The organism is Bradyrhizobium sp. Crot121 (assembly GCF_059512385.1).
The window spans coordinates 1-84679 of sequence record NZ_JCAMOR010000032.1; the positions used below are offsets into that span (position 1 = coordinate 1).

Genomic DNA, 84679 nt, shown 5'->3' on the forward strand with positions numbered 1-84679 from the left:
CCAGCCAGCATGGTGAATCAGAAACCGCCTGATTTGGGAATCCCAAATCGATTCAAGCTAACTTCATTCCGCTTTAGACGGCCAGCTGCTCGCAATGACGCGGGGATGGGTTCTGATTCAAATTTCAAACAGCTCTCCGCTGTCATCGTCCGGCTTGACCTGACGATCCAGTATTCCAGAGGCGGTTGTGCTTGAGCCGAGAGGCCGCCGGATACTGTATGCCCCGTCATCGCGGGGCATACAGGTACGCGCCGAACCAAAGCGCCCTACTCCGCGGTCCAGCCGCCATCGATGGAGTAGTTGGAGCCGGTGATCTGCGCGGCGTCGTCGCTGCAGAGGAACAATGCGAGCGCGCCGACCTGGTCGGCGGTGACGAATTCCTTGGTCGGCTGGGCCTCGAGCAGCACGTCCTTGATGACCTGCTCCTTGGTCATATTGCGCGCCTTCATGGTCTCCGGAATCTGGTGCTCGACCAGCGGCGTCCAGACATAGCCGGGGCTGATGCAGTTGCAGGTGATCTTGAAGGTCGCAAGCTCGAGTGCCACCGTCTTGGTGAGGCCCGCGATGCCGTGCTTGGCCGAGACATAGGCCGACTTGAAGGGCGAGGCGACCAGCGAATGCGCGGAGGCGGTGTTGATGATGCGGCCCCAGCCGCGCTTCTTCATCCCCGGCACCGCGGCGCGGATGCCATGAAACGCCGACGACAGGTTGATCGCGATAATCGCATCCCACTTCTCGATCGGAAATTCCTCGATCGGAGAGACGAACTGGATGCCGGCATTGTTGACGAGGATGTCGACCGAGCCGAAGGTCTTTTCGCCGAGCGCGATCATTTCGGCGATCTCGGCGGGCTTCGTCATGTCGGCCGGCGAATAGGCGGCCTTGACCTTGAAATCGGTCTCGATGCCGGAGCGCTCGCGCTCGATATCGGCCGGCACGCCCATGCCGTTGATGACGACATTGGCCCCCGCGCTGGCGAATTTACGCGCAATCGCCAATCCGATGCCGCTGGTCGAGCCGGTCACGACAGCGGTCTTGCCTGTCAACGTAGCCATATCTGCTTCACTCCTTCTTTGCGGGGAACGGATCGACGTCCCCCGTGAGATCGTAGGTCACCATGGTCTCCCCGGACTGCGGCCGTTCTAGCCATTCTTTGTGACGCATCGACAAATGAACGTCGCGGACGCCCGCCTCCCAATGCTCGACCATGGCGACATGGGAGAAGTCGTAATCCTTCGACGAGGTCTCGTAGTTCTTGCTGCGGTAGATCAGGTGCACCACCGTGACGGTGTTCTCCTTGGAGGCCTGCCGCAGCAATTCAACGGAGGGATCGTTCTTCAGATAATCCGGCAGCTTGCCGATGAGATCACGCACCGCCATGCGCGCATTGTGGATCTGCCTGTTCTTGTCGGTGTTCATCCGCGTGCGGCTGGAAAAGCGGATGTCCTTTTCACGCTCGGCCGCCTCCAATAGCGAATTCGGCAACGGTCCGCGGGCGCTGAACAGATCGACCTGGAAGATCAGGAGATCGCGGCGGGTCTCCTCATCAAGCACGAAGTCGAGCGGGGTGTTGGAGGCGATACCGCCATCCCAATAATGCTCGCCTTCGATCAGGACCGCCGGAAAGCCCGGCGGCAGCGCGCCGGAGGCCATGATGTGCTCTGGGCCGATCTTCTTGCCGAGCTTCTTGAACTCGTAATTGTCGAAATACCTGAAATTGCCGGAGGTCACGCCGACGGCGCCGACCGAAAGGCGGGTCTTGAGGTCGTTGATGCGGTCGAAATCGACAAGCCGCTCCAGCGTCTTCTTCAGGGGCGCAGTGTCGTAATAGCTTTGCGACTGCGAGCTGCCCATGGGCCAGAACGGCGCTGGCGGAATCCGCGGCGCAAAGAAGCCCGGCACGCCGAATGTCGCGATGATGGCGGCGCTGGTCTCGTTGAACAAAGTGCGGGCGCGGTCGCCGGGCGCTATCGGATTCCAGGATACCGGACGCGACACCATCTCCCAGAATTCCTTTAAGCGCGGCACCTGCTTGTCCGGCTCGTTGCCGGCGATGATCGCGGCATTGACGGCGCCGATCGAGATTCCGGCAACCCAGTCAGGCTCGAAGCCGGCGCGACAGAGCGCCTGAAATGCTCCGGCCTGATATGAGCCAAGGGCGCCGCCGCCCTGCAGGACCAATACGCGCTGCGCCTGCGCGGGCGTCGTGGCGGGCGGAGGATCTGAAGTATCCATCGTGACCGTCAATCAGTGGTGTATAATGGCGCCCACCGTGGCCGCAGTTCGCGACCGCGTCAATCGGCCTGATCTGGCGTGACGATCACGCAGAGTTAGGTTGACGCGAGAATGAGCGTCCAGAACACCTTGTACTTGGTGTTCGGCGCATAGCTCGCGGCAATGCCCAATTTTGTGACACCGCCCTTGAGCATATTGGCCTTGTGTGGCGGCGAATCGCGCCAGCCGGAAAACGCTTCCGCCAGCGTATGATAGCCGGCGGACACGTTTTCGACCGCGACCGTCGCCGGATAGCCGGAGCCTTCCAGCCGTTTGCCGAGCGGGGCCTTCACGTCATGGTCCATCTTGTTGCGCGCCGCCATGGCCTGCGACTGCTGCTCGGCGAGCTTGACGAGCGCAGGGTCCACCACCACGGCGCCGAGGCCGTTGTTCTGGCGATATTGCGAGATCATGGTCGCGGCGGCCTGGGTGTCCAGGACGGCGCCGGGTGCAGCCATGTTGACATACATGGCCGGCTGTTCCGGAAGTGGAGTGTCTGCCGCGCAGCCGCCCAGCACCAGAAGCCCAAAGAGGGCGACGGTCGTCCGTTTCACTGAAAGGATTCCCCCAAGGTTGGTCCGCCGTTGTTGCATACCAACCGTGGCTGAATGGTGAACGGGGGGCGTTTTTTTGCCGCGGCGATGGCGGTCCGCGAGATCCTGTAGCCCGGATGGAGCGAAGCGTAATCCGGGGCCTTTTCGCGCGTGGATGCGAATCCCGGGTTGCGCTCCGCTTCACCCGGGCTACGGCAGCTATTCGTGAGCCGCGAAAATACGGTAGCGTCGGGGTTCCAGCGAGATGATTTCGCCGGCCTGCAGTTCCCGATCGCGCGGCGCATCGATCTCGATCACGGTCTTGCCTTCACTGTCGGCAAGTGCGACCTCGGCACGCTGGATCGGGCCGAAGGAGCGGACGTGGCGCACCGCCCCTTCCAGCGATCCGCCTCCCGCCGGGCCGATCTGCATGTCATGGCGGCGCACGAACAATTTGGAGGCGCCGGGCGCCGCACCATTGGCGGCGATGTTGAGCGGCCTGCCGCCGAGCCGGACCGCGCCGTCGCTGACATCGACCGGCAGCACGATGGATTCGCCGATGAAGCCGTGGACGAAGGCCGTCGCCGGATTGTCATAAACCTCGCCAGGGGTGCCGATCTGCTCGATGCGGCCTTTGTCCATGACGACCACGCGGTTGGCGACCTCGAGCGCCTCTTCCTGGTCATGGGTGACGAAGATCGAGGTGACGTGGATCTCCTGATGCAGCGAGCGCAGCCATTGCCTGAGCTCCTTGCGCACCTTGGCATCGAGCGCGCCGAAGGGCTCGTCGAGCAACAGGATGCGCGGCTCGATCGCGAGCGCACGGGCGAGCGCGATGCGCTGGCGCTGGCCACCGGATAGCTGGCTTGGATAGCGATCCGACAGCCAGTCGAGCTGCACCAGATCGAGCAGCTCCTTGACGCGGGCGCGGATCGCCTTCTCGTCCTTGCGGATCGCGCGCGGCTGCACGCGGAGGCCAAAGGCGACGTTCTCGAACACCGTCATGTGACGGAACAGCGCATAGTGCTGGAACACGAAGCCGACATGGCGCTCGCTGGCGCCGCGGCCCAGCGCATCCTCGCCGTCGATCGTGACTTCGCCCGCCTCGGGCCAGTCGAGGCCGGCAATGATCCGCAGCAGCGTGGTCTTGCCGGAGCCCGATGGCCCGAGCAGCGCCAACAGCTCGCCGTCGCCGACCTTCAGGCTGACAGTGTCGAGCGCTGCGAAATCGCCGAACTTCTTTACGATATTCTTGACTTCAATCGTCACTGACAATCTGCCCTTCGTCCAGACGCCGTTCGAGGATCGTCTTCACGACCAGCGTGATCAACGCCAGCATCGCAAGCAGCGACGCGATCGCGAACGACGCCACGAACTGATATTCATTATAAAGGATTTCGACCAGCAGCGGCATGGTGTTGGTCTCGCCCCGGATATGGCCCGAGACCACCGACACCGCGCCGAACTCGCCCATCGCGCGCGCGTTACACAGCAGGACGCCGTAGAGCAGGCCCCATTTGATGTTGGGCAAGGTGACGCGGAAGAAGGTCTGCAATCCTGACGCGCCCAGCGAGATCGCGGCTTCCTCCTCCTGCGTGCCCTGCTCCTGCATCAATGGAATCAGCGCGCGCGCGACGAAGGGGAAGGTCACGAAGATGGTGGCGAGCGCAATGCCGGGTACCGCGAACAGGATGTGGATGTTGTGCGCCTGCAGCCAGGTCCCGAAGAAACCCTGTGCACCGAACAAGAGCACGAAGACCAGGCCCGAGATCACGGGACTGACCGAGAACGGCAGGTCGATCAGCGTGATCAGAAAAGTCTTGCCGGCGAAATCGAATTTCGAGATCGCCCAGGCCGCGATCACGCCGAAGATCAGGTTGAGGCTGACGGAGATCGCCGCGATCAGAAGCGTCAACTGGATCGCCGAGAGCGCCTCCGGCTCGCTGAGCGCCGCGAAATAGGCCGAGATGCCGCGCGAAAACGCCGACGCGAACACCACGACCAGCGGCAGCACCACGAATACGGTGAGGAAGAGCAGCGCCAGCCCGACGATCAGGAAGCGGATCGGCCGGGGCTCGGTGCGCAGATCCCGCTTCGAGGCCGCCGTGTGCGGGCGCGCCTTCTCCCGCTGCGACGGCGGCGAGGCGACATTGAGGTCGGCCTTCGGGGCATAGGCCCGCAACTGCGTGGTGGAGGAAGCCAGGTTCGATTGCAGCGACATCGATCCGGCCCTCTAGTGAGTGGGAATGCGGGTCTGCGCCCAGCGCTGCAGGCGATTGACCGCGAAGATGATGATGAATGAAGCCAGCAGCATGACCACCGCGATTGCGGTGGCATCCGCATAACGGAATTCGGAGAGCCGGATCACGATCAACAATGGCGCGATCTCGGAAACATTCGGCAGATTGCCGGCGATGAAGATGACCGAGCCATATTCGCCGACGGCGCGGGCAAAGGCGAGCGCAAAGCCGGTCAAGAGCGCCGGGATCAGGCTCGGCAGGATCACGCGAAACACCGTGTGCCAGCGGTTGGCGCCGAGGCTTGCCGCGGCCTCCTCGATCTCCGGATCGAGATCGATCAGCACCGGCTGCACCGTCCGCACCACGAACGGAATGCCGATGAAGACCATGGCAACGAAAATGCCGATCGGCGTGAACGCGACCTTGATGCCCAGTTCGGCAAGCGGCGCCCCCAACCAGCCCTTCTGTGCAAACAGCTGGGTCAGCGCGACGCCGGCAACCGCGGTCGGCAGCGCGAAGGGGATATCGACGATCGCATCGAACAGCCGCCGTCCCGGAAAGCGGTAGCGCACCAGCGCCCAGACGATGACCGTGCCCATCACCAGATTGACGCAAGCCGCGGCAAACGAAAGCCCAAACGAGATCTTCAGCGCGCTCAGGGTGCGGCGGCTGGTGACGATGCCCCAGAACTGATCGAAGCTCAGCTCAAACGTCTTGAGAAAGAGACCGGCGAGCGGAATCAGGACGATAACGGAGAGCCATGTCAGGGTCAGTCCCATGGTGAGACCGAACCCCGGCAAAGTGCTGCGCCGTGCAACCGCTGTGCTCACCTATCCCCCTGCTTCTGCCCCCACGGGCCCGGCCAGATCAATTCTTGTAGATCTGGTCGAAGATGCCGCCCTCGGCGAAGTGCTCCTTCTGCGCCTTGGTCCAACCACCGAAAACGTCGTCGATGGTGAAAAGTTCAACCTTGGCGAAGGATTTCTCGTATTCCTTGGCAATCTCCGGATCGCGCGGACGGTAAGAATTACGCGCGGCGATTTCCTGGCCTTCCCTGGTATACCAATACTTCAGATAGGCCTCGGCAACCGCCTTGGTGCCCTTCTTGTCCGCGATCGCATCGACGACCGCGAGTGGCGGCTCGGCGAGGATCGACAGCGGCGGCGAGACGATCTCGAACTTGTCCTTGCCGAACTCGCGCTGCGCCAGAAACGCCTCGTTTTCCCAGGCAAGCAGCACGTCGCCGACGCCGCGCTCGACGAAGGTGACGGTCGAACCACGCGCGCCGGTGTCGAGCACCGGGACGTTCTGATAGAGGTCGCCGACGAACTTCTTGGCCTTGTCGGCCGAGCCGAACTTCTTCTGTGCATAGCCCCAGGCGGCGAGATAATTCCAGCGAGCGCCGCCCGAGGTCTTCGGGTTCGGCGTGATGACGGCAACGCCTGGCTTGATCAGATCGTCCCAATCCTTGATGCCTTTGGGATTGCCCTTGCGCACCAGGAACACGATGGTCGAGGTGTAGGGTGCGGCATTCTGCGGCAGACGCTTCTGCCAGTCCGGCGCGATCAGGCCTTTGGCCGCGACCGCGTCGACGTCGTAGGCGAGCGCGAGCGTGACCACGTCGGCCTGCAGGCCGTCGATCACGGCGCGCGCCTGCGAGCCGGAGCCGCCATGCGACTGCTTGATCTCGACGCTCTTGCCGGTCTCCTTCTGATAGGCCGCGACAAACGCCTTGTTGAAATCAGCATAGAGCTCACGCGTCGGATCGTAGGACACGTTGAGCAGCGAGTAATCGGCGGCGAAAGCCGAACCCGCCCACAGCAAACCCGCGACGAGCGGCAGGATACGACGGACCATCTCTATCTCCATTCAAATCGGATGAAGCAACACCGGAGCACGTGGAACATAACTCACGGCGAAGAGCGCTTTAGTCAACGGAACCGCATTTCATTGTTCGCGGCGTGGCAGCGTCATTGTCCTAAGAAGTCTTCATCGTATGAATGCCGCATTCTGTCTTGGCACGACCACGCCAGCGGCCGGCGCGCGCATCCTCATCGGGCGCGGTGCGGCTGGTGCAGGGCATGCAGCCGACCGACATATATCCGGAGGCAATCAGCGGATGCGGCGGCAGCTTGCCGTCGCGGTAGATCGCCTCGATCTCTTCGCGTGTCGCGTTGGCGAAGGGATTGAATTTCAGGCGCACGCCGTCTTTCTCGACCACGGGGATGTCGGCGCGGGCGCCGCCCTGAAAGCGCTTGCGCCCGTTGAGCCAGGCGGCGAACGGCGCCAGCGAGCGCGTCAGCGGCTCGACCTTGCGGATGCGGCAGCAGGCGTCGGGATCGGAGAACCAGAGATCGCGCTCGGGATCTTCGCGGTGAAGCGTCTCCTCGAGCGGCTTGATCGAGCGAACATCGGTCAGACCAAGCGTGTCGATCAGCGTGTCGCGATAGGTGAGCGTTTCCGCGAACAGCCACCCGGTATCGAGAAAGATCACGGGGATGGCCGGATCGACATCGGCCATCACCTTGAGCAGCGCCGCCGATTCCGTGCCGAAGGACGAGACCAGCGCAAGGCGCTCGCGGCCGACCGTCTTCAGCGCGGACTCGATGACCTCGAACGGCGTCGCCGCGCGCAGGACGCGATTGAGCTCCTGTACCGACGGCAGCGCCGACAGCGCCTCGATCGACATCTCTGGCGCCAGCGCGTTCATGGGCTGGCGCTTTCGGAATGACGCAATTGCGTGCGGCGGCTCAGCGCGGTGGTGCGGCCGTCGCCGGTCGGCTGGTAGAATACGGTGTAGCGTTTCACCGTCTCCGCGAAGGCATCCGCATCCTTTTCCTTCTTCACGTCGAGCGCATCGAAGCCGGCGCGCAGCATGAACACGAACTGGTCGCGCAGCACCTGGCCGGTGGCGCGCAATTCGCCCTGGAAGCGATAGCGCTCACGAAGCAGCCGCGCCTGGCTATAGGCGCGGCCGTCGCGGAACGACGGAAATACCAGCGCGACCGCGGCGAGCCGGTCGAGATAGGGCACGAGCTCGTCGAGATCGCGGTTGTTCGGCCAGACCACGCCGACCTTGCCGGGCCGGCGCAGCAGCGCCTCGGGATCGTCAAGGAAGCGCGCCGCCGGCACCAGGATTGCGCCATCAGCCGGGATCTCGGCGCCGTCGGCGACATGGGCGTAGATGTCGGTTGCGATTTTTCCGTTCTTAACGAGTGGCATAGACCCGCTCCTTGAAAGGTTCGACGCCGAGCCGCTTGACCGTGTCGATGAAGAGTTCATCGGGGGAATAGCGCAGCGCCAGATAGGCCTCGACGATGTCCTCGACCACGTCGGCGACCTCGCCATAGGGCACCGAAGGGCCGATCAGCGTACCGAGCGCGGCGCCCTCGTCGGCGCGGCCGCCGATCGTGATCTGATAAAATTCCTCGCCGTTCTTCTCGACACCGAGGATGCCGATATGGCCGACATGGTGATGGCCGCAGGCGTTGATGCAGCCGGAGATATTGATGTGCAGCCGGCCGATCAGGCCTGCGGTGTCGTGATTGGCAAAACGCCGCGTCAATTCCTGCGCGATCGGGATCGAGCGCGCATTCGCCAGAGAGCAGTAGTCGAGCCCTGGGCAGGCGATGATGTCGGAGACCAGGTTCACGTTCGGCGTCGCGAGCCCGGCCTTGTCGAGCGCCTTCCACAGCGCCGGCAGATCGCGCTTGGCGACATGCGGCAGTGCCAGGTTCTGCTCATGGCCGACGCGGATCTCGCCGAAGGAATAGCGGTCGGCGAGATCGGCGATCACATCCATCTGTTCGGCGGTGGCGTCGCCGGGCGGGCCGCCGACCGGCTTCAGCGACAGCGTCACGATCGAATAGCCCTGCACCTTGTGCGGAAACACCGAGTTCTTGCGCCAGCGCTCGAACAGCGGATCATGCGCCGCCTGCTTCAACTCGTCGGGCATGTGCGGCAGCTTCTCGTAGGCCGGATAGGAAAAGCGCGAGCGCACTTCCTCGATCGCACCATCATCGAGCGTCAGCGCGCTGTCGCGCAATTGCTGCCACTCTTCCTCGACTTCCTTGCCGAACTTCTCGATGCCTAGCTCGTGCACGAGGATCTTGATGCGCGCCTTGTAGATGTTGTCGCGGCGGCCGTACTGGTTGTAGACGCGCAGGATCGCCTCGACATAGCTCAGGATGTCGCGGCCGTGCACGAACGGCTTGATGGTCTTGGCGATGAACGGCGTGCGGCCGAGCCCGCCGCCGACCAGCACCTCGAAGCCGGTCTCGCCATCGGCGTTCTTGTGCAGCCGCAGGCCGATGTCGTGGATCTTGATCGCGGCGCGATCGTGTTCGGACGCGGTGATCGCGATCTTGAACTTGCGCGGCAGGAACGAGAATTCCGGATGCAACGTCGTGTGCTGCCGCAGCAGCTCCGACCAGATGCGGGGATCCTCGACCTCGCCGGGCGCAACGCCCGCCCACTGGTCGGAGGTGACGTTGCGCATGTTGTTGCCGGAGGTCTGCATGGCGTGGATGCCGACCTCGGCAAGATCGGCGAGCGCGTCCGGCAGCTCGGCGAGCTTGATCCAGTTGAACTGGATGTTCTGCCGCGTCGTGAAATGTCCGTAGCCGCGGTCGTAGCGGCGCGCGACATGGGCAAGCGCGCGCAATTGCTTTGTTGACAGCGTGCCATAGGGGATCGCGACGCGGAACATATAGGCGTGAAGCTGCAGGTACACGCCGTTCTGCAATCGCAGAATCTTGAATTCGTCCTCGGTGAGTTCGCCGGAAAGCCGGCGCTTCACCTGGTCGCGGAATTCTTCGACACGTTCGTGAAGGAGCGTGCGATCGAGTTCGTCATATGCGTACATGAGGGAGAACCTTAAGCCGGAACCGGAAGCTCGATGGTGAGGCCTTCCGACCGGATATGTTCGCGGAGATTGCCGGGCGCAATCTCTCCATTGTCCTTGATTTCGACCGGCGCGATGTAGGCACCGATCGCGCCGACGTCATCGGCCACCGCTTCGGCAAGCAGCGCCCGCGCATCGTCGGAGGTGCGCACGATGGCGGCGTCCGCAAGCCGCGACGACCAGCCATGCTGCGGGGTGCGATAGATCACCACGCCGTCATGAGTGCGGTTGGCAGTCACTACCGAAGGCCCGGTAATTCTGATTTTCTTCTGTTCAAGCGGAGAGGTCATTCGGCAGCTTCCAAAAGGTCCGAGATCACTTGGTTGAGATTGGCTTGACGCCACGGCGCGGAGTGGGAGACGACGTCGCCGATGACGAGGATGGCGGGGCCGCCATCGATCTTCTCGACCAGCGACGGCAGATGTTCGAGCGTTCCGACCGCGGCCTTGGCATCCGGCCGCGTCACCCGCGCGAACACGCCGACCGGCGTTTGTGGCGAGCGGCCAGCGGCCAACAGGCCGGCGCGGATCGTCGGCGCGGCGGTCATGCCCATATAGACCACGACGGTCATCTTCTTGTCTGTTAGCGCCGACCAGTCGATAGTCTCGGCGTCACGCGCCTTGTGCGCGGTGAGGAAGGTGATGCGCAGCGCCTCGTGGCGGAAGGTCAGCGGCGCCTCGAATTGCGCGGCGGCACCTAAGCCCGCCGTGATGCCGGGGATCACCGAATAGGCGACGCCTGCCTGGCGCAGCGCTTCGATCTCTTCGCCGCCCCGGCCGAAGATGAAGGGGTCGCCGCCCTTCAGCCGCACCGCGCGCTGTCCCGATTTCGCGGCCTCGATCATCAGTCTGTTGATGGCATCCTGGCCGATGCCGGGCTTGCCGACGCGGCGGCCGACCGGAATGCGCGAGGCGTCGCGGCGCACGCGGTCAAGAATCTCTGATGACACCAATTCGTCGTAGAACACGACGTCGGCGTCCTGCAGCGCGCGCAGCGCCTTGATGGTGAGGAGATCCGGATCGCCAGGTCCGGCACCGACCAGCGTCACATGGCCCTTTGCCTTGCCGAGCGCGGTCGCGCCGGCAAAGGCGGAGGGATCGGAAATCTGCTGCAACGCCTTCTCGGCTTCGTCTCTCCGACCGGCCAACACCAGCGCGCCGATCGGACCGTCGACAATGCGCTCCCAGAAGCGGCGACGCAGCGCGAATTCGCCGATGCGCGCATGTATAGATTTGCGGAATTGGCCGATGAAGGATGCGAGATCGCCGATGCGGGCCGGCAGCACCGCCTCGATCCGCTCGCGCACGCGGCGCGCCACCACCGGCGAGGCGCCGCCGGTGCCGACGGCGACCACGACATCGCCGCGATCGACGATCGCCGGGAAGATGAAGGTGGAATGCTCAAGATCGTCCATCACATTGACGGGCAAGCCGACAGCCCTCGCGCGCGCCGCCAGCGCAACACCGACATCGCCGGCGCCCGCGCAGAGCACCGCGATGACGCCGCTGAGATCAGCGGCGAGTGGATCGCCCGTTGCGAGTTCGATGCGCGTCGCATCGATCCCGCTCACATCATGATTGCCGTCAGTCGCAAACCAGCGGACGCGCGCGCCGGCGGCCGCGAGCAGACGCAGCTTCGCGCGCACGAGATCGCCCGCGCCGACCAGCAGCACCACGCCCGTTTGCAGATCCAGGAACACCGGCAAGAACCGCATGCGCCACTCGCTTCCCCAACTTATGGGTTGACTGGAATTTTATTCTATATATGTGTCGGCAAGCGCCCGCAAAGAGAAATTTATTTCTTCTCTATTGCGTCGCAACTATAGAATTTTCGCCTCCAAAGGCCAAGGCACAGAGATGCATCTTCTCGACAATGAATCCGGCAAAGCACGCTTGCGCGCTTCCGAGCCCAAAGAGGGAATAAAGGTGCCGCGGAAAATCCTCATCGAAGAACCCGCGACAGCGCCTTCCACGGATCATCTCGACGAGCTCGAGGCGCAAAGCATCTACATTCTGCGCGAGGCGTTCGCGCGGCTGAAGAAGCTCGCGCTGCTCTGGTCGCTGGGCAAGGACTCCAACGTGATGATCTGGCTCGCGCGCAAGGCCTTCTTCGGCCGCGTGCCCTTTCCTGCCATGCATGTCGATACCGGCAAGAAATTTCCGGAGATGTATGCCTTCCGCGATCGCTACGCGAAGGAATGGGATCTCGACCTCCGCGTCGAACCCTGCCCGCCGATCGATAGTGTCGATCCCACGCTGCCGCCCGCGGCGCGCTCCGCTGCACGCAAGACTGAGGGCCTGAAGCTCGCGCTGGTCAAACACGGCTTTGACGGATTGATCGCCGGCATCCGCCGCGACGAAGAGGCGACGCGCGCCAAGGAGCGCGTGTTCTCGCCGCGTGGCCTGGAGGGCGAATGGGACGTGCGCGACCAGCCGCCGGAGTTCTGGGATCATTTCAACGCCTCCCCGCCGCAGGGCGCGCATTTGCGCATCCACCCGATCCTGCATTGGACCGAAGCCGACATCTGGGCTTATACAAGACGCGAGAACATCCCGATCATCCCGCTTTATCTGGCGAAGGATGGCAAGCGCTATCGTTCGCTTGGCGATGCCGACATCACCTTCCCCGTCGCGTCGACCGCGTCAAACATCGATGAGATCCTGGCCGAGCTCGAAGACACCAAGGTGCCGGAGCGCGCGGGCCGCGCCCTCGATCACGAGACCGAGGATGCGTTCGAGCGGCTGCGTGTCGCCGGTTATCTCTGAGAAGCGAGCTTAAGGCGTTTTCGATGAACATGGTTCTTCCCAGCGCGATCTCCGCGACACCGAACGGCACCACGCGTCCGCAAGTCCGTATCGTCATCGTCGGCCATGTCGATCATGGCAAATCCACCCTCGTCGGCCGCCTCTTGCACGAGACCGGCAGCTTGCCCGACGGCAAGCTCGAAATGCTGAAGGCCGTCAGCGCGCGGCGCGGCATGCCGTTCGAATGGTCGTTCCTGTTGGATGCGCTGCAGACCGAGCGCGACCAGGGCATCACCATCGACACCACGCAGATCCGCTTCCGCACCCGCTCGCGCGACGTGGTGCTGATCGACGCGCCCGGCCACGCCGAATTCCTCCGCAACATGATCACCGGCGCCTCGCAGGCCGACGGCGCCGTGCTGATCATCGACGCCCTGGAGGGCGTGCGCGACCAGACGCGGCGGCACGGCTATCTGCTGCATCTGCTCGGCATCAAGCAGGTCGCGGTCGTCGTCAACAAGATGGATCGGGTTGATTTCAGTGCCGAGCGCTTCGGCGAAATCAGCGACGAGATATCGGCGCACCTGACCGGTCTTGGCGTGAAGCCATCGGCGGTGATCCCGATCTCCGCGCGCGACGGCGATGGCGTCGCCGAGCACACGGCGCGGATCGCCTGGTACAAGGGGCCGAGTGTCGTCGAGGCGCTGGACGAACTGGAGCCAGCACGGCCGGCGGAAACCCTGCCGCTGCGGCTGCCGGTGCAGGCGATCTACAAATTCGACGACCGCCGCATCGTCGCCGGCCGCATCGAATCCGGCAGCCTGAAGGCCGGCGACGAGATCGTGATCATGCCGGCCGGCAAGATCGCCATGATCAAGACGGTCGAGAGCTGGCCGGTCACGCCGCTTCAAGGGCCGCAAACGGCCGGCCGCTCGGTCGGCATCACGCTCGATCGCGAACTCTTCATCGAGCGCGGCGACGTCATCGGCCATGTCGGCGCGAGCCCGCGCGACACCCGCCGCATCCATGCCCGGATCTTCTGGCTGCACGACAAGCCATTGTCGAAGGGCGACCAGATCCTGATCCGGCTCGGCACCCGCGAGACCCGCGCCAGCGTGGTCGCGATCGACAAGGCGGTCGATCCCGGCGCGCTCTCCAACGAGGAAACCAATTCGATCGCGCGCAACCATGTCGGCGAGATCGACATCTCGCTGGCGCAGCCGATTGCCGCCGATCCTTACAGCGAAAGCCCGCGGACCGGGCGGCTGGTGATCGAGGTGAACGGGCGCATCGCCGGCGGCGGCCTCGTGCTGTCGGTCGATGCCGGCCAGCGCGCTGTGCCGGTCGATATCGTGCCGGTTGAGTCCGCCTTGCGCGCCGACGAGCGGTCGGCCCGCTATCGTCACGGCGGCGCCGTGCTCTGGTTCACGGGGTTGCCCGGTTCCGGCAAATCGACATTGGCGCTCGCGCTGGAGCGGCGGCTGTTCACCAACGGCGGCTCGCCGATCCTGCTCGACGGCGACACCTTGCGGGCCGGCCTCAACAGCGATCTCGGCTTCTCGCACGCCGATCGCAGCGAAAATATCCGCCGTCTCGCGGAGATCGCCACGCATCTTGCGCGCAACGGCCATATCGCGATCGTCGCCGCGGTCTCACCCGCAGCCTCCGACCGAGCTGCGGCGCGCCGCATCGCCGACAGCGCGTTCCGCGAGATCTATGTCGCGACGCCTGCGGAAATCTGCGAAAGTCGCGATCCCAAGGGCCATTACGCCAAGGCCCGCGCCGGCGGCCTGCCCTCCTTCACCGGCATCACCAATGATTACGAGCCGCCGGCGGGCAACGAACTGACGATCGATACCTCGCGCCGGACAGTCGCCGACGCCGTCGACGAGATCGAAAGGATGCTGGCCCAGACCGGCATCCTGTTCGAGGAAGTCGCCGACCTCGCCGCGAATATTTAGAGCGGGATGCTTTATTGCTTGTATTCGGTGGTGACCACAAACTCCGACCTCTCCCAACGGGAGAGGTCGGCGCGAAGCGCCGGGTGAGGGGTTACGGTCCCTCGTTAGAGCTGCGGCCCCTCACCCGATTTGCTGCGCAAATCGACCTCTCCCCGTCGGGGTGGGCACCTGCGACGCGACGCCTACCCATCCCATCGCATCATGTTTTAGGCGGCCTGGCCCGCTCCTTTGGTAGGACACCAAGCCCCGCAGGGGGCCTTCTCATGGCCGCGGCTTTAGCGTTAAAAGGGCGTTGAACCGCCCGCCTTTTGGCGTGTTTTTTGCTGTTTTCGTTCCGAAAACAGTACGTAGCCGCCATTTCTCTTAGAAAGCCCAACATGACGCGTGTCGAAGCCCACGGATTGAAGATCGCCCCTGTCCTGTTCGATTTCATCGCCAAGGAGGCGACCCCCAATACCGGGATCGCGCCCGACGCCTTCTGGGCCGGGCTTGCCGCCATCATCGCAAAACTGGGGCCGAAAAACCGCGAATTGCTTGCCTTCCGCGACACGCTGCAGGCCAAGATCGACGATTGGCACCGTGCGCACAAGGGCAAGGCGTTCGACATCGACGCCTATACCGCTTTCCTGAAGGAAATCGGCTATCTGCTCCCGGAGCCGCCGACCAGGCAGGTCGAGACCGCCAATGTCGACGAAGAGATCGGCAAGATCTGCGGTCCGCAGCTCGTGGTGCCCCTGACCAATGCGCGCTATGCGCTGAATGCGGCGAATGCGCGCTGGGGCAGCCTCTATGACGCCTTCTACGGCACCGACGCGATCCCACACGACCCGAGCGAAGCTGGCCGGGGCTACAACAAGGCGCGCGGCGACAAGGTGATCGCGAAGGCCAAGGCGTTCCTGGATTCGGCCGCGCCGCTCGCGACCGGAAGCCATGCCGACGTCACCTCCTACAGCGTCAGCGGCGGCAAGCTCGCGGTGAAGCTGAAGAACGGCAGCACCACCGCACTGAAGTCAGCCGCGCAGTTCGCGGGCTATCAGGGCGATGCGGCCGCGCCGAGCGCCGTGCTGCTCGTCAACAACGGCCTGCACATCGACGTCACGATCGACCGCAATCATCCGATCGGCAAGGACGATCCGGCCGGGGTCGCCGACATGATCCTGGAGGCGGCGGTCTCCACCATCCTCGACATGGAAGACAGCGTCGCGGCTGTCGATGCCGAGGACAAGGTGCTGGTCTATCGCAACACGCTTGGTCTGATGACCGGCACGCTATCGGCCGATTTCGAGAAGGGCGGCAAGACGTTGACGCGCTCGCTCAATGCCGACCGCGTCTACAAGACGCCCGACGGCAAGGATCTCACGCTGCACGGCCGCAGCCTGCTTCTGATGCGCAATGTCGGCCATCACATGTTCACCGACGCCGTGCTCGATGCAAAGGGCGAGGAAATTCCGGAAGGGATCCTCGATGCCGCTGTCTCCGGCCTGCTCGCTATCCATGATCTCAAGGGCAAGTCGAAGATCAAGAACAGCCGCACCGGGTCGGTTTATATCGTCAAGCCGAAGATGCACGGTCCCGATGAAATCGCACTGACCTGCGAATTGTTCGGTGAGGTCGAGAAGCTGCTCGCGCTGCCGGAGAACACACTCAAGGTCGGCATCATGGACGAGGAGCGCCGCACCACCGTCAACCTCAAGGCCTGCATCCAGAATGCGGCCAAGCGCGTGATGTTCATCAACACCGGCTTCCTCGACCGCACCGGCGACGAGATCCACACCTCGATGGAAGCGGGTCCGATGATCCGCAAGAACGACATGAAGGCGCAGCCCTGGATCAAGGCCTATGAGGACTGGAATGTCGACACCGGCCTCGTCGACGGCCTGCCCGGCCATGCGCAGATCGGCAAGGGCATGTGGGCCGCGCCCGACAAGATGGCCGACATGCTGGCGCAGAAGATCGGCCATCCGCAGGCCGGCGCCACCACCGCCTGGGTGCCCTCGCCGACCGCCGCGACGCTGCACGCGCTGCACTATCACCAGGTCAACGTGATCGCGCGCCAGCAGGAGCTGGCCAAAGGCGGGCCGCGCGCGAAGCTCTCCGACATCCTCACCATTCCGGTGTCGCAGTCGAACTGGGCGCCGGATGACGTCAAGCAGGAGATCGACAACAACTGCCAGGGCATCCTGGGCTATGTCGTGCGCTGGATCGACCAGGGCGTCGGCTGCTCCAAGGTGCCGGACATTCACGACGTAGGCCTGATGGAAGATCGCGCCACCTTGCGCATCTCCAGCCAGCATCTGGCGAACTGGCTGCACCAGGGCGTCATCACCAGGGATCAGGTGATGGAGTCGCTGAAGCGCATGGCTGTGGTCGTGGACGGCCAGAACAAGGGCGATCCGCTCTACAGGCCGATGGCGCCCTCCTTCGACGGCGTCGCCTTCAAGGCCGCCTGCGACCTGATCTTCAAGGGCCGCGAGCAGCCGAACGGCTACACCGAATTCATCCTCACTGCCCGCCGCCGCGAAGCGAAGGCCGCCGGCTGATCTGACTCACAAGGTTGCACGTCACGATGCCGCACGATTTCAGGGAACCCGTGCGGCATCAAATCCGTTTCAACGCCATTAACTGAAGCATCGGAGAGATGGCAATGGATTGGAACCGGATCGAGGGCAACTGGAAGCAGTTCAAGGGCGCCGCCAAGGAGAAATGGGGCAAGCTCACCGATGACGATCTCAACGTGATCGAAGGCCGCCGCGAGCAGCTCGAAGGCAAGCTGCAGCAGCGCTACGGCTTCGCCAAGGACCAGATCCACAAGGATGTGGACGACTGGTTCCGGAGCCTGCGATAGGGCGTTTCGAGCGAAGTGGAGACCGGTTCGCGTGAAGAAAACGGGTCAAAACAAGAATCTAGAGCTTCGACTCTGATTCAATCAGAACCGAAGCTCCAGGCTCTCGCCGCAAAAGCCCCGGCCAACGCCGGGGCTTTTTGCTTGGGGCATTCTCAGAACACCGCGATGTATTTCAACAGCGAGATCACACCCAGGATGATGACGACGACGCGCGCGATCTGCTTGGCGCGCGCATCAAGCGGCAGCAGGTTGATCAGGTAAAGGACGAGGATAACGACCAGAAACGTGACGAGTATGCTGACGAGCATGCGGCCCCCCGGGGACGTCGTGAATGGCGTGTTAGTCTTCTCTTAACTGCCAGATGCCCGCGAGGTTCCAGGTGGGGAACCCGACTTCCCTTGAGAAAAGCTCAGTCATTTCAGCAAGCTCCGTAGATATACGGCAATAGCGCTTCCGGAAATTTTTACCCTTCTTGTTCCAGATGGCGACAGCTTTGGGGGAGCCACATGCTGAATCGCCTTTCTGTATCCGCGTTGCTGAAGATCGTTATCCTGAGCACTGCATTTTGCATCATCGTCGGTTTCTCGCTGAACGCGTGGGATAGCTGGGGCCGGCTGCAGGTAGCGGGCCGAATTTCGACGATCGCCGATGTCTCAGCCAATCTTTTCAAGGCGATGCACAGTCTGCGGACCGATCGTTCTTCCACCAACCGCGTTCTGACCGGCGCGTCTCCGCTGGACAGCGGAATAGAGAAGTACCTCCGCGATCTCCGCGATGCCGAAATGCTGGCGATGGCGAACGGGCTCGCCCGGCTCAAGACCATGGACTTCGCCCAGCAGAAGACCTTGGTGCCGGAGTTCGAGCGGCAGTTCTCGCTGCTGACCGCCCAGCAGACGGAATCTTGGCAGGAGATGGCCAAGCCGAAGGAAGCGCGCCGCGCCGAACTGGCGAAGGAGTATCAGGCGACGACGCTGGCGCTGCTCGATGTGCTCGACAAATTGTCGGGAACGCTTGCCGCCGATGTCAATCATCAGGACGCCGTGATCGACCAATTGCTCAACATCAAGCAGACCGCCTGGCTGTTGCGCAACACCGCCGGCGAAGCCTCCGCGCTGGTATCGGACGCACTTGGTGCAGGCCGTATCGCGCCGGAAACCCGCCTCCGTTACATCAAATTCGTCGGCGGCATCGATGCCGCCTGGAAGGCGCTCGAGGTGTCGACCTCAGGCATGCAATTGCCGCCGAAGCTTGCGGCCGCGATCCCCGCCTCCGAGACCGCTTATTTCGAGCCGGAGTATCAAAGCCTGCGCGACCGGCTGGTGGCGGCGCTGGCCAATGGCGAGAAGCCCGAGATGACCGCGAACCAGTGGAGCCCGGTCACCGTCGGCCGGATGGGGACGGCGGTGGCGGTCGCTGAAGCAGCGCTCGATGCGGCAAAGGATCACGCCGCAGCCCAATACGCCCTGGCGCAGCGCTCGCTGATTACACAGCTTGCGCTGCTCGCCGGTGCGATCACGCTCACCGTCGGCGCCATGATCGCGATCGGCCGCCGCGTCATCACGCCGCTGCACAACATCCGCGATGCCATGCTGAAAGTCGCCTCCGGCAACCTCGACGTCGATAGCGGCTATGGCGGGCGCAAGGACGAGATCGGCGCGCTTGCCGGTGCGCTCGAAACCTTCAAGCAGCAGGCGAAGGACAAGCTTCGCATCGAAGCGCAGGAGCGCGAGCGCAATGCCGGCGCGGCCGCCCGCCAGCAGGCGATCGAGAACCATGTCGGCGAGTTCGAGCATCTGGTGCGCCAGACGCTCGAACAGCTCGGCGATGCCTCCGGCAAGATGCGGGCGACGTCGGCCAACCTTTCCGCCGTGTCGCGCCAGACCAATGCACGGGTCGAGATCGCCGAAAAGGCGTCCGGCGAGGCGTCGATGAGCGTGGAGACGGTCGCGGCGGCTTCCGAGGAATTGAGCGCCTCGATCAACGACATCAGCCAGCAGGCGGCGCATGCAGCCGGTATCGCCAGCCGCGCGGTCAGCCAGGCCCGCAACACCGACGGGACCGTGCAGGGACTGGCGAAATCCGCCGGCCGCATCGGCGAGGTGATCGGCCTCATCAACACCATCGCGGCGCAGACCAACCTGCTGGCACTGAACGCCACCATCGAGGCCGCCCGCGCCGGCGAGGCCGGACGCGGCTTCGCCGTGGTTGCCTCCGAGGTCAAGTCGCTGGCGAGCCAGACCGCGAAGGCGACGGAGGAGATTTCCGAGCAGATCGCCGACATCCAGAAGGTCGCGGGCGAGGCCATCGACGCCATTAATGGCATCGGCAGCATCATCGGCGAGGTCAACGAGGTCGCGACCGCGATTGCCGCCGCGGTGCAGGAACAGGGCGCCGCGACCCAGGAGATCACGCGCAGCACACAATTCGCCGCCCAGGGCACCAAGAACGTGTCCGAGAACATCACCGGCGTGAAGGCCGATGCGGACTCCGCGGCCGGCGCCGCCGAGGACGTTCGCCTCGCCTCGGAGACGCTGGAGACGCAAAGCCGCGGGCTCGGCGACCAGGTCACCGATTTCCTCGGCAAGATCCGCGCCGCTTAGTTCTGCTTACTCCCGCGCCATGACCGGCACGCGCCCATATTTGGCGCGGATGCGGTCGGGCGCGGGCGAGAACTGCAGCGAGGCGCCACGCTTGTCGGGGCGGCCCGCGACCATCAGGCCGTTCTCGCCGGCGACGATGTCACCCTTGCGCAAGGTGGGATCATCCTCGATCTTGATCTGCGCCAGCCCGCCGGGATCCTTGCCATTGCAGGTGCACCCCGCCACGAGCTCGTTTCGGTAACGGAACGCGTTCGGCAGTTCCGAATAGGCCTTTCCGTCCTCCGTCTCCGCGCTGTCGATGCTGCTGCCATAGACCAGCTTGGTCTCGCTCGCCGGGCAGAAACTATTGCAGCTCTGCGCGCGGCTGGCATTGTCGGAGTCCGGCAGCGGGAAGTAACGTCCGTCACAGGTACGCACGCAGAACGCCCGCCCCCCGACGCTATCGGCGTGGTCGTAGCTGCGGTCATACGAGCGCGGCCGCCAAACCCGCTGCTGCGCAACGGGCGGGCCGTCGTCGAACGGCGGCCGGATCATCGGAGGCCGGCCGAAGCCGCCGAACAGGAGCGAGAAGAAATCCTGGGCCTGCGCCGCCGGCGCGGCGACGGCAAGCGAGAGCGCCGTCGCGCCGAACATCCATCGCCAACGCGGTATTGGGGCCATCCTCACCTCAGTTCACCGACGACACGTTCAGTCGTATCGCCTGTTGGCCCGATGGCAGCGTGGTCGCCGCGGCTTGCGGACGCGGCGGCGCCGGGCGCACGCTGATCGTGGTCCTGGCATCCGAACCGCGGGCCAGCACCGGCGCGTTCTTGGGCAGCACCACGACCTTGGTGCCGACATTGACGCGGCCAAACAGATCGGTGACGTCCTCATTGGTCATCCGGATGCAGCCGGAAGAGACGAACTTACCGATGGTCGAGGGATCGTTGGTGCCGTGGATGCGGTATTCGCTCGAGCCGAGATACATCGCACGCGCGCCGAGCGGATTGCCGGGACCGCCGGCGATGAACCGCGGCAGATAGGGCTGGCGCTTGATCATCTCGGCCGGCGGATACCAGTCCGGCCATTCCGCTTTGCGGCTGATGCTCTGCACGCCCGACCAGGTGAAGCCTTCGCGGCCGACGCCGACGCCATAGCGGATCGCGCGGCCCTGCCCGAGCACATAGTAGAGCGCGGTGTTGCCGGTATCGATGATGACCGTGCCTGCCGCTTCGCTGGTCGCGAACGGCACCACCGCGCGGCGCAGCCGCTCCGGCAGCACGCCGGCTTCCGCATCCCTTGCCTCGGGCGTCAACGCCGCATCGGACGGAAACGCGCTCTGCCGGATGGGTGCATAGCCCAGCGACTGGGCACCTGCCGAGGTTGAGAGCACGATTGGCGTCACCAGCAGGCTGGCGGCGAAGACAAGCGCGTTAGCCGCGCGCGACGATCGGCGGAATAGAGCGGATGACGGTGTCATGTGCTGCCCCATTGGATACGCATCACGCTGATGCTCTGCCCCAACCAAACGCGCGCCATCGCTTCGCGGTTCCGGCGCGGCCGTGGCGGAGGCGCACCAGTCAAGGACACAAGCGCTCACGATCGCGCGATGGAACCTGACGGCCGGCCCGGAGTTTGCGTCACAATTGATACGCGCCCGTCGCGGGAGAGAACCAGCGTGCATGTCCTTCCCAGTGAGCGTCTCCTGTCCAATGGCGCCGAAGGCACGCCCGCACCCAATGGCCACGCCGAGCTGCCGCCGGTCATCCGCCGCACCGAGCTTGTCGCCCTGTCGCTGGTCGGGCTCCTGATCATCGCCATCGTCGCGGTACTCTATCTGGCCAAGGCGTTCTTCCTGCCGATCACGATGGCCTTCATCGTCGGCACCATGCTGTCGCCGGCGGCAAGCTTCCTCGAGCGCTACCGCGTGCCCCGCGCGATCGGCGCAGTGCTGATCGTCGCCGCCGTCAGCGCTGCCGCTACTTTCACTATCGGGCTCATCTCCGCTCCGGCGATCGAGTGGAGCGCCCGGCTGCCGGAGCTCGCAGCGACACTGAAGGAGAAGATGCACATCTTCGACCGGCCGCTCGGGCTGTGGCAGGAATTGCAGACCATGATCGGTGGCTCCGGGACGCTTGCCCCCTTGCAGTTGCCGAAATTCGAATGGGTGCAGCCGACGCTCGAATTCCTCTCGCCGACCTTTGCCGAATTCCTGCTGTTCATCGCCACCCTGATCCTGTTCATCGCAAGCTGGAAGGACCTGCGGCGGACGCTCGTCATGGCTTTCGGCGATCGCGATTGGCGGCTCCGAACCTTGCGGATCCTGAACGAGATCGAGGGGCACCTCGGCAATTACCTGCTCCTGGTGACCATGATCAATATCGGCGTCGGGATCGGGACCGGGCTCATCTGCGCCGTCACCGGCATGCCCACCCCGGCAGCTCTCGGCGCGCTCGCCGCCACGCTGAACTTCATCCCGATCATCGGGCCGGTTGCGATGTTCGTGGTATTGGTGCTGGTCGGGCTCGTCAGCTTCTCGACCATCAGCGCCGGATTGATCGCGCCGGCCTGCTTTGCGGTGCTGACCTTCCTCGAGGGGCATTTCATCACCCCGACCATCGTCGGCCGAAGACTTGCCCTGAATGCGCTCGCCATTTTCATCGCACTGGCGTTCTGGACCTGGCTGTGGGGCCCGATGGGCGCGTTCCTGGCCTCCCCACTTCTGATCGTCGCGCTGATCCTCAAGGAGCATCTGATGCCGGTCAATTCGCCGCATCTGCCGGAGGAGTGAACTCAATTTTGGCTCGGGAACTTAGTTCCCGACGCCGCGTTTTGCCAAGAAGCAACATTGGTTCGGGAGCTGTTCGATGTCGGCGACAAGCGATTTCGGATTGAAGAACATGACAGACAAAGCAACCTATGAACGCCTGCAGAAGGATGTCGCCAACGTGAAGGATGACATCGCCGCGCTGACCGACCAGATCACCGAGGCGCTCAACTCGTTCGCCGGCAGCGCCAGAAAACAGGCACGCCGCGGCTACGACCAGGCACGCGACCGCGCCGAATCCGCTGTCGGCGACGTCTCGGAGCGCGGCAGCGCGATGATGGACGCCGCGCAGGACGCGTACTCCTCGATCGAGGAGACGCTGGAGGACGCCATCACCCAGCGCCCGCTGGCGACCGTCGGCCTGGCGCTCGGCCTCGGCTTCCTGATCGGCATCGCCTGGCGAAGGTAGCGGCGGACGCGTCCCCATGCTGCAGCGACTGGTCAGTGATGTCAGGGAGCAGGCCGGCAACGCCATGCGGCTGACGTCGCTTGCGGTCGTGATCGCCGCAACTGTGCTCATTGCGCTCGGCTTCATCTGTGCAGCATTCTTCGTCTGGGTGCAGCGGACCTATGGGCCGATCTGGGCCTGCCTTGCCTGCGCCGCGCTCTTCGTCGTGGTCGCGCTGATCGCCGCCGCTCTCTACGTCGCACGCAAGCGGCAGATGCGGCTGCGCGCCGAGGAGATGGCCCGCGCGGCACGCCAATCCCTCCTCACCAACCCCGCGATGATCGCAACCGGCCTGCAACTCGTCCGCACCATCGGCGTGAAACGGCTGGTCCCGATTGTGGCAATCGGCGGGCTGGCGTTCGGGCTGATGGCCAGCCGCGGCGCGGCGAACGATCAACCGCCACCGGACAAGTGACAGGCGTGCCGTCGTCCCGGCCCACGCCGGGACGACGCGGGGTGAGGTCCGGATTCAAATGTCAAACAGCGGAGAGGATGTGAGTCTGCATTCTCGCAGCACGAACTGCCCGAGCTTTGCGTCACTTTCCGCCCTCCTCGAGAGCAGAGGGCGCGGGGAAAGCCGGGTGCCGGTTGCACCCATGGGTCCCGTGCAACAAAAAGCACGGGGGTAGGACCACAGGTTCAACCGAAGCATTCCGGCTTTCCCTGCGCGATGGTGTTACGGTTTCCTTCGCGCTCTCCCCGGTGACCGGGCTTTCTTGCCACCGTCGTCCGCGGCAGCTCTTGCTGCTCGCGCACTTAGCGCCAGCGTCGGGGCGCCAGGACCACACGACTTCGCCGTCCGCTGATGTCACGCTCGTCAGTCGTGATATCAGCGTCCACCGCATCTCACTGCAACGTTCGTGACGATCGCGACCCGCCCCTCATCCGCCGTGAGACGCGCGGAGTTAAATCACTGATTTGCCCGACGGCGAAAGCCGAATATTTTTCACGCGAGGGGTGGACAGACTTTCGGCTGATTTGCCCGTCGAGTTAATTTGTCGCACCGAAATCAACCACATCGTCATTGCGAGCGAAGCGAAGCAATCCATAGCGCCGCTTGTGGAGACCATGGATTGCTTCGCTCCGCTCGCAATGACGGCGTGAGCAGTCGGCCGATCTCCCGATCGATCACAAACAAATCATCGCAAGCCTTCTGGATAGCGTCACAGTGCTGCGTTAGTCCGAGGCCGCCTGACATTCCAATCCGCAGGATTGCCCGATGATCCGTTTTGCCACCCTGTTCGGTCTCGCATTGACCACCGTTGTGAGCCTGAGTTCACCGGCGCCCGCCGCCGATGACGGGCCGGCCTATGGTTCGGAATTGCAGGGCTTCGAATACCCCTTCCCGGTTGATCGCTACCGGTTCTCGTCGCAGGGCCAGGACCTGGAGATGGCTTATCTCGACGTCAAACCGTCGAACCCGAACGGCCGCACCGTCGTGATGCTGCATGGAAAGAATTTCTGTGCCGCCACCTGGGAAGGCTCGATCAAGGCGCTGACGGCGGCCGGCTATCGGGTGATCGCGCCCGACCAGATCGGGTTCTGCAAATCCAGCAAGCCCGAGCGCTATCAGTTCACGTTCCACCAGCTCGCGGGCAACACCCGCGCGCTATTGGCGTCACTCGGCATCGAGCGTTCGGTGATCATGGGCCATTCGACCGGCGGCTTGCTGGCGATGCGCTACGCGCTGATGTATCCGGCGGCCGTCGATCAGCTCGTGCTGGTCGATCCGATCGGGCTGGAGGACTGGGCAGCCAAGGGCGTGCCGTGGCTCAGCCTCGACGGCTGGAACGAACGCGAGAAGCGCGTGACCGCCGACACCATTCGCGCCTACGAGCGCGCGACTTATTATGCCAACACCTGGGACGCGTCATACGAACCCTGGGTGCAGATGCTGGCCGGCATGTATCGCGGTCCCGGACGCGAGGCGGTGGCATCGAGTTCGGCGCGGCTCTACGACATGATCGCGACCCAGCCGGTGTTCTACGAATTCGAGCGCATCACCGCGCCAGTGCTGCTCCTGATCGGCGACAAAGACACCACCGCCATCGGCAAGGACCTCGCGCCGCCGGACGTTCGCCCCAAGCTCGGCAATTATCCCGTGCTCGGCAAGGAAGCCGCCAAGCGCTTCCCGCACGTGCAACTGATCGAATTCCCCGATCTCGGCCATGCGCCGCAGATCCAGGCGCCGACTCGATTCCACGAGGCGGTGCTTGGGTGGCTGCAGCATCCGGAGACGGGGGCGATGGTGACGAAGTAACGGGAAGCAGGATTGGCGCTGGTCAGCGAGCCATCGCGCTTCACTGGATGCACCACCAGCGTTCGCGCGAGGTTGTCAGCTCATTATGCCGAAAGCGGCACATGGCTATAAAGCCGAGGCGCCGAAGGTCCGTCGCGAGCGAGACCGCTTCAATCGGAAGAGCCGAACGGCGATCTCTTCTACTCACCGTCGTCCGTATAGCTGCACACCCAGACGCCCTTCTCGGGATCCCAATGGCAATATCGCGCCGGCTGACCGCTCCGCGCGAGGCTGACCAAGACCATCCGGGTTTTTGCAGCTTCGCTCAGACCCCTCAATGGATTTTTCACGTCGGTTTGTTTCGTGTAGCCGAGGCGCCTTGCCGCTCTGGGGCTCCGCGGGATCGGCGGTTGATGGTCCGTACGATTGTCAGGCATCGAAGGTCTCCGCTGGCTAGGTTAACCGCTCATTTGAGAGATTCACTTACGGCAAGTCCTATCTGCGCCGCGAGGTGAGCGTTCTCGGCCGGCGTCGAGAGCTGTCGGTTTCGCGCGACTCTCGTGTTATTGCGCGCGTGACTTGCCGTGGCCGTACTGGAAACACCTTCGGCCAGGGGTCCGAACGTTATCGTGAGGTCTTGCGTCCGATCTCGTCCCGCCGAAAGAAACGTTCCGGACGTGTTGGCGGTGAACTCGACGAGCTTCCATGCGGGCGTAGCGCTTCCGTTCGAGACGATCTCGAACTTGACTTCGTGCTGGATGACGTTCGTGGCGCTCTTGCTGTTTTGATAGGGGATGATGTTGGTGAGGTTCGGCAACAAGGCCGCATGGAGCCAGTCATAGAGCTTCAAATCGCTCTCGATGAATAAAGTCGCCTTGGGCGGCTGGTCGTCGATGCATGGAAGGTTCATGGAGGGGTAGCCACTGGCCAATTCCTCCACCGTGAAGAACATGTTGAGTTTATCCGTGCGCGTCGCGGTCGAGTTCAAGCTGCCTCCGAGCCCCGCCACGAACGACTGCGAGTTGCTCCAACTCCTGATGAACGAGACCCCCGGCGACACGCCGCTACTTTCGGCGACGTTCAAATTCAGGGTGACCTGAACGCCCCACCCGTGCTCGAACCATTCGAGGTGTTGGATTTGAATAGGTGGAGCGGCGGGGTCGGGCTTGTAAACCACCGGACGGTGCTTGTCCTCATAAAGAACCCTCTGCACCGCTCGCCGAAGTTCGCAGAGGACCTGGGACGAGATCTGCTCGACCTTGTCCGCGGCATCCTTAGGCGTTCCCCAGAATTCCTGAATGTCGGGCACCACTGTCCCGCATCCGGCGAGAACAATGCCGATCAGAGGCGCAAAACGGCCCTTCGTTGACAAAGTATGCCCCCGTTCGAAATGAACACGCTGAAATTTCTCATAAGGCTAGTCGAAGAAAGCTTGATCCAATTACGATCCAGCCCCGCCCGCAATACCTATGGTTGCATCATAAGCCGAATTGTTTCTTGTGTTGCGAGAGGATCACAACCCAACCGCGTTTTTCGCGACTTCTGCACCGGGCCAGAGCGATCGAGAATTGGGCCAAGAACGCTGCCTTATCGGTGATACGTACGCCGCGACGATCGCCTGTTGGTGGCAAAGACAGAGAGCATACCAACGCCAATCTGGAAGCGTTGCATCGCACCCCGGTCACTGACGAAGAATTGCGGCTGGCGGATGGAAGGAATATGTTGGCCTTATAAATGACGCAGCCGCCCATCGTAAGGCGAGGCTCGGCAGGAAGACCTTACGGCGGATGGTTTGCCTACCCGCACCGGAGGTCACGTCATGTCCATCGCTCCCACACTGCAAAAATACCTCGCCGCTGAAAACATCCAATACGAGGAGATCCAGCACGAGCCGAGCATGTCGTCCACTCGCACGGCCGAAGCATGCCATATCTCGGGCGACCGTCTTGCCAAAGGCATCGTGCTGCGACGCGACGGCGAATATATCCTCGCCGTCGTGCCGGCATCGCACCACCTCCGCCTGTCGGAACTGCGGGCGACACTCGGTGATCATGTCGATATGGCGAATGAAGCCGAAATCAATCGACTGTTCCGCGACTGCGCACTCGGCGCCGTTCCGGCCATTGGCAAGTGCTATGGGCTCGATATTATTGTCGACGATAGCATCGAGACACAGCCGGAAATCTATATGGAAGCCGGCGATCACGAGACCCTGCTTCATCTCACGCATGAGCAGTTTGCGCGCCTGACGGCGAACGCACCGCATGGGCGCTTTAGCGCGCACGACTGAGGATTGGTCGCGCGCATCAAGTGCACCTGAAATCCAGCAATGGAGGTCCGCCATGAAAGTCAAAGACGTGATGCACAAGGGCGTCGACTGGGTCAGCCCCGACACCCCCGTCACCGAACTCGCGAAATTGATGCGGGGGCACGACATCGGCTGCATTCCGATCGGAGAGGACGATCGGCTGATCGGGATGGTGACCGACCGCGATATCGTCTGCAAAGGGCTTGCGAGCAACGACTTCGATGCGCGTCGCGCGACGGCGCGCGATGTCATGACCGAAGGCATCCATTGCTGCCGCGAGGACGATGACCTCGCAAAGGCGATGCATCACATGGAGAAGCTGCAGGTCCGCAGGCTGCCGGTGATCAACAAGAGCAAGCGGATGGTCGGCATCCTCAGTCTCGGCGATGTCAGCCATTCCACGTCTGGCGACAATCTCCTGTCCGAATGCGTCAGGAGCGTCTCGGCTCATCACTGAGGCGTGGCCAGCGTGACAACCGCCAAGCCGCCGCCAAAGGCTGGAGGTGCGGCAGCGTCTTGCTTTGACCGGGGAGTGGTGCCCAGGGAGGGAATCACGGGGTCCGCGCGAGCTCCGGTCCACAATCGCGGATTGGGCGGACAAGTTGTGGACCTGTAGCCCAGGGATTTAGCTCCGATTTCTATCGCCCCCCACAGTGGCGAAGTGGCACCATATCGTTGCTTTGACACGTGCAGCGTAGTTGCGGGCCGCCCTGCTCAACGACCGTATGGTACGCCAAGCCTCCGTGGCTTCTAACCAAGCTTTCGCTTGCTGGAACCTGACATAGACCCAAGCAAATGCGGGGATCTTCATTAATTTGTCTCGGGTGAGACTGAATAGACGCTCTACCAGCACGAGCTTTAACAGCTCGCCCGTGATCAATGTTAAAGCGCTGCTCAGAAACTGCCCCGTCGCGGCTAGATATGCGGCGAGAGGCTTAACAGGTTCCAGAAGAATCACAGGAACTGAAAAGAGTGCAAGCGATGGGTAAGGCGGTAACGACCTGATCCAAGCCCGTAGTCGTCTCAACGGAACGTGGTCAGCGATCCAGTTTGAGATCGGCTTGGCCAGCGCCAAAAACGCCGCATCCACCAGGAAATACACGGCGGCGAAGACGTAAGTAACCGGCCTAAGGATTCTGTTCACAGTCGACCTCTGCGAATCAGACGATCTTCGCAAAGCAAAGTCGGGAACGCTAAAATAGTTTCTTACCAGCAACCGGTTATTCTACCCAGGCCAGGAGCTTTTCACGTGTCCTTTCCAATGGAGGCGCCCTCTTCTGCTCGCTCGCGTTCGGATCTTCGTCCTATTGTTTGTTCGACGGGCAGTTCCTTTACCTGCGCGATCGGTCGCCGAAACTGGACCGAGGAAAATCACTGGCCGCTCTCAGGACTCCCCTTGCCGCTCAGGCTCGGCCTAGCCGTGCTCGGCGGGTCAATGGATGACGGCCGAGACAGTCATCACGATCCGGCAACGTTTCTAGGCGGTGGCGACTACACGTAGTTCGGTGGCAGTGTATTGTGGATGTGGCATGCCGCTACCGCAGCATGACCCAGTGCGACCGATATCTGGTGCAGGTCACTGACGACGTCACCAATTCCGTACAGTCCCTGGACCGTGCTCTGCTGTTTTTGGTCCACGATCAGAAACCCTTCCGCCGTATGATCCGCGCCCACCGCAAGTGACAGGGCGGATCGGACCTCGCTGCCCATCGCAGGATAGATAACATCGAACCCGACTGAGGTGCCATCGATCAGCCGAGCCGCTAATCGACCATCGACTTTTTTAAGCTGAGCGAGTGGCGCAGTGGTGGCAATTGTTGCCTGCTTCAGCTTCATCTCCAGCCCGTCCTCACGCGCGTCATCGGTCGGAACGAGGACTACATCAGTGGTGAAAGTACGAAGGAAAAGCGCCTTGCTCGCTGCATGCGCAAGCGGGCCGATCACCCCTATCCTTTTCGCGCGCGCCTCGAACGCGTCGCATATCGGACAATAGCGCAGCAGACCTTCCTCTACCGCGCTGGCCCAATCCTTCATCGGAGGCTGCCGATCGACGATACCGGTCGCGAGAACGACTTTCGACACCAGGATATTCGCGCGACCGACCGTGGCAGTAAAGCCGCTGCCGGCTCGCGCAAGTGCCTCGACCTTGCCGTCGATCAGCCGAACACCGAGCGCGGCCACCTGCTCTCTCATGCGCGCAAGCAATTCGGCACCGGAAATTCCGTGTGCGAATCCCGGAAAATTGTGGCTTTTCGGAATCAGTGCCGCCCGAGACTCACCGGAATCGACAACCAGAACCTTTCGCTCGAATCGCGCAAGGTAGATCGCGGACACGAGACCCGCTGGCCCGGCACCGATAACCAAGACCTCAACATCTTCAGGCATCTGCGATTAACCCGTTCGCACCGATGAGGTTCTTACACGCTGGAGAATTGGTTTTCAGGAACGGCCTCAAGCCTGGGCCGTTTACCAACTGCCTGAAGCAGACAGTTGAAGAGGCCTTACCGGCGAACCCCAGCCCGTTCGAGGAGGAGCGTGCCGAGGGCTCGCATGACATCGCCGAGGGATGGCTCAAGAAACAATAGCGCCACAAACAGCCGCCAGTTGTCGCCAACTGACGCTTTCGGTCGCCGAATACACAAACATTTGCGGCGCCTGGATCCAGAGCTGCAGTTCACGAGCGCGACCACAATATCCGGTCTGCCCCGGACAGCCGATATGATGACGGATTCAAACGTTATTCGGCTCAGGGCCAATTGGCGACCACGCCCGACCCGTCAATCCACGACAAGAGCGAGCGCCGACGTCGGATTAACGCGGCACCAGTCCGGCGGCCTTCAGGGCCGCCGTGATGATCGGGCCAGGTGCAACGCGCGGCGGCGTGCCGGGCAGCGCGATGGGAAACTCCGGAACCGGGAGACCTGCGGCTTTAAAGGCCGCCGCGATGATGGTGTTGGGGTCGAGCGGCGGACGCATCTGCTGGGCTCGATCATTAGCAGTTGAGGCGCCGCCTGAACCGTGCGTGCCCTCGGCACCTGCTGCAGCAATGAGCAGGGCGTGGTCATCAGTTGGCATCTGAATGGTGGCTGACGTCGGCGCGGCACGGGGCATTTCAACCGGAGATTCATGCAAACCCCAGAAGCGAGAGATGTGATGCGTAGAGGAAATTCCCACATCCAGGAAAAATGCACCGGCAAAGCTGCAACTCTCTTCCATCTTCGTCGCGATCGGCACACCGTGGCCCATGCCGCGGATGGAAAACGCCTCGATCAGTGGCTCACCATTTGCGTCGCTCCATACGCGCCGATTGTGGCTCTCGAGGAATTCTTGATGCGAGGGGCTGTCCGAAAGCCCATGCACGCTGGTCCATTGCCGAATAATGTCTTCACCGTTGGACGGCTTCACGATCGGGTCGCGGGAGCCATGCCATACCGAGATCTTCGGCCACGGCCCGGAATGTCTGGATGCTGCCCGCACGCGATCGCCAAGCGCCTGCGTGGCATGTCCGTGCTCGGTAAACATGGCCTCAAATGCTTGTTGAACGTTGCTGGCGCATCCATAGGGCAACCCGGCGATGATGGCGCCGCCGGCAATAACCTCTGGATAGGTCGCGAGCATAACAGAAGCCATAGCGCCACCGGCAGAGAGGCCGGTCACGAATACTTTGCCCCGATCGCCCGCAAATCTCATCAGGGCATGCTCGATCATTTCCCTGATCGAAAGCGCCTCGCCATGACCGCGCGCGATGTCGCCCGGCAAGAACCACGAGAAACAATTCTTCGGATTGTTGGTGGGCTGCTGCTGCGGATAGACGACCGCGAAGCCGAGCCTATCGGCGAGCGATGACCAGCCGGTACCGTGATCATACTCGGCGGAGGTTTGGGTGCAGCCATGTAGCGCGATGACCACGGGCCTATTGGGCGGAAGGTCCTCAGGCGCGTAGGCAAACATACGGAGATTGCCGGGATTTGCTCCAAACCCGGTCAGTTCTCGCAGCCGTGTCGGGCGGCGGGCGCCCCGCGAATGGACGCCGCGTTCTTTCTGGCCGCCGCAAGAAGACCTTCGAATTTACTGCGAAACTCCTCGCGCATCGGTGCACACCTATGCCAATCACAGGAGATTGTGTGCACCGCAACATTGCAGGCGTCGGAAGCAGAGTCAAGACCGCGGCCGCCAGCTCGCCATCCCGAGCAGACTACGAAAGCCTCAGATCGCCGCTTGCGACACGCGGTCGAAGAAATACAGCCGCTCGGGATTCAGCGCGAGGCGAAGCCGGTCGTGGACTTTCGCTTTGACGATCGGCTCCGAGGCAGAACCACGAACGACCCTCCTCGCTGTTGGTGCGACTAGCCGCTTTGATAGCTTTGACGAAGCCTTCCGGTGTTGGTCGTGCGGTCCACGCTGGCGTAAGCAGGCCAGCCTTGCACGCCCATATTGATCTTGGCATTGATCTTGGCCCAACGGGTCGCGCCAGCAACGGGATGCTTCGCTATGCGCCTATCACCACCACCCGCTGTTCCAGCCCACCCCTACGCTCGGGCCAAATCCCACGCTCACGCCCCATCCTGGGCGCGCGCCCCATCCCCACCCCGGGCTCGCGCCCCATCCCCACCCCGGGCTCGCGCCCCAGCCCCATCCTGGGCTCGCGCCCCACGCCGGGCCCGCAGACCACGCCGGTCGTGGGCTCCAGGCATAGGCGCCGCGCCATCCCGGACCCCACGCCCGGCGCGGAGCCCAAGCGTTGGCGCTGCGCCATCCCGGACGCGACACGCGGCGCGGATTCCAAGCGTGGGCGGCACGCCATCGCGGACCCGAGTGCCGGGCGCTGTGGCGCGGGCCGCTGGTCCAGCGCGCCTGCTGGATCCTTGAAGTTTGCAAGACGATCTCGTTCGCCTTTGTGATCCGATTTGGCATTGCGGAAGCCGCCGTCGAGGTGAGAGCGACACCACCAAGCGCGGCGAAGGCAACAGCAGCAATTTTCAGTCTCATGGATGATCTCCTTCCTTGAGACTACCGAAACGTGTTGCTCGTTCGGTTGTTGCTAAAAGCGCGAGCAGAAGTTTCGATTTGAGCTGCGAAGTTCCCTCCGGCAGCCGCCTAGCGCCTCGAAACGGTGTCCCAGCTCTCGCCGAATGTCGGTTGAGGGTCCAGATGCTGACGTTAAGTGCCGCCGGATCCTTGCCTTCGATCTGCATCTGAAAAGCGGGCGGTGGCGGCTCCAGCGGCCGGGTTCAAGAGCTGTCGATCGGCCCGCTGCAGCGCAACAAGGCGATGAAGCTTCAGACGCAACCTTTCGATGAAAGACTTGGATTTCGCAGACTTGGATTTTCGCAGAGTGGATCGATGCGTTTCCTTCTAGTGCGATAAGAGTACGGGAATTTCGATCCTCCCGTTGAAGACGTCTCGCGTTGCGCTGCCGAGCATCAGCTCGCGCTCGAATCCATGTGCGAACGCGCCCATCACCAGCAGATCCGCGTCTGCTTGCTGCGCATAGGCCAGAAGGGTCGCGCCAATGTTCAGGGTCTCACGCTGGATCGTGCTGAATTTGGCATCAACCTGCCACCGCGCCAGATAGCGGCAGAGTGCGTGTCCGGAATGAGGTATCGGAAACAGCTTGTCGTCAATGACCGATACGACGAGCACCTCACGCGCCTCAGCGAGAAGGGGCAAGGCGTCGTGCACTGCACGAACTGCCGAGCGTGTTCCGTCCCATGCAACGACAATCCGGTCTTTTGCGACTACAGGAGTGTTTGGTGGCACGAAGACAATTGGCCGACCACTCGCAAACAGGGCGGCCTCGACCAGTTCTTTGCGAGGCGCATCAAGTGGTCCGCGCACATCGATCACCAGGACGTCGTGCACCTGGGTGCAATGGATCATTCGTTCGCGAAGCGAGACGGACTGGTTTTCGGCCAGCAGAATGTCACACGATACGTTTGCAGCCGTCGCAGCGGACTGAACAAGCTCCGCCGTTTGTGCCACCCGTTCACTTGACGTTGCTGACCTGGCGGCAGGACTCCCGACTTGCCGAATGTCCGGTTCAGGCAGCGAGTCGCGGAGGTCGGTCTCCACATCTGCAATCAATGCAGATAGATGCGCGCCATACATGCGAGCCAGGGCGATCGCACAATGCGCTCCGCTCGAGAGGTCATCTCTGCGCGACGGAGACAGGAAAACGAGTATGTCCTTCATGTTCCACCACCATACAGCTCAAGAGATCCGCATTCATTGGCGCACGTGATCAATTGTCCTCAGGCTGCCGGCTCCCAATTGTCCACCTGCAATGCGACGGGATCGTGTTGAGTGTCCCTTCCCGCCGGCCGGTTCCGCAACCTCTTCTCGCGAAGCGGGATGATGATCGCCGGTGGCGACGTTGACGCAAATGTCGCAGGCCGTGCAGCGCGTCGATGACCTCGATCATTCGGCGGCCTCCGCATAGGCAAGATCGGCACGCGGACGCACCGAGCTCCAGACCTCGTCGAGACCGCCGGCCGTGATGTAATGGCGCTCACGCTCGTCCCGAGCCGGAAAATCGTCGCGCCGGTGCATGCCGCGGCTTTCCGCGCTGCGATACATCCAGCGCGCCGTCGCCAGCATCGCTGCGCTTTCCCGCGCACGGAGCACGTCTTCCTGCGTCGCGGCACCCGCTTGCGATACATTGATCCAGAGCGCATCGAGCCGCTCCAGCGAGGCACTGAGACGCTCGGCCTCACGGAAATAGTTCAGCTCATAGGGAAAGAGCTCGTCTTGAACCGCTCTTGCGAGCTCCGCGGGCTTGTACGCCCTTCCGTTGCGCGTCCGAAGCGCCACTGTTCCCACCGATGACAGTTCACGTCGCGGCGCGGGCGAGGCTGCTTTCAAGGCGCGAGGAGAGATCAAGCGGAGGCGCTGAAAGATATTCTTTGCGGTCTTGCACGCGCAAAGAAATCAGAAAACTCCCGGACACCGGACAATTGGAAAACCGCTCTATTTCTGTCCGGCCAAATTCGTGGGACATTTTTCGACGCGTGGAAGGCTTGCACTCATCAGAGGCACGCCGCTGCCCGCGAAAGGCTTCTTCCAGCGGGAGCATAATTCCGCGAGGTTCGACGAGAGGAGCAACCGATGGCCAAAGCGGATATCCATCTCGTCGATGAAACCGACGAGATCGAGCGCCAGTTTCGCTCCGTCATGCGCCGCCTCGCCGGCGGAGTCAGCATCATCACCGCCGGGCGCGACGACGACATCACCGGAATGACGGTCACCTCGCTGACCTCGCTCAGCGCCGCCCCGCCGCGATTGCTGGTAAGCATCAACAGGCAGGCATCTTCCTTCGCCTTGATCGAGCGCCACCGGTTGTTTGGCGTCAACATCCTGGGTTCGGACCAGCAGGTGCTGGCCGCCCGCTTCAGCAATCGCCGGCTGAAGGGCAGCCAGCGCTTCGACGGCACGACATGGTTCACCGGCTCCTCCGGCGTGCCGCTGCTGGGCAAAGCGCTGGCGACCGTCGAGTGCCAGGCCGAGGAGATCATCGAGCGTTATTCGCACGGGATTATCGTCGGCCGCCTGCTCAGCATGGAGCTGTCGCATCGGCTGTCCGGCCTGATCTACTGGAACCGTCAATACATCCAGATCGACCACGACACGGACCTGGACCGTCTTGCGGAGGTAAGTATCCCCTTGGCGCACGTCCGCTGAGGGCAACGGGGGTCGAGACAGCATGAAGCGCGAAACTCCACCGCAATCGCAATTCGCTGCAGCGGGCGACAGTGCGCCGTCGACCGCGCGCTGGCAACTCGACCGGATCGTCGCCGAATTGCGCGTCTCGCGCGAGGAGACCCACAGCATCCGCCGCGACGGCGAAGCGCGACGAGCGCCGTCTCGCGAGGCGCTGGAGGCCGTTCTCGACGGACTGACGGAGGCGCTGTTTCCAAGGCACTATGGGCGGTTCGATCTCGACGGCGAGAACATCGACTATTTCGTCGGCAACACGCTGAGCGTTGCCCTGGATTCGCTGTGCGAGCAGATCCATCGCGGCGCGCTGTTCGTCGGTGACGAGTTGTTGCCGGGTTTTCGCCGAGAGGATGCGATCGAGCTGACGCGCAGCCTGGCTTCCCAACTGCCTTCGGTGCGCGGCGTGTTGATCAACGACCTGCGAGCGGCGTTCGTCGGCGACCCGGCCGCGCGCAACTTTCCGGAAATCCTGATCGGCTATCCCGGCATGACCGCGATCATCCACCACCGCCTCGCCCATATCCTGCATCGCCAGGGCGCGCGGCTCGTCGCGCGGCTGATAGCCGAGATCGCCCACGCCCGGACCGGCATCGATATCCATCCGGGTGCCAGCATCGGCTCGGGCTTCTTCATCGATCACGGCACCGGAGTCGTGATCGGAGAGACCGCCGTGATCGGCGACAATGTGCGCATCTACCAGGCCGTCACGCTCGGCGCGCGGCATTTCCCGACTGACGACGAAGGCAACTTGATCAAGGGCGATGCGCGGCATCCGATCGTGGAGGATGACGTCGTCATTTACGCGGGCGCGACCATCCTCGGCCGAATCACCATCGGCCGCGGCTCCACCATCGGCGGCAATGTCTGGCTGACGCGCGACGTGCCTGCAAACAGCGTGGTGACGCAGGCCACGGCCCGGAACAAAGTCGGTACAGGTGTCGACCCGAGCTAGCTAGGCTGCCGAAGCGGTTAGTTATGTGAGGGGTACTGTCGTCCGTACTTCGACAGAGCTACAGAATTACTTTCTACTTTGATGGATAAATTTAGAAGATTCTAGCTGATAAAGCCCGAATAACGCAATGGACCAAACGTCCTCGAAAAGAGACGTTGCGGCCACATTTCCCCTTGATCTCTCGGAAGGATGACGATGCGCCTCGTGACAAGCATGTTTGCTGCCCTTGTGGCGGTCGGGATCGCGTTGGGCCAGCCGGTTTCGGCGCGGGCGCAGCAGCCGTTGCGCCTCGGCTTCATCCCGGTGATGGGCGCGGCACAGGTCTTCGTCGCGGACGGCGAAGGCTGGATCAAGCAGGCGGGACTGACGCTGACCACGAGCACGTTCGAGTCGGGCCCGAACATGATCCAGGCACTACAGTCCGGCACCCTCGACGTCTACGTGGCCGGATTGGCGCCGCTCTTGGTCGCCCGTGCGAAAGGCATCGACGTGCGCATCGTCGCCGCGACAGTGGTCGAGGAAATGGGATTTGCGACCAGCGCCGCGTTCTCTCCGCAGATCGAAGGCAAGGATCCGGCGGCTGCGTTCAAGGCGTTTCGTGAAAAGAACGGCCGCCCGGTCAAGCTCGCGACCCAGCCGATCGGCTCGGGCCCGAACACCGCCTTGCAGCACTGGCTGTGGGAAGTCGTGAAGGCCGACAAGGCAGATGTCCAGATCGTCGAGATGGGCATCGACGCGACCCAGCGCGCGATCGCGACCGGGGCGGTCGAGGGTGGCTCGGTGCGAGAGCCCGCGCTTTCCATCATCCGCAAGCAGAATCCGGCGATCAAGCTGATCGCGACCGGCAAGGACATGTTTCCGAATTTCCCGGGCGTCGTGGTCGCGGTCATGGGCTCCTTTGCGGACAAGAATCCCAAGGCAGTCGACGGCCTCGTGCGTTCGATCATCCGCGCCACCGCACTGCTGAAGGAGCACCCGGAGCAGGCCGTGAAGCATGTCGGCGCCGCCTTCGGCAAGGGCCTTGTGCCCGATGACATCCTGTTGGAGTCGCTGAAGTCGCCGCAGACCCAGTTCACCTCCGATCCGCGACGCATCGAGGAATCGACTCGGCAGTTGCAGGAGTACCAGGTGAAGATCGGCGCGCTGCAGAAGGCGGAGCCCCTCGAAGGCTTGTTCGCCTTCGATGTCTATAACCGCGCCACGGCCAACTAGCGACGCCTGCAATTCACGGAACGGACGCGGCCGGTGACACGCACACGATCGTTGACGCTGGGCGCGTTGGGCTTTGTCGCCTTCCTCGCATTGTGGGAGGCAATGCCCGCCTTCCAAATCGTGCCGGCATCGGTGCTGCCGCCGCCGAGCGCGTTGCCGCGGGCTTTCTGGCGCGAGCTCTCGAGCGGCATCTGGTTCGCGGCGTTGACGACGAGCCTGCGCAATTATCTCGCGGGGCTTGCGATCGGCAGCCTGCTCGGTATCGCGCTCGGCGTTGCGACCGGCATGTCGGCAACGCTGGAATCGTTCCTCGCCTGGATCGTGCGCATCTTGCGGCCGATCCCGGGACTCGCATGGGTGCCGTTCGCGATCCTGTGGTTTGGCATCGATCCGGCCGCCGCCATCTTCATCATCTCAACCGGCGTGTTCTGGATCTGCTATTTCGCGGCCCTTGGCTCGGTCCACTCGGTGGAGCGCGACCTGATCGAGCTGGCCGATGCGTTCGGATTCCGTCGCGCGGATCAGAAGCTGGTCAAGGTGATCCTGCCTGCCGCCGCGCCCGGGATCCTGGTCGGCCTGCGGACCGCGCTCGGGCAGGCCTGGATGGCCGTCGTCGCCTCCGAGATCTTCGGCGTGCCTGGTCTCGGCCAACGCATGATGCAGGCCTCCAACCTGCTCGCGAGCGACGTCGTGGTGATCTACATGGCCACGATGGCCGCGCTGTACGGACTGATTGACACCTCTTTCGTCGCGCTGCAATCACGGATGCTGCGATGGAAGCGATAATTTCGCTGCGCAGCGTCGGCCTGTCATTCGTACGCGATGGCGAGCGGACGGAAGTGCTGCGCGACCTCGACCTCGACGTCGCGCCCGGCCGTTTTGTCGCCGTGCTCGGTCCCTCCGGCGTGGGCAAGTCGACGCTCTTGCGCGTGATCGCCGGGCTGCTCCAGCCGAATGCCGGAGAGGTCCGCGTCAATGCGCGCGCGGAAGGATACAGGCTCCCGGTCGCGCTGGTGTTCCAGGACGCGCGCATGCTGCCTTGGCGTACCGTGCTATCCAATGTCGGTTTCGGCCTCGAGCACGGCAAAGTCAGCACGCACGAGCGCCACAAGATGGCGCGCGCCGCGCTCGCGCTGGTCGGCTTGTCCGGTTTCGAGAAGCGCTATCCGCACGAGATGTCCGGCGGACAGCGTCAGCGGGTGGCGCTGGCGCGCGCGCTCGCCGTCGATCCCGACATCCTGCTGATGGACGAGCCCTTCGCCGCCGTCGATGCCCTCACCCGGGAAGCGCTGCAGGACGAATTGGCGCGCATCCATACCGCCACCCACAAGACCGTCATCTTCGTGACCCATTCGATCACGGAAGCGGTCTATCTCGCCGATGAGGTGATCGCGATCACGGGCAAGCCGGGGCGCCTCGCCGCCTCCATTCCCATCGACGGTGCCCGGCCTCGTCGCCGCGACGATCCGGCGAACCGCGAGCTGATTGCGCAGCTGCGCGCGATCCTTGGGGACGAGGATCCGGCCTGAGCCGCCGCACGTCAGGCCGTCACCGTCGTCTTCCACCGCGTGAAGCGCCGCTCGAGCGCTTCGAGGATCGCATTGAACGTCAGGCCGATCACGGTAATGCCCAAAATTCCGAAATACATCTGCGGGATCAGGAAGCTGTATTGGCTGTAGATGATGAGATAGCCGAGGCCGGCCTTCGCACCGACCATTTCGGAAGCGACCAGCACCAGCATCGCAGCCGCGCTCGCCAGGCGGATACCGACGAAGATCGTGGGAAGCGCTGCCGGCAGAATCACCTTGCGGAACAACTGCGGCGGTGTCGCGCCCATGGTGCGCGCCGACTTGATCAGGAGCGGATCGACCTGTTTCACCGCCGCAATGGTGTTGAGGAGCAGCGGCCAGGCGCAGCTATAGATCACCATCGTGACCTTCGAGACCTCACCGATCCCGAGCAGCAGGATGAACACGGGTAACAGCGCGAGTGGCGCCGTATTGCGGCAAATCTCGATGATTTGGTTGAGCAGATCGCCAAGCCGGGCATACCAGCCGATGGCGAGGCCCAGCGGAACAACAAGTACGACGGAAATCAAGAAGCCGCTCAATGCACGCAACAGGCTGGCGGTCACGTCATCGTAAAGCTCCCCGCTCTGCGCAAGCTGCCAGCCAGCCGCGATGACTTCCGAAAACGGTGGCAGGAATGCGCGATCGATCAGCCCGAACCGGGGAGCCGCCTCCCATGCCGCAAGCAGAACCAGCAGCAGCAGCGACCTGCGGCCGAACGCGACCAGCCAACGCACGAAACGATGCAGCGCACGCGCCACCGCCGACGGTTCCTCTTCTATCTTGCCAAGCGACGCCGGCCGTCCGCGCGAGTTCGAGCAGCGTCAGCATCTCAAGGCTAGACATGCGCAACATCCTCCACAGAACGATCGGCGCGCGACGCGACATGAGCACCGGCAAGCTGTCCTTGCTGGGCCTTCAACACTTCCTCGCGCAGCAAGCTCCAGACCTCGTGCCGGACCCGCCCGAATTCGGGCAGCGATCGCACGTCATCCATCTCGCTTCGCAACAGTTCGGGAATGTCGACGACATGCTTGATGCGACCGGGCCGCGACGTCATCACCGCGACACGCTGGCCAAGCACGACCGCCTCGTCGATCCCGTGCGTGATGAAGACGATGGTCTTGCCGGTGGTCCGCCAGATGCGCAGGAGTTCGCCCTGCAGCGTCTCGCGCGTCTGCGCGTCGAGTGCTGCGAACGGCTCATCCATCAGCAACACTTCCGGATCGTAGGCAAGGCTGCGCGCGATCGCCACGCGCTGCTTCATGCCGCCGGACAGTTCGTGCGGGTACCGGTCGGCAAAACCCGCGAGCCCGACCAGATCGAGATAGTGCAGCGCGATCGAGCGGCGCTCCCTCGCTTTCAACCCTGCAATGTCGAGCCCGAACTCGACATTCTGCGCCGCCGTCCGCCAGGGAAACAGCGCGTATTGCTGGAAGACGATGCCGCGGTCGCGCGCCGGGCCCGAGATCGGTCGTCCATCGAGCAGGATCTGGCCGCTGGTCGGTGCGGTCAGCCCACCCAGGAGATCAAGCAAGGTCGACTTCCCGCAGCCGCTCGGGCCGACCAGGGCCAGGAATTCGCCCGGCCGGACGTCGAGCGTGACATCCTCCAGCGCGATGAACCGCCGCGCCGGTCCACCGCTTTCGCCGCGGACGAGGAACTCCTTGCGAACCTGTTCGAAGCGGATCTTTGCGGTGCTCATCTGGCTTCCGCTGCCTTGCCCGAACGATAATAGTTGAACTGGTTGATGTAGGTGTCGGAGGCCTTGATCTGGTCGGGCTTCAGCAGACCATCCTTCACCAGCCAATCGATCCACACCTGCAATTGCTGGTCGGTGATCAGCCCGCCCTTTGATGCGACGCCGGTGCTCTTCCAGTATTTGATCGACGAGGCGTCTTCGTTTCGCTTGCGCTCCGCAACGATCTTGTTGAAGCGAGCCCGCACTTCCTCCGGCGGGGTTTCGCGTGCCCATTCGATGGCGCGAGAGATGCCCTCGACCAGTTTGCGCGCTGTATTCGGATTCTCCTTGATGAACTTGTCGCGCAGCACATAAGCGCCACCGGTGAAGTTGCCGAACAGGTCGGTGTCGGCGAACAGTTTTCGCAGGCCGCCGCGTTCCAGCGCCTTGTCGCGCAGCACGCCGTTGAGCGCGGCCACCTCGACCTGGTCCTGCCGCAGCGCCTGCTCGCCGGTGACCGGTGGGACCGCCACCAGCGTCACCTGCTTCGCCTCGCTCGCGCTCAGCCCGTTCCGCGCCAGATATTCGCGGAGCACGAATTCAAGGTGGGCGCCGAGCGTATTGACTGCGACCTTCTTTCCGATCAGGTCGCGCGCCCCCTTGATCGGACTGTCCTCCTTCACATAGTAGCCGTAATACGTATCGGCGTCGGAGCCGTAATAGCCCACCACCGCCTTGATCGGCGCTCTCGCCGCAATCAGCTTGATGATCGCGCCATAGAAGGCGCCGCCGATGTCGATGTCGCCGGTGACGACGGTCTGAATGTCCTGCGGCCCGCTGATGGTGTTGCCGACCCATTTGAGCTTGAGCGGCGCGAGGTAACCGAGATCCTCGGCCAGTTCGGGGAACGTCACCTGGCCAGCCCAGCCCTGGTAGCGGATCTCGGTCTTTTCCAGTGGCTCGGCCAAGGCTTGGCCGACAAGGCCAAGCGTCAGCGCGAATGCCCACAGAACATACCGGATCTTCGTTGCAGCAACGCTCCCGGACCAGAAGCCAGCCGAACGAGCCGATCGATGCGTCATGCTCATCTGCCGAACTCCCCGCTACGCGGCCTTGGCTGCCTGCGGCTTGGTCGCCTTGATGCGTGTCACGCTGTGGCGACCATCGATGCTGACCGGCACCTCGCCATCGACCGTGGCGCGGCGGACGACGCGGTGCTGGTCGCCGTAGTCATTGACGGCATAATGCTGCGTCGCGCGATTATCCCAGATCGCGACGTCGCCTGCCTTCCAGCTCCAGCGCACGGTGTTTTCCGGCGCGGTGATATGCGACTGGAACAGGTCGAACAGTTTCTGGCCGTCATATTTCGGCAGGCCGGCGAACCGCTGCACGAAGTTGCCGAGCACCAGCGTCCGCTCGCCGGTTTCGGGATGGACGCGAACCACCGGATGTTCGGTCTCGTAGACCGTACCCGTGAATACTTCGTCGAAGTGTTTCCTGTCAGCGTCGGTGGCGCGCGACTTCACTGCATAATCATAGGCGTTGCTGTGGACCGCCCAGAGTTCGTCGGCGAGCCGCCGGAGCGGCGGCGGCAAATCGAGATAGGCCGCCGCGGTGTTCGACCAGATCGTGTCGCCGCCATAAGGCGGAATCACCACGCCACGGAGTACCGAGATCTTCGGATAGGCGTCGACAAAGGTGACGTCAGTGTGCCACTGGTCGGCGCGGCCTCCGCCCCTTCCCGAATCCAGTTCGAGGATCGACGACGTGCCCTTGGCCGGGCCGATGGTTGGATGCGGCACCAGTCTGCCAAGCCGCACCGCAAAGCGTTCCTGCTCGGCATCGTCGAGATGATCTTGATTGCGGAAGAAGATCACCTTGTGCTCAAGCAGCACCTTGTTGATCGCGGCGATCGTCTGGTCAGGCAGATCGCCCGCCAGATTGATGTTCCTGATCTCCGCGCCGAGGCGCGCTGCACGCTTGACGATATCAGCGCGCGGGATGACGTTATCGATGCCATCAGTTTGAGCCATGGTCGTGTCCCCTATTCGGCCGCAACAATCTGCGGCGATCGCCAGAGTGCTGATGCGTAGAGATCGGCGGCATGTTTCGACCTCGCGATTGGGCGTAAATCGTAAGAGCGATCGACCGTCAGTCAATGAAATGAAACCAGCTTTGTTTTCGACGACAGACAATGATCGCGTTTCCGTCGATGCGGGTGCTGGAATATTTGCGATGACGATCGTCTTGCGGGCACCGACCGCATGCACGGCCAGTCGAAATCGAAGCTCTTTAAGCCGAAAACTCTCGTACTGACGTCGCACAGGGTGCCCGATGCGTGGTCATTCCTATCGCAGCATGCGGTCTCGTCTCCTATCGGCGAACAACCCAAAATGTTCATGCTGGCTTCCGACGCAACTATGTAAATTCATTTCATCGACATTCTCGCGATCGCAGACGTAGACTCTTTCGCACTGCAGCTTGAGTGCGAGCAGGAAACGCAGTGACGACGGATGCCCGGAAATGTCGCAGCCCGACGGCGTCATCAGCCTTCAAACATGCGCGGGTCCTAAGACATGAGCGATCGACGGCAGCTAACCCTCAATCTCTTCATCTATCCCGGCGGCCATCACGAGGCCGCGTGGCGCTACAAGGGCTCCGCAGCGGACCGGATCCTCGATATCACCTACTACCAGGAGCTGGCGCAGCGCACCGAGGCGCACAAATTCGATGCGATCTTCGCCGACGGTCCCGCGCTTGCCGACAATGTCCGCTATGCGCAGCGCTTCCGGCTGGAGCCGATCACCTCGCTCGCCGCGATTCGCATGACCGCCTGATCTTTCCGGATCATGCCCCGCGTCTTCGGCGGGGATTTTCGTGCACGCCAAGCATCACAACTTCTCCGAGACTGCAATGAATATGCCTCGTTTCCTGCTACTTTCGGCCTTTCTCATCATCGGTGCGCTGGCAGGCGCCCCTTCCCGCGCCGAGCCAGCCAAGACCGAGATCAAGCTCGGCTTTGTGCCCGGCCCCTATATCGACGAGTTCAAGGCCGGCGTTCAGCCTGAACTCGAGAAGAAGGGCTACCGCATCAAATACTTCGAATTCTCGACCGGGCTCGAGGCCAACAACGCCGTGTTCAAGAGCGAGATCGATGCCAATGTCATGCAGCACACGATCTTCCTGAATTCCTACAATGAGCGCCAGAACACCGACCTTGTCGGCATTGTCCACGTGCCGACGCCGCCGATGGGTCTCTATTCGAAGAAGCATGCGCTCGGCACGCCCATCAAGCCCGGCTCGACGGTGGCGGTCCCCAATGATCCCGTCAACCTGCAGCGCGCGCTGTGGATCCTGCGCGACCTCGGCCTCGTGGAAATTCGCGACAGCAAGCCGGTCGATGTCACCGAACTCGACGTCATCAAGAATCCGGGCGGCATCAAGATCGTGCCGCTGGAGGCCGCGCAGGCGCCACGCGCGCTTGACGACGTCGACTTCGCCGCCATTCAGGGCAATTTCGCGATCTATAGCGGGTTGAAGCTGACGACCGCCTTCGCGCTGGAAAAGATGACGACCCCTTATATCAACGTCGTTGCGGTGAAGCGCGGCAACGCGGAGAGCGCATGGGCACAGGACATCGTCGCCGGCTATAAGTCGGAAACCTTCAAGGCCGCGATCCGAAGCGACCGCTTCTATGACGGATTCACGCTGCCGGATTATTTGAAATGACCGGCTCGCCGCGAGCGAACCGCCGCGTAGCGCGCCGTCCGGCCAACGGCGCGGCGGCCGGATCTCAGCTCACGTCGTACGGGTTACCGGAAGCCGCAGTCCCGCCTGCTCCATCAGCGGCAGCACGCGGCGACCGAAGAACTCGAGATCAGGCTTGAAATCGAAGAAGCTGAGCTGAAGCCCGTCGATGCCGGCCTTCTTGAGCTGGATGAACTGATCGACCACCTGCTCCGGCGTGCCGATCACCTCGATATTGCCACCGATCGCACGCCGTTTTGGCGCGTCACGACCTATCCTTCCCTTCCAGGCGTGCGCATCGCTGGCGAAATTCTGGAAGCCAGCGACGGGGTCGATGTGATCGACGATGGCGTCATGGTACTGCCACGTCTCCCGCTCGGTCTCGCGGCAGATCACCATCGGATTGAGCAGCGTCCGCACCTCGCGTCCGACCTCGATCGCGGCCTGCTTGACACGTTGCGCATGCGCTGGAAGCGCCTCGATCGCGCTCTCGAAGGACGAGCCGGCGGGGCTCGTGATGAACACGATGTCGGAATAACGGCCGGCAAACGCGATGCCGGCGTCCGATCCAGTGGCATTGACGAGGATAGGCCGTCCGAACCGCGGCTTCGGCGTCACGAACGCATTGCTCAGCCGCCACGGCGACTTGCCCGAGAAGGAAAAATTCTCGTCATCGTTCCACAGCCGCTGCAGCACCTCGATGAACTCCGCCGCCAGTTCGTAACGGCGATCATGCTCGATCTGGTTCCATCCGAAGGCCTCGTGCTCGATCGCGCGATGCCCGGTGACGACATTAATGCCCCAGCGTCCGCGCGAGATGTGATCCAGCGTCGCGCCGTATTTGGCGAGATGCAGCGGATGGATCGGACCGTAAAGCACATGGATGGTCGAGATCAGCATGATCTTTGACGTGAGTGCCGCCAGCGACGCGGTCGTCATGAACGAATCGAGCGCCTCGCCGGTGAATACCCCGCCATAACCGCCTTTCGGCAACCATTGCGACAGCGCAAAGACCAGATCGAAGCCAAAGGCTTCGGCAGTGAGCGTCAGATCCCGGTTGTAGTCGAACGTCCACGTCGTCGTTCGCGGCAAGGTCGACGCACTCCAGCCGCCCGCCTGGATCGGCAAGAACAAGCCGAGCAGCAAAGGCTGGCTCAGCGACTTCGATAGCGGACTATCCGGAAATTGCGTCGGACTTGGAAAGATCGGCGATCCAACAATCTCGCCCGGCTTGTGGACTATCGTCATGGCTAACCCCTAGAAGGCCGGAATCTGGCCTGGCAATGTGTCCTTGATGAGCTGCCGGATCGTATCGTTCTGATAGGCGCGCACCAGCTTCGACACCCAAGGGGCATCCTTGTCCCGCTCGCGCACGGCGATGAAATTGTTATAGGGATTGTTGACGGCGGATTCGGCGGCGATGGAATCCTTGCCCGGAAGCAGCCCGGCCGGGACCGCGTAGTTGGTGTTGATCACCGCAGCGTCCAGGTCATCCAGACTGCGTGGAAGCTGGGCCGCGTCGATCTCGCGAAGCTGCAGCTTCCTTGGGTTGTCAGTCACGTCGAGCACGGTCGGCGATATTCCGACACCGTCCTTGAGCTTGATCAGCTTCTCGGCCTGCAGCAGCAGGAGCGCACGCCCTCCATTGGAGGGATCGTTCGGGATGCCGATCGACGCGCCGCCCTTGATCTCGCCGATGGACTTCACCTTCCTGGAATAGAGGCCGATGGGGGCGACGATCGTCTCGCCGACCGGCCTGATCTTGTAGCCTCTCGTCTTGATCTGGTTCTCGAGGAAGGGCCTGTGCTGGAACGCGTTTGCATCCAGATCGCCTGCGTCGAGCGCGGCGTTTGGCAAGAGATAGTCGTTGAACACCACCACAGTGAGGTCGAGTCCGTCCTTGGCGGCGATCTCCCTGACCTTCGCCCAGACGATATCGCCGTCGCCGGCCGCAATGCCGACCTTGATCTTCTGCTCCGCCCAGGCGGGCATGGCGAGGAGCGCGACCCCAACGACAACAGAGAGCAACCAGCGTTTCATCTATAGATCTCCATCCAGGCAGTGTGGGCGCAAGAATCTAGGATTTGGACTTATGTCCGGCGCGAGCGAGAGCATCTTTCAGCTTGTCGTATTCCTCGCATCCGCCGGGGTGACACAATAGCCGCAGCAGCTCGAGGTTCTTCTCTGCGCGCGCAAAATCGCCGATATCGATGAACAGCTCGCCCTGGTATTCGAGCGCCGGCCGATGACTAGGATCGTAGAAAATAGCTTCCTTGTACCACCGCGCCGCCTCGCCGTAGCGCTTGAGCTTACGCAGCGAGAAGCCGAGCAGATTGTACACGTCGGCATGATGGACGGTTTCTGCAAGCGTCAGCAGCTTGGCGGCCGCTTTCTCGTATTCGCCGGAATAGATCTCGACCCGCACCGCCGATAAATCAGGAAGATCGCTTGACGGGGCGGTGTCCATGGCTATGGCCGCCCCGCTCGCGGCGAGCCCGATCGCAACGATCACGTTGCGAAGCAAGCTGAGACCGTGGAGCCGTGCCGTCGTCTGCGACCTCAGCATGATTGGACCTCGCAGGACAGGCACGTCGGCCATCAGGCCGCCTGCGGCTTGCCGCCATATTCGCCCATGGCGGACAGGATTCGTCGCTTGTAGCTGGCGAACTCAAGGTCCGCACGGTCGCGGTCGCGTGGAAGGTCGATCTTGATGTCGTCGACGATCCGGCCGGGACCGCCGGCCATTACCACGACCCTGTCGCTGAGGTAGATCGCTTCATCCACGTCATGCGTCACCAGAATCATGGTGATCTGCTCGACGCGCCAGATGCGCTGCAATTCGGCCTGGAGATGGACCCGGGTCAGGGCGTCCAGCGCGCCGAGCGGTTCGTCGAGTAGCAGGATCTCCGGGCGGTTCACCAGGCCACGGGCGATCGCCGCACGCTGCGCCATGCCGCCGGACAGCTGATGCGGATAGGCCTTCTCGAAACCTTTCAAGCCGACAAGGGCGATATGCTCGGCGATCGTGGCAGCCTTGTCCGCGGCGCTCCTGCCCGAATTCTCCAGGCTGAGACCGATATTGTCCTCGAGCGTCAACCACGGCAGCAAACGGTGGTCCTGGAACACGATGCCCCGCGAGAGCGCGGCACCGGTGACCTGCCGGCCGTCGATAAGAATATCCCCGCGATAGTCGCGCTCGAGACCGATGATCAGCCGCAGCAGCGTCGACTTTCCGCATCCGCTCGGCCCGACCAGGGAAACGAACGCGCCCGGCTTCACATCGAGATTCACATGGGACAGGACGTGCACCGGCGGGCGGCCGGCGACAGCATAGGTCTTGGATACGTTCCTCACCTCGAGCTGGCCGGATGCGGCCATGGCATACTCCTGTTGACGTGATGCGGCCGCCGACGCGCGGTTCAACCCTCGTAGCCCTGCTTCCAGCGGAGCACGCGGCGCTGCAACAGATACATGCTGCGGTCGATTGCGAAGCCGACGAGACCGATGATGACCATGCAGACGACAAGCTGATCCGTGAGCAGCAGGCCCTGCGCGCGGAAGATCAGGAAGCCCAGCCCCTCCAGCCCGCTCAATCCTTCCGCAACGACCACCAGCGCCCAGGCAAGGCCAGCCGAATAGCGCAGCGCAACCATAATCGACGGCGTTGCAGCGGGCAGAATCACCTTGCGCACCAGCTGCCTGCGGGTGAGCGTGAGGACCTCCGCCAGCTCGATGTAACTCCTGTCAACGCTGCGAATGCCCTGGAGCGTGTTGAGGAATACCGGGAAGAACACGGATTTGGCGATGACGAGCACTTTCGCGGGCGCGCCGATGCCGAGCCAGAGAACGATCAGCGGCAGCCAGGCAATGCCGGGAATGTGCCGGATCGTATCGAAGGTCGGGCCGAAGAACTGCTCGACCTTGCGCGACAATCCCGCCGCGATCCCCAGCGCGACGCCGGCGAGCGAACCGTAGATGAACGCCTGCCCGACGATCTTGACGCTGGCGAGAAAATCCAGCGCCAGGTTCTGCTTGGTCAGCATCTTCCAGAACGCCGTGACGACGGTGATCGGCTCCGGCAGGAACACCGGGTCGATCCAACCGCGAGTGGACGCCGTTTGCCATAGGGTCAGGATGATCGCGGGCAGCACAATGCCGATCAGCGCAGGTCCCTTGTACGCGCGCCCTTGCCGCGCCGCGACTGCCGAGCCGCCGGTTCGGATTCCGGAGCCGTCGATCGCCTCTACGCTATCGGTCATGCTGACAACATTCTTTCAACAGATCACTACGACGCCCCGGCACTCGCCGCGTGCCGAGGCGTGCGCATCGGTTACATCCGCGCGTCAGTTGTAGATCGAGTGGGTGCCGCCTGCGAAGAAGCGCCCATCGACGAAAGCATCGATCTGCGCGTCGGTCAGCTTGCGCTCGGAGAGGATGTCGTCGCCGTTGGCAATGTACCAGGCCTGGAACTTCTTGATCGCATCGCGCGCACGGTCGGCATTCGGCTCGCCCGCCATGAACTCCCATTCGCCGGCGTGGGTAATCTGGAACTTCGCGACCTCGATCGGAACGCGCGTCTCCTTGGCGACGATCTCGGCCGCTTCGTCGACGTGATCGGTGGCCCACTCGCGCGTACGCTCGCGCGCGGCAAGGAACGCCTTCACAAGGTCTGGATATTTGTCCACGAAGTCGCGGCGAGCGAAATAGGTCACGCGCCCCGCATTGTTCACATAGATGCCGTCGTCCGGCGAGCGGCCGACCACCTTGAGCTTGCCGGACAACCATGCGCCGGTGGCGGCGGCGCCCGCCGCAAGATGGAAGGTCGTGGCGTCGGCTGCGCCCGAGAGCACCGCGCTGATCGCAACGGCGGTGTTGTCGATCGAGGTGTAGCGTATCCGGCCCTGCTTCTCGCGCGAGTCGAACGGCAGCCCCGCCTTCTGCGTGATCTCGAACGGCGACGACCAATAGCAGCTTATGCGGCTCGAGCCGAACTTCTTTCCGTCAAGGTCGGCGACGGACTTGATGTTGTCGTTGTCGGCGCGGGCGAGAATGGGCGCGCGATAACGATTGGACGCCTCCGAAACCCAGATGATCTCACCATCGAGACCGTTCGCACGGTGGACCGTGGCCGGATAGATCATGCGCTGCGCGATCGCGATCGCTCCGCCCTTGACCGCGGCAGATTCTGCACCGATCAATTCAGCGGCGCCCGAGGCGATCAGATTGATCTTCCTGGTACCGATCTTGTCGAACTCTTCCTTGAAGAAGCCCTTCTCGCGCGCGATCACCGTCCAGGGCGTGAGCTGCAGATTGATTTCTGGCAGCGGCTCGGCGGCGCGTACTGGAGCGATGTGTGCGACGGCGAGGAGCGCGCCCGCCACTGCTAGATAACCGAATGGGCGCCTGCTGCTTGCCGCGCGCGTGGTTCGCATGTGAATTCCCCGTTCAGTGATGACAAATGAACGTTTTCACGATACTTCATCATCGCGATAAGTCTATATGTTCTATAGACAACTTTATTCTGTAATCATCTCAGTTCAGGGACGATTATTCGCAGCACACGTGCCAGCTCGCTTCATGAAATCAGCGAAGATCACGCGATGAACGCCAACAACGCACGCTTCCCGATCTGGCAAATCCTCGCTGCCGTCGTGTCCGGCTTGCTGCTGCCCGCTCTGATCGGCGGCGCCATCGGCATCACGCGAGGTGACTTGGGCTTTGCCTCGTCTGATTTCGCATCTGCCGAGAGGCCTCGTGATAAAACCGATAACGCGCATCAGTTGAGGCTTGGCATCGCCTATGTGCCGCCGGCCAAGACTCCCGACATGCGCCTCTACATCGAGGAGGGATTCGAAACCGATCTCGCGAACGAGATCGGGGAACGGCTTGGTGCCGACGTGAAGCTCGTGCTCGTGCCGCCCGCGGACCGGCTCGCGGCGCTAAATGAAAATCGAGTGGACGCGGTGCTGGCGCGCGTCGCCGATGATGATCCGCTGCGCAAGACGGCGGAAATATTGCCGACGGGATACGAGTCCGGCCTGAGCCCGGTCATGCGCTCGGACCGGCCGTTGCGGCAGTGGAGCGACTTCAGAGGCCGCGTGGTTTGCGTCACCCTCGCCAATGATCGCGGGCAGAAACTCGCCCAATCCCTCGGCGCCGAGATACGAGCCTTGCGAGCGCCGGCGGAAGCCTTGATGCGTGTGAGGACCGGCGAATGCGTGGCCACCTTTCACGACCGCGCGGTGCTTGATCCCTTGTTCACGAAGCGATCCTGGCAGAAGTTCTCGGCGACCTTGCCTCCCGTCGATCCGACTTCACTCGTGATTGCCGTGGCGAAGCGTCGAACCGATCTCGCCGTGACGATCGGGCGCGCGCTGGCTCCGATAGGCAACTCTGAGCAATGGCGGCGACGGCGAGAACGGTGGGCGGAGCTTGCCTCCTTCGAGGTCTACAGGGACCAGGCAGGTCCTGATTGCCATTGAGCCGCGCGATTCCTTCAAGTAAAGCGGCAAGCCTTTGTGGTGCGATTGGCGTAACCGCTCTGACGATGCTCGGCATGATCTTCGCGCATGCAACGTCGGCGACACCAGGGGATGAGCATCTGTCAACGCTGCGGCAGTCCTACGCACGCTCTGCAACCGAATGGCCTGCACCGTGGCTCGACGCTGACGTTGCCTTTGTTGAGCTCGGCAAGCTGAACCTGCCGTCGTCCCCATCCACCCAAGAGCAACGTCATATCGCGCTTGGCGCGCGTCTCTTCCACGACGCGACGCTCTCTGCCGGCAACGATCTCGCCTGTTCGACATGCCACAATGCGCAGCACGGCTGGAGCAGCGGGACCGCAACGGCGCCGGGGCATGCGCTTGCCCGCGGGCGACGCAATCCTCCATCGCTCCAGAACGTAGCCTTGCGGCCGTATCTGGCCTGGGATGGTCGAGGATCGTCTCTGGCGACCCAGTCGCTGTTGCCGCTCACGATATCTGAGGAGATGGCCAATCCGGATCTGGATTCCGTGCTGGCGCGCCTGCGCGCCGATCCCGACTATGCAGCCCGCTTCGCGAAGGTTTACGGCGCGGGACCGATTTCGGCAGACACACTCGCGGACGCGCTCGTTGCCTTTCAAACCCATCTCGAGACCGAGACGCGCTTCGATCGCTTCGCTTCCGGCGACCGGAACGCGCTGACCGATCAGGAAGTGTGGGGCTTGCACCTGTTCCGGACCAAGGCCCGATGCGCCAACTGCCACTTCGGCCCGCTATTGACGGACGACCGCTTCCACAATCTGAAAATCTCCTTCTTTGGCGAGAAGGCGCAGGATCTCGGTCGCTACCAGGTCACCCACCTCCCCGACGACGTCGGGCGTTTCCGCACACCGAGCCTGCGTCATGTCGGAGAGACTGCGCCCTATATGCACAACGGGCTTTTTCCGACCCTTGAAGGCGTGATCAACCTCTACGATCGCGGTGGCGGTGAAGTATGGGCGCGAAACCGGAGCGAAGCGGAAGTTCCGCTTTATCCGTTCGCGTCGCAACTGTCGTCTCACATCCGGCCGCTCGGTCTTGCCGACGAAGAGAAAGCCGCCCTCGCCGCGTTCTTGCGAACGCTTTGAGCGGGAGTCGAAGTCGGGGCGCGGCCAATTCAGAAGCCTTATCTTTCAATGGCCGCATCAACGTGTGAATTATTCCAAGATAACCGCCAAATGGCGGCGATATATCTTATAGTATATCTATTACCTATTCTAATTCGAAGACATCAGATGCTAACAGCCAAGGGAAAATATGGCCTCAAGGCACTCGTCCATCTGGCGGCCCTGAAACCCGGCGAAACGATTCAGTCCATCGACATTGCGCAGACCAACAACATCTCCAAGAAATTCCTGGACACGATCCTGGGCGATCTCCGCAAAGCCGGCCTCGTGCATACGAAGAAGGGACCGGGCGGCGGTTATATGCTGGCTCGGCCGCCGCACGCTATCAATATCGGGCAGGCGATCCGAGAGCTCGATGGTCCGCTAGCGCCCATCGCCTGCGCAAGCCGTACGGCCTACCAGCCATGCGAGGACTGCGAAGATCCTCGCAAATGCGTCGTACGCATCACAATGACACGGGTTCGCGATGCCATGTCGGATGTACTGGATCACATGAGCCTGGCCGATTTGGCCACGACGAAGCGCAAGAAGCTGGTCTGACGCTGCCTATTGTCCGACCTTCCAGGCTGCATCGGTCACCTTCGCGGCCTTGGGAACTCAGCTGCAGCTTTGCGAAGGTATACGCTCTATTCTCCCGCGGCGCTCCCGGCCGGTCGCCGATCATCGTGGGCGCCGTAGAAATAGCCGGGCCGCATCCTGCCGCTCCGAGCGGCATCATTGCCGGACGAGCGCGGACCAGCAGCGCCGCCATCGGGAGGACCGATCGCGATGAGCTCAGCCGCTCCCCACGGTGTCTGTTCGACCAGCTTGTAGCCCATCTCACGAAGCAGCTTTGCGGTGTCGGGTGAGATCGCATACGGCTCGTAGTCGAGTTCGTCAGGCAGGCCTTGAAGATGGATCCGCGGCGCATCGACTGCCTGCCGCGGCTCCATGCCGTGATCGATCATGTTGAGCGCGGCCTCAAGTGTAATGGTGATGATGCGCGCGCCGCCCGGGCTGCCGAGCACAGCAAAGACTTTGCCGTTCCGGGTGATCAGCGTCGGGGTCATCGATGACAGCGGGCGCTTGTTCGGCGCGATGAGATTCGCCTGGTCCTGCACCAGCCCGTACATGTTCGGCACGCCGCGCTTGATGGTGAAGTCATCCATCTCGTCATTCAGGACGAAACCAGTCCCCGGCGCCATCACCGCTGCGCCGAACAGACCGTTGAGCGTGTAGGTGACAGAAACAGCGTTGCCGGCGTGATCGATGACCGAGTAGTGCGTGGTATCGCCTTGTTCATGCGGCTCGAGTCCGGGCCGCGCCGCCTCCGAAGGCGTCGCCTTGTCGGGCAGAATCTTGGCTCGGATGGCTGCTGCGTAGTCCTTGGACAGTAGCCGATCAACAGGATTTCTAACGAAATCGGGATCGCCCAAATACGTATTGCGGTCGAGATAGGCATGACGCATGGCCTCGGCCATGACGTGGATCGAGGCGGCCGAGTGGAAGCCAAGCGCCGCCATGTCATAGCCCTCGAGGACATTCAGGATCTCGCACAGCGTCGTGCCGCCTGAGCTCGGCGGCGGCGCGGAGACGAAGACGTAGCCGCGATAGGTGCAGTACAGCGGCTCCGTCTCGGTGATCTTGTAATGAGCAAAATCATCGGCTGTAACGATTCCGCCGCCGGCCTTCGACGCAGCCTCGACCGCAGCCGGGATTCGGCCGGCGTAGAAGGCGTCCGGCCCGTCCTTGGCGATCGCTTCGAGCGTCACCGCCAGATCCATCTGCACCAACCTGTCGCCCGGCTGGAGGTTGCTTCCGTCGTGGCGCAGAAAGATGCTTGCGACCGACGGGTCGTTATGAAACCGACTTGCCGCATAATCCATGATGTCGGTGTCACCGCGGGTTAGCACGAACCCATCGCGGGCAAGCCGGATCGCGGGCGCCATCACCTCGGCGCGCGACATCGTCCCATATTCGGTCAGGGCCGCATCCAGTCCCTTGACCGTTCCCGGGAGAGCAACCGCCTTGTAGCCAAATCGGCTGGCGCCCGGAATCGGATTGCCGCTGACGTCGAGATACATCTTTTCGCTCGCCGCTGCCGGCGCAGTTTCGCGAAAGTTGATGAACCGGTCGCGACCATCGGCCAAATGCATCACCATGAACCCGCCGCCACCAAGATTGCCGCAACACGGATTTACGACCGCTTCGGCGTAGCCTACGGCGACAGCCGCATCGATGGCGTTGCCGCCAGCCTTCAGAATCTCCAGGCCTGCCTCAGAGGCGAGGTGTTGCGAACTCACAACCATCCCGTTCTTCGCCTCGAGCGCCAACGGTGTTGCCGCATGTGCCCCGCCCACCACCATAGCCAGGAGCAGAGCCATCCATTGTATGTTGATCATCACATCACTCCGGTACGCGCGGCCCTGCCTCGGGCGCACGCTCCTCCGCATGAGCAGACGCCGCGATCGCGCGCTTCGCAACACCCTAGATGATTACGTTTGTCACGATGCAACATTCTCGCCAGGAGTTGAATGGGCAGCGTTGGGGCCGTCGCCCCTCGCCGAGGAGTATATGAACTATCGCAGACCGCTGGAATGCTTTGGCCAAAGCTTGGAGCGGCGAAGCAGCAACCGTGATAGCCACCTCGCCCACATGATGTGCTGGATCAAGAGATGGGCGAGCGAGCGAAACTCAGTTCCGCTTTTGAGTCAGATGCTGACGTTAAGTGCCACCGCCACCCGCCCTACTTCGATCGAAGAGGAAAAAAGCCCGCAGAACGCGGGGCTTACTCTTGGGCTTGCGCCCGAGCCGGCTATCGCGGCGACTACATCGGCGTCACGGAGACATCGAGATGCCTCCTCCATCGCGGATATAGCGAAGACTGTTGCTGCCGGTTCAGGACTTTAGGGACATCACTTCCAACCGGAGCCATTCAGCCGCGGCTTGCACGCGTGGGTTCTTCGCGCGATCTTCACTTGTCACCAGATGATAAGTGAACCCGTCCACCTTAGGGCCGAAGGGCTGTACGAGGTGGCCGGCGGCGAGTTCGTCGGCCACGAGGGCCAGACTGAGCAGCGCGATCCCCTGGCCCGCGACAGCCGCCTGGATGGCATGACCTTCGTCCGAAAATCGGAGCTGTCCGAGGTTCGAGGGGCACGACAACCCGGCCTTTGCAAACCAGTTCTCCCAGGTCGGATTGAGCGGGTGCTTTCTTGTCCATTCAAAGTGGATCAGGGGAAGACGGTTCAAGTCCGCGAGATCGCGCACGCCGAGATTTGGATTAACGAGCGGTGCGAACTCGTCCGCAAACATCGGCTCTGAAATGAGGCCTGGATACGGCCCTGTGCCGTAGCGGATTGCGATGTCGACGGAGCTGGCTACGAAGTCGACGGCCTCGTCCGACGCATGGAGTTGCAGGTCGACGCCGGGATGCAGCTTTCGGAAACCGGCAACTTTCGGGACAAGCCATTTCACCGTGAAGGCGTTGGTCGCCGAAATCGTCACTTGCGCGGGCCTCTTTGACTGCGAGAGTCGTTCAAGCACGGCCTCGAACGCTTCGAACCCTTCCCGCAGCACAGGATAGAGCTGCGCGCCGGCCTCGCTAAGGCTCACCCTGCGAACCGTCCGCTCAAACAGGGTGAGGCCAGTGTGGTTTTCCAGCGAGCGTATCTGGTGGCTGATAGCCGTTGGGGTCACCGCGAGTTCACTGGCGGCGCACTTGAAGCTGCCGTGTCGGGCAGCCGCCTCGAAAGCTCGGAGGGAGGATAGCGGAGGAAGCCGCCGCATTAACGTCGCCCCTATGGATGAATTCAGTTCACCCAATAACTGATAATTCGGAGTTTGTCGGTCAAGGCGTCCCGTCCCACAATCCAGCTATCGGCCGAAAATGCCGAGATGAACTCAACTCTCTCATGAGCCATTGCTGGGATCGCACAATCATGCTGGAACGTGTCATCACTACGCCCGACAACTACGAGCCGTTTCTCCTGTCGCAGGGTATCAAGTTCAATAACCTTCTTTTTGTGTCCGGTCAGGGCGGCGCCGGCGATGACGGAAAGATCGTAGATGGCGGCTTCCGCGCCCAGGGCGAACAGGCTTTTGTCAACCTACGGCGGGTGCTGGAGGCCGGAGGGTCGAGCCTGGATGACGTCATCAAGGTGACGATCTTCGTCACCGACATCGGCAATTTCAAAGAGGTCGTGAAGCTTCGCCGTAAGTTCTTTTCCGAACCCTATCCGGCCGACACGATCGCTGAGGTCAAGGCTCTCTACGATCCCAAGGTTCAGATCGAGATCGAAGCGATCGCGGCGATCCGAACCGCCGGGAGCAAATGATATGGCCGGACATGGAAATCACGTACAGCGCGATCGAGCTCCGACAGCAGCGCTCTTCACTCCGCTGAAACTCGCCGAGCTGACCCTTCGCAACCGGCTCGCGGTCGCACCGATGACGCGTGTCAGCGCGACGTCGGAGGGTAACCCGGCGCAGCGGATGTCGGACTACTACGCCGCGTTTGCCGAAGGCGGCTTCGGCCTCGTCATCACTGAGGGCCTCTACACCGACAAGGCCTACTCGCAGGGCTATCTGTTCCAGCCGGGGCTGTCGGACGAGGCTCAGGGCGACGGATGGCGGCCGATCGTGGAGCGCGTACATGGCCATGGAGCGCGCATGATCGCCCAGCTCATGCATGCGGGCGCGCTGTCGCAGGGAAGCATCTACCGGAAGGACACCCGAGGTCCATCAGCGGTTCGCCCAAAGGGGCAGCAGATGGCTTTTTACCGCGGGACCGGCGAATATCCGATGCCGGTCGCGATGTCGCGGGGCGAGATATCGGAGGCGGTGGGAGGATTCGCAAAGGCTGCATGTCTTGCCAAGGAATCGGGTTTCGATGGCGTAGAGATACACGGCGCCAACGGCTATCTGCTTGACCAGTTTCTCACCGAGGGGATCAACCTTCGCGATGATCGTTATGGCGGTGACATCGAGGCGAGGCTTCGGCTGATCGCCGAAGTCGCCCAGGCGGTGCGGGATGCGGTTGGGCCGCAGTTCGTGGTCGGCGTCCGTATCTCCCAGGGCAAGGTCAACGACTTTGTGCACAAGTGGAGCGGCAGCGAGGACGAGGCGGCCAGGATCTTCGGATTGGTGGGAAGGCTTCCGATCGACTATCTGCATACCACGGAGTTCGAGGCGTGGCGGCCCGCCTTCGGTGCGGGCGCGAGCCTCGCGGCGTTGGCGAAGAAGCACGTTGCGATACCGGTGCTCGCCAACGGGTCGCTGCACGATCCCGAGCAGGCGGCCGGTCTCATCGAAAGCAGCGAGGCGGATTTCATCTCGCTGGGCCGCGGTGCGCTGACCCACCCCGATTGGCCCCGCCGCGTTACGGCCGGTGCGTCTCTCGAAGCGTTTGATCCGGGCATCCTGTCCCCGATCGCTGATCTCGAGAATGCGGACAAGCATCGTGCCGGAATAGTGCCTGTCGCAAGCTGAGGTGCACGTAGGCACTGGATCTACTCGACGGCCAACGACTCTCGTTGCGCGTCATGAACGTCCATTGCCATGCGGCATCGCGCATCGGGACTCGCGGATCTTGATACGGCCTCTCTATCTCGTCGTGCGCGTCAGAAGAAACTAGTGCGACAACAGTACGGGCATTTCGATCCTCGCGTTGAAGATATCTCGCGTTGCGCTGCCGAGCATCAGCTCGCGCTCGAATCCATGTGCGAACGCGCCCATCACCAGCAGATCCGCGTCTGCTTGCTGCGCATAGGCCAGAAGGGTCGCGCCAATGTTCAGGGTCTCACGCTGGATCGTGCTGAATTTGGCATCAACCTGCCACCGCGCCAGATAGCGGCAGAGTGCGTGTCCGGAATGAGGTATCGGAAACAGCTTGTCGTCAATGACCGATACGACGAGCACCTCACGCGCCTCAGCGAGAAGGGGCAAGGCGTCGTGCACTGCACGAACTGCCGAGCGTGTTCCGTCCCATGCAACGACAATCCGGTCTTTTGCGACTACAGGAGTGTTTGGTGGCACGAAGACAATTGGCCGACCACTCGCAAACAGGGCGGCCTCGACCAGTTCTTTGCGAGGCGCATCAAGTGGTCCGCGCACATCGATCACCAGGACGTCGTGCACCTGGGTGCAATGGATCATTCGTTCGCGAAGCGAGACGGACTGGTTTTCGGCCTGCAGAATGTCACACGATACGTTTGCAGCCGTCGCAGCGGACTGAACAAGCTCCGCCGTTCGTGCCACCCGTTCACTTGACGTTGCTGGCCTGGCGGCAGGACTCCCGACTTGCCGAATGTCCGGTTCAGGCGGCGAGTCGCGGAGGTCGGTCTCCACATCAGCAATCAATGCAGATAGATGCGCCCCATACATGCGAGCCAGGGCGATCGCAGAATGCGCTCCGCTCGAGAGGTCATCTCTGCGCGACGGAGACAGGAAAACGAGTACGTCCTTCATGTTTCACCACCAGCCTGTCAAAGGCGATCCGGCGAATAGTCCTTACAACCCAGCAGTGTACGAGGTGGCACACAACATCAGATTGCCGCTTGCGACACGCGGTCGAAGAAGTACAGCCGGTCAGGATTCAGCGCGAGGCGAAGGCGGTCGTGGACCTTCGCTTTGACGGTCGGTTCGACTGCGGCCACCATCGTGTTGGGACCGACCCTGACGTCGAGAAGAATCTGGGAGCCGAGCTTCTCGATGACCTCGACCACGGCGTCGAAGCTGAGATCCGCCTCCTCGCTGCCGGATGCGACGCGCAGATCCTCCGGCCGGATGCCGAGCGTGACATTCTCTCCGACATGCGGCCGGAGCCGGCCCGCGATGGCGGCCGGCAGCTTGATGCGGATGCCTTCATGGCGGGCCCAGAGGGCACCCTCGGTATCAGCCATTTCCACCGTCGCGAAGTTCATGGCTGGCGAGCCGATGAAGCCTGCGACGAAACGGTTGGCGGGCTCGTTGTAGAGTTCCAGCGGTTCGCCCACCTGCTGAACGAGACCATCCTTCATGACGACCACGCGATCGCCGAGCGTCATCGCTTCGACCTGGTCGTGGGTGACGTAGATCGCGGTGGTGCCGAGGCGGACGTGGATCTTTTTGATCTCCACCCGCATCTGGATGCGCAGCTTGGCGTCGAGGTTCGACAGCGGCTCGTCGAACAGGAACACCTGCGGATGCCGAACGATGGCGCGGCCCAAGGCGACGCGCTGCCGCTGGCCGCCGGAGAGCTGCCGCGGCTTGCGTTGCAACTGTTCCTCTATGCCGAGGATTTCGGCTGCGGCCTTCACTCGGTTAGATATCTCGGTGCGATCGAACCCGCGCATCTTCAGGCCGAACGCCATGTTGTCGTAGACGCTCATGTGCGGATAAAGGGCGTAGTTCTGGAACACCATGGCGATGTCGCGGTCCATCGGCGGCAGCTCGTTGACAATGCGGTCACCGATCATGATCTCGCCCGAAGTGATCGATTCGAGCCCGGCCACCATGCGGAGCGTCGTGGTTTTGCCGCAGCCCGAGGGACCGACGAGCACCACGAATTCCTTGTCGTGGATATCAAGATTGACATCCTTGACGGCATGGACTCCGTCAAACCTCTTGTTCAAGCTCCGTATGATGACCCGAGACATGGCTCACCCTTTGCCTCACCCTTTGACGGACCCGGTGATGCCGGCGACGTAGTACTCGACGAAGAAGGAATAGATCAGCGCCACCGGCACCGAACCGAGCAGGGCGCCGGCCATCAGCGAGCCCCAGTAGAATACGTCGCCGCGGACCAGCTCCGAGGTGATGCCGACGGAGACCGTCTTCTGCTCCGGCGAGGACAGGAAGACGAGGGCATAGATGAACTCGTTCCACGACAGCGTGAAGGCGAAGATTCCGGCCGAGAGGATGCCGGGCACGGCGACCGGAAAGACGATGTAGACCATCGCTTGCCAGCGGGTCGCGCCGTCGATGCGCGCGCATTCCTCGAGCTCGCGCGGGATCGCCTTGAAGTAGCCCATCAGCAACCAGGTGCAGAACGGGATGAGGAAGGTGGGGTATGTGAGAACGAGCGCCCATGGCGTATCGCCGAGGCGGAAGTTGCGGATGATATCGGCGAGCGGAATGAACAGCAGCGTCTGCGGCACCAGATAGGTGATGAAGATTCCAGTGCCGAGGCTGCCGGCGAACGGAAATTTGAGCCGGGAGAGCGCGTAGCCGGCGAGGAGCCCGCAGAACAGCGAGATCAATGTGGCAAGCACCGAGATGAAGAAGGTGTTCAGCATCCACCTGTTGAACAGCGTCTCGTTGAGGAGATACCGGATATGGTCAAGGGTCGGATTGAGCGTCCAGAACGGCGTGTAGTTCGGCGCCATCCAGGGACGATAGAGCTCGGCGTCCGGCCGCACCGTCGTCACCATCATCCAATAGAACGGGAACAGCAGCCCGATCACGAACAGCGCGAGCGGGAGATTGAAGAAGACCCAACGACGCCAGCGCGCGCCCTCTATCATCAGAGTGTCTCCACGCGTCGGATGTAGAGGAGCTGCACGACGACGACGACGAGCAACACCGGGAACATGGCGAGCGATATCGCCGCGCCCTCGCCCAACAGACCCGTGCCGACGCCGATCTGATAGGCGTAGGTGGCGAAGAGCTGCGTGGCGTTGGCCGGTCCGCCGCCGGTCAGGATGTAGACGAGCTGGAAATCGGCGAATGTCTGGATCACCGAGAACAGCACCACAACCATGGTGACGGGCAGCAGCAAGGGCCAGGTGATGTAGCGGAAGCGCTGCCAGGGCCGCGCTCCGTCAATCGCGGCCGCCTCGGCGAGCTCCGGACTGATGGTCTGCAATCCGGCGAGCAGGCTGATTGCGTAAAACGGCACGCCGCGCCAGACATTGACGATCATCACCGAGATCAGGGCAAGTTGAGGGTCGCCGAGCCAATTGATGCGGGTGCGGATGATGCCGAGGTGAAAGAGCGTCCAGTTGATGACGCTGAAAGTCGGATCGAACATCCACTTCCACGCGAAGGTCGAGAGCACGGTCGGGATGATGAAGGGCAACAGGATGAAGGCCCGGGTCAGGGCCTTTGCCCGAAAGTGGCGGTTGAGCAGCAGAGCAAGCCACAAGCCGAGCGCCAGCTTGAAGACGGTCGTCACCGCCGTGTAGAGGATGGTGTTCCAGACCGCGATGCGGAAGATACTGTCGTTCATCAGCACCGCGAAGTTCTGCAGTCCGACGAAGTTTCCGGGCACGCCGACCTTGGCGTCGGTCACGGCCAGCAGCACACCCTTGACGAAGGGATAGGCGATGAAGAGGCCGAGCAATACCGCGGTCGGCAGCAGCAGAAAGAACGCGAACCAGCGCTCGTTCTCAAGAACTCGCGTAACCGGCCCGCGGCGCGGCGCGGCCACATAGGGTTTGGCGGCGGCGACATAGTCGACGGCCATCGCGCGATTCTCCGAGCGACTGCCAGAGCACTGCGGCCGCGGGCCACAGCACCGAGGCGAGAGAGCAAAACCTAGCGCGCGGAAGAAGCGGCTTCAAGCGCCATAAATCCTCGCCACCTCATCGTGCGCCCATTTCACCGCGTCTTGCGGCGGCATGCCCTGTATCGCCTTTGCGGTCATGTCAACCATGATGTACTTGCTCAGCACCTCGGCTGCGCGCCGATCGGCCGGACCGGCGTAGCCGGGGAAACGCCCGGCCCGCGCCGCGGTGCGGAATGGCAGCATCACGGGGTCGTTGTCCCAGAGCTTGTCCTGCTCCCAAACCGTGGTGGCCCCGACGGAATAGCCCTGCTGCGAGTCGAACCACGCCTGATAGACCGGCTTGGAGGTGATCCAGCGCAGGAACTCCTTGCCGGGCTTTGGGTCCTTCACATACTTCATCAGCATGTTGGACATCGGCAGGTGATAGCCGAACTGACCGGCGGCGCCCTTGGGCAGCGGCGAGTGCAGGATGTCCTGCCAGAGCGGGGTGCCGGTTTCAGTCAGATAGACCTGGGGCTTGCGCTTGGCCTCGATATAGATCGAGGCGCCGTTCAGCGTGGAGCTGATCGTGCCTGCGAGGAAGGCCCGGTTGTTGCTGGTATCGTCCCAGGCGAGCCCACCCTCGTCATAGGCGTCGTTCCAGAAGCCGACGGCGAAGTTGACGGAATCGACCGTTGCTTTGGAGTTCAGCGTCACCGTCTTGCCGTCCGCTTCGACCTCCTTGCCGCCCCATGACCAAAGATACGGATAGGCATAGGTCGGCGGGTCGCCGAAGCTGTGGCCGACCGTCTGCCCCAGCGGCCGGCCCTTCGCCTTCAGCTTCTTGCCAGCCTCGCGATATTCCTCCCAGGTTTGCGGGAACTTCGGCGCCTCGTACCCGATCTCCGCGAACCAGGACTTGCGGTACGCCAGTTGCGCGCCGAGCACGCACCAGGGGACCGCAATCCATTTCTTGCCGTCGTTGGCAACGACGCGTGATTCCTCGTAGAAGCCGCCCTGCGCCTGGCCGATCTCCTCCGCCACATCGCTGACGTCGACGACGCTCTCGGGATAGAGCTGCGCCCAGTTGTTGAGCGCGCAGATCACGTCGGGACCGGTGCCGGACTGAATCGCGGAGGTGGTGCGTGCCTGGATGTCGTTGCCGTTGATCATCTCGATGTTGAGCTTGATGCCGAGCGCCTTGGCGCATTCGGGAACGATCACCTTGCGGAGCAACTCGTCCGAGGCAGGAACGAAATCGTTCCAGCGCAGCCAGTGAATCGTCGTTGCCTGTGCGTAGGCGGGCGCCTGCTTCAGGGCAATGATTGACGCCAGTCCCCCAGTCCTCGCCGCAACTGCACCACCGCCGGAAAGCTTCAGAAGCTTACGCCGACTTATGCGAGCCATGATCTGTCCTCCCTGTTATTTCGTTAAGTTGAATTCTCCTCTTTGCATGCAGACGTCACCCAAGAGACGTTACCGAAAATACTTGGGCGTAAAGAATACTTGGGCGCGAAGAACTGGAGATATTAGCACGCCTGCGCAATTTCGATATCGGCGAGATGGGCGGAAGCTCGCCCGAACCGGCATTAAGCCGGGATGGCGGCGGCTCTGCCGCGCAGTCTTCCGCACTGCACCGTTCCGGCAATCCATGCGTCAGCGCAGCGCAGCTTGCTTTGCCGACATGAAAAAACGCCCTGTGCTATAATGGTCGGGTCCGCAATCATGTGGAGCGGTGCCATGCGCGCACTCGAGGTGTTCGCGATCTACGTCGCGCCCTTCGTCGTGATCGGAATCGTCGCCAAGGTCCTGATGAAGCGAAGCAGCGTCGATCTCACCGACGTCCAGGCGCAGGCGGGAGCAAATCGCAGACCGCGCAGAGTTTTCCTGTTGGGAGGCTGGCGCAACGAAAATTGAAGTTGCCTGTTCCGTCTTCTTCAAGGGCCGCAGCGCAAAAAAATTGCGGTGGCGCCAGGAGCCGGCCGCGTGTATAAGCCGGTAGCTTCTTCCGTAGCATGAAGAGGCTGATATGAACGACTTGCATGCATGGCTCTCGCAACAACACCATGGCTTGCGAACCTTCCGAAACTTCCAGCAAAAACTAGACGCCTTGGTGAAGGACGAGCCCGGGCAGCAGGCCTTGTGCCGGCTGCTGAGCGATCTCGTTGGTGGCTATATCGAAACCTTCGATGAAGAGCCTCTGCCCGTTGATATCGCGGACCATGCCTATCAGCGTCTGCTTGAGCTGGTTGGAAGCCTCGACCTTGAGGCAAATGCCGATCGGCGCCTGGCCGACATCAATCGCGTCGCGGCGTACGACTTGCTGCATTAATCGCAGATCGCTCGACTGCCAGACTATAGCATTTTCGGATCTGATGGATCAGAACCGAAGCTCTAGATTCTTGTTTTGACGCGTTTTCTTCACGCGTACCGGTGTCCACTTCGCTCGAAAACGCTCTAGTCCTCGTCGCCGAACAGCCTGATCCTCGGCGTCCCGACGCTTACCGGTTCGGCCTCCAAGACGCGTGACCGCTCGGTATCTTCCCTGACGCTGCGCTCGACGTCGCGCAGTTCGTCATCGCGCGGCTCGCGGACGCGGCGACGCTCAGCCCATTGCTGTCGGCGCTCCGCCTTGCGCCGCTGCTCGACACGGCGGGCGTCACGCTTGGATTCGGCGTCGCGTGCTCTTGCCAGCGCGTCGCCGGAAGAAGCCGACGAAGTGCGCGCGGCGGTTTGCGCCGACGGCTGTGCGTTGGCTGCAGGCTGCGCAAATGCATTGGGACCGCGCTCCGGCTCGCTCGACGCCGCGTTGGTTGGAGTGGTGTTGGTTTGCTGCGCCGGCTCGGCCTGCTGCGGCGGCGCTTGCGGCGCGGGATCGACGACGACCGGATGGGTCGCGGCGGCCCGGGTCGCTGCAAGATAGGGTACCGGCTCAGCCGGTGCATTCGATGCCGCGACAGGCTCCGCCGCGCGCCGCTCGAGCTTTGTCAGCTCGGCGCCCGCTTTTGGCTGATGCGGGCTTACGATGTTTGCGATCACCATGCCGCCACCGAGGCCAACGGCGATCGCGATGACCACAGTTCCCACCCCCGCAAAAAATGCGGTCATTGTGCGCATGACGGGCTCCCTCTCCTACGCCGCGAGCAACGTGCGAGCGGAAGCGATGTTCCTGCGGAACCTGCGCGACAAAAACCTGTGCGACCAAGCGCAACGTCGCGGATGAAGGAGATTTCAGAAGACGCGAGGGCGAAGCGGCGCGCTCAGATCATCGCGGCGACTTTTTCCAGGCCGATGACGCGGGCGAGCGAGCGGACTTCGTTCTTCTGGTCTTCGCGGAGCTGGAACAGGAGCGGCATTGCCGCCGATTTCAATTGCTGCACTTCATCGGAGTCCGGATCGATCGGCACGCCGTTCGCATTCGGATCAGCCTGGCGCTTCTGGTGGATCTTGCGGGCGACGGCGCGGAGCGCGGTCTCGACCGCCGGCCAGTAATATTCCTGCGACGAGGTCAGCTTCAGCCGATCCTTGATACCGGCGATCTGCGCATCGCTGAGCAGCGCGTAGTTCTTCTGCGGCGCGGGCTTGGCGGCAGCCTTCGGCTTCGCGGGCGCCGGCGTGGGCGGCTGGGCGGCTGCAGGCTGGTTCGCGGGCGGCTCGGTCAGTTTCGGCAGGCCGACATCGGCCGGCTCCGCCGAGGCATAGGCCTGGCGCAGGGAGGCCGTCAGGTCCGGGATGGCGGCCTGGGCCTGCGCCTGAAGCTGCGCCTGCGCCGGGGTCTGCGGCTGCGGCTCATAGGCGGCGAGCGCGTAGGCCACCACCGCGAGGCGGTCCTTCTTGCTCTCCTTGTTGGAGACGGGATGAACGGGCGCGGCGTCTTCCGCGACACTGCGCGGCATCGGCACGCTGTCACGGCTCAAAATGCTGGTGGCGGCGGCGCCGACCACGAGGAAGCAGGTCAGCGCGATGATGGTCATGGCCCTGGTCAACGACGTCTCCATCCCGGCCGGATTACCCTTTGAAATTGAACGCCAATTGCGGCGTTAGCATGCCCTCGGAACCGCCAAGGCGGGAAAAGGCCGAAAAAATCGTATCCAAGCAAGCGAAAATCAGGCCGCGACGGCCAGTTCATAGGCTTCCTGGATGTCGGCGACGATGTCATGGGCCTCGAACAGCGCGGACCCTGAGACCGAATGCAGGCTGATGGTCCAGTTGGTCCGGCGGGTTCGGGGCATCCTGACGACGTCGAATTCGACGTTTCGGCAGAGCGGATGGCGCTGCAAGGCGTGGCGGACACGGGTCCGAAGCTCATCAAGGGTCGCGGGGGTTTTGGTGAGAGAGGCCTCAAGAAGCACGTCGCATCCCCTTTGGTCTTGCGCCAGCCCGGCCGTGGCGGCGGGCTGTCCTGCGCAGCTATTGTTGGGGCGAACGTGGTTAAGGCCGGGTTAAATGGTGAACACAGGGTTGCGAGCCGGACGGCAGGATGGGTACCAGCTAGGAGAGCTCGATACGGCGCGCCGCTGCACGATATTCCTCAACCGTCCGCGCCACCAGTTCATCCACCGCGAGCACATCAGTCACGCCGGAGACCGAATGGCCGGCGCTCCAGATGTCGCGCCAGCGCTTGGGGCGGCTTTCGCGGGCGCCGATGTCGATATCCTTGCCGATGTCGATGGCCCCGCGCTGCGGCAGGTTGTCCGGGTCGAGGCCGGCGGCTTCGATCGAGGACCGCAGCATGTTGGTCTGCAAGCCGGTGAAGGCGGTGGTGAGCAGGATGTCGTCAGCGCCGCTTGCGACCAGCATCTGCTTGTAGCGCTCGTCCGCCATGCTCTCGCGCGTGGCGATGAATTTTGTGCCCATATAAGCGAGGTCGCAGCCGAGCGCTTCGGCGGCGCGGAGGGCGTGGCCATCTGAGATGCCGCCGGCGAGCACGATCGGACCATCGAAAAAGGCACGGACCGCGCGCACGAACACGAACGGATTGAGCCAGCCGGTCTGCCCGCCCGCGCCCGCGGTGAGCAGCACCAATCCGTCGGCGCCGGCCTCGACCGCGCGCTCGGCATGGCGGATCGATGCGACGTCGGCGAACACCAGCGCGCCTGTATCATGCAGCGGTGCCAGTACAGGCGTGGGCGAGCCGACCGAGGTGATGACCATCTCCGGCTTGTGACGCAGCAGCACCTCCAGATCCTGCGGCAGCCGCGCGTTGGAGCGATGCACGATCAGGTTCGGACAGATCGGCGCGGCCGTCTTCCCGCTCGCGTCGGAATGACGCTGCAATCGATCTTCGATCTCGGCGAGCCACTGATCGAGCTGTTCCGTCTCGCGGCAATTCACCGTGGGGAACGAACCGATCACGCCATTGCGGCAGGCGGCGACCACCAGCTCGACGCCGGAGATCAGAAACATCGGCGCCGCAATCAGCGGCAGCGCGAGGCGTTCGCGAACGCGCGAGCGAAAGTTGTCCGACGGCAAGGCGTTCCTTCCCTCTCCCGGCTTGAGCCGCTTCCTTGTTGTGCTAGCGTCATCGTCAACATTGGCACGAAGAAATGCCAGACACAAAATCGGCAGGGAGGAATCTTTCAGATGAGCCATCCGCTCCATGCGTTTCCACCGGTATGCGAACAGACGCTGCGGGCGCTGGCACGCTATCCCTCGCGCACGGCCTTTAGCTGGCCTGATGGATCGATCACTTACCAGGGCGCGACCGACCTGATCGGGGGGATCCAGAACGTGTTCACGCGGCTCGGCTTCGCGCCCGGCACCCGCGTCGCGCTGCTGAGCGCCAACCGCGCCGACGCCTGGTGTGCCGGCGTCGCCGCGCAGCTCGCGCGACTTGCGATCACTTGGCTGCATCCGTTGGGATCGCTCGACGATCAATTGTTCCAGATCGAGGATTCCGACGCGCAGATGCTGATCATCGATGCCGCGACCTTCCACGACCGCGGTGGCGATCTCGCAGCGAAAGCCACGAATATCAAAACCGTGTTTACCCTCGGCCCGGCCGATTACGGCATCGACCTGTTGCAGGCGATCGAGCAGGCGGGACACGTCACCGCGCGTTGCCTGGCCGGACCGGACGACGTCGCGACGCTGAACTATACCGGTGGCACCACAGGCAAATCCAAGGGCGCGCTGCGTTATCACCGCGAATATGGCGGCTTCGCCGGCGCGATCCTCGCCGATTTCGAGATCCCCGACACGCCGCGCTATCTCACGGTGGCGCCGATCAGCCACGTTGCCGGCACCAAGGTGCTGCCGACGCTGATGCGCGGAGGCACCGTGCACATGCTCAAAGGTTTCGATCCCGAGGCCGTGTTCAAGACGATCGAGCGGCAGAAGATCAACTTCACGCTGTTCGTGCCGACCATGATCTATGTGCTGCTCGATCATCCCGCGCTTGATAAGACCGATCTCTCCTCGCTTGAACTGTTGCTTTATGGCGCCTCGGCGATGTCGCCGAGCCGGCTGGTCGAAGGCATCGAGCGGATCGGGCCGGTGTTCTCGCAGCTCTACGGTCAGACCGAATGCTATCCGGTCTCGGTGCTGCGCAAGGCCGACCACGATCCGAAGACGCCCGAGCTCCTCCTGTCCTGCGGCTTCCCGATCGCGGTCTGCGACGTGAAGATCCTTGATGACAATGACGAGGAGGTCAGAGCCGGCGAAGCTGGCGAGATCTGCGTGCGCGCGCCGCATGTGATGGCGGAATACTGGAAGCGGCCCGACACGACAGCGGAGACACTGAAGAACGGCTGGCTGCATACCGGCGACATCGCCCGCGCCGACGAGCGCGGCTACATGTACATCTTGGATCGCAAGAAGGACATGATCATCTCCGGCGGCTTCAACATCTTCCCGCGCGAGGTCGAGGACGTGCTGTCGCAGCATGCCGATGTCGCGATGGTCGCGGTCGTCGGCGTGCCCGACGACAAATGGGGCGAAGCGGTCACCGCTGTAATCGTCGCCCGCGACGGCGCGCGGCCGGATGCCGATGAGCTGATCAACCTGGTGAAAGCGAAGAAAGGCTCGGCGCATGCGCCGAAGCAGATCCGTTTCGTTGAAGCATTGCCGATGACCGGCGTCGGCAAGGTCGACAAGAAGGTGCTGAAGGCAAGCTTCTGGGCCGGCCGCGAGCGGATGGTAGGGTAGTCGGGCGGAGCCGAAATGCTCCGACGTCATTGCGAGCGGAGCGAAGCAATCCATCGCGCCACTTGCGGAGGCGTGGATTGCTTCGTCGCTTCGCTCCTCGCAATGACGTGGAGAGAGCTGGGGCGACGTTCACCGCAGCAATTGGTCCAGCCGATCGCGCAACTGGTCCTGATGATATGGCTTCGCCAGCCGCGGCAGGTCGACCTGCACGCCGTCGGGCAATTCGGCATAGCCGGTGGCGAGCAGGATCGGCAGCGACGGGCGCACTTTTCGCGTGGCGGCGGCGAGCTCGAGCCCGGTCATTCCTGGCATGACGTGATCGGTCATCATCAAATCGAGCGGCTGCTCGCTGCGCAGGATGTCGAGCGCGTGCAGGCCCGAGGTGGCGCCGATCACGCGATGGCCAAGATCCTCCAGCATCTCCGTGGTCGACATCGCGATCAAGGGATCGTCGTCGACGAACAGGATCACCGCGGAGCGCTCCAGCTTTCGCGGCGGCAGCTGCGGGCTCGCTGCTTCCGCCAGTACGGTCGCAACCGGCAGCATCAGCGTTGCGGTGGTGCCCTGGCCTTCGATGCTGGAAAGCTGCAGCGTGCCGCCGAGCTGCACGGCGAGCCCATGCACCATCGACAGTCCGAGCCCGGTGCCCTTGCCGAGCGGCTTTGACGAGAAGAACGGCTCGATCGCGCGCTTCAGGATCTCCGGCGACATCCCGGTGCCGGTATCGATCACCGACAGCCTGATATACCTGCCCGGCTTGAGCGCCGGATCCTTCACGGCCTGATCTTCCGACACCTTGATGTCGATCGCGCCGCCATCGGGCATCGCATCGCGCGCGTTGATCGCGAGATTGAGGATCGCAAGCTCGAGCTGGTTGGCGTCGATCCGCGCCGGCGGCAGGGCTTCGGGCAAATCAAGACGCAATGCGATCCGCGGCCCCAGCGAGCGTTCGAGCAGATTGCTCATGCCCTGGATCAAGACGCGCAGATCGACCGGCACCACGCGCAGATCTTGCTGCCGGGCAAAGGCGAGCAGCCGCTGCGTCAGCGAGGCGCCGCGCTCGGCCCCCTGCATTGCGCCGTCGATGAGACGATGCAGGCGCTGGTCGCCCGGCAGACGCTTGCGCAAGAGTTCGAGATTGCCCATCACCGCCATCAGCAGATTGTTGAAGTCATGGGCGATGCCACCGGTGAGCTGGCCGACGATCTCCATCTTCTGCGCATGACGGAGCTGCTCCTGCGCCTTTTCGCGCGCGGCGACTTCTTTCAGGAGGTCGGCGGTACGCTGTTCGACGCGCTGCTCCAGCGTCGCCGTCAATTCCGAAAGCGCAATGCGCTCGGCTGCGAGCTGCGCCAGCAGGTTTTCGCGCTCGATCTCGGCGGTCTTGCGCAAGGTAATGTCGGAGCAGACGCCAACCAGCGACCTGAGACTGCCGTCGGGCCGCCGCACGGCGCGGGCGCGCACGTCGAGCCAATGCTGCGAGCCGTCCGGCCAGATCACGCGGTATTCGATCGCGTAGTGCTTGCCGGTGCGGATGCTTTGCTCGAGGACGCCAAGTCGCCGCTCGCGGTCGTCGGGATGTACGGCGTCGAGGAGCTCCGGATAGGTGAAGTGCTCGCTCGCGCGACGCCCGAAATAGGCCTTGCAGATGTCCGAGGCCTCGAGCTCGAATTCCGGCAAATGCAATTCCAGCGCGCCGAGCTGGCCGGCATTCAGCGCGGTCTGCAGCAGGCTCTCGCTCTCGGTGAGATCTTCGAGAATGGCGCGGGTCTGGTACTGGCGGCGCCGGCCACGCACTGCGGAGCCGACGATGCTCGCAAGCGTGGTGGGATGAAACGGGCGCTCGATGAAGGTGACATTGCCCAGGATCTTGCCGAGCCGTACCGCGCCCGGATCACGCTCCAGGCTGCCGCCCTGGGTCAGAAGCACGATCGGGAAATCTGACCATGCCGGCTGATCGTTGAGCCATCGCGTCAGGTCGGTCAAATCCGCCCCCTTGATCGCGTCGTCGGCAATGACGGCTAGGCCGGCGCCGCTTGCGATCTCGCGCCTCAGCACAGCGAGATCACCGCAGATGTTGGCGTAGTAGCCGGCGTCGCGGATCAGGCAGGCAGTCTCGACCGCTTCACGCTCGCTCGAGGCAAGGACCACCGCACGCTCAGAGGAAGGACCGGGCCTCACAACACGCTCCGGCTTGAAAAGGACTTGGCTGCAATAGGATAGGAAGTGCCGACGGCTGACGCTTGCCTGGCAGCGAGCGTCAGTCCGCCGGCGGCTAAATCAACGCGCTTCATGATGGCCCTCGACGAGTGCCAAACTCGCCCGGCCTCGAAGCGTTCCAAGGTGAGGCAGCGATTTTTCGCCGCGTTGCTCTACCGCTTCTCGATTACGAGGCTTTGCACGGCGCGGCCGAAATAGCCGCGCTCGTCGGCGAGACGCGACATCGCAAGCCCCGCCCCGTCGGGGCCGATCCAGCTTTCGCCGTCGAGCAGGATCCACTCGCCGACCGGTTGTCGCGAAAGGCTCACGGTGAGGTCGGCATTGATGAAGGTCCACTCCCGGAAATCGAGCGCGGACGAAGTGCCGTTACTGAAATCGGCGGCGACCACCGCGCGCATGGCCTGCGACACCGGCGATCCCGCGATCAGCGGCCGCTCGACGCGAAACCAGATCGCGGCAGGACCAACCATGCCGAAGCGGCCGCGGGCGGCGCGCATCGAGATACATTTGGTGAACGGGCTGCCGGCGTTATCGGCAGGCTCGAACGTCGATTGATCGGGGCCGGGAAGTCTGAGCGGCAGATCAACGACATCCGGCGGCAATGCCTGTGCCTGCGACTTGATCCGCAGCACGGAGGCCGCGACCACAGGCACACCTTCGGCCAGCAGCCGCACGCCGCAGAGCTGGATCTTGCGGCCCTCGCGCAAGATCTCGGTCTCGATGGCGAGCGGCGCGACCGGCACCGGCCGCATCAGGTCGATGGTGACGCGCGCGATCTGCATCGGCAGCGGCGTGGGCAGGGACTCGGCGGCCCACACCACCAGCGCCGCGGGCGCGGAACCGTGCTGCATCTGCGGATGCCAGGGACCGGCGGCATCCGGGCTGGTGACGACCTTGTTGCCGTCAACGCGGAAGATGGGGTCCATGATAACTGGGCCTATTTGGTGCCGAACATGCGATCGCCGGCATCGCCGAGGCCGGGCAGGATATAGCCGTGGTCGTTCAACCGCTCATCGATGGCCGCGGTCCAAAGCGGCACATCGGGATGCTCCTTCTGGAAATGAGCGATTCCCTCGGGAGCGGCCAGCAGGCAAACGAAGCGGATGTCGCGTGCGCCACGCTTTTTCAGGAGGTGCGCACCGGCGACGGCGGAATTGCCGGTCGCCAGCATCGGGTCCATCAGGATCGCGGTGCGGTCGGCCAGGTCGTGAGGCGCCTTGAAGAAATATTCCACCGCTTCCAGCGTCTCGGGATCGCGATAGAGCCCGATATGCGACACGCGCGCCGACGGCACCAGCGCGAGCATGCCGTCCAGGAAGCCGACGCCGGCGCGCAGGATCGGCGCGAAGGTCAGTTTCTTGCCTGCGATCATCGGCGCCCGCATCGGCATCAGCGGCGTCTCGATGTCGACCAGTTCGAGCGGCAGGTCGCGCGTCACCTCGTAGCAGAGCAGCATGCCGACCTCGTTCACGAGTTCCCGGAAACTCTTGATTGACCGGTCACGCTCGCGCATCAGCGTGAGCTTGTGCTGTACCAGCGGATGGTTGACGACGTTGACGGCGGCGGCGCTCATGGCGGTATTTGTCGCACAGGCGTGATGGCTGCATCAAGGGTGTGCGGACGGCGACAGGTGCCCCACTCCGTCATGGCCGGGCTTGACCCCGCCATCCACGCGTCTCCGCAAACTCCCGAAGAGCGTGGATGCCCGGGTCAAGCCCGGGCATGAGGGACTAGGAAAGACGCCGCGCCAAACGAGGCGATCACAACGCCGGATCGACGGCTTCCTCGTATTCCTTCTTGAAGCGCGCGATCAGTTCGGCGGCGGGCACGATCTTTTCGACGCTGCCGACGCCCTGGCCCGAGCCCCAGATCTCCTTCCAGGCTTTCGGCTTCGCCCGCTCGCCGGAGGCGTCGGTGCCGAAGCTCATCTTGGAGGGATCGGAGGTCGGCAGATTGTCCGGATCCATGCCGGCGGCGACGATCGACGGCTTCAGGTAATTGCCGTGAACGCCGGTGAACAGATTGGAATAGACGATGTCTTCGGCGGCCGAGCCGGTGATCATGCTCTTGTAGCCTTCGACCGCATTCGCCTCCTTGGTCGCGATAAAGGCCGAGCCGATATAGGCGAAGTCGGCGCCGAGGACGCGCGCGGCGCGGATCGCCTTGCCGTTGCCCATCGCGCCCGACAGCGCGATCGGGCCGTCGAACCACTGCCGCGTCTCCGTAACGAAGGGGAACGGCGACAGCGTGCCGGCATGACCGCCCGCGCCGGCCGCCACCAGGATCAGGCCGTCGGCGCCCTTCTCGATAGCCTTGTGGGCGAACTTCTGATTGATCACGTCGTGGAAGATGATGCCGCCCCAATTGTGCACGGCCTGATTGAGCTCCTCGCGCGCGCCCAGCGAGGAGATGATCATCGGCACCTTGTGCTTCTCGCAAAGCGCGAGGTCATGATCGAGCCGGTTGTTCGACTTGTGCACGATCTGATTGACCGCGAATGGCGCCGAGGGCCGTTCCGGATGCGCCCTGTCATAGGCCGCGAGTTCTTCCTTGATGCGCCCCAGCCATTCGTCGAGCAACTCCGGCGGCCGCGCATTCAGCGCCGGAAACGATCCGACCACGCCGGCCTTGCACTGCGCGATCACGAGATCAGGCACGGAGATGATGAACAGCGGCGCACCGATCACTGGAATCGACAGACGGCCTTTGAACAACGCAGGCATGGACATCAGTGAAAATCCTTCGGGTTAGCTCGGAAGAGAGACTGGGCTTAAGATGCCAGACGTCATACCAGCAGGGCAATCTTTCCAGTGTCAAGTATTGCGTCTTGGCGCTACTGCCGTAGCCCGGGTGGAGCGGAACGCGCAACCCGGGGCATCTGTGGCAGCGTTTACCAGCTGCCCCGGGCTACGCTGGCGCTCCACCCGGGCTACGAGCGCTACAGCGCACTACTGGCAGATCGCCCGCGTGACGAAATTTTCCGTCCGGCAGTCATTGGGCCCGCGCTTATGGCCGGGAAGGAACACGATCGGCGAGCATTTCTCGGCGGCATCGGTGTCCAGGCTCTTGCCTTCCTTGTAACCCTTGCTCTGGCAGAGCCTGTCGGCGCCGGCCTTGCAGTCTGGCGCGCCGTTGGCTGCCACCAGGCAGGCCGCGCGGCCGGTGACAATCAATGACGGTCTTGTGAGGGCAGACAGGTTCTCGCCCGCATCCCTGGCGCTGTTGTTGAGATCGTCGACGGTCTCGCCCGGGCTCTTCAAGGACGGCAGGATCGACCTGGACTTTTCGAACAGCTTGCCGATCTCGTTGATGAGGCCGGGGTTCTCCTCGCGCGCGGGTGGCGGAGCTTGGTTCGGCTGGGGCTGTGACTGGACACCGAGCGAGATTGGAGGCGCGGCCTGCGAAAAAGCGAGATCGGAGGCGAGCATCAGTGTCGACACGACAACAGCCGCCTTGGCGACGGGCGGTCCGATGCGAAACGAAAGCTCGACTCGATCACGCATGCCGAAGCGTAACCGAGGACGACGACACGGCAAAGCGCTTTACGCCACACCTATCGCCCTCATCCCGAGGAGCCGCGCAAGCGGCGTCTCGAGGGATGGGCCACGGGCTCGATTGGGGCCTCATGGTTCTCAAGGCGATGCGACGCATCGTTTGGAGACAGCGCTTACGCGCCTCCTCACCATGAGGGGTGAGAGCACCGGTTTTGTCGCGCAGGATCAAACCAGCTTGAACGCGATGTAGAAGCCGAACACCAGCACGATTGCGCCGAGCGCGACGTAGAAGCCCAGCCGCTTCTCCAATTCCTTGCGGATGAAATCGCCGTAGCGGTTGAGCAGGACCGCGACAATGAAGAAGCGGCCGCCGCGCGCGACGATCGAGCACAGGATGAACAGCCAGATGTTATAGCCGGCAAAGCCCGAGGTGATGGTGACGAGCTTGTAGGGGATCGGGGTCAAGCCCTTGAGCAGGATGATCACCGCGCCCCATTCGGCATAGGAGGCGCGGAAGGCGTCGACCTTGTCGCCGAGGCCGTAGATGGTGATCAGCCAATGGCCGACCGAGTCATAGAGCAGCGCGCCGATGGCGTAGCCGAGCACGCCGCCGGCGACCGACGCGATCGTGCAGACGGTGGCGAACCACCACGCGCGCCTCGGCTGCGCCAGCGACATCGGCAGCAGCATGATGTCGGGCGGAACCGGGAAGAATGAGCTTTCAGCGAAGGCGACCGCCGCGAGAATCCAAAGCGCGTAGGGTTTGTCGGCGGCGTCGATGCACCAGTCGTAGATCCGTTTCAGCATGGGCGCGATCAACCATCATGGAGCGCATTTGTCCATGCCGGCAAAAGAGTATTGTTGGCGGGTCAGCGCCGCTTCCGCAGGCTGCTTTCGAGCGCGACAATTCGCCGCCGCACGACCGGCTCGGCCGACGGCTTGGCCAGTCTGGCGCCAGTCTTCGGCAGTTTTTCGGCGATTCCGAGCAGATGTTCGCGCCGTTCCATCTCTTTCCAGACATCCTCCGGCTTGACGCCAGCGGCTGCCCACAAAACAGTCAGATTATAGAGAAGGTCGGCGCTCTCGCGCACCACCGCGTCGGTCTTGCCGCTGAGGGCGTCGATCACGACCTCGATCGCTTCCTCGGCCAGCTTCTTGGCCATCTTTGACGGCCCGCGCTGAAACAGCCGGGCGGTGCGCGACGTCGCCGGATCGAGATGCCGGGCCGCGAGAACCGCCCGATAGAGCCGTTCGACCGAATCACTCATTTCTCAAGCCTAATTCAAACCTCTGGCCAGCGTGTTAACGGGCAACCATGACACGCAAAAAAATCCACCGGCCGCGCGGGCGGCCGGTGGATGTCGTTGCGATCAAGATTACGTTTACCAGCTCGCGATCGGGTGACCGCGATAATACGGCACGCCGCGGCCATAGCCGCCGCCGTAATAATACGGACCGCCGCCATAGTAGGCCGGACCACCGTAATAGACCGGGCCGCCACCATAGTAGCCGTAGGAATCATAGTAATCACGGCGGTTCTGGGCGGCGGCGATCGCAAGCCCCGCGCCAACGATGCCGGCAAAGGCGGCCGCAGCAGCCGCGCCACCACCGCCACCGCGATAGTATCGCCGGCGCGCGCTGATATCGGTGACGTCACTGGTGCCGGTCTGCGCCGTGACCTCCTTGGCCTTCGGGGCCGAGCCCGCATAGGCCATCGACGGCTCGACCGCCGTCAGCGCGACCGCCGCGACGGTGGCCAGCGCGGCTCCGCGGCCGATCGATGAAAACACACCTTTTCGCGCAAACATCTGAGTAGTCCTCCGTGGAAGCTCGGCCCGTCGGGCCACTCACAGCCAACCACGGGTGCGATCCTAAGTTCCCCAAACCAAACGCAGGCTGAACGATCCCTGGCGAAATCGTGGCAGTCATCAAGCATTCAGGTTAGAAGCGGCAGAATGGCACCGCTGAACGGGCGAAAACGCGCGTTCGGCGTCACGAAACAGACATACCCAGCGCGACAGATTGTCTCGCGTCTCCTGACGTCATCATGCGCATAACCTCAACTTCCACCCGCCGCGACTTCCTGGGCCTTGCGATCGGCCTCGGCGCCAGCCTGTGCCCTCGCGCAAGCCGCGCGCAGAGCGCAGGCGCCGCCAAGCAGCCGATCACGATCCAGCTTACGCTCGACCGCCCGATCGACGCGGCGGCGTCGCCCTTCGTGATGGCAGCCGTCGGCGGATCGTTCGGTGCGGAGGGACTTGCGGTCACCACCAACATCGTCAGCGGATCGCAGGACGCGATCGCGCGCGTCGGCGCGGGGATGAGCGATTTCGCGCTGGTCGACATCAACACGCTGATCCGCGCGCGCGACCGGCAGGGCGCGGCCCCGGTCAAAGCGATCTTCGTGCTGTTCAACCACGCGCCCTACGCCATCATCGCGCGCAGGAGCCGCGGCATTCGCGCCCTCTCCGACATCGAGGGCAAGAATCTCGGCGTCGCCGAGGGCGATCTCTCGATCCGGCTGTGGCCTGCGGTCGCCAGGCAGAACGGCATCAAGCCGGCAAGCGTGAAGCAGAGCAGCATCAGCGCCGCGGTCCGCGAGCCGATGCTGTCGGCCGGTCAGGTCGACGCGGTCACCGGCTTCTCCTATCTGTCGGCGATCAACCTGCGCGATCGCGGCGTGCCGGCGGACGATCTCGCGGTGCTGCGCTTCGCAGACTACGGCTGCGAGGCCTATGGCGCCGCGCTGATCGTCAACCCGAATTTGGCAGCCGCCAAGCCCGAGGCCGTGAAGGGCTTTGTGCGGGCGGCGATCACGGGAACACATCTTGCGATCAAGGACCCGGGCCGCGCGGTGACCGAGGTGGTAAGCCGCATGGACGCCGGCTCGCGCGAACTGGAATCCGAGCGGCTGCGCGCCATCATCGGCGACAACATCCTCACCGCGGAAGTGAAGCAGCACGGCCTCGGCGGCATCGATACGGTCAGGTTCGAGCGGTCGATCGACCAGATCGCGGAGGATTTCAAATTCCAGAAGCGGCCGACCGCGGCGGATATTTTCGATGACGCGTTCCTGCCGCCGGCCGACGCGCGCGTGGTGAATTGATGAATGTTTTCGGCGAGTTCGATTGATAGTCCCTCATGGTGAGGAGCGCCGTGAGGCGCGTCTCGAACCATAAGGCCCCAATCTCGCCCATGTCCCATCGTTCGCGACGCTTGCCGCGCAAGCTCCTCGAGATGAAGGCTGGAAGGCGCGGCTCGCAGGATCACGCTCTTACACAACGTGGATAATATCTTTCGCTAACCATCGCGCTCTGGTTCTCGCCTGCGATCCCGGATTACAATGGCGGCATGTCGCTGCTTCGTCTTTATGTTCGCGTGCTCGAATTGCTCGGCAAGGAGGCGCGGCTCGGCTGGATCCTGGCCGGCGCCAATCTCCTGCTCGCCTGCGCGCAATTCGCCGAGCCGGTGCTGTTCGGCAAGATCGTCGATGTACTCTCGGGCAAGCCGGTCACCGGGCTGCTCGCGTCCACCTCGCCATGGCCGCTGCTCGCCGCCTGGGTTGCGTTCGGCCTGTTCACGATCGGGTGTAGCGCCGTCGTGGCGCTGCACGCCGACCGGCTTGCGCATCGCCAGCGGCAGGCGGTTCTGACCGATTATTTCGAGCACATCCTGCAACTGCCGCTGACCTTCCACACCGGCACCCATTCGGGACGGCTGATGAAGGTGATGCTGAACGGCACGGACGCGCTGTGGCGGCTCTGGCTCGGCTTCTTCCGCGAGCATTTCGCCGCAATCCTGTCGCTGGTCGTGCTGTTGCCGCTGTCGCTCTACATCAACTGGCGGCTTGCGATCCTGCTGTTCGCGCTCTGTGTCGTCTTCACCGTGCTGACGACGCTGGTGGTGCGCAAGACCTACGGCATGCAGAGCGAGGTCGAGGAGCACTACAGCGATCTCTCCGCGCGCGCCTCTGACGCGCTCGGCAATGTCGCGCTGGTGCAGAGCTTCGTGCGCATCGACTCGGAGGTGCAGGGCCTGCGCTTCGTCGCCGACAAGCTGCTCGCCGCACAAATGCCCGTGTTGTCGTGGTGGGCGCTGGTGACCGTGATCACGCGCGCCTCCACCACCATCACCGTGCTTGCGATCTTCACGGTCGGCATCGTGCTGAACGAGCAGGGGCTGACCTCGGTCGGCGAGATCGTGATGTTCGTCTCCTTCGCGACCATGCTGATCCAGAAGCTCGAGCAGGTGGTGAGCTTCATCAACAACGTGTTCATGGAAGCGCCGCGCTTGAAGGAATTCTTCGACGTGCTCGACGCGGTGCCGGCGGTGCGCGACCGTCCCGGCGCGATGGATGCGGGCCGGCTGTCGGGCCTCATCGAATTCAACGATGTCTCCTTCTCCTATGACGGCAAGCGGCCGGCAGTGGAGGATTTGACCTTCACCGCGCTGCCCGGCCAGACCATCGCGCTGGTCGGCTCGACCGGCGCCGGCAAGTCGACCGCGATCGCGCTGCTGCACCGCGCCTTCGACCCGCAGTCGGGCATCATCAAGATCGACGGCATGGACATCCGCGCGCTGAAGCTGACTGCGCTGCGAAGGAACATCGGCGTGGTGTTCCAGGAGGCGCTATTGTTCAACCGCTCGCTTGCCGAGAACCTGCGCGTCGGCAAGCCTGATGCCACCGACGAGGAACTTCGCACGGCAGCAGCCCGGGCGCAGGCGCTGGAATTCATCGAGCGTAGCGAGAAGGGTTTTGATACCCATGCCGGCGAGCGCGGCCGCATGCTGTCAGGCGGCGAGCGGCAGCGCTTGTCGATCGCCCGCGCGCTTCTGAAGGATCCGCCGATCCTGATCCTGGACGAGGCGACCAGCGCGCTGGATGCCGTCACCGAGGCCAAGGTCAACGCCGCTCTCGATGAAGTGATGAAAGGCCGTACCACCTTCGTGATCGCGCATCGCCTCTCCACCATCCGCCACGCCACCCGCATCCTGATGTTCGACAATGGCAGGGTGATCGAAAGCGGAACTTTCGATGAACTCGTCGCAAAAGGCGGCCGTTTTGCCGATCTGGCGCGGGCCCAGTTCATGGTTCAGGAAAACGCGCGGACGAGTCTGCAGGCCGAATAGGCCGCGGTCCACCGGCCGCGGAATTGTCGAAATTCGGCCGATTTCGTCCACGATTAAATAACCCGACCTCTGTTCTCGAAAGGCGGCCCGGTATAGGGTTTGCATCGCCGCAAAATTGGCCGGCGCCGGACACGCTTGAAACCGGAACGTCACATCTGAAAGCCCACCTTGTTCAAGGCGGGTCTTCAATCAGAACCGGACCAGGATAGTGCACCTTCTTCGCCCGCTGCTTCGCCGATCGCTTCTCCTCTTCGTCGCCGCCGCGGCTCTCGCTCTCGCGCCGCGCGCGACCAACGCCGAGGCGCTGCTGGTGGTGGAAGCCGATAGTGGAAAGGTGCTGCAGGCCGACAACGCGACCATGCCCTGGTATCCGGCATCGGTCACCAAGCTGATGACCGCCTATGTGACGCTGAAGGCGGTGAAGGACGGCCGCATCTCGCTCGACACGCTGCTGACGGTGTCGCCGACGGCCGCCTCGCAATCGCCGTCGAAGATGGGCTTCCGCCCGGGCACGCAGGTCACCGTCGACAATGCGCTGAAGATGATGCTGGTGAAGTCGGCCAACGACATGGCGGTCGTGCTCGCCGAAGGCGTCGGCGGATCGATCGACGGCTTCTCCGCGATGATGAACGAGACCGCGCAGAAGCTCGGCATGGTGCAGACGAGCTACGTCAATCCGAACGGACTGCCGGCGGACGGTCAGATCACCTCGGCGCGCGACCTTGCGATCCTCGCCCGCGCCATCATCCGTGATCTCCCGGAATACGAATATTTCGTGCACATCCCCTCGATCCGCTTTGGCCGACGGGTCACGCAGAACTTCAACCGCCTGATCGGCCGCTATCCCGGCGCTGACGGCTTCAAGACCGGCTTCATCTGTGCCTCCGGTTACAACCTCGTGGCGTCGGCGACGCGCGACGGCAAGCGGCTGATCGCAGTGGTGCTCGGCGCCTCGTCGGGCCGGATGCGCGCGGTGCGCGCGGCGCAGCTGCTCGATCGCGGCTTTGCCAATAACGGCCTGTCCTGGCTCAAGCCCTCGCTCGGCACGGTGGAGAACCTGGCGCCGATCGACGCCACGCCGCCGAACCTGCGCGACGAGATGTGCGGCCCCAAGCGCAAGCGGCCGGCCAGCGACGAGGATGAGGACACTGTCGCCAGCAGCACAAGCAGCAGCAGCGGCGAGACCGGCGCGACCTTCTTCGCCGCCGCCCTGCCACCGCCGCTGTTCAAGCCGGCTGACTTGCTGGCGCAGCCTGCGGAGGCGTCCGAGCCGGTCGTGGTCTATACCGGCCCAACGCGGACGGGTGCGGCGCTGATCGCCGCGGTTGCGGCGGACACCGAGAAGGACACGCCAAAGCCACACAAGAAGAAGGCGCATGTCGCGGCCAAGAAGCCCGACGCTTCTGCCGACGCCAAGTCGGACGCTAAGTCCGACGCCAAGCCGGCTGCAAAGCAGGCCAAAGCGGACACCAAGCAAGCCGCTAAGCCGGAGGCCAAGCCAGCGGCGAAACCTGCCGCTGTGCGGCATGCCAGCGCCAAGTCGAATGGCGCTGCCGCAAAGCCTTCGGAGAAGCCCGCTGCCACCGCGGGTGATAAGCCAGCCGCCAAGCCGGCGAAGCCGAAGGCGGCGGCCAAGCCGAAGAACGACAGCAGCAAGCCGGCCAGTTAACCGCGCCGCAACATCCCCCGATCTGCAGATGCGTCGAACGGGCGCGGGCGGCTTGCCATCGGCTGCTGGCTAGCCCAATACTGCCCAAAAGAAGGCAGTCCGGGCCAACGTCCGGGGACGAGGAGAGAGGGGATTTCCATGGAGCGCATCTGGCTCAAGCATTACCCGGCCGGCGTGCCCGCCGACATCGACGTCACGCAATACTCATCGCTGGTTGAGCTGCTCGAGGAAAGCTTTGCGAAGTTCGCCGACCGCAAGGCCTTCATCTGCATGGACAAGGCGATCACCTATCGCGAGCTCGACGAGATGTCGACCGCGCTCGGCGCATACTTGCAGAGCCTCGGCCTGCAAAAGGGCGCGCGCGTCGCGCTGATGATGCCGAACGTGCTGCAATATCCGATCTCGACCGCCGCCGTGCTGCGCGCGGGATACGCTGTCGTGAACGTCAACCCGCTCTACACCCCGCGCGAGCTCGAGCACCAGCTCAAGGATTCCGGCGCGGAAGCCATCATCGTTCTGGAGAATTTCGCCAGCACCGTGCAGCAAGTGCTGGGCAAGACGTCTGTCAAGCACGTCATCGTCGGCAGCATGGGCGACCTGCTCGGCTTCAAGGGCGTGATCGTCAATCTGGTGGTGCGCCGGGTGAAGAAGATGGTGCCGCCGTTCTCGATCCCGCGCGCCGTCCCGTTCAATGCCGCTGTCGCTGCGGGCCGCGGCATGAAGCTCAACCGGCCCAGGATCACGCCCGACGACGTCGCCTTCCTGCAATATACCGGCGGCACCACCGGCGTCTCCAAGGGAGCCACCCTGCTCCACCGCAACATCGTCGCCAATGTGTTGCAGAATGACGCCTGGCTGCAGCCGGCGATCAAGAAGCCGCCGCATGTCGACCAGCTCTTCATCGTCTGCGCGCTGCCGCTCTACCACATCTTCGCGCTGACCGCCTGCTATCTGCTGGCGGTGCGCGCCGGCGGCGTCAACCTCCTGATCCCGAACCCGCGCGACCTGCCCGGCTTCGTCAAGGAGCTCGCGAAATATCGGATCAACAGCTTCCCCGCCGTCAACACGCTCTACAACGGCTTGTTGAACACGCCCGGCTTCGACAAGCTCGACTTCTCCAAACTGAAGACCTCCTTCGGCGGCGGCATGGCGACGCAAAAGCCCGTGGCAGAGAAATGGCTGGCGGTGACCGGCTGCGCGCTGTCGGAAGGCTACGGCCTGTCCGAGACCTCGCCGACGCTGACCTGCAACCCGGCAGACACCAACAAGTTCTCCGGCTCGATCGGCCTGCCCGTGCCTTCGACCTATCTCTCGATCCGCGACGATGACGGCAATGAACTGCCGCTCGGACAGGCCGGCGAGATCTGCGCCAAGGGCCCGCAGGTGATGTCAGGCTACTGGAACCGGCCGGACGAGACCGCGCGAGTGATGACCGCGGACGGCTATTTCCGCACCGGCGACATCGGGGTGATGGACGAGAACGGCTACACCAAGATCGTCGACCGCAAGAAGGACATGATCCTGGTCTCCGGCTTCAACGTCTATCCGAACGAGATCGAGGAAGTGATCGCGAGCCATCCGGGCGTGCTCGAATGCGCCGTGATCGGCGTGACCGACGCCAAGACCAGCGAGGCAGTGAAAGCCTTCATCGTCCGCAAGGATCCGAGCCTCACCGCCGAGGAGATCATCAAGTTCTGCAGCACCCAGCTCACCAACTACAAGGTGCCCAAGCAGATCGAGTTCAGGACCGCGTTGCCGAAGACCAATGTCGGCAAGATCCTGCGCCGCGAATTGCGCGACGAGAAGAAGCCGGCGGCTGCGGCCTGAATTCGCGCGCGAGCGGACATGCGGACCATGACTTACGCTCCCGACGTCACGCCGGGCGAAATCCTGGCGTTTTGGCGCGCGGCCGGCCCCGGTCGCTGGTATGCGCGCGACGATGTGTTCGATGCGGACATACGCGACTGCTATCTCGAGCTGTGGCGGAAGGCGGCGGGCGGCGAGTTGTCGTCATGGGAGATGAGCGATGACGGCGCACTGGCGCTCGTCATCGTGCTCGACCAGTTTCCCCGCAACATGTTTCGCGGCAATGCCCTGACCTATTCGAGCGACGCGCTGGCGCGCGAGGCGGCGCACCGGGCCATCAGCCGAGGCGTGGACGCGCGAATCGACCCCGACTTGCTCGAATTTCTCTACATGCCCTTCATGCATTCGGAGCATCTGCCCGACCAGATGCGCTGCATCGAGTTGTTTCGCAACATCGGCAATACGGAACAGCTCGAATATGCGGAGGGGCACGCCGATATCATCCGGCGGTTCGGCCGTTTCCCTCACCGCAACCGCATCCTGGGGCGCGCGACCACGCCCGATGAGCAGGCCTTCCTGGATCAGGGCGGATTTTCCGGATGATGACGGAACGGTGAAGGCGCGCGGCCGTTGCGGTTTTGAGCCCCACGAATATTGTGCCGGCAAGCTGCACGGTCTACAAAACATCAGCTCATTCAGGGAGACTGGACGATGACGATCCAAGTTGGCGGCAAGCTGCCGGATGCCAAGTTTCGCGTGATGACCGAGGAAGGTCCGCAGGTGCGGACAACAGATGATGTCTTCAAGGGCAAGAAGGTGGCACTATTCGCCGTGCCCGGCGCCTACACCGGCACCTGCCACAAGATGCATCTGCCGAGCATCTTCCTCAACGCCTACGCCATCAAGGACAAGGGCGTCGACACCATCGCGATCGTCTCGGTCAACGATGCCTTCGTCATGAACGCCTGGAAGCGCGACACCGACCAGCGCGACGAGGCGCTGTTCCTCGCCGACGGCAATGCCGATTTCACCAAGGCGATCGGCATGGAGCTCGACGCCTCCGGCAATGGCCTTGGCATCCGCTCCAAGCGCTATTCGATGCTGGTCGAGGATGGCGTGGTGAAGAAGCTCAACCTCGAACCGGCCCCCGGCAAGGTCGAGGTGTCCGGCGGCGACACGCTGCTGGCGCAGCTGTAAGCTTTACCGCGTCATTGCGAGCAAAGCGAAGCAATCCACCTCACCACTTGCGGAGACATGGATTGCTTCGTCGCTAGAGCGTGATGAGATAAGGTCGAATTGTGTTCCCATGGGCGCTGCCTCTTCTCACCTCTCCCATAGGGAGAGGTC

General features: G+C 63.0%; 82 protein-coding genes and 1 pseudogene. 34 read left to right on the forward strand and 49 right to left on the reverse strand.

Annotated features, from left to right (window positions below):
• Positions 1-195, forward strand: a 195-nt coding sequence (locus tag AC5ZGW_RS25270; protein ID WP_496113975.1) for a hypothetical protein, incomplete at its 5' end; no start/stop codon positions are given.
• Between the two features lie 71 nt (positions 196-266).
• On the opposite strand, the gene AC5ZGW_RS25275 is transcribed toward AC5ZGW_RS25270, so the two are convergent.
• From AC5ZGW_RS25275 to cysG, 12 genes are all read right to left on the reverse strand, one after another.
• Entirely contained in the window at positions 267-1055 is a 789-nt protein-coding gene (locus AC5ZGW_RS25275) for a 3-hydroxybutyrate dehydrogenase (RefSeq protein ID WP_130228898.1), read from the reverse strand.
• A gap of 7 nt (positions 1056-1062) precedes the next feature.
• Positions 1063-2235, reverse strand: coding sequence for a DUF3734 domain-containing protein (locus AC5ZGW_RS25280; protein ID WP_028165083.1), 1173 nt, complete (start codon positions 2233-2235; stop codon positions 1063-1065).
• A gap of 95 nt (positions 2236-2330) precedes the next feature.
• Positions 2331-2828 carry a CAP domain-containing protein gene (locus tag AC5ZGW_RS25285; RefSeq protein ID WP_130228899.1) on the reverse strand — a complete coding sequence of 166 codons (498 nt, stop codon included), beginning with the start codon at positions 2826-2828 and terminating at the stop codon, positions 2331-2333.
• 198 nt (positions 2829-3026) lie between these two features.
• Positions 3027-4076 carry a sulfate/molybdate ABC transporter ATP-binding protein gene (locus AC5ZGW_RS25290; RefSeq protein ID WP_130228900.1) on the reverse strand — a complete coding sequence of 350 codons (1050 nt, stop codon included), beginning with the start codon at positions 4074-4076 and terminating at the stop codon, positions 3027-3029.
• On the reverse strand, positions 4066-5028 hold the full coding sequence (gene cysW, locus AC5ZGW_RS25295; RefSeq protein ID WP_130228901.1) for a sulfate ABC transporter permease subunit CysW: 963 nt from the start codon (positions 5026-5028) through the stop codon (positions 4066-4068). Before cysW ends, AC5ZGW_RS25290 begins: the two co-directional genes overlap by 11 nt.
• 12 nt (positions 5029-5040) lie before the next feature.
• Positions 5041-5847: a sulfate ABC transporter permease subunit CysT gene (gene cysT / locus AC5ZGW_RS25300; RefSeq protein WP_165435475.1), complete on the reverse strand. Its 807-nt coding sequence runs from the start codon at positions 5845-5847 to the stop codon at positions 5041-5043.
• A gap of 67 nt (positions 5848-5914) precedes the next feature.
• The gene (locus AC5ZGW_RS25305) at positions 5915-6916 is read right to left on the reverse strand and encodes a sulfate ABC transporter substrate-binding protein (protein WP_130228903.1); all 1002 of its coding nucleotides are present in this window, start codon (positions 6914-6916) and stop codon (positions 5915-5917) included.
• Positions 6917-7025: 109 nt separating this feature from the next.
• A complete protein-coding gene (locus AC5ZGW_RS25310) occupies positions 7026-7757 on the reverse strand; it encodes a phosphoadenylyl-sulfate reductase (RefSeq protein ID WP_130228904.1) in 732 nt (243 codons plus the stop codon).
• Complete coding sequence (locus AC5ZGW_RS25315; protein WP_130228905.1) at positions 7754-8269, reverse strand: DUF934 domain-containing protein; 516 nt, start codon at positions 8267-8269, stop codon at positions 7754-7756. Before AC5ZGW_RS25315 ends, AC5ZGW_RS25310 begins: the two co-directional genes overlap by 4 nt.
• A complete protein-coding gene (locus AC5ZGW_RS25320; protein ID WP_028165076.1) occupies positions 8256-9911 on the reverse strand; it encodes a nitrite/sulfite reductase in 1656 nt (551 codons plus the stop codon). Before AC5ZGW_RS25320 ends, AC5ZGW_RS25315 begins: the two co-directional genes overlap by 14 nt.
• Before the next feature lie 11 nt (positions 9912-9922).
• The gene (locus AC5ZGW_RS25325; protein ID WP_130228906.1) at positions 9923-10240 is read right to left on the reverse strand and encodes a DUF2849 domain-containing protein; all 318 of its coding nucleotides are present in this window, start codon (positions 10238-10240) and stop codon (positions 9923-9925) included.
• Positions 10237-11664, reverse strand: coding sequence for a siroheme synthase CysG (cysG, locus tag AC5ZGW_RS25330; protein ID WP_130228907.1), 1428 nt, complete (start codon positions 11662-11664; stop codon positions 10237-10239). The genes AC5ZGW_RS25325 and cysG overlap by 4 nt, the downstream gene beginning before the upstream one ends.
• Before the next feature lie 142 nt (positions 11665-11806).
• On the opposite strand from cysG, the gene cysD reads away from it, so the two are divergent.
• From cysD to AC5ZGW_RS25350, 4 genes are all read left to right on the forward strand, one after another.
• The gene (gene cysD / locus AC5ZGW_RS25335; RefSeq protein WP_245474983.1) at positions 11807-12715 is read left to right on the forward strand and encodes a sulfate adenylyltransferase subunit CysD; all 909 of its coding nucleotides are present in this window, start codon (positions 11807-11809) and stop codon (positions 12713-12715) included.
• Positions 12716-12738: 23 nt separating this feature from the next.
• A complete protein-coding gene (cysC, locus tag AC5ZGW_RS25340; RefSeq protein WP_130228908.1) occupies positions 12739-14655 on the forward strand; it encodes an adenylyl-sulfate kinase in 1917 nt (638 codons plus the stop codon).
• A 377-nt stretch (positions 14656-15032) separates the two neighbouring features.
• The gene (locus AC5ZGW_RS25345; protein WP_130228909.1) at positions 15033-17195 is read left to right on the forward strand and encodes a malate synthase G; all 2163 of its coding nucleotides are present in this window, start codon (positions 15033-15035) and stop codon (positions 17193-17195) included.
• 104 nt (positions 17196-17299) lie between these two features.
• Positions 17300-17500: a CsbD family protein gene (locus tag AC5ZGW_RS25350; protein WP_027579253.1), complete on the forward strand. Its 201-nt coding sequence runs from the start codon at positions 17300-17302 to the stop codon at positions 17498-17500.
• Positions 17501-17652: 152 nt separating this feature from the next.
• Here the strand turns inward: AC5ZGW_RS25350 and AC5ZGW_RS25355 are convergent, their stop codons facing one another.
• Positions 17653-17808: a Thivi_2564 family membrane protein gene (locus tag AC5ZGW_RS25355; protein WP_130228911.1), complete on the reverse strand. Its 156-nt coding sequence runs from the start codon at positions 17806-17808 to the stop codon at positions 17653-17655.
• A 198-nt stretch (positions 17809-18006) separates the two neighbouring features.
• Between AC5ZGW_RS25355 and AC5ZGW_RS25360 the strand changes: the two genes are divergently transcribed.
• On the forward strand, positions 18007-20100 hold the full coding sequence (locus AC5ZGW_RS25360) for a methyl-accepting chemotaxis protein (RefSeq protein ID WP_130228912.1): 2094 nt from the start codon (positions 18007-18009) through the stop codon (positions 20098-20100).
• A gap of 6 nt (positions 20101-20106) precedes the next feature.
• Here AC5ZGW_RS25360 and AC5ZGW_RS25365 read toward each other — a convergent pair whose 3' ends face one another.
• Together AC5ZGW_RS25365 and AC5ZGW_RS25370 are read right to left on the reverse strand one after the other, a co-directional pair.
• Positions 20107-20760, reverse strand: a complete 654-nt coding sequence (locus tag AC5ZGW_RS25365) for a DUF2865 domain-containing protein (protein ID WP_463327365.1) — start codon at positions 20758-20760, stop codon at positions 20107-20109.
• Positions 20761-20767: 7 nt separating this feature from the next.
• Positions 20768-21559, reverse strand: coding sequence for a L,D-transpeptidase (locus AC5ZGW_RS25370; RefSeq protein ID WP_130228913.1), 792 nt, complete (start codon positions 21557-21559; stop codon positions 20768-20770).
• A 198-nt stretch (positions 21560-21757) separates the two neighbouring features.
• Between AC5ZGW_RS25370 and AC5ZGW_RS25375 the strand changes: the two genes are divergently transcribed.
• The 4 genes from AC5ZGW_RS25375 (at position 21758) to AC5ZGW_RS25390 (ending at position 25614) form a co-directional block, all read left to right on the forward strand.
• Positions 21758-22870, forward strand: a complete 1113-nt coding sequence (locus AC5ZGW_RS25375; protein ID WP_165435474.1) for an AI-2E family transporter — start codon at positions 21758-21760, stop codon at positions 22868-22870.
• Between the two features lie 76 nt (positions 22871-22946).
• Complete coding sequence (locus AC5ZGW_RS25380) at positions 22947-23315, forward strand: ElaB/YgaM/YqjD family protein (RefSeq protein ID WP_028165067.1); 369 nt, start codon at positions 22947-22949, stop codon at positions 23313-23315.
• 16 nt (positions 23316-23331) lie between these two features.
• Positions 23332-23769 (forward strand): phage holin family protein, encoded by a 438-nt coding sequence (locus AC5ZGW_RS25385; protein WP_130228915.1) that lies wholly within the window; start codon positions 23332-23334, stop codon positions 23767-23769.
• 804 nt (positions 23770-24573) lie between these two features.
• The gene (locus AC5ZGW_RS25390) at positions 24574-25614 is read left to right on the forward strand and encodes an alpha/beta fold hydrolase (RefSeq protein WP_130230894.1); all 1041 of its coding nucleotides are present in this window, start codon (positions 24574-24576) and stop codon (positions 25612-25614) included.
• A 445-nt stretch (positions 25615-26059) separates the two neighbouring features.
• Here AC5ZGW_RS25390 and AC5ZGW_RS25395 read toward each other — a convergent pair whose 3' ends face one another.
• A complete protein-coding gene (locus AC5ZGW_RS25395) occupies positions 26060-26965 on the reverse strand; it encodes a hypothetical protein (RefSeq protein WP_474417852.1) in 906 nt (301 codons plus the stop codon).
• A 447-nt stretch (positions 26966-27412) separates the two neighbouring features.
• Between AC5ZGW_RS25395 and AC5ZGW_RS25400 the strand changes: the two genes are divergently transcribed.
• Positions 27413-27883 (forward strand): aminoacyl-tRNA deacylase, encoded by a 471-nt coding sequence (locus tag AC5ZGW_RS25400; RefSeq protein WP_028165041.1) that lies wholly within the window; start codon positions 27413-27415, stop codon positions 27881-27883.
• A gap of 52 nt (positions 27884-27935) precedes the next feature.
• Positions 27936-28358 carry a CBS domain-containing protein gene (locus tag AC5ZGW_RS25405; RefSeq protein WP_130230890.1) on the forward strand — a complete coding sequence of 141 codons (423 nt, stop codon included), beginning with the start codon at positions 27936-27938 and terminating at the stop codon, positions 28356-28358.
• 1034 nt (positions 28359-29392) lie between these two features.
• On the opposite strand, the gene AC5ZGW_RS25410 is transcribed toward AC5ZGW_RS25405, so the two are convergent.
• Both AC5ZGW_RS25410 and AC5ZGW_RS25415 read right to left on the reverse strand, forming a co-directional pair.
• Positions 29393-30286 (reverse strand): NAD(P)/FAD-dependent oxidoreductase, encoded by an 894-nt coding sequence (locus AC5ZGW_RS25410; protein ID WP_130230886.1) that lies wholly within the window; start codon positions 30284-30286, stop codon positions 29393-29395.
• Between the two features lie 426 nt (positions 30287-30712).
• The gene (locus AC5ZGW_RS25415) at positions 30713-31852 is read right to left on the reverse strand and encodes an extracellular catalytic domain type 1 short-chain-length polyhydroxyalkanoate depolymerase (protein ID WP_130230884.1); all 1140 of its coding nucleotides are present in this window, start codon (positions 31850-31852) and stop codon (positions 30713-30715) included.
• Positions 31853-32642: 790 nt separating this feature from the next.
• Between AC5ZGW_RS25415 and AC5ZGW_RS25420 the strand changes: the two genes are divergently transcribed.
• Positions 32643-32909 carry a hypothetical protein gene (locus tag AC5ZGW_RS25420; protein ID WP_463327362.1) on the forward strand — a complete coding sequence of 89 codons (267 nt, stop codon included), beginning with the start codon at positions 32643-32645 and terminating at the stop codon, positions 32907-32909.
• 347 nt (positions 32910-33256) lie between these two features.
• On the opposite strand, the gene AC5ZGW_RS25425 is transcribed toward AC5ZGW_RS25420, so the two are convergent.
• Together AC5ZGW_RS25425 and AC5ZGW_RS25430 are read right to left on the reverse strand one after the other, a co-directional pair.
• Positions 33257-34093: a universal stress protein gene (locus AC5ZGW_RS25425; RefSeq protein WP_496113976.1), complete on the reverse strand. Its 837-nt coding sequence runs from the start codon at positions 34091-34093 to the stop codon at positions 33257-33259.
• Positions 34094-34318: 225 nt separating this feature from the next.
• On the reverse strand, positions 34319-34711 hold the full coding sequence (locus AC5ZGW_RS25430) for an FAD-binding protein (protein WP_245474964.1): 393 nt from the start codon (positions 34709-34711) through the stop codon (positions 34319-34321).
• A gap of 294 nt (positions 34712-35005) precedes the next feature.
• Between AC5ZGW_RS25430 and AC5ZGW_RS25435 the strand changes: the two genes are divergently transcribed.
• The 5 genes from AC5ZGW_RS25435 (at position 35006) to AC5ZGW_RS25455 (ending at position 39307) form a co-directional block, all read left to right on the forward strand.
• Positions 35006-35578, forward strand: coding sequence for a flavin reductase family protein (locus tag AC5ZGW_RS25435; protein WP_028168773.1), 573 nt, complete (start codon positions 35006-35008; stop codon positions 35576-35578).
• Between the two features lie 22 nt (positions 35579-35600).
• Positions 35601-36566: a serine O-acetyltransferase EpsC gene (gene epsC / locus AC5ZGW_RS25440; RefSeq protein WP_028168774.1), complete on the forward strand. Its 966-nt coding sequence runs from the start codon at positions 35601-35603 to the stop codon at positions 36564-36566.
• 195 nt (positions 36567-36761) lie between these two features.
• On the forward strand, positions 36762-37778 hold the full coding sequence (locus AC5ZGW_RS25445) for an ABC transporter substrate-binding protein (protein ID WP_080664134.1): 1017 nt from the start codon (positions 36762-36764) through the stop codon (positions 37776-37778).
• A gap of 33 nt (positions 37779-37811) precedes the next feature.
• Positions 37812-38564: an ABC transporter permease gene (locus AC5ZGW_RS25450; protein ID WP_496113977.1), complete on the forward strand. Its 753-nt coding sequence runs from the start codon at positions 37812-37814 to the stop codon at positions 38562-38564.
• Positions 38552-39307, forward strand: coding sequence for an ABC transporter ATP-binding protein (locus tag AC5ZGW_RS25455; RefSeq protein ID WP_130228761.1), 756 nt, complete (start codon positions 38552-38554; stop codon positions 39305-39307). The genes AC5ZGW_RS25450 and AC5ZGW_RS25455 overlap by 13 nt, the downstream gene beginning before the upstream one ends.
• A gap of 11 nt (positions 39308-39318) precedes the next feature.
• Here the strand turns inward: AC5ZGW_RS25455 and AC5ZGW_RS25460 are convergent, their stop codons facing one another.
• From AC5ZGW_RS25460 to AC5ZGW_RS25475, 4 genes are all read right to left on the reverse strand, one after another.
• The gene (locus AC5ZGW_RS25460) at positions 39319-40107 is read right to left on the reverse strand and encodes an ABC transporter permease (protein WP_245474965.1); all 789 of its coding nucleotides are present in this window, start codon (positions 40105-40107) and stop codon (positions 39319-39321) included.
• Between the two features lie 77 nt (positions 40108-40184).
• Positions 40185-41051, reverse strand: coding sequence for an ABC transporter ATP-binding protein (locus AC5ZGW_RS25465; protein ID WP_130228763.1), 867 nt, complete (start codon positions 41049-41051; stop codon positions 40185-40187).
• A complete protein-coding gene (locus tag AC5ZGW_RS25470) occupies positions 41048-42115 on the reverse strand; it encodes an ABC transporter substrate-binding protein (protein WP_165435456.1) in 1068 nt (355 codons plus the stop codon). The genes AC5ZGW_RS25465 and AC5ZGW_RS25470 overlap by 4 nt, the downstream gene beginning before the upstream one ends.
• Positions 42116-42130: 15 nt before the next feature.
• A complete protein-coding gene (locus tag AC5ZGW_RS25475; protein ID WP_130228764.1) occupies positions 42131-43060 on the reverse strand; it encodes a TauD/TfdA dioxygenase family protein in 930 nt (309 codons plus the stop codon).
• Between the two features lie 543 nt (positions 43061-43603).
• Here AC5ZGW_RS25475 and AC5ZGW_RS25480 point away from each other — a divergent pair.
• Together AC5ZGW_RS25480 and AC5ZGW_RS25485 are read left to right on the forward strand one after the other, a co-directional pair.
• Positions 43604-43849 (forward strand): annotated as a pseudogene (locus AC5ZGW_RS25480) (LLM class flavin-dependent oxidoreductase); the annotation flags it as partial.
• Between the two features lie 91 nt (positions 43850-43940).
• Entirely contained in the window at positions 43941-44756 is an 816-nt protein-coding gene (locus tag AC5ZGW_RS25485) for a MetQ/NlpA family ABC transporter substrate-binding protein (protein ID WP_130228765.1), read from the forward strand.
• Positions 44757-44825: 69 nt separating this feature from the next.
• Here the strand turns inward: AC5ZGW_RS25485 and AC5ZGW_RS25490 are convergent, their stop codons facing one another.
• The 6 genes from AC5ZGW_RS25490 to AC5ZGW_RS25515 all read right to left on the reverse strand — a co-directional run bounded on the left by AC5ZGW_RS25490 (position 44826) and on the right by AC5ZGW_RS25515 (position 50206).
• Positions 44826-46022, reverse strand: a complete 1197-nt coding sequence (locus AC5ZGW_RS25490; RefSeq protein ID WP_130228766.1) for an LLM class flavin-dependent oxidoreductase — start codon at positions 46020-46022, stop codon at positions 44826-44828.
• A gap of 9 nt (positions 46023-46031) precedes the next feature.
• Positions 46032-46814 (reverse strand): MetQ/NlpA family ABC transporter substrate-binding protein, encoded by a 783-nt coding sequence (locus AC5ZGW_RS25495; protein WP_130228767.1) that lies wholly within the window; start codon positions 46812-46814, stop codon positions 46032-46034.
• 37 nt (positions 46815-46851) lie between these two features.
• Entirely contained in the window at positions 46852-47340 is a 489-nt protein-coding gene (locus AC5ZGW_RS25500) for a tetratricopeptide repeat protein (RefSeq protein WP_130228768.1), read from the reverse strand.
• A gap of 32 nt (positions 47341-47372) precedes the next feature.
• Positions 47373-48152: an ABC transporter ATP-binding protein gene (locus AC5ZGW_RS25505; protein WP_130228769.1), complete on the reverse strand. Its 780-nt coding sequence runs from the start codon at positions 48150-48152 to the stop codon at positions 47373-47375.
• A gap of 41 nt (positions 48153-48193) precedes the next feature.
• On the reverse strand, positions 48194-49033 hold the full coding sequence (locus AC5ZGW_RS25510) for an ABC transporter permease (RefSeq protein WP_130228770.1): 840 nt from the start codon (positions 49031-49033) through the stop codon (positions 48194-48196).
• Positions 49034-49117: 84 nt separating this feature from the next.
• A complete protein-coding gene (locus AC5ZGW_RS25515; protein ID WP_130228771.1) occupies positions 49118-50206 on the reverse strand; it encodes an ABC transporter substrate-binding protein in 1089 nt (362 codons plus the stop codon).
• Positions 50207-50374: 168 nt separating this feature from the next.
• Here AC5ZGW_RS25515 and AC5ZGW_RS25520 point away from each other — a divergent pair, with 168 nt between their 5' ends.
• The 3 genes from AC5ZGW_RS25520 to AC5ZGW_RS25530 all read left to right on the forward strand — a co-directional run bounded on the left by AC5ZGW_RS25520 (position 50375) and on the right by AC5ZGW_RS25530 (position 52962).
• On the forward strand, positions 50375-51256 hold the full coding sequence (locus tag AC5ZGW_RS25520; protein ID WP_130228772.1) for a transporter substrate-binding domain-containing protein: 882 nt from the start codon (positions 50375-50377) through the stop codon (positions 51254-51256).
• 74 nt (positions 51257-51330) lie between these two features.
• Positions 51331-52383, forward strand: coding sequence for a cytochrome-c peroxidase (locus tag AC5ZGW_RS25525; protein WP_245474967.1), 1053 nt, complete (start codon positions 51331-51333; stop codon positions 52381-52383).
• 147 nt (positions 52384-52530) lie between these two features.
• Complete coding sequence (locus AC5ZGW_RS25530) at positions 52531-52962, forward strand: RrF2 family transcriptional regulator (protein WP_130228779.1); 432 nt, start codon at positions 52531-52533, stop codon at positions 52960-52962.
• An 86-nt stretch (positions 52963-53048) separates the two neighbouring features.
• Here AC5ZGW_RS25530 and ggt read toward each other — a convergent pair whose 3' ends face one another.
• Positions 53049-54803 carry a gamma-glutamyltransferase gene (ggt, locus tag AC5ZGW_RS25535; protein ID WP_130228774.1) on the reverse strand — a complete coding sequence of 585 codons (1755 nt, stop codon included), beginning with the start codon at positions 54801-54803 and terminating at the stop codon, positions 53049-53051.
• Between the two features lie 496 nt (positions 54804-55299).
• Positions 55300-56226 (reverse strand): LysR substrate-binding domain-containing protein, encoded by a 927-nt coding sequence (locus AC5ZGW_RS25540; RefSeq protein ID WP_245474968.1) that lies wholly within the window; start codon positions 56224-56226, stop codon positions 55300-55302.
• A gap of 116 nt (positions 56227-56342) precedes the next feature.
• Between AC5ZGW_RS25540 and AC5ZGW_RS25545 the strand changes: the two genes are divergently transcribed.
• Both AC5ZGW_RS25545 and AC5ZGW_RS25550 read left to right on the forward strand, forming a co-directional pair.
• Complete coding sequence (locus AC5ZGW_RS25545) at positions 56343-56738, forward strand: RidA family protein (RefSeq protein ID WP_130228775.1); 396 nt, start codon at positions 56343-56345, stop codon at positions 56736-56738.
• A gap of 1 nt (position 56739) precedes the next feature.
• A complete protein-coding gene (locus AC5ZGW_RS25550; protein ID WP_130228776.1) occupies positions 56740-57891 on the forward strand; it encodes an NADH:flavin oxidoreductase in 1152 nt (383 codons plus the stop codon).
• Between the two features lie 141 nt (positions 57892-58032).
• Here AC5ZGW_RS25550 and AC5ZGW_RS25555 read toward each other — a convergent pair whose 3' ends face one another.
• The 5 genes from AC5ZGW_RS25555 to AC5ZGW_RS25575 all read right to left on the reverse strand — a co-directional run bounded on the left by AC5ZGW_RS25555 (position 58033) and on the right by AC5ZGW_RS25575 (position 63274).
• Positions 58033-58869 (reverse strand): universal stress protein, encoded by an 837-nt coding sequence (locus AC5ZGW_RS25555; protein WP_496113978.1) that lies wholly within the window; start codon positions 58867-58869, stop codon positions 58033-58035.
• A gap of 77 nt (positions 58870-58946) precedes the next feature.
• Complete coding sequence (locus tag AC5ZGW_RS25560; protein ID WP_028168695.1) at positions 58947-60038, reverse strand: ABC transporter ATP-binding protein; 1092 nt, start codon at positions 60036-60038, stop codon at positions 58947-58949.
• 15 nt (positions 60039-60053) lie between these two features.
• The gene (locus tag AC5ZGW_RS25565; RefSeq protein ID WP_130230223.1) at positions 60054-60905 is read right to left on the reverse strand and encodes a carbohydrate ABC transporter permease; all 852 of its coding nucleotides are present in this window, start codon (positions 60903-60905) and stop codon (positions 60054-60056) included.
• Positions 60905-61846, reverse strand: a complete 942-nt coding sequence (locus AC5ZGW_RS25570; protein ID WP_028168693.1) for a carbohydrate ABC transporter permease — start codon at positions 61844-61846, stop codon at positions 60905-60907. Before AC5ZGW_RS25570 ends, AC5ZGW_RS25565 begins: the two co-directional genes overlap by 1 nt.
• Before the next feature lie 93 nt (positions 61847-61939).
• Positions 61940-63274: an ABC transporter substrate-binding protein gene (locus tag AC5ZGW_RS25575; RefSeq protein ID WP_130230221.1), complete on the reverse strand. Its 1335-nt coding sequence runs from the start codon at positions 63272-63274 to the stop codon at positions 61940-61942.
• Between the two features lie 333 nt (positions 63275-63607).
• On the opposite strand from AC5ZGW_RS25575, the gene AC5ZGW_RS25580 reads away from it, so the two are divergent.
• The gene (locus AC5ZGW_RS25580; RefSeq protein WP_165435585.1) at positions 63608-63784 is read left to right on the forward strand and encodes a hypothetical protein; all 177 of its coding nucleotides are present in this window, start codon (positions 63608-63610) and stop codon (positions 63782-63784) included.
• Between the two features lie 112 nt (positions 63785-63896).
• Positions 63897-64199 carry a hypothetical protein gene (locus tag AC5ZGW_RS25585; protein WP_028168691.1) on the forward strand — a complete coding sequence of 101 codons (303 nt, stop codon included), beginning with the start codon at positions 63897-63899 and terminating at the stop codon, positions 64197-64199.
• Between the two features lie 125 nt (positions 64200-64324).
• Here the strand turns inward: AC5ZGW_RS25585 and AC5ZGW_RS25590 are convergent, their stop codons facing one another.
• The 4 genes from AC5ZGW_RS25590 to AC5ZGW_RS25605 form a co-directional block, all read right to left on the reverse strand.
• Positions 64325-64984 carry a hypothetical protein gene (locus tag AC5ZGW_RS25590; RefSeq protein WP_130230219.1) on the reverse strand — a complete coding sequence of 220 codons (660 nt, stop codon included), beginning with the start codon at positions 64982-64984 and terminating at the stop codon, positions 64325-64327.
• Between the two features lie 143 nt (positions 64985-65127).
• The gene (locus AC5ZGW_RS25595) at positions 65128-65853 is read right to left on the reverse strand and encodes a hypothetical protein (RefSeq protein WP_130230217.1); all 726 of its coding nucleotides are present in this window, start codon (positions 65851-65853) and stop codon (positions 65128-65130) included.
• 120 nt (positions 65854-65973) lie between these two features.
• Positions 65974-66219, reverse strand: coding sequence for a hypothetical protein (locus tag AC5ZGW_RS25600; protein WP_028168688.1), 246 nt, complete (start codon positions 66217-66219; stop codon positions 65974-65976).
• Between the two features lie 139 nt (positions 66220-66358).
• Positions 66359-67339 carry an NAD(P)H-dependent flavin oxidoreductase gene (locus AC5ZGW_RS25605; protein ID WP_245475093.1) on the reverse strand — a complete coding sequence of 327 codons (981 nt, stop codon included), beginning with the start codon at positions 67337-67339 and terminating at the stop codon, positions 66359-66361.
• A 111-nt stretch (positions 67340-67450) separates the two neighbouring features.
• Here AC5ZGW_RS25605 and AC5ZGW_RS25610 point away from each other — a divergent pair, with 111 nt between their 5' ends.
• Entirely contained in the window at positions 67451-69013 is a 1563-nt protein-coding gene (locus tag AC5ZGW_RS25610; protein WP_130230213.1) for an AMP-binding protein, read from the forward strand.
• Positions 69014-69142: 129 nt separating this feature from the next.
• Here the strand turns inward: AC5ZGW_RS25610 and AC5ZGW_RS25615 are convergent, their stop codons facing one another.
• The 8 genes from AC5ZGW_RS25615 to AC5ZGW_RS25650 form a co-directional block, all read right to left on the reverse strand.
• Positions 69143-71164, reverse strand: a complete 2022-nt coding sequence (locus AC5ZGW_RS25615) for an ATP-binding protein (RefSeq protein ID WP_463327358.1) — start codon at positions 71162-71164, stop codon at positions 69143-69145.
• Positions 71165-71385: 221 nt separating this feature from the next.
• A complete protein-coding gene (locus tag AC5ZGW_RS25620; RefSeq protein ID WP_130229831.1) occupies positions 71386-72159 on the reverse strand; it encodes a thioesterase family protein in 774 nt (257 codons plus the stop codon).
• Positions 72160-72170: 11 nt separating this feature from the next.
• Positions 72171-72806 carry a uracil phosphoribosyltransferase gene (upp, locus tag AC5ZGW_RS25625; RefSeq protein ID WP_130229832.1) on the reverse strand — a complete coding sequence of 212 codons (636 nt, stop codon included), beginning with the start codon at positions 72804-72806 and terminating at the stop codon, positions 72171-72173.
• Positions 72807-72993: 187 nt separating this feature from the next.
• Complete coding sequence (locus AC5ZGW_RS25630; RefSeq protein ID WP_130229833.1) at positions 72994-73962, reverse strand: NAD(P)H-dependent flavin oxidoreductase; 969 nt, start codon at positions 73960-73962, stop codon at positions 72994-72996.
• A 219-nt stretch (positions 73963-74181) separates the two neighbouring features.
• Positions 74182-74736 (reverse strand): hypothetical protein, encoded by a 555-nt coding sequence (locus tag AC5ZGW_RS25635; RefSeq protein WP_130229834.1) that lies wholly within the window; start codon positions 74734-74736, stop codon positions 74182-74184.
• Between the two features lie 216 nt (positions 74737-74952).
• Positions 74953-75534, reverse strand: a complete 582-nt coding sequence (locus tag AC5ZGW_RS25640; RefSeq protein WP_130229835.1) for a YqaA family protein — start codon at positions 75532-75534, stop codon at positions 74953-74955.
• 62 nt (positions 75535-75596) lie between these two features.
• A complete protein-coding gene (hisE, locus tag AC5ZGW_RS25645; RefSeq protein WP_130229836.1) occupies positions 75597-75995 on the reverse strand; it encodes a phosphoribosyl-ATP diphosphatase in 399 nt (132 codons plus the stop codon).
• A 114-nt stretch (positions 75996-76109) separates the two neighbouring features.
• Positions 76110-76535 carry a hypothetical protein gene (locus AC5ZGW_RS25650; RefSeq protein WP_028168678.1) on the reverse strand — a complete coding sequence of 142 codons (426 nt, stop codon included), beginning with the start codon at positions 76533-76535 and terminating at the stop codon, positions 76110-76112.
• Positions 76536-76774: 239 nt separating this feature from the next.
• On the opposite strand from AC5ZGW_RS25650, the gene AC5ZGW_RS25655 reads away from it, so the two are divergent.
• The 6 genes from AC5ZGW_RS25655 (at position 76775) to AC5ZGW_RS25680 (ending at position 84529) form a co-directional block, all read left to right on the forward strand.
• Positions 76775-77833, forward strand: a complete 1059-nt coding sequence (locus AC5ZGW_RS25655) for an ABC transporter substrate-binding protein (protein WP_130229837.1) — start codon at positions 76775-76777, stop codon at positions 77831-77833.
• A 245-nt stretch (positions 77834-78078) separates the two neighbouring features.
• A complete protein-coding gene (locus tag AC5ZGW_RS25660; protein ID WP_130229838.1) occupies positions 78079-79857 on the forward strand; it encodes a glucan ABC transporter ATP-binding protein/ permease in 1779 nt (592 codons plus the stop codon).
• Between the two features lie 208 nt (positions 79858-80065).
• Positions 80066-81526 carry a D-alanyl-D-alanine carboxypeptidase family protein gene (locus AC5ZGW_RS25665; protein ID WP_130229839.1) on the forward strand — a complete coding sequence of 487 codons (1461 nt, stop codon included), beginning with the start codon at positions 80066-80068 and terminating at the stop codon, positions 81524-81526.
• Positions 81527-81664: 138 nt separating this feature from the next.
• Positions 81665-83353 (forward strand): long-chain fatty acid--CoA ligase, encoded by a 1689-nt coding sequence (locus AC5ZGW_RS25670; protein ID WP_130229840.1) that lies wholly within the window; start codon positions 81665-81667, stop codon positions 83351-83353.
• Positions 83354-83380: 27 nt separating this feature from the next.
• Positions 83381-83935 carry a DUF924 family protein gene (locus AC5ZGW_RS25675; RefSeq protein ID WP_130229841.1) on the forward strand — a complete coding sequence of 185 codons (555 nt, stop codon included), beginning with the start codon at positions 83381-83383 and terminating at the stop codon, positions 83933-83935.
• Positions 83936-84043: 108 nt separating this feature from the next.
• Entirely contained in the window at positions 84044-84529 is a 486-nt protein-coding gene (locus AC5ZGW_RS25680) for a peroxiredoxin (RefSeq protein ID WP_028168672.1), read from the forward strand.
• The last annotated feature ends 150 nt before the right edge of the window (positions 84530-84679 follow it).

Bases quoted from the DNA above. Each gene is read 5' to 3' on its own strand.
- AC5ZGW_RS25275 (WP_130228898.1), bottom strand. From the start codon at position 1,055: ATGGCTACGTTGACAGGCAAGACCGCTGTCGTGACCGGCTCGACCAGC.
- AC5ZGW_RS25280 (WP_028165083.1), bottom strand. From the start codon at position 2,235: ATGGATACTTCAGATCCTCCGCCCGCCACGACGCCCGCGCAGGCGCAG.
- cysW (WP_130228901.1), bottom strand. From the start codon at position 5,028: ATGTCGCTGCAATCGAACCTGGCTTCCTCCACCACGCAGTTGCGGGCC.
- AC5ZGW_RS25305 (WP_130228903.1), bottom strand. From the start codon at position 6,916: ATGGAGATAGAGATGGTCCGTCGTATCCTGCCGCTCGTCGCGGGTTTG.
- AC5ZGW_RS25310 (WP_130228904.1), bottom strand. From the start codon at position 7,757: ATGAACGCGCTGGCGCCAGAGATGTCGATCGAGGCGCTGTCGGCGCTG.
- AC5ZGW_RS25315 (WP_130228905.1), bottom strand. From the start codon at position 8,269: ATGCCACTCGTTAAGAACGGAAAAATCGCAACCGACATCTACGCCCAT.
- AC5ZGW_RS25320 (WP_028165076.1), bottom strand. From the start codon at position 9,911: ATGTACGCATATGACGAACTCGATCGCACGCTCCTTCACGAACGTGTC.
- AC5ZGW_RS25325 (WP_130228906.1), bottom strand. From the start codon at position 10,240: ATGACCTCTCCGCTTGAACAGAAGAAAATCAGAATTACCGGGCCTTCG.
- cysG (WP_130228907.1), bottom strand. From the start codon at position 11,664: ATGCGGTTCTTGCCGGTGTTCCTGGATCTGCAAACGGGCGTGGTGCTG.
- cysD (WP_245474983.1), top strand. From the start codon at position 11,807: ATGCATCTTCTCGACAATGAATCCGGCAAAGCACGCTTGCGCGCTTCC.
- cysC (WP_130228908.1), top strand. From the start codon at position 12,739: ATGAACATGGTTCTTCCCAGCGCGATCTCCGCGACACCGAACGGCACC.
- AC5ZGW_RS25345 (WP_130228909.1), top strand. From the start codon at position 15,033: ATGACGCGTGTCGAAGCCCACGGATTGAAGATCGCCCCTGTCCTGTTC.
- AC5ZGW_RS25350 (WP_027579253.1), top strand. From the start codon at position 17,300: ATGGATTGGAACCGGATCGAGGGCAACTGGAAGCAGTTCAAGGGCGCC.
- AC5ZGW_RS25355 (WP_130228911.1), bottom strand. From the start codon at position 17,808: ATGCTCGTCAGCATACTCGTCACGTTTCTGGTCGTTATCCTCGTCCTT.
- AC5ZGW_RS25360 (WP_130228912.1), top strand. From the start codon at position 18,007: ATGCTGAATCGCCTTTCTGTATCCGCGTTGCTGAAGATCGTTATCCTG.
- AC5ZGW_RS25365 (WP_463327365.1), bottom strand. From the start codon at position 20,760: ATGGCCCCAATACCGCGTTGGCGATGGATGTTCGGCGCGACGGCGCTC.
- AC5ZGW_RS25370 (WP_130228913.1), bottom strand. From the start codon at position 21,559: ATGACACCGTCATCCGCTCTATTCCGCCGATCGTCGCGCGCGGCTAAC.
- AC5ZGW_RS25380 (WP_028165067.1), top strand. From the start codon at position 22,947: ATGTCGGCGACAAGCGATTTCGGATTGAAGAACATGACAGACAAAGCA.
- AC5ZGW_RS25385 (WP_130228915.1), top strand. From the start codon at position 23,332: ATGCTGCAGCGACTGGTCAGTGATGTCAGGGAGCAGGCCGGCAACGCC.
- AC5ZGW_RS25390 (WP_130230894.1), top strand. From the start codon at position 24,574: ATGATCCGTTTTGCCACCCTGTTCGGTCTCGCATTGACCACCGTTGTG.
- AC5ZGW_RS25400 (WP_028165041.1), top strand. From the start codon at position 27,413: ATGTCCATCGCTCCCACACTGCAAAAATACCTCGCCGCTGAAAACATC.
- AC5ZGW_RS25405 (WP_130230890.1), top strand. From the start codon at position 27,936: ATGAAAGTCAAAGACGTGATGCACAAGGGCGTCGACTGGGTCAGCCCC.
- AC5ZGW_RS25410 (WP_130230886.1), bottom strand. From the start codon at position 30,286: ATGCCTGAAGATGTTGAGGTCTTGGTTATCGGTGCCGGGCCAGCGGGT.
- AC5ZGW_RS25415 (WP_130230884.1), bottom strand. From the start codon at position 31,852: ATGTTTGCCTACGCGCCTGAGGACCTTCCGCCCAATAGGCCCGTGGTC.
- AC5ZGW_RS25425 (WP_496113976.1), bottom strand. From the start codon at position 34,093: ATGAAGGACATACTCGTTTTCCTGTCTCCGTCGCGCAGAGATGACCTC.
- AC5ZGW_RS25435 (WP_028168773.1), top strand. From the start codon at position 35,006: ATGGCCAAAGCGGATATCCATCTCGTCGATGAAACCGACGAGATCGAG.
- epsC (WP_028168774.1), top strand. From the start codon at position 35,601: ATGAAGCGCGAAACTCCACCGCAATCGCAATTCGCTGCAGCGGGCGAC.
- AC5ZGW_RS25445 (WP_080664134.1), top strand. From the start codon at position 36,762: ATGCGCCTCGTGACAAGCATGTTTGCTGCCCTTGTGGCGGTCGGGATC.
- AC5ZGW_RS25455 (WP_130228761.1), top strand. From the start codon at position 38,552: ATGGAAGCGATAATTTCGCTGCGCAGCGTCGGCCTGTCATTCGTACGC.
- AC5ZGW_RS25465 (WP_130228763.1), bottom strand. From the start codon at position 41,051: ATGAGCACCGCAAAGATCCGCTTCGAACAGGTTCGCAAGGAGTTCCTC.
- AC5ZGW_RS25470 (WP_165435456.1), bottom strand. From the start codon at position 42,115: ATGAGCATGACGCATCGATCGGCTCGTTCGGCTGGCTTCTGGTCCGGG.
- AC5ZGW_RS25475 (WP_130228764.1), bottom strand. From the start codon at position 43,060: ATGGCTCAAACTGATGGCATCGATAACGTCATCCCGCGCGCTGATATC.
- AC5ZGW_RS25485 (WP_130228765.1), top strand. From the start codon at position 43,941: ATGAATATGCCTCGTTTCCTGCTACTTTCGGCCTTTCTCATCATCGGT.
- AC5ZGW_RS25490 (WP_130228766.1), bottom strand. From the start codon at position 46,022: ATGACGATAGTCCACAAGCCGGGCGAGATTGTTGGATCGCCGATCTTT.
- AC5ZGW_RS25495 (WP_130228767.1), bottom strand. From the start codon at position 46,814: ATGAAACGCTGGTTGCTCTCTGTTGTCGTTGGGGTCGCGCTCCTCGCC.
- AC5ZGW_RS25500 (WP_130228768.1), bottom strand. From the start codon at position 47,340: ATGCTGAGGTCGCAGACGACGGCACGGCTCCACGGTCTCAGCTTGCTT.
- AC5ZGW_RS25505 (WP_130228769.1), bottom strand. From the start codon at position 48,152: ATGGCCGCATCCGGCCAGCTCGAGGTGAGGAACGTATCCAAGACCTAT.
- AC5ZGW_RS25510 (WP_130228770.1), bottom strand. From the start codon at position 49,033: ATGACCGATAGCGTAGAGGCGATCGACGGCTCCGGAATCCGAACCGGC.
- AC5ZGW_RS25515 (WP_130228771.1), bottom strand. From the start codon at position 50,206: ATGCGAACCACGCGCGCGGCAAGCAGCAGGCGCCCATTCGGTTATCTA.
- AC5ZGW_RS25520 (WP_130228772.1), top strand. From the start codon at position 50,375: ATGAACGCCAACAACGCACGCTTCCCGATCTGGCAAATCCTCGCTGCC.
- AC5ZGW_RS25525 (WP_245474967.1), top strand. From the start codon at position 51,331: ATGATCTTCGCGCATGCAACGTCGGCGACACCAGGGGATGAGCATCTG.
- AC5ZGW_RS25530 (WP_130228779.1), top strand. From the start codon at position 52,531: ATGCTAACAGCCAAGGGAAAATATGGCCTCAAGGCACTCGTCCATCTG.
- ggt (WP_130228774.1), bottom strand. From the start codon at position 54,803: ATGATCAACATACAATGGATGGCTCTGCTCCTGGCTATGGTGGTGGGC.
- AC5ZGW_RS25545 (WP_130228775.1), top strand. From the start codon at position 56,343: ATGCTGGAACGTGTCATCACTACGCCCGACAACTACGAGCCGTTTCTC.
- AC5ZGW_RS25550 (WP_130228776.1), top strand. From the start codon at position 56,740: ATGGCCGGACATGGAAATCACGTACAGCGCGATCGAGCTCCGACAGCA.
- AC5ZGW_RS25555 (WP_496113978.1), bottom strand. From the start codon at position 58,869: ATGAAGGACGTACTCGTTTTCCTGTCTCCGTCGCGCAGAGATGACCTC.
- AC5ZGW_RS25560 (WP_028168695.1), bottom strand. From the start codon at position 60,038: ATGTCTCGGGTCATCATACGGAGCTTGAACAAGAGGTTTGACGGAGTC.
- AC5ZGW_RS25565 (WP_130230223.1), bottom strand. From the start codon at position 60,905: ATGATAGAGGGCGCGCGCTGGCGTCGTTGGGTCTTCTTCAATCTCCCG.
- AC5ZGW_RS25570 (WP_028168693.1), bottom strand. From the start codon at position 61,846: ATGGCCGTCGACTATGTCGCCGCCGCCAAACCCTATGTGGCCGCGCCG.
- AC5ZGW_RS25575 (WP_130230221.1), bottom strand. From the start codon at position 63,274: ATGGCTCGCATAAGTCGGCGTAAGCTTCTGAAGCTTTCCGGCGGTGGT.
- AC5ZGW_RS25580 (WP_165435585.1), top strand. From the start codon at position 63,608: ATGCGCGCACTCGAGGTGTTCGCGATCTACGTCGCGCCCTTCGTCGTG.
- AC5ZGW_RS25585 (WP_028168691.1), top strand. From the start codon at position 63,897: ATGAACGACTTGCATGCATGGCTCTCGCAACAACACCATGGCTTGCGA.
- AC5ZGW_RS25590 (WP_130230219.1), bottom strand. From the start codon at position 64,984: ATGCGCACAATGACCGCATTTTTTGCGGGGGTGGGAACTGTGGTCATC.
- AC5ZGW_RS25610 (WP_130230213.1), top strand. From the start codon at position 67,451: ATGAGCCATCCGCTCCATGCGTTTCCACCGGTATGCGAACAGACGCTG.
- AC5ZGW_RS25620 (WP_130229831.1), bottom strand. From the start codon at position 72,159: ATGGACCCCATCTTCCGCGTTGACGGCAACAAGGTCGTCACCAGCCCG.
- upp (WP_130229832.1), bottom strand. From the start codon at position 72,806: ATGAGCGCCGCCGCCGTCAACGTCGTCAACCATCCGCTGGTACAGCAC.
- AC5ZGW_RS25630 (WP_130229833.1), bottom strand. From the start codon at position 73,962: ATGTCCATGCCTGCGTTGTTCAAAGGCCGTCTGTCGATTCCAGTGATC.
- AC5ZGW_RS25635 (WP_130229834.1), bottom strand. From the start codon at position 74,736: ATGCGTGATCGAGTCGAGCTTTCGTTTCGCATCGGACCGCCCGTCGCC.
- AC5ZGW_RS25640 (WP_130229835.1), bottom strand. From the start codon at position 75,534: ATGCTGAAACGGATCTACGACTGGTGCATCGACGCCGCCGACAAACCC.
- hisE (WP_130229836.1), bottom strand. From the start codon at position 75,995: ATGAGTGATTCGGTCGAACGGCTCTATCGGGCGGTTCTCGCGGCCCGG.
- AC5ZGW_RS25650 (WP_028168678.1), bottom strand. From the start codon at position 76,535: ATGTTTGCGCGAAAAGGTGTGTTTTCATCGATCGGCCGCGGAGCCGCG.
- AC5ZGW_RS25655 (WP_130229837.1), top strand. From the start codon at position 76,775: ATGCGCATAACCTCAACTTCCACCCGCCGCGACTTCCTGGGCCTTGCG.
- AC5ZGW_RS25660 (WP_130229838.1), top strand. From the start codon at position 78,079: ATGTCGCTGCTTCGTCTTTATGTTCGCGTGCTCGAATTGCTCGGCAAG.
- AC5ZGW_RS25670 (WP_130229840.1), top strand. From the start codon at position 81,665: ATGGAGCGCATCTGGCTCAAGCATTACCCGGCCGGCGTGCCCGCCGAC.
- AC5ZGW_RS25675 (WP_130229841.1), top strand. From the start codon at position 83,381: ATGACTTACGCTCCCGACGTCACGCCGGGCGAAATCCTGGCGTTTTGG.
- AC5ZGW_RS25680 (WP_028168672.1), top strand. From the start codon at position 84,044: ATGACGATCCAAGTTGGCGGCAAGCTGCCGGATGCCAAGTTTCGCGTG.